The following is a 97,020-nucleotide window of genomic DNA, read 5'->3' as shown; positions in this document are numbered from 1 at the left end:
CCTCAAACCCGTCCCACCCACGCGCCAGCCCCGCTAAACTCCCCGCCACTAGGCTCTTGACCAGGGCAAATGGAGAAGTCTCACTGGAGTACTAGTACTCCAGTCTGACTTCGCGATCTTGTCGGCGGGCGTAGCCCCTCACATGGCGGGAAGTCTGATGGCGCACGTATATCGCGTTGTGGGTTCGGCAGTGCCGCCATAAGGTCACCGGCATGTCTCTACGTCTTCGTATGCGTCAAGCACTGCCGGAAGCGATGCGCGCCCGTGACAAGGCCGCGGTGAGTGCCCTGCGCGCAACACTTGCTGCGCTGGACAACGCTGAGGCGGTGCCCGTCGACGAAGCTGAGCTTCGCGGCGTGGCCCTTGAGCATTCGCCGGTTGGTGTCGGTACCACCGAAGCAGCGCGGCGTGAGCTGAGCGAGCGCAGTGTGGTGGATATCGTGCGCGCCGAGGCCGCCGAGCGACTGGAGGTTGCAGCGCAGTTGACTGCGCCCGCGCACGCTGACCGAGCCGAGCGGCTCCGCACGGAGGCCGCCGTACTGCATCGCTTCCTCGATGGCCCCGGCACCGCATAGGACACGGCGTCGCATCACGTCAGAAGCGACGCAGGAGCAGGGCTGGAAATAGGTACGGCCACCGCATGATCATCAGAGGTTGTGTGGACTCCTGAGGATGGTGCGGTGGCCGCGGGCCATAGCGTAGACCCTGCCCGCTGGCGGGCGATGTTCGACCAGGCCATGGCCCGCATCGTGGGCCGGTTCCAGCACGTTGAACCCCGGGCGACGGCAAGGGCGTTCGTTCTGGGACTGTTGTCCGGGGCCGCCTTCTCGCCCACCTAGATCACGAAGTCGCACTGGAGTACTAGGTCTTCTGTTCGGATCACGCCGGATCAGCGGACTGCGTTGGAGCGCCCCGGCGTCGGCCGGCCGGCCGGCGTGATCCGACCGGACCGGCGCCGTTCGCGGCTACCGGCAGGCGATCCAAGATAAAATAGGTGCCATGAACCAGGCAACGGTAGTTGCGTTCTACGGCGCGAAGGACGACGCCCTTCTCTCAATTATTCTCGAAATTCAGCGTGCAGCCGGCGAGGAGTTCGGCGCCGACTTCACTCCCCGAACGGCCGATGAAGTGCATGCGACACTGATCGGCCTGGGCGATATCCTCAAGACCCCGAACGGAAAAGGCACGCCGTCAGAGAGACGCCCGGTCGACCTTGTTGCGTACATCTGTTCCTTCTTTTCGAATCACCAGATCACGGCGCAGTTCGGGGGATTCAAGAACGACAGCCATGCACTCCGAAGTCGGGGGCGTAGTCTGCACGAAAGATCCTTGGTCATCGACGACGATGCCCTGGTCATCATCGGATGGCCCCTGAGAGAGCCGGCCGCAGGAGCTGACCCATCGGACGTCCTCGACGGCGTTCGCGCCCAGTGCCAGCGATTCGGATTCAGGCACAAATACCACGGATCCAACACGGTCGACCCGGACCTCTACATGGTTCTCGGGCGCCTGGCGAGGCACGAGGGCCGATCTGACGCCCAGCGCGTCCAATCTTTTGAACGGAATACAAGGAAGCTCCTCGCGGAGATCCGTCCTGCATTGGTCACGATGGATGCCGAACGACTGAGCGTCGTCTTCTACAGCGACCGCAGCCTCCCCAGCTCTTCGAGTCTTGCCGTTCCGGTATGCGGAGCGGCGGACCTGGAGGTTGTCCTGAACCGCCTTCATGGCGGCACCGCTTAGGAGCCCTCGAACAGATCACGGCGGACAGCTGCCGACTCCCATTGCTTCCTGAAGTCCGCGGCAAAGTAGTCGAAGGCGCCCTTCTTGGATTTGACGAGTTGCAGCACAGGGCCCTGATGCTGGGTTCCATGAACGACTCCTGGCTGAACGCGTATCTCAGCTCCCGCATCAGCAGGCCGATCGCCGGTCGGAGACAGGTCGCCATCGATCATCACCGCCGTGAACGGCGGCAGCCTGGGTGCAAACCTCATGCTGAATCCAGGCCTTTTATGGAGGCCGTGAATCTTGACAGTGTCAATAACTGTCTGTATGTCACCACGCACGCTGTGTGCCTCGCGCTGGTTGATGCGAGGGAGCTCTTCCGAGTCCGGACTCAGCAGAAGTACGTAGAATTCCCGCCCGGCGGCCAAGACGTCTTCGATGACATCGACATGCTGCACGAGAGTACTGTGGCAACTGACACACGAAATGGCTATCTCCCGCTGAGCACGGTTGTAGAACTGCGTGGGCGGCAAGGTGGGTGCACCTGCTTCGGTCCTGAGCTCGATATCGACAATCCCTGCCCCGGCCAGTGCATCATAAAGGGTCACGCCCCGCGCGTTCTTCTCGAGCAGAGGGTCAACCTGGGCTTCGTCATCGCGGCGCATGGCTTCAAGGACCGTCTTGAATTCTCGTGTATCGAGCCATTGGACGCCTGGGCCGGTGACCACAGCACAGCGTGCCGAGTCCCTGAGACGACTTGCAAGCCTGTGAACCGACTCCGCAGTACCGTCGATTCTCACGGTATTCATTCCCTGAAAATCGCTCGGCAGCTCCATCGCGCCGATCTCCACGAGGACGGTTCTGTCGGGGTAGTGCGCGAATGCCATCCCTGCTTCGATGAGAACATTCGGTCGCGGCTGGCCCGTCAGTTGTTTCTCACTCTGCTTGTCGCTCGGCTTCCGGAGATGCGCCCTCAGGCGCGCCTCGTCATCGGGCGTCATTAACACCACAACTGCTTGCACTCTTTCGAAGAGTTGTTGAACGACCGTGAATGTAAACGGCGTTGCCACGCCCGCTTCTGCCACTGCCTCATCCCATTCCACAGGCCGCAGCTGGAAGTCCCTGAGCTTTGTAAACAAGGCACTCCGGGCAGCGTCATTGCGACCGTGGACCACCGCCACCCTCATCTCGGTGGGAACGGCATTGCCACCAATGGATGTCATTTTCTCGCCTGTCCACTAGTTCTCGGGCCGACTGACGGGAGGCACAGACGTCAAGCGGCCCTCTTCTCCCAGCATGCGCGCGGCGTGGGATGTTCTCCACTGGGCCAATAATCGTTCGACGGCTTTGCGGAGTCCTGGCACAGTGGCGCACCATGACGGACTTCGAGCTCCTGACTGCTGCGGACATACCCCTCATGCCAGGTCTGGCACAGCGCGTCACGGCCATCCGCCCGGACCTGATCAGCGCCGACGCCTCGTACGGGGAGCTGGCTTGGGTCTGGGGCCTGGGGCGGGCCCGCTACGGCGCGAGTTGGCCGCGCCGGCTGTGGTTCTCGGGTGGCGAACTGGTGGCGTGGGGCTGGGCGTTCCTTCCGCACCAGGTCAGGCGCAATGACGGGTCGGTCACGGACGTCACCGGTGCCTCGTTGAGTTATCAGGTCCATCCCGACCACGCCGAACTGGTCGACGAGGTGATCGAGTGGTTCGACGGTGTGGCGGCCGGCCTCGTGCGCACGGTGTTGCCGACGACCGCCGAGGAGTTCGCGCTGAAGCGGTGGGCGGCGCACGGCTATGAGATCGACGTGGAGTCGCTCGGCGACACCGGCGACTGGACCCAGCTCAACGAGCGGGACCTGACCGATGTGGAGCAGCCGGTGCTGCCGGACGGGTTCCGGTTCCGCACCGCCGACGAGGCCGGACCTGAGGCCGCGGTCCGGGCCCATGTGGACGCCTGGCCTTCCTCCGCGTACACGGCCCGGAGCTACGAGGACGTCCGACGGACGGCGGCCTACCGCGGTGACCTGCACGTCCTGGTGGAGGCAGCGGACGGCACCATGGCGGCCTCGACGATCATGTGGCTCGACAGGGCGAACAGGACCGTCGAGTTCGAGCCGGTCGCCACGCATCCGGACTACCGGCGGCTCGGGCTGGCACGGTCGATGATGCTGTACGGGATGCGCCTGGCGCGGGCGGCCGGGGCCACGCACGCGACGGTTGTCTGCCTGGGTGCGCCGGGGCGTCCCCGGGCGCGCGGGCTGTACTACGGCCTCGGGTTCCGGGAGCTCTCGCGGGACGCCCCGCTCATCAAGGGCTGACGCCGATCCGGCGGGCGAGCACCTGTCCTGGCCAGGCGTCGGAGAGGAAGCGCTCGGTGGGGGTGAAGCCGTTGCGCTCGTAGAAGGCGACCAACTCACCGCCGCCGCCCGCCCAGCAGTCCACCCGCAGCAGCTCCACACCCGCCCGCCGGGTCTCCTCGGCGGCGTGGGCCAGCAGCGCCGCGCCGACTCCCAGGCCGGCGTACCGTCGGTCGGAGACCAGCAGCCGGACGTACCGCTCGGGTTCCCCGGCCGGCGCGATCGGCATCGCCGGGCTGGGTCCGGAGTCCAACACCAGGGCCCCGACGGGCGTTCCGTCCAACTCCGCGATGTACGGAGTGTTCTCGGTCGTGTAGCGCTCGACCCGCGCCACCCCGCCGGGCTTCTGGGAATAGGGCGTGGTGCCCCACTGCTCGGTGTTGCCGCGGGCGTTCATCCAGGCCACCGCGGCGTCGAGCATGTCCAGCACGGCCGGTGCGTCGGCCAGGCTGCCCGGCCTGATCCGTATGCCAAGTGTGGTGTCGTTCACGGCTCCAGCCTAGCCGGATGGGGTGCCAGCCCAGGTCGGGCCGGCTCAGCAGGTTCTCCAGGGTGGCACCGTCACCCTCGATGCGCAGGGTGTCCAGCAAGAGCTGGTGGGGCGGGTGCGAGGATCTCGGTCCATGGAGAGTGAAATGACGGCCCGTCGGGCAGCGGTGGGCGACGCGGCGGAGATCGTGCGGCTGCGCGCCGTCATGACGGCCGCGCTGTTCGGCCGGTCGCAGGAGGGTCCGTGGGACGCCGTGACGCTGGCCAGGCTGGAGCGCTGGCTGGGCGACCCCGATGCGCCGACCGCCGTGTTCGTCGTCGACGCCCCCGACGGTGCCAGCCTGGCCGCCACCGCCATCGGGACGATCGACGAACGGCTGCCGCACGCCCGCAACCCCTCGGGCGTGACCGGTTATGTGTACGGCGTCTCGACGGACCCGCGCTGGCGCCGGCGCGGGTTCTCGCGCGCCGCGATGCGCGCGCTGCTGGGCTGGTACGCCGACCGCGGGGTCCACCGGATCGACCTGCACGCCAGCCCGTCCGGCGAGAGCCTCTACCGCGAACTCGGCTTCACCGACGCCTCGGGCGCGGCCCTGACCCTGCGCGCGCACTGAGTCCGGGGTCACCGTACGGGAGCAAGATCCCCTTGGATGACCCATGCCGGCGCAAAGCTTCCACCTCTGTCGACCGACAAGAAGCTGGGAGTTCGGTGAGAGTGCGAGTCGATCATGTCCGGTCGGAATCGGACATAACGGCACAGAGATGCTGCATTCGTACACAAGATCGCCCTCCGCCAACTCCGGCGGTCACCGGAAGTTCCCAGCAAGGCCCAGGCTTCCTAAACGACGGTGCGGTTCAGTCAGAGGGCCGCCGGCGCTGCGTCCCCGCAAAGCGCCGGCGGTCCATCCGCTTTCCCCGCACCTAGGAGGCACCGGCCTTGTCCCGGACCACCATCCGTTCCGCCGGCGCCGGCGCCCTGCTCGTCTCGGGCGTGCTGCTGCTCACCGGCTGTTCGTCCTCGTCGACGGCGACGACGGCGTCCAGCTCCCCGTCCCCCTCCGCCGCCGCGTCTGCCTCGGGTGGCCGCGGTCAGGCGATGGAGGCGTACACCACCTGCCTGTCGCAGCACGGCGTGACGCTGCCCAGCCGTCCGAGCGGGCGTCCCAGCGGCCACCCCAGCGGCAACCCGAGTGACCGGCCCAGCGGCGGCTACGGCGGTGGCGGTTACGGCGGCGGCTTCGGCGCCTCGGCCAGCCCGGAGATGAAGGCCGCGATGCAGGCCTGCGCCTCGCTGCGCCCGCAGGGCGGCCAGGGTCGCGGCAACGGCGGCGGGCTCAACAGCACCGCGATGCAGGCCTTCACCGGCTGCATGAAGGACCACGGCGTGACCATCCCCGCCACCGGTGGCCTGGGCGCGCTGAACACCGCCGACCCGGCGACGGCCGCCGCGTACAAGACCTGCGCGCCGCTGCTTCCGGCCCGCAGCCCCCAGCCTGCCGCCGGCGCGACGGACAGCCCCAGCGCCAGCGCCGGGGCCTGATCCCGACCGCCGCAGCCGAAAGCAGCGGTGAAGCAGCTGTAAACCAGCTGTAAACCAGCCGGACGAGGGCACGGTCTCGCGCGCGACGAGGCGCACCAGCGAGGCCTGCCGGGCGCTCACTGACGCGGGGGCGGCCTGCTCGACAGAGCAGGCCGCCCCCGCGTCTTTGCACGGCTGCCCTGAACGGCGGATAGGGTTCGACGCAGGTGGGCGCGCCGCCGCCGGCCACCGGAACCGTCGAAGGGACCCCCGCCATGCCGACCGCACCCGCCGACGGCCCCTCGCTCGCGCGGTTCGGCCTGGGCACGGCCGCCGTCGGGCGGCCCGGCTACATCACGCTCGGGCGCGACGTCGACCTGCCGGCCGAGCGCACCGTCGAGGCGCTGCGGCAGCGGACCCACGCCCTGCTCGACGCCGCGTACGCCGCCGGGGTGCGGTACTTCGACACGGCCCGGTCCTACGGCCGCGCCGAGGAGTTCCTTGGCGGCTGGCTCGACGCCCATCCGCAGGCCGCGGCCGACGTGGTGGTGGGCAGCAAGTGGGGCTACACCTACACCGCCGACTGGCAGGCCTCCGGGGTGCCGGTGCACGAGGTCAAGGAGCACTCCGCGGCGGTGTTCGACCGTCAGATCAAGGAGACCAGGGCGGTGCTGGGCTCGCGCCTGCACGTGTACCTGGTGCACTCGGTCACCCCCGACAGCCCGGCGCTGACCGACCGCGCGCTGCACGACCGGCTGGCGGCGCTGGCCGCCGAGGGCGTCCGGGTCGGCCTGTCCACCAGCGGGCCGGCCCAGGCCGAGACCGTCCGGGCGGCGCTGGAGGTGACGGCGGACGGACGGCCGCTGTTCGCCGCCGTCCAGGCCACCTGGAACCCGTTGGAGACGTCTGCCGCACCAGCGCTGGCGCAGGCGCACGCGGCCGGTTGGCTCGTGGTGGTGAAGGAGGGCATGGCCAACGGCCGGCTGGCCGACCGCAACGCCACCGGCCCCGACACGGCCGCGCTGCGCGAGCTGGCCACCCGGATCGGCACGTCCTGCGACGCGCTCGCGCTGGCCGCGGCCGCCGCCCAGCCCTGGGCGGACGTCGTGCTCTCCGGAGCGGCCACCCCCGGGCAGCTGTCCTCCAACCTCGCGGCCGCCGAACTCGACCTCACTCAGCCGCAGTTGGCCGCGCTCGCCTCGATGGCCGAGCCCGCGCAGGAGTACTGGCGCACCCGCGCCGCGCTGCCCTGGGCCTGAGAGCCCGTCCGGCCCGTCGCCAGGAGCGGGCCGGACGGAGCTCGCCTCAGGACGGCGAAGAGGACCGGTGCGCCACCGCTCGGCGCAGGTCGTCCAGGGCGTCCCCGAGGTAGCGGCGCAGGGGCGCGGTGAGGTCGGTGCGCGCCAGGCACTCCTCGGCCGCGCGGACGGTATCGGCCGTGGCCGCGCCCACCGGGAAGAGCCCGAAGGCGAGCACCCCTGCCACCGCTTCGCCGCGGTCGCCGGCACCGGCGATCTGCTCGAAGTACCGCTGGACGTACTCCTGGCGCAGCTTGGGCGAGCCGGAGCGCCAGAAGCCCTCGGCGGTCGCCGCCAGTTGGCGGTTGGAGAGCGCGCCGGGGGTGAACAGCTGCTGCCAGGCGTGCTCCTTCGCCGCGTCGTCCGGTAGCGCGGCGCGGGCGCGGGCCGCGCCCTTCTCGCCGATGTCGCTGGGGTCGGCGGCCAGCTCGGCGGCGATCTGCTCCTCTCCGGCGGCACCGGCCGCGGCCAGCCGGGCCAGTGCGGCCCACCGCAGGTCGGCGTCGAAGGACATCCCCTGCGGAACGTCGCGCTCGGCCAACCAGCCGGTGAGCTGGGCGAGTTGCTCGGCGCCGCAGGCGGTGGCGACGACTGCGCGCAGCGCCGCGATCCGCAGCCCCTGCGGCGCGTCCGGCTGGGCCAGCACAGCTCGTGCGGTGTCGCCGAGCAGGCGCCGCGCCGCGTCCTGGTCGTCCGGATCCAGGTAGCGGGCGAGCACGTGATCGGTGGCGAAGGTCAGCACCGCCTCCACGATGGCGTCGATCCGCTCGGTCGGCAGGTGGGCCGCGACCAGCTGCAGGTAGTCGGCGGCCGACAGCTCGGCGCTGCGGACCAGGTCGCGGGTGTGCTCCCACAGGACGGACCGGGCCAGTTCGTCCGTGACGGCCGAGAGCGAGGCGGCCACGGTGGCCGCGGAGTGCGCGTCGAGGCGGATGCGCGCCCAGCTCAGGTCGCCCTCGTTGGGCAGCAGCAGGGCCGGGCGGGCGGTGCCGACCAGCTCGGGCAGCGGGGTGCGGCCGCCGGGGGCGACGTCGACGTCCAGCCGCTCGCGCGCCACGACGGCCTCGCCGTCGCGCTCGAACACGCCGATCCGCACGCGGTGCGGGCGGGTTCCCTCGTTGACCAGGGCGGCCTGGACGATCCGCTCACCCTCGTCCGCCTGGACCTCGATCCGCAGGGTGTCCACGCCGGTGGTCCGCAGCCACACCTCGGCCCAGCCGGGGACGTCGCGCTCGGAAGCGGGGCTCAGCGCCGCCAGGAAGTCGCTCAACTCCGCGTTGCCCCAGCGGTGTTCGGCGAAGTAGGCGTTGAGCCCGGCGAAGAACGCGTCGTCGCCGAGCCAGTGCACCAGCTGACGCAGCGTGGCGGCACCCTTGGCGTACGAGATGCCGTCGAAGTTGGTGATCGCCTCGGCGGCCGTGGCGGTCGGGGCGGCGGCGATCGGGTGGGTGCTGGGCCGCTGGTCGGCGTCGTAGCCCCAGCTCTTGCGGCGCACCGCGAAGGACGTCCAGGCTCCGGTGTACCGGGTGGCCTCGGCCGCGATCCGGTAGCCGAGCATCTCGGCGAAGGACTCGTTCAGCCAGACGTCGTCCCACCAGGCCAGCGTGACCAGGTCGCCGAACCACATGTGGGCCATCTCGTGGCAGACCACCATGGCCCGCATCGCGCGCTGCGCGTCGGTGGGCGCCGACCGGAAGAGCAGCTCGTCCCGGAAGACCACGCAGCCCGGGTTCTCCATCGCGCCCCAGTTGAACTCGGGGACGAAGACCTGGTCGTAGCCGCCGAACGGGTAGCGCTCGTCGAACAGTTCGTGCAGCCGGTCGAAGGAGGCCCGGGTCACCTCGAACAACTCATCGGCCTCGCGGTCGAGTTCCGCGGCGAGCGAGCGGCGGGCGTACAGGCCCAGCGGGATGCCGTCGTGCTCGGCGTGCACCGCGTGCAACGGGCCGCCGACCACGGTGATCAGGTAGCTGGAGATCGGGCCGACCGGGGAGACCTCCCAACGGCCGTCGGCGAGGCGGGTGGAGGCGCCGTTGCCGACCACCGTCCAGTCCTCGGGAGCCGTGACGGTGAAGGTGAACGGCGCCTTGAGGTCGGGCTGGTCGAAGCAGGCGAAGACCTTCGGGGCGAGGTCCGGGCCGCAGCTGGCGTAGACGTAGCCGGCGCCGTCCGCCGGATCGGTGAAGTGGTGCAGACCCTCGGCGGTACGCGAGTAGGCCATGTCGGCCTCGACCAGCAACTCGTTCTCCGCGGCCAGGGCGGGCAGCGGCAGGCGGTTGCCGTCGAGGGTGGCGGGATCGAGCGGGACGCCGTTCAGCTCGGCGCGCAGCAGGGCCTGCGGCTCGACCTCGATGAAGGATCCGGCGCCGGGCTGCGCGCAGTCGAAGCGGATCACGGCGGTGCTGCGGAAGGTCCGGTCGCCGCGGGTGAGGTCCAGAGCGACGCGGTAGGAACCCACGTCGAGCAGGCGGGCCCGGGCGGCGGCTTCGGTACGTTGAAGGGCTGGCATGTTCGCATGCTGTCCCACCGGCGGGCCCGGAGACAAGCGGATTCAGGGAGCGGGGCTGAGGTGGCTCTGCAGCCGCGCGTGGCGGAACTGGTAGACGGCGCCGACCTGGCGCAACACCCCGCGGTGGTAGGCGTCGTCGAGGAAGGCGACGGTCGCCCAGGGAAGCCGTCCGGTCAGCGGCAGCCAGATCCGGGTGAACAGCAGCCACTGGCCCCAGGCGGTGAAGGTGAGGACGTAGCTGACGGTCCCGGTGAGACCGCCGATGGCCCCGATCACGAGTCCGCCGAACCAGGCCCAGTGGAGGTGACCGACCCAGCCCTGGAGGAGGTCTCCCTGAAGTCGGCCGATGAGGGTGATCGCGATGGTGATCACCGGTGTGATGAGCAGGGCCTGGCGGATCACGGTGCTGCGGTTGATGGCCAACAGGTCGGCCGGAGTGGCGGCGGAGCCGAGGTCGAGGGGTGTCTCCAGCGCGGCCATGAGCCCGAACGCCAGCGCTCCCGCCGACCCGTAGATGACCCCGTAGAGCAGCGAGTCGACCAGCATCCACTCGACCGGTGCGTTGCCGAGCAGCCTCCCGTAGAGCAGTTCCTGCTCCAGCCCGAGCGTGGGTCCGGCGCAGGCCCCCACCGCCAGGCCGGCCAGGAGTCCGGCGCAGTAGGCGGTGGGGAGTCCGCGGGCGGACGTGCCGCCGGTCCGTCGGCCGCGGCCCGGCAGGCGCAGATGGACGCGGGACGGCTCGAACGCCCTTTCGCCGAACGTGACCGTGATCCCGTAGACCAGCCCGTAGCCGAAGCCGACCGTCGGGCCGGTCACCAATCCGGTCAGCAGACTGTCGCCCAGCGCGTACGCCGCGCTGTGACCGCTGATCAGGAGCGAGGTCCCGCCCACCAGGACCTCGGCCACGACCGTGACCAGGGTGCAGGCGAGGACGATGGCGAGGATGCGCGAGGGCAGGCTCAGCGAGCCGGACAACTGCCACCAGGCCAGGTCCTGGCGGTCGCGCTGCTCGGGCCGGTCGAGGTGCCCGGCGAGGTAGCCCAGGTAGTGCCGGGCGCGGTGCGGGTCCCAGACGCGGCACGGGCGGCCGGCGCCGGTCGGGGTCGCGGGGCGCCGGCGGTAGACGGTCGGGACGAAGCCGGCCAGCAGGTGCTCTTCAAGGGCTTCCGGCGTCGGGAAGCGGTCGGTGTCCAGCAGGACGGACGGGTCCTGCCCCGGGCCGTCGCTGTAGACGGTCCGGGCGAGCAGGACCATCAGCGGGGTGCTCAGCACGGCGGCGAGGTTGGCGCTGGAGCGGCTGTCCGGTGCGTTGCGCAGCCCGTCCAACACGGGATCCCAGACGGTCGCGGCCATGGCGGCCTGTTCGCACGGCCCGGTGGGGCGCGCGGTGCGCGGCAGGTAGTGGAGCAGGTCGTCCGTGGTCAGGTCGACCAGCTCGATGCCGGCGGCCTTCCTGAGCACGTCGATCGCGGCGGCCTCGGCGAACTGCTCGGTACGGCTGGTCAGCAGCATCGGCAGGGATATCGCGTTGAGCTCGCGCAGCGCCGGCCCGTGCAGCCCGGTGGCCATCTCGTCGAAGCCGTCGAGCACCGGCAGGATCCAGCCGGCGTCGACCAGCGCGGCCGCCAGCGTCAGGCGGCCGGGAGCGCGGGCGGCGAGGTTCGGGTGGTCGCGCAGCAGCCGGTCGATCAGCCAGTCGCGCAGCGCGGTGACGGTCGGGTCCCACGAGCCGATGCTGAAGACCACCGGCACGGGCTCGCCGCCGGAGCGCGTGGCCAGGTAGTCGAGGACGAACCGCAGCATCAGGACGGTCTTGCCCGACCCGGCCCGGCCGAGCACCACCAGCCGCCCGGACCGCACGCGCCGGTAGACGTCGGCCACCTCCGCCAGGCCGCCGTCCAGGGACAGCGGGCCGGCGCTCGCCCCCGGAGCGGCACCGCCGATGTTGTCCCAGTGGTCCAACAGGCCCTCGGGCGCCGCCCGCCAGCGCACCGGCAGCGGGAACGGGTCGTGGATCCGGCGCTGCTCCTCCTCGCGGATCCAGCGGCTGTGCACGTCCCGCGCCAACGACTCCGCGACCTCGGCCAGCACTCCCGCAGCCGGTAGGACGGCGGAGGGTGGGACGGCGGGCCTGACGGGGTCAGGGGCTTCGGCCGGCACGTCCCCGGCCGCCGGCTCCTTGTCGCGGTGCACGGCCAGCAGCTGCTGCCAGACGTCGTCGCGATCGCGCCGCAGGGCATCGGCCAGCGCGTGGGCGGCCTGCTTCACCGTTCCCATCCGGGCGTCGGTGGGCTTGCCGGTCTCCAGGCGATGGATGGTCCGCACCCCCAGCCGGGAGCGTTCGGCCAACTGCTCCTGCGTCAGCCCCGCCTCGAGCCGCAACCCGCGGAGCGTGGGACCCAACGTGCTGGTCACTTCGACGCCCTCGCTCCGATCACCGTTCGTACAGCTCGTCCGCCTGGCCGGGACTGGCTGCGGATCACTCTACTGGGGTGACCGGCCATATCTGGCCGGTGCCTGGCCTGGTGCGCTGACCAGCCGGAACGCCACCATGGTGATCAGCCGCCGCAGCTACGGCCGGCCTGGCCGCACGAGGGGAGGGCCAGGCCGGCCGTAGCTGCGGGCTGGACGTTCAGCTCCGCCACCACTCGTCCAGCGGGGTGACCGGAACGGTCCGCTTGTGCCGGGTCGCGAGGAAGACGGACTCCAGCTTCGCCGCCACCTCCGGGGCGACGTCGGCGCCTTCCAGATAGTCGTCGATCTGCGTGTACGTCAGGCCGAGCGCCACCTCGTCGGGCAGCGCGGGCCGGTCGTCCTCCAGGTCGGCGGTCGGCACCTTCTCCCAGACGCTCGGCGGCGCTCCCAGCTCCCGCAGCAGTGCCGCGCCCTGGCGCTTGGTCAGCCCGGTCAACGGGGTGACGTCGGCACCGCCGTCGCCGAACTTGGTGAAGAAGCCGGTGACCGCCTCGGCCGCGTGGTCGGTGCCCACGACGAGCAGGCCCAGCTGCCCGGCGATCGAGTACTGGATCACCATCCGCTCGCGGGCCTTGATGTTGCCGCGCACGAAGTCCCGCAGCTTGGGCTCCTCGCCCAGCAGCTCCCGCAACCCGAGCGCCGCCTCACCGGCGACGGCGTCCGCGCTCGGCTTGACGTTCACCTCGATCGACCGGTCGGGCTGGATGAACTCCAGCGCGATCTGCGCGTCGTGCTCGTCGGCCTGCACACCGTACGGCAGCCGCGCGGCGACGAAGAGGGCCTCGTGGCCCTCCGCCCGCAGCTCCTCGCTCGCAAGCTGGCACAGCCGGCCGGCCAGTGTGCTGTCCTGGCCGCCACTGATCCCGAGCACGAACCCCTTGGCCGGAGTCGACCGCAGGTAGTCCTTGAGGAAGTCGACCCGTTGCCGGATTTCGGTGGTGGGCGCAATAGTCGTCCTGACGCCGAGTTCGGCGACAATCCGCTCCCGAAGATTAGCCATCCGCTCACTCTACTGGCCGGGGGTCCAGCCCCGATCTTCAGCCCGTCGCCGCGGCACGACCGCCCTGTGGACCGTGTCGAACGCATTCACCCCGATGCGGAACACGGCCAGCAGCCCGGCCAGTGCGCAGACGATCCAGATCAGGATCGCGAAGCCACCCGGCCGCTGGGTGATCATTCTCCCGCCGTCGAGCCAGACCTTGACCTGCCGGCCCTCGTCAGACGCGTCGGCGTCCGACTGCTCCTCGCTGAACGCGCGGCCGTCGACGGTCCAGTGGTAGGTGCAGCTGTAGGTGTAGCTGACCTGGTCGTCGTCCTCGCCCAGCTCCCGGCCGGTGACATGGCAGTCGGTCACGGTGGCCGACACGCTGCGCAAGCCGTGGGACCTGATCCGGATGTCGTGGGCGGCCTGAGCCGTGGCGAAGACGGTGCCCAGGACGATGGCCAGGGTCCCCGCGACGGCGATGCAGGAGGCGACGTATCCGGCGACGGAGACCTCCCGGCTGAGCGGGAGCGAGGCCACGACGGCCGTCAGCAGGGCGACCTCGCAGACCAGCAGCCACCCGTGCCGATCGCCCGGCGCGTCCTGCGACCCCGCCCAGACCACCGGCGTCGCCGCGACCGCCAGGACTGCCACGGCCACGTCGACGACCGCGAAACAGCACCGGTGGAAGGTGCTCCACCGAACAGCAGGCCTGCGCTCCACGTCTGCCCCCTCCCCCAAGGATCCGACCGCTCCATCGTCCCGGCCCTCACCCGCGGGGCCTACCCTCCCGGCGACTCTCTGGCCAACCGGTGACAGAACCGCGACAACGTCACGGCACGAGGGCGTCGAGGTGAGCAGGGAGCAGGGCCGTGACGGAGCAAGAGGCCGCAACTGCGGCACTACCAGGAGCTGTTGACGGGCGCCAACCATGCCGTCGAGCAGCAGGTGCAGACAATCCGCAGTCAACTCGGGCTGCCTCCGCCGGACACCAGCTGACCGTGCCCGCCGCTCCGGATGGGGTTTTGTGTTTACTCTTGTGGGTTGTTGATGGGTGCAATATCGTATGGCACCTCCCACCCCACCCACTCGGGAAGCCCCCTTATGCGCACATCGTCACATCGCATCGGCGGCATGCTCGCCGCCATGGCCCTGGCCGTCTCCGGCCTCGGTGCCACCTCCCTCGTCACCGCCGCTCCGGCCGCCGCCCTCGGCAACGGCAATGCCCTGACCCCGCCCATGGGTTGGAACTCGTGGAACAGCATGGGCCCGTCCGTCAACGAGTCCGAGGTCAAGCAGACCATCGACTTCATGTCGGGCAACGGCCTGGTGCAGGCCGGCTACAACACCGTCACCATCGACGACGGCTGGTCGATGCGCCACCGCAGCGGCCAGACCACGGACTTCGCGAAGAACGCCGACAACGGCATGCAGCTGTACGACAACAACGGCAACCCGGTCTCCGGCACCGACGGCACCGGCAACGACCCCACCAGCGGCCACCTGGTCCCCGACGCCGGCTCGTTCCCCTCGCAGACCGTCAACGGGCAGACCCTGAACGGCATCCAGTACCTGGCCTGGTACGCGCACAGCAAGGGCATGAAGTTCGGCCTATACGCCACCGACACCTACACCACCTGCCAGGGCCACCCCGGCAGCCTGGGCCACGAGGCCACCGACGCCACCGACTTCGTCTCCTGGGGCGTCGACTACGTCAAGTACGACGACTGCCCCTACGGCCCCACCATCACCATCAACAACTACAGCTACTACCCGCAGGGCGAGGGCAAGGAGCTCACCGAGTCCATCTACGCCCGGACCCAGACCTTCCAGCGCGCCCTCGACGCGGCGACCGCCGCCGCCGGCCGGCCGAAGGTCACCCTCAGCCTGTCCGCGCAGCCCGCGCACACCGGCATCCCCTCGCTGCTCAACGCCAACGACCCGGCCCGCACCGACCCGCTGATCACGGCCGCCGGCGTCCTGCCGAACCACGCCGCCGGGTACTACCCCACCGGAGTCTGGTGCGGCCAGGTCGCCAACCTGTGCCGGATCGGCGGCGACCGGGACAGCGAGCTCGACGGCGTGCTCTACGACGGCCAGTTGCAGACCGCACTGGCGTACCCGGGCAACGTGCACCCCGGCAGCTGGAACGACATGGACATGATGTTCGCCGGCTGGCAGGACACCAGCGGCATCTGGGGCGTCACCGACACGTACAAGGGCAACAAGCCCTTCACCGACGACGAGTCGCGCACCGAGCTGTCGGTCCTGTCGATGATGGCCGCCCCGCTCATCTCCGGCGCCGACCTGCGCACCACCGCCGACTCGCAGCGCACCGCGAACGGCTACACCTGGTCCACCGGCATCACCTCCTCGGCCCTGGGGCTGCTGAAGAACCCCGACATGATCGCCGTCGACCAGGACAGCCTCGCCAAGCCCGCCACCCTGGTCGGCAGCCCGCCCACCTCCCCGACGGCCCCCGTGATCCTCAAGCGCCAGCTCGCCAACGGTGACCTGGCCGTCGCACTGATCAACCAGGACCCGAACAACTGGGCCATGCCCAGCGCCAGTTTCGCGGACCTCGGCCTGACCGGCTCCAGCTACTCCTACCGCGACCTGTGGACCGGCGCGAACGGCACCACCACCGGCACCATCGGCGGCAGCTGGATCCCCGCGCACGGCGTCACGCTGCTGCGCATCGCCGGCGGAGCCATCGGCATGGGCGGCGGCACCGGCACCGGCGGGCCGAGCATCGTCGGCGACGGCAAGTACCACGCGATCAGCGCGGGCGGCACCGGCGGCCAGGCGCTGGAGGTCCAGGGCGGCTGCTACGCCGCAGTCGGCGCCAACTCCGACATCAACGCCTACCAGAGCGGCAACGCCGCCCAGCAGTGGCTGTTCACGCCCAACGCGGACGGCACCGTGACGATCACCGACAACTGCTACACCTCCGCCCAGACGCACACCGTCCTCGCCGCCGGCGGCGGAGTCGGCAGCGCCTACCTGCTCAACCCGTCGGCCAACAACCCCTGGCAGAAGTGGAAGGTCACCCAGAACAGCTCGGGTGCACTGACCCTCACCAACGTCGGCAACGGCCTGGTCCTGGACGTCGCCGGCACCGCCGCCGGCTCGACCGGGATGACCAACCCCGCCAACTCGGCCGCGGCCGGCCAGAGCTGGACCGTCCTGTCCTGACCCCTCCCGACTGCCGGGTCCGGCACTGCGTCCCGGACCCGGCAGTCTCCCTTTGCCCTACTTCCAGGCGAACCGGTACGCCCGGTAGGTGTTCACCCCGGGCGGGAACTGCGCGTTGAACAGCAGTGCACCGGACCGGCTGAACTCCGAGACGTACGGCAGCGATCCCCACCCGACGAGGAGGTCACCGTTGCGCAGCGTCTGCCCGTTCCCCTGCGACGGGGCGCCGAGCTGCTCGGGCTGGTCGGCGGACCGCACCAGCGTCGCCTCGTGCGTCCGGGTGTCCAGCCGGACGGTGACCACCCGGCTGTACGGCAGCTCCGTGACCGCTCCGGACCCGGTGTTGGCCGTGCCTGCCGACTCGTTGTCGAAGAAGGTGTACAGGCCGTTTCCGAGCGGCTCCGGGTCGTGCTGCCAGGCGAAGATCCTCCCGGCACCGTCCAGCACCTGGCCGGGCGCCGCCGTCAGCTTGAACGAGCTGTCCTTGCCGCCGAGTTGCCACAGGACCGCGCCGGAGTGCCGGGCCACCTTGTAGGTGGTCCAGGTGTCCCGCGCGTCGACCAGCAGGTTCCCGTCGGTGTCCACCTTGACGGCGTTCAGGTGGAACCAGTCCCACGGTGTGCTCGCCGACGCCGGCAGCGGCTGCTCGCTCTGCGCGTACGGCACGTGGTCGGCACTGTTCCACTGGAACAGCACCTTGCCGGTGCGGATGTCGACCTCCTGGACGATCCCGTTGATCACCTTCTGGTCGGCGGGACCGCCGATGGACGTGAGGTCGGCGGTGGCCACGGCGTAGGAGACGACCAGCGCCGTGTTCTGAGCGGTGATCACGAACTCGTGACCATCGGCCGAGTAGCCGTTGCCGGCCCTGACCTCGCCGATCTTCCGGTAGTGGTCGTCGTAGATGTAGTCGACGCCGTTGGACAGGCCACCGAGCCCGGTCCCCTGCCACCAGGTCAGCACCGGCTTGCCCCGGTAGGTCTGCTTGCGGAAGTCGGCGGCCTCCTGGCCGGCCGGCACGGCGTGCGACCAGACGACCTTCCTGCCGTCCTGGCTGAGGATCTCCACTCCACTCGCGTAGCCGCCCGCACTGGACGACGGCGCGAGGAAGAGGTCCCCGCCGCCGGTCCCCGCCCGGTCGGTCAGCACGTTCACCGGCGGCAGCGGCAGGCTCCCCGCCGTCGCCCCCGCCGTCGCCGCTGTGGCATCGGCCACCGGCAGCCCGCCGGCGAGCACCGCGGTCGCCGTCACGGCCAGCACCCGTGCGGCCCAAGTCTTCCTGCGCATGATGATCCTTCTCCTGAAACCCGAAGCTGAGTCTGTTCCTCTGCTGCTCGCAGAGCCGTGCTCCCGACGGGTCCCGACGCTAGCCACCGGGTGTGAACTGCGGATCTCCGCAGCATGAAGGCGCCCAGGGCCACTGCTCGCCGCGTCAATTCCGTGAATACTGACGGAATGTCAGATATTCTTCATCTGTGATGAAAATCATGAGGAATAACACTAAAGCTAACCAAGTGGACCATTCCGTCCCCAAGACGAGCATATGACTGCATGTCAGAGATAAATAAGTAACGATTTCAACCGATCAGGCAAAGACTTCTCCTCTCATCTTGTCAGTTTGTATGTAGATCCAGTGTGATCCGGTGGTTCTACTTGCTGATCTTGATCTGGGGATACCCATGCCTGTTCGTCCTGCCCGCTCTCCACGCCGAAGGCGGGAGCTGCGCCGCCGCCTGCTGAGAGCGGTCGCGCTCCTGGCGGTCACCGCGATGGCGCTTGTCCTGACGACGGAACAGGCGATGGCAGAGGGTGCGACGCTGCCGGCGCTGTCGTTGGCACCGTTCCGGGACTTCCTGAACTGGGCGACCGGTGACGCTCCGTCGTGGAAGAACATCCCCCACCAGGTGTCGGGTTCGGCCGCCGGTCGCGGCCACACCGTCCCGGCGAGCCGGACCCGGGCCGGTGGCGGCGCGGGGGGCTCGGTGGGCAAGGGCAAGGGCGAGCTGGACGCCGCCAAGCCGTTCGCGCGTGACTTCAAGACCGGTCCCAGCGGTACCGGTGGCCAGTTCGACGCCAAGGCCAGCAAGTTCAACGCGGCCCGGTCCAGTGCGAACTCCGACTACTTCGACAACCCGGACGGCTCGGTCACCCGCAAGGTCTCCCAGGGCAGGCTGAACTACCAGGACGATTCAGGCGCCTGGCAGCCGGTGGACACCAAGGTGGCCAAGGGAACGGACGGCCGCTGGCACGAGGCCGCCAACTCCCTCAGCGTCGACTTCGCTCCCACCGCGGCGGACAGCGCGCTGGCGTCGGTGGGCGTCGACTCCGCGCACGGCCTGGCGTACGGCCTCAAGGGCGCCGCCCCGGTGGCCGGTTCGGTGGCCGGCTCCACGGTGACGTACCAGGGCGCGCTTCCGCAGACCGACCTCAAGGTCGCGCCGATCGCCTCCGGGCTCAAGGAGTCGGTGGTCCTGCACTCGGCGCAGGCCGGCAACTCCTGGCTCTTCCCGCTCGACCTCAAGGGCCTGACGCCGAGCATGAACGGCGCGGGCGGGGTGGACCTGAAGGACTCCGCGGGCACCGTACGGGAGACCATCCCGGCCGCCTACGCGTACGACTCCAAGGTCGATCCGCGCTCGGGCGACTCGGCCACCACCCATGCGGTGGCGTACGAGCTGGTCACCGACGCCGGCAAGCCCACGCTGAAGGTGACCCTGGACGCGGCCTGGCTGCACGACGCTGCCCGGGTCTTCCCGGTGACCGTCGACCCGACGATCACCGACGGCCCGGCGACCACGTACGCCGAGAGCGGCTCGGACGTCCCGCAGGTCGACCACTCCATGGAGCTGTCGATCAAGATCGGCTCGTGGGACGCGGGCCCGCACTCGGCGCTCTCCTTCCTCCAGGACTGGTACCACACCTTCGACGCCTCGCACGTCACGGTCAGCTCCGCCTCGCTCAACCTCTTCGACTCCTGGGCCTCGATCTGCACGCCCGAGGAGATCGACGTCGCCCAGGTGACGCAGGCGTGGCTGCCGCCGTACGTCACCACGTTCCCGGGCCCGGCCTTCGGCAACGTCATCGGCGCGGCCAGCCCCAACGTCCCCACCGCCTGCAAGAACACCGCCGCCGACCGGACGGTGGGCGACTGGGTCAGCGTGCCGCTGACCGCCTCGGCGATCCAGGGCTGGGCCAACGGCACCACCCCGGACTACGGCCTGGCGATCGGCGCGAACGAGACCGACAACCTGCACTGGAAGCAGTTCGGCTCCGCGGCCGACCCCGGCTACGAGCCCTCCATCACCTACACCTACACCGGCAACATCCCCCCGCAGCTGGCCAGCGAGTACCCCGGCAACGGCTTCGTCGCCGACACCCTGACCCCCGAGCTCCAGGCGGCCGCCGATGACGACGGCGGCAGCGCGGGCCTCAAGTACGACTTCACGGTCTACGACTCCACCGGCGCCGTGGTCGTCGACTCGGGACAGATCGCCGGCGGCGACTGGAACGTGAGCGCGGGGTCGCTGAAGTGGGGCCAGAACTACTCCTGGTCCGTGAAGGCCTTCGACGGCGCGCTCTGGTCCCCGCCCTCGCCCAAGTCCGCGATAGCCATCCAGGTTCCGCAACCCGCGATCACCTCCTCGCTCTCGCAGAACGCCGACGCCCACGGCTTCGACCCCGGCATCGGCAACCTGACCAAGTCGGTGACCGACGCCGAGATCGCCGGCGCCGGACCGGCCCTCCAGGTGGTGCGCGACTACAACTCGCGCGACTACCGCACCACCGGTGCTTTCGGTGCCGGCTGGTCCACCATCTTCGACACCAGGGCAACCGAGCGCTACGACGCCAACGGTGCGCTGACCGGGGTCGTGGTCACCTACCCGGACGGCTCCCAGGTCGGCTTCGGCAAGAACGCCGACGGCAGCTTCTCGCCGCCCCTGGGCCGGTTCGCCTCACTGCGCGCGGTCACCGGCGGCTACACGCTGACCGACAAGAACGACACGGTCTACACCTTCACGCAGGCCCTGGGCACCGGCACCTACGGCATCAGCTCGGTCGCCGACGCCAACACCCGCGCGATCTACTTCTACTGGACGTCCGGCCAGGTCACCGGTGTCGCCTCCGCCGTGTCCGGCCGGAGCCTGCACCTCACCTGGTCCACGCCGGCGGGTGCCGCCAACCCCCATGTGGCCTCGGTCTTCACCGACCCGGTGCAGGGCTCCGACTGGAGCACCGCACTGACCTGGAACTACACCTACTCGAACGACCAGTTGACCAAGGTCTGCTCGCCCGGTGACACCACCGGCTGCAGCCAGTACGGCTACGCCACCGGCTCGCAGTTCCAGACCCAGACCCTGGACGCCGGGGCGGCCTCGCTCTGGACGCTCGGCGAGTCCTCCGGCACCGTCGCCAACAGCGCAATGCTCGCCAACGAGGGCTCGGACAACGCGACCTACAGCTCCGTCACCCTCGGCCAGCCCGGCCCGCTGGCCGGCAGCACCGCCACCGGCGGCGGCTTCAACGGCACCTCCTCCTCCGTGGAACTGCCCAAGAACCTGGCGGCCAACGCCACCGCGCTGAGCGTGTCGATGTGGTTCAGGACCAGCAGCGCCACTGCCCAGCCCCTCTTCACCTACTCGCTCTCCGGCCTCAACGCCGGCACCACCTCGGGCGAGTACACCCCGTCGATGTACGTCGGCAGCGACGGCAAGCTCAATGCCGAGTACTGGTACGCGAGCGGCGTCACCCCCATGGTCAGCTCGGCCGCGGTGAACGACGGCAAGTGGCACCAGGTGGTCCTGGCCGGCGCCGGCTCGACACAGAAGCTCTACCTCGACGGAGCACAGGTCGGCTCGGCCTCCGGCGTGATCTCCCGAGGCGGCGGCCTCTCCACCGCGCTCCAGGGACACACCTACATCGGCGCCGGGTTCCTCGGCGGAGGCTGGCCCGACGAGCCCAACGCCGGCAAGAACGGCAACACGGGCTACGCGACGTACTTCAACGGGACGATCGCCGACGCCGCCACGTTCGGCAAGGCGCTGACGGCGGACCAGGTCGCCTCGCTCTACTCGGCGGGCACCCACACGGCCGGCCTGCTGACCTCCATGACACGGCCCTCCGGCAAGCAGTTCTCCGCAGCCACCTACGACACCAACACCGCCCAGGTCACCCAGGTCACCGACGAGAACGGCGGAGTCTGGGCGGTGGGCAAGCCCTCGGTGTCCGGCTCCAGCCAGGTCTACCGCTCGGCCGTGCTCGGCTCGGCCCCGGCCGGCTACTGGCGACTGGGCGACACCGCGGGCGCCACCAAGGCGTACGACGAGGTCAAGTACGGCACCGGCGCGTACAACGGGGTCACGCTCGGCTCGACCGGTCCGTTCGCGGACGCCACCGCCGCCAGGTTCAACGGAAGCTCCTCCGCCGTCCAGCTGCCCAGCACGGACAGTATCGGCACCGGGCCCAACTCCGTCGAGCTGTGGTTCAACATGCCGGCCGGTAGTACCGCCGGCGGCGTGCTCTTCGACTACGCGGGTGCGTCCCTGACCGGCGGCAGTCCGGCCTCCAACAGCTACGTCCCGGCCCTGTACGTGGGCAGCGACGGATTCCTGCGCGGCCGCTTCTGGGGCTTCGGCTACGTGACCAGCGCCGCCCCGGTCGCTGACGGCCAGTGGCACCACGTGGTGCTCTCCGCCTCGCAGAGCTCCGAGGCGATGTACCTGGACGGCACCTCGGCCGGCACCTCGGCCGGCACGTTCAGCGCCAGCAACTCCCAGTACATGTACATCGGCGCCGGCGAGGCGGCCAACTGGCCGTACGCGCCGACCAACGCGCAGGGCTACTTCCCCGGCTCGATCGCCGATGTCGCCTTCTACCGCAGCCAGCTCTCCGCAACCGACGCCGCCGCGCACTTCCAGGCCGCCCGCAACTCCACCGGCCTCCAGCCGCTGGAGACCGTGACGGTCACCCAGCCCAGCGGCAAGACCGTCGTCCACCAGTACGATCCCAACGCCGGCTACCGGCAGATCGCCGAGGTCGACGGAGGCGGCAACAAGACCTCGTACGGCTACGACACCGGCGGGTTCCTGCACACCACCACCGACCCCGACGGGGACGTCACCACCACCGGGCACGACGTGCGCGGCAACACCGTCTCCACCACGGCCTGCCAGAACCAGGCCACCGGGATCTGCGCCACCAGGTACTTCACGTACTTCCCCGACGCCACCACCGCGACGCTGACCACCGCCGACCCGCGCAACGACGTGCTGCTGACGACCCGCGACGGCCGGTCGTCCTCGGCCACCGACACCACCTACCTGACCAGCTACGGCTACGACACGCGCGGCAACCGGACCACCGTCACCAGTCCTCCCGTGGCCGGCTTCCCCAGCGGTCGCACCGCCACCACCACCTACAGCGACGGCAGCGCGACCTACCCGGCCGCCGACACCGGCAACGTCCCCGCCGGGCTGCCCGTCACGGTCACCTCCCCGGGCGGCGCGGTCAGTTCGATCGCCTACCTGCACAACGGCGACGTCGCCTCGACCACCATGGCCTCCGGGCTGAAGACCACCTACACCTACGACGCACTGGGCCGCGCGACCGCGCAGACCGTGGTCTCGGACGCCTACCCGGCCGGCCTGACCACCAGGTACGGCTACGACAGCGCGGGCCGGGTCGTCTCGGAGAGCAACCCGCCCCTCACCGACCGGGTGACCGGCGCCGTCCACACCTCGGTGACCGGCACGGTCTACGACGCCGACGGCGACACCACCTCGCAGACGGTCACCGACTCCACCGGCGGCGATGCACCGCGCACCCGCAGCAGCACCTACAACCAGTACGACCAGGTGGCCAGCAACACCGACGCCAACGGCAACGCCGGAGCCGCCAACGGCGCCACCACCCAGATGAGTTACGACAACGAGGGCAACCTGGTCCAGGAGACCGACCCGGCCGGGACCGCCACCACCTACACCTACGACCCCAACGGGCAGCTGCTCACCCAGAGCATGTCCAACTACACCGGTGACCCGACCAGCCCCTCGGCGCCGACCACCCTGGTGGAGTCCTCCCGGGCCTACGACCCGGCCGGGCGCCTGGCCTCGATCACCGACGCCATGGGCAACACCACCGCGTACACCTACACCGACGACGGCCTGACCGCCACCATCACCAAGACCGACGCCGCCGGCGCGAACAGCTTCGTCCTGCAGTCCAACCAGTACGACGCGGCCGGCAACCTCACCCAGCGCACCAGCGCCAACGGCGCCACCGTGACGCAGTACCAGGTGGACGCCGCCTCGCGCACCACCAACACCACCCTCGACCCGAGCGGCGTCGACCGGGTCACCAGCGTCTCCTACACCCCCGACGACCTGGTCGCCACCACCAACGAGCACGACTCCACCGGGAACGACCGCACCACCTCCGCCAGCTACGACACAGCCGGCCGCGCCCTGACCCAGACCCTCTACGGGGACGCCTCGGGCCACCCCAACGGCTGGTGGCAGCTCAACCAGAACTCGGGCACGACCGTCAGCGACGCCACCGGCACCGGCAACACCGGCTCGGCGACCGGCCCGGTGACCTGGTCCGGCGGCGCCGCCAACCTCAACGGCAGCAGCTGGATCTCCACCAACGGACCGGTGGTGAACACGGCCTCCTCCTACACCGTCTCCGCCTGGGCCAACCTCGCGGACACCGCCTCGGACCACACCATCGTGGCCCAGGGCGGCACCAACACCGCCGCGTTCCTGCTGCAGTACTCCAAGGCCCTGGGCACCTGGGCCTTCGTGGCGCCCAGCGCCGACGCCACCTCCGGCATCACCTACCCGGAGGCCGCCGCCACCAGCCCGGCCACCGCGGGAACGTGGACCCACCTGGTCGGCACGTACGACAGCATCGCCGGCACCATGACGCTCTACGTCAACGGCACACTCGCCGCGAGCACCAGCAACACCTCGGCCTGGAACGCCACCGGTCCGCTCACCATCGGCAACGCGATGCTCGTCGGCGGCAACCGCCTGTGGGGCACCTCGCAGAACGGCGCGATCTCCAACGTCCAGCTCTACCAGCGTGCGCTGAGCGGTACCGAGGCCGCGGCGCTCTACACCTCCGGGCGGGGCGGCGGCACGGTTGGCTCCTCCAACCAGCAGACCACCAGCTACACCTACGACCAGCGCGGCCTGGCCACCTCGGCCACCGACGCCGACGGCAACACCACCAGCTACGTCTACGACGAGGCCGGCAACCGCGTCATCAGCTCCGCCCCGAGCGTCTCGGTGGAGACCGCCACCAGCGCCCCGGCGCAGGCCCACCCCACCACCACCAGCGGCTTCAACAGCTTCGGCGAAGAGGTCGAGCAGCTCGACCCGAACGGCAACGAGACCACCCACACCTACGACGCCAACGGCGAGGAGACCTCCACCACCGACCCGTCGTACACCCCGCCGGGCTCCAGCACCCCGATCACCCCGACCACCACGCAGACGTACGACGCGCTGGGCAACGTGATCACCCAGACCCGGCCCGACGGCAAGTCCGCCGGCTACGTCTTCGACCAGCGCGGCGAGTTGGCGCAGGAGACCGCACCGGACGGCACCAAGAGCCACTACGGCTACGACGCCAACGGCGACAAGCTCTCGGTCACCGACGCCTCCGGCGCCGTCCGCCAGGCCACCTACGACTACATGGGCCGCCAGCTCACCGCCACGACCCTGGAGCGCTACCCCACCGCGCAGACCCTGACCAGCACCTCCTCCTACGCGGCGGGCACCGGCAACCCCGGCGGCGCGTTCCTCGCCGCACAGACCTCCCCGGACGGGCGCACCACCTCCTACGGTTACGACAACGTGGGCGAGTTGACCTCCACCACCGACCCGGTCGGCAACGCCACCACATACGGCTACGACTTCAGTGGCAACCGGAACAGGACCACCGCGCCCGACGGCACCCTCTCCACCGTCAGTTACAACGCCCAGGGCCTGCCGCAGACCAGCACGCAGCGCACCAACAACTGGGGTTTCGTCCTCGCGCAACGGACACAGGCCTACGACGGGGTCGGCAACCTCCTCTCCAGCACCGACGCGATGGGCAACACCTCCACCTTCACCTACGACGCCACCGGCATGGTGACCAACGAGGTCCAGCCGGTCTCGGCCACCTCCTCCATCACCACCTCCTTCGGCTACGACGCGACCGGTCAGCGGACCCGCTTCACCGACGGCCGCGGCAACTCCTGGAAGTACACCTACAACTCCTGGGGCAAGCCGGAAAGCACCATCGCCCCGACCACCTCGACCTACTCGGCGGCCTCGGACTCCACCACCGGCTACTCCTACGACAACCTGGGCCGGCTCACCCAGGTCACCCAGCCCGGCGGCGTCGTCAACTCGATGTCCTACGACCTGGCAGGCAACCTCCTCTCGCAGTCGGGCAGCGGAGCCGAAGCGGCAACCGCCACCCGCACCTTCACCTACGACCCGCTCGGCCAGCTGCTGACCGCGCAGACCCAGGCGGCCGGCACCACCGGACAGGCCGGCTACCAGCCCGCCACCAGCGAGTCGTTCGGCTACGACGACCGCGGTGACCTGCTCTCCGCGAGCGGCTCGGCCGGAACCAGCTCGTTCGGCTACACCAAGGACGGACTGCTCGCCAACCGCACCGACGCGGCCGGCACCACCTCCTACACCTACGACAACGCCGGCCGACTCTCCACCCTCGCCGACCCGGCCACCGGCAACACCCTGACCTACTCCTACAACTCGGCCTCCGAGCCCACCACCGTCAACTACGGTGCCAGCGGCCAGAGTCGGGCCTTCACCTACGACCTCCTGCACCGGGTCACCTCCGACACCCTGACCTCGGGCAGCTCCACACTCGCCTCGATCGCCTACGGCTACGACCGCAACAGCAACCTCACCTCCAAGACCACCACCGGCGTCACCGGCGCCTCGGCCAACACCTACACCTACGACTTCGCCAACCGGCTGTCCTCCTGGAACAACGGGACCACCAACACCGCCTACTCCTACGACGCCTCCGGCAACCGCATCCAGGTCGGCTCCAACGTCTACACCTACGACGAACGCGACGAACTGACCTCCGACGGCACGCAGACCTACCGCTACTCCGCCCGCGGCACCATGACCGAGGACCGGACCGGCGCCACCCCCGCCGTCTACGCCTCCGACGCCTACGGCCAGCAGATCCTGGCCGGCCAGCAGACCTACAACCTGGACGCCTCCGGCCGCGTCATCACCGCCGCCACCACGGCGGCCGGAACCCGGACCTTCCAGTACACCGGCGCGTCCAACCAGGTCGCCTCGGACGGCTCCAACACCTACACCTGGGACTCCACAGGCGGCCTGATCGGCACCAACACCCCCGGCGGCGCCGCCTCCACCGGCCGCCTGGCGATGACCGACCAGCACCAGGACGTCGTCGGCCAGTTCGCCGCCGGCTCCACCACGCTGACCGGCTCGCAGACCTACGACCCGCTGGGCACCGTCACCTCGACCAGCAGCATGATCGGCCAGCTCGGCTACCAGTCCGGCTGGACCGACTCGGTCAACAGCAAGGTCAACATGGGGTCGCGCTGGTACAACCCGGCCAACGGCCAGTTCCTCAACAAGGACACCGTCAGCCTCAACCCGGCGCCGACCTCCGTCTCCGCCAACCCGTTCGCCTACGTCAACGACAACCCCCTCGCCGGCACCGACCCCACCGGTCACTGCGCCTGGTACGACGCCGTCTGCGGCGCCGAGAAGGTCGGCGGCGCGATCGCCTCCGGTGTCTCCAGCGCGTTCAACTGGGCATCGCAGAAGACCGTGCAGGTCTACCACTACGCCGGAAAGATCGCCGGGCAGATCGCCAGCGAGGGGGTGCACCTCGTCACCACTGGCGTGAACTTCATCGTGGACGTGGGCAGGGCGGCCTACCAGCAAACACGGCGGTTCTACAACTGGGCCGCGCCCAAGGTCGTGAAGGCAGCCAAATCAGGCTACAGCGGCCTCAAAACCGCCTACAACGCCGGTGTGGCCAAGGCGAAACACGTAGCCAGCGTGGTGGTCAAGGGAGCCGTCTCGGGGGCCAAGGCCCTCGGTGGCGCCCTCGTCAAGACTGCCTCGGCCACTGCCTCGTTCGTCAAGGCCCACGCGGCCGCGATCACCACGTTCCTCGTCACCACGACCGTCTTCATGGGATGCGAGGCCGTTCTCGGCGGCACCACGATGGGCGTCGGGGCCGTCGCCGGCGCTGTGGCCTGCGGCGCTCTCGCCGGTGCGGTCGGCGGAGCCCTCGACCAGGGCCAGAAATGCCAGAAGGGCGAGGCAGGAGCCTGCTCCGCCGGCTCGTTCGTCGGCGCGACCGTCATCGGCGGAGTCGTCGGCGCCGCCAGCGGGTTCCTCGGTGGCGCCCTCGGCGGAAAGCTCCTTCCCACCCTGACGAGCGAGATCCTGCCGAGCTTCGCCGTCAACGCCCTCAACGGCGCCCTCGACGGCGCCGCCACCGGTGCCGTAACCGGCGCTGCCACCGGCGCGATAACCGGTGCCGCCAACTACGGCCTCTCGTGCGGCAGCAACTGCTCCGTGTCCGGCGCTCTCGGCGCCGGGGCCGACGGCGCCGCATCCGGTGCCATCGGCGGCGCGATCGGCGGCGCGATCGGAGGGGCCCTCGGCGGGGCGCTCAAGTCGCCCTGCGCGGGCGGGCCGCACAGCTTCACCGGCTCCACCCCCGTCCTGATGGCTGACCAGACCACCAAGCCCATCGACCAGATCAAGACCGGCGACCAGATCGCCAACTCCGTGCCCGGCAAGGACGGCACCGAGACCCACACCGTCACCAACGTCATCGTCACCACCACCGACCACGACTTCGTCAACCTGACCATCACCCCCACCAAGACCAACTCCACCAACACCACCGCCAAGGCCGGCAAGGCCCTCCTCGGCCTCGCCGCCGGCGTCGCCGCCCTCACCCTCTGGGCCGCCCCTGCCCAGCCCGCCTCGGCCGCCGAACCCACGGCCGCCACGTCGACCACCGCCCCTGCGACCCCGGCCCAGGCACCCGCCCCGGCCGACGACGTCCAGACCAACGGCTCGACCCTCACCACCACCTACCACCACCCCTTCTACGACGAGACCCAGCACGCCTTCGTCGAGGCCCAGTACCTCAACCCCGGCGACACCCTCCAAACCCCCACCAGCACAGCCACCGTCACCACCGTCCGCCGCTACCACGCGAACACCACCACCTACGACCTGACCATCGGCGGCCTCCACACGTACTATGTGGAGGCCGGGGACATACCGGTACTCGTCCACAATTGCAACGCGAACGGCGAGGCAGAGGTTCGAGTGCCGAGTTGGGCCACGGATGAGGAAGTTCAGCAGTTCTCGGACTACGTTGACGCGACGAACCAGGCGATTGCCGACGGGCACCTCTCGGCTTCTGGCCGAGTATCGACCGCAGGTGATATTCGGCGGGAGGCCGCACGTGAGGCAGCCGCCGAACGCAGGCGGGCAGCGGCTGCGGGAACTCCATATGTCGGAGTGGCAGGACATGCGCCCGATGCGATGTGGCTGGGACAGGGAAAGCCGCCGACCTGGATCGACATGGCAAAGAGGGTCAACAGTAGCCTTTCAGGACAAGGCCAACGCTGTGCTATCGGATGTAAACCGACTAAGTTCGTGCTGGTAGACAACAGAGGGTGAAGATGACTGACTGGTCTCCGCTCCTAGCGGACATGGAGGCGGCTAAGCGTGATCTTGCGATCAGCGACGTCGATCGCCTGTGGCGGCATGAGGCACCTCAGCCGCCTGCTTCGCCAAGTATCATAGCGGCCGCACAGAGTTTGATCGACTGCGAACTTGACTCGGAATATGCAGATTTCCTCCTTTGCGCAAATGGCTGGCCTGCAATTCTGCAGGATATTGACCTATTCGGCACGGAGGATTTCAGATCGGGAGGTTTTTCTGAAGCCCGAGAGCTTTTGAATTTGCTCGAACCCGAGGCTCTTGCAGGCGATGAGACCTCCGGGGTCGATCTCTTCCCGATCGGCGCATCAAGAACTGATATCGATATCCTTGCAATGCCACTCAAGGGAACAGGTGGACCAGCCCCAGTAATTTGGATTGCCGGCCTTGAAGTGGAACGATTCAGTACATTCTCAACATTCTTTCGGGCGATGATCGACCATAACCTGAAAGAAGCGGAAGAGCTCGCGCAAAATAGGCGACCATAAAACACCGCTAGCGAGTCGAGCAGGAGCCCTACCGAGGATATCCTCGGTAGGGCTCCTGTCGTAGCGGCCGGGCGTCATGTCATCTTCGAAGGGAGAGCAATAGTGGAAGGTGAGCGCGTAGATCCCGTTCAGATCTTTGCTCGGGTTGGTGGGGTGGCGTACCGCTTCATGGATGCCGACAGGGCATTTGAGGTGTGGGTTCATCTGGCCCGGAAGGCTGGATGGGACGTTATCGAGCTTCCTTTTGATCGGAGCTCAGATGTTCCCGCAGACTGAGCCTGGATGTAGAAAAACGCCCCCCGCCGGAATCGTGTTCCGGCGGGGCCTCTGGGCAGCAGTCGACGGCAACGCCAGCAGACGAGTGCTAAGCAAACCGGTCGGCCGGCCAGCCCAGGGCGCGGAAGACTGCGAGGGGGTCGAGGTAGTCGCGCCAGTGCGTTACCTGGCGGTCCTTGATGGTGATCACTGAGACGAAGTGGTTGTCGTACGGGAGCCCGGTGTGGACGGCATGCCCGTGCACGGCGTACTCGAGGACGACCACGGACGTGTCGGGGTCCCGGTGGACGGCCAGCTGGTCGGCGGTGGCCAGGACGATCGCGTCGCCGTAGTCGCGGTACAGATCGGCGACCGCTTGGCGGCCCTGGACTCGGCTTGGGTAGCCGGGGACGGTGATCACGTATTCGACGACGACGCCCTCGGCCAGGAGGTCGAAGAAGTGGTCACCGTCGACCAGGCCCGCGAGGCCTTCCTGGATGATCCGGAAGAACGGGTCCAGCGCCGCGAAGTCCTCAGGGTTCCCGATGGACATGGTCACGCACCCGCCGTCGCGGTCCAGGCGTGGGCACATGACGGGCGTGACGAGGTAGAGGCTGCGGTAACCCTCGTACGCGGCGGCACGGACCACTACATCGGCCACGTGCCCGGCACCGACTGCCTCGAACCGGCGGAGTTCCGGGCCCGGCACGCCCACGACGGGGAGTCTGACACGCCCGGGGCGACGGTGTTCCTCTGCGGCGCCTACCGGTTCTCCGGCGACATCGGCAACGGACTGCTGGAGGCACTTCCGCAGGTGCTGACCCTGCAAGCGGCCGTCGGCGATCCGCTGAGGGACGTGATCACCCTGCTCTCCCACGAGCTGGCCAACCCCGAACCGGGCCAGGCCACCGTGCTCGACCGGCTCCTCGACGTCCTCCTGGTGCTCGCCATCCGCACCGACTTCCGCCGCAGCCCCAACGCGCCCCGCTGGTACCGGGCCTCCGTCGACCCCCGTCTGAGTGCCGCGCTCCAGGCGATGCACGAGGACGCCGGCCGGCCATGGTCCGTCCCCGAACTCGCCGCGATCAGCGGCCTGTCCCGAGCCGCTTTCGCCCGTACCTTCCATGACGTGCTGGGCCAGACCCCCATGCAGTACCTGACCGACTGGCGCATGACGCTGGCGAGAGACCACCTGCGCACGGGCGAACTCGGCATGGCGGGTATCGCCCGCAGCGTCGGCTACAGCTCGCCCTACGCCTTCGCAGCCGCGTTCCGCCGCCACCACGGCGAACCACCCGGCGCCTGGCGACAACGGGAGTCGACGCGCGACGAGGAACTCCAGCCGAGCGGCCCGCACATCCACTGACACCCGCCGGCTTCTCCTTCCGACAGCCTGAGGCTCTGCCCGGTCAGCCCGCGAGCGCAGCTCACGCTGGCGTGCACGCGCCGTCCGTGCTGGTCGGCGCGACTCGTCACCGCAGCTCGAAGGTCCCGCATCGAAGTGACACGACGCGACCCCTCCTCGATCAGGAACCAGTGACGGACCTGCTGGTCACAGACCTGTGGCCACCCCTCAGACGATCTGCACCCCGCTGGTTTGCCTCACCTGCGATGCATCCGATTGGATCACGCATGTGAGCCAATACCCTCCACCAGCAAGTCCGTACGGCTACGCCCCGGCGCAGCCGTCCCTCCAGTACAGCCCGCCGCCGATGAGCGGGCCGCCCGAGCAAGCGCTGGCAAGCCGTGGTGCCCGTCTTGGCGCTCGTCTCGTGGATGCGGTCATCGTCCTGGTGGCTCTGATCGTCGTGATGGGGGTCTCCGGGCTGCTTCAGTACGTGGGACCGCAGAACACCGTCTACCAGATCGTCATCGCAGTGCTCTGTGTGATCGGCATGGTCGCGGTCTTGCTCTCCGAGCCGGTGCTGACCTGGAAGTACGGTGCCACCCTTGGCAAGCGTCTGCTCGGGCTGCGCGTCGCCCGCCTCGATGACGGACAGAACCTTTCCGGTGGCCGGGCCTTCGGACGCTGGGCGGCCGGACTCGCGATGAGCGTCGTCCCGTTCCTGTCGCTACTCAACGTGCTGTGGTGCTGCTGGGATGCGCCCTACCGGCAATGCCTCCACGACAAGTCGGTCAACAGCGTCGTCGTAAGGCGCACCCTGTAGCGCGTCATGGCGAAGCCGGGTGGGGAGGCGAGGTCGCCTCCCCACCCGGCTTGCGCGCGTCAGTACTGGGTGGACAGCGTGACTCCGCTGAAGTCGGTCGCCGCGTACAGGGTGATGTAGCGGTATCCGGCGGTGGTGTTGGTGACCGTGATGCTCTCGGCGTTGCCGGAGTTGGTCGACTCGGCCGTGTACGCGGTGGGCGAGGCCCAGGTGTTGGGGTTGTAGTAGAGGTCCGCGTTGCCGGTGCCGCCACCGGTGGTGACGGTCAGCGTCGAGGTGCCGGCCGGCAGGTAGAGGTAGAAGTAGTCGCTGTTGCCCGCGGTGGCCGACTCGTTGGTGCGCGAGCAGTTCTGGCCCATGACGCGGGTGTCGGTGGCCGTGCAGGCCGGCAGCGTCCCGCTTCCGCCGTTACCGAACACGTAACGCGTGGTGATGGTGACCCCGCTGAAGGCGGTGGTGGCGTGCAGGTCGATGTAGCGGTACCCGGGGTCGGCGTTGGTGCTGGTGACGGTGATGCTGTCGTTGTTGCCGGGGTTGGTCGACGAAGCCGTGTACGCGGTGGGCGAGGCCCAGGTGTCGGGGTTGTAGTAGAGGTCCGCGTTGCCGGTGCCGCCACTGGTCGTGATGGTCAGCGTCGAGGTGCCGGCCGGCAGGTAGACGAACATGCCCTCGTCGTTGCCGGCGGCGGCCGACTCATTGGTGCGGTAGCAGTTCTGGCCCATGGCGCGGACGTCGGGGTCCGTGCAGGGGGTCGCGGGGCCGTTCGCGCCGGCGTTGGCGAGTGCGTCGAGCCAGGCGTTGAAGTCGGCGTCGTAGCCGGTGCCGATGCTGTTGTAGACGGCGTAGCCGCCCGTGTAGTCACCGGTGCGGAAGTGGGTGAGCATGTTGGCGATGTCCGCGGGGTGCTTCTCGAACATGTACCGCACCGCGAGGTAGCCCCACGGGTAGGTGCGGGTCTGGTCGGAGTTGTCGTACGTGCTCTGGAACAGCGTGCTCAGCGCGTAGGTGTGCTGGCTGGCGTCGGCGATCGCCCCGGTGTCCGGGACGTTGCGGTAGCTGTAGGAGACGTACTCGGCCTGGCCCTCGATCCACCAGATGTCCGGCACCGTGATCTCGGTGGCGAAGGTGCCCTGCATGTCGTAGGCGCCCTGCATGAGGTGCGTGAACTCGTGGTTGAGGTTCCAGACCCGGGCCGGGAAGCCGTTGTCGGCGGGCCACTGGTACTGGATGGAGACGGGCTGGTTGGTGGGGTCGGTGATGTTCCCGGACAGCGTCTCGCCGCCGTTGTTGGTGCTGTTGCCGAAGATCCAGCTGGAGTACGTCTGGTAGTCCTTGGAGCTCGCGTAGATGGCGAGCCGGACCTTCGTCTCGTACTGGCCGGGTATCGGGCTGGTTATCTTGTCCAGGTTCTGGAAGTACGGTATCTCGCTCTGCAGGCTCGCGCAGACGGCCGTCAGGTCAGCGGCGGTCAGCGCCTGCGTCAGCAGGGTGATCGTCGAACCGCAGGCCGTCGTGGTCGGCAGCGAGGCCGCGGTGAGCTGGGCGACGAGGTTGCAGGTGCCGTAGTACGAGCACTGGGCCTGGTCGTCGGTGGAGGTCATCCCGGCGACACCGACCCACAGCGGCGCCGACGTGCCGGTGATCGCCGATGCGCCCAGCAGGCCCTTCGCCAGCGGGCGGACCTTGGCCTGGAGCGCCGCGGTGTCCAGGAAGCGTGCGAGCTCGGTGCCGGCGTTGGAGTCCAGGTAGGAGTTGTCCCCGCTCAGCGCGGACTCGTGGTTCAGCGCGAACGCGTCGAGCGTGTCGATGATGCTCGGGTCCGCGGTGACCGCGGTGATGAACGCGGGGTTCTGGTGGCCGCGGAAGATCGGGGTGAAGACGTCGTTGACGGCCGCGTCCATGCTGGCATAGGCGTCGTAGGAGCTGGTGTAGGCGTTGAGCACCTTCTTGTAGGTGTTCAGGTAGCGGGCCTGCTCGTTGGCGCTGTCCGTCAGGACGATGGCGTCGCCCGTGACGTCGCCGTTGGCCGCGGTGACGTCCATGAAGTGCGGGGACGCCACGAAGGCGTCCAGTGCGCCCTCGATGGCGGCCGCCAGGGTCGGGCCGTACGTCCCGACGTCCGCGGGGTGGTAGTACTGCACGTAGTAGCCGGCGCGCAGGAAGAGCTCCAGCTGCCACACCGAAGTGGTGTCGTCACCGGGGTAGTTGGACGAGGCGCTCCGAAAGGCGTTGGCCACGGTGACCATCTGCGCCTCGTTGAAGACGCTGTGCGCGTCGGAGCCGGTGAGCTTGAACAGCGTGTTCACACAGTCCGTGGTCGAGGACTGGATGTAGGAGACCAGCGCGGATCCGGACCGACTGCCGAAGTCGGCGGCCGTGCAGGACTGCGCTGCGGCGAGAGCGGCAGCCTTGGAGCGGGCGGCGGGCTTCGACGGTGCGGCCGGCAACACCGGGCTGACCGGGGGCTGTTGAGCGGCGTTGACCCGCTGGCTTCGCACGTCGGCCTGCGTGGACCGGCCGGTGTTGGCGCCGAGCGGCGCCGGCGACCGGGGCGCGCCCGCTGTGGGGGCGGGAGCGCTGGTCGAGGGCTTCGGGGCGGTTGCGGCGAACGACGGCGGAGCCAGCAGACCGGCGGTCGCGATGCCGGCCGCCAGAGTGGCGGCCAGGAATCTGGGCAGGGCAAATCGATGGCGCATCAATGCTCCTGAGTGAACGTGGGGGTGCGCCTCGGGTGGGGGTAGTGAGACGTGACATGTAACATCCCACTGCGTCAGGCCCACTGACAACGCGCTGGGTGATAGGACATCGCCCCAGCGGTGATAACACCGTGGGCACAGTCGCCGGTCAGGGGCGGGGCGCGCCGAACGTCCGCGGGGACCACGGCTGGAGGTGCGGCACGTGCCCGGAGAGGTCGCGGTAGGCCGCGGACGCGGACCGGTACACGGTCTCGACGACCTCGTCGGCGACGCCGCCCGGCTGCCAGGCCAGCAGGTAGCGGCACCAGACCGGCCTGCCGGTCAGGGGTTTGACCAGCACGCCGACGGACGGGCGGAAGGTCGCCTGCACGACCGCGACGCCCAGCCCTGCGGCGATCATGTCCTGCAACTGGCCCCGGTCGCCGAGGAACTGGTGCACGGTGGCCGGGTGGAATCCGGCCACCTGGCACGCGACGTAGAAGACCCCGGGCCAGCCCGCGCCGTCGTCGGGTGTCACGAACCAGGCGTCCTCGGCCAGTTCGGACAGCGAGACCTCGATCCTGTCGGCCAGCCGGTGGTCCGCCGGCAGCGCGACGAACGACGGTTCGGTGACGATCCCGCGCAGCGCGACGGCGCCGGAGTGCCGCAGCTCCATCCCGGGATAGTCGGTGCCGATCGCGGCGTCCAACTCACCGCTCTCCAGGAGCTCGACGATCTCCGCCGAGGAGTAGACGGAACTGACGGTCAGTGCCATCGCCGGCAGCGCCTTGCGGATCCGCACGACCAGACCGGACAGGATCGGGGTGTTGGTCGCGGCCAGCCGCAGGGTCCGGCCGGCCCCGGTGGTGTCCCCGACCGGGCTGCGGCCGATGCCGTCCACCTGGGCGAGCACGTCACGGGCCTGCGCGACGACCTTCACACCGAACGGCGTCGGGACCACGCCCGCCCGGCTGCGGATGAACAGCTCCCCGCCGAAATAGCTCTCGATCCGCTGGAGTTGGGTGCTCACGGCCGGCTGCGAGTAGCCCAGCAGCACCGCCGCGCGGCGCAGGCCACCGGCGTCGGCTATCGCACACACGATGCGCAGGTGACGAAGCTCCAGCTGTTCCATCACTGCTCCATCACTGATCCATCACTGCTGCGGTAACGAGTCGATCGCCCAGGTCAGCCCCGTAGTAGCGGAAGAAGCAGCGCGGCGGACCAACTGAAGTTCGGGGAGTTCCGGGCGGCTCCGGTCAGCGCATTGTAGTTCTCCGACAGAGGAGCGTCCTGGGTGAGCCCGCCCGCGACGGCGAGCAGACGGGCGGTCAGGTCGCCGGCGTCGGCGGTGAAGCCGTAGCGGCGCAGGCCCTCCAGCGCGAAGTACGCCTGGTCCAGCCAGACCAGACCGCGCCAGTAGCCCTCCGGGTCGAAGTACGGGGAGCTCCTGGAGACGGTCGGGAAGGGCAGCCGGGTGCCGAACTCGGCGGGGTCCAGCAGGCGGGCGCGCACGGTGGCGGCCTGGGCGCGGGTCGCGGTACCGGACCAGAGCGGAACGGCGCCCTCGATTCCGCGCCCCCGAGCGGTCAGCCGGGCGCCGGTCGCCAGGTCGGTGTCGTGGAACCAGCCGGTGGCCGGGTCGTACATGCTCGCGCGCACGGCCGCGTCCACCGCGTCCGCCTCGGCGCGCAACCGCGTCGCGGCCGTCCGGTCGCCGAGTGTCTGCGCGATGGTGGCGAGGTGGCGCTTGTCGGCGGCGAGGTAGGCGTTGAGGTCGACGGAGTGCTGGGTGAGCGAGTAGCCAAGCAGGGTGCCGTCCGCGGCGCGGTTCTGGACCACGGCCGCGCCGAGCGCGGCGTCGAAACGCGGGGCGTTGTCCATCCCGCTCTCCCAGGCGGCGGCCTGTCGGCAGTCCTCGGCGGCGGCGTTGCCGGGGTCCACGGTGGCGCCGTACTCGGCCAGGCCGTCGTGGGCGTGGTCCCGGTTGCGGTACCACCAGGCCTGGTAGGCGGTCAGCTGCGGGTAGAGCTCGCGCAGGAAGGCGCTGTCCCCGCCGTGCCGGTAGACCTCCCAGACCGCCCAGGCGGCCAGCGGCGGCTTGGAGTTGCGCTCGTTCCAGTTGCCGCCTCCGGTACTCGGGTCGTTGTAGAAGATGCAGTCGGGGATCATCCCGGCGTCCTGCGGGCGGGTCGGCGAGTCGGGCTGGATCTGGTGGTCGAACATGGCGCGGATCTGCGCGGCGGCGAGCTCGGGCGCGAAGCGGGCCGTGCCCACGGCCTGCTTCCAGGTGTCCCAGGCCCAGACTCCGTTGAACCACTTGTTGGAGAGGGAGGGGGTGACCGCGTCGTGGCGGATCCGGCCGGCCGGGCTGCGCCAGTTGGTGACCAGCGTCTGCACGCACTTGACGGCGGTCCGGCGCCGGTCGGCGGGGACGCCCTCGGTCGCGCCGTCGAGGTAGCCGTGCCAGCGGGCGGCGTTGGCCGCCCGGACCTCGTCGGGGGCGGTCAGTGCGCGGTCGACGGTGGCGGCCTCGCGGGTGCGCTCGGCGGCGGTGAACGTGTAGGACTCGACCCAGTCCAGGCTTCGGGCCCGGCCCGGCGCGAGGGTGAGCGGCGCGCTGAGCACGGTGCGGTAGGAGTCGCCGTCCACGGTGGTCCGGACGGCGCTCGCGTGGGTGATCTCGAAGCGTTCCGTGCCGTCGGTCAGGAAGTCCCAGACCTCCCTGACCCGCGCGAAGTCCACGGCGACGCCGGTGCCGGTCGCGCCGAGCGCGAGTGCGGCGTGCTGGGGCTGCTCGGCGGGGCGCAGCAGCGTGCCGGTCCAGGAGACCGCGAGGGTGCGCGGCGTGCTGGCGGTGTTGGTCAGGTTCGCGCGGACGAGGGCGCTGCGGTTGCCGGCGAAGCAGAGGTCCAGACGCAGCGTCAGCCCGGCGCCCAGGTCGTAGGACTGGCGCAGCCGGCCGGGCAGGGCGTTCAGCCGCGGGGGCGCGCCGGCGGACAGGTCGAGCGGCTGTCCGTGCTCGCTGACCTCGATCCGGCTGAACCCGCTGCTCAGCCACCAGGGGTACTCCTGGGCGATGTAGAGCGGGCCGGTGAATCCGCCGTGAGCGGCGGTGTCCTCGACGGTGGGCAGGGCGTAGGCGTGCCAGGCGCCCAGGTCGGCGAAGACGGTGACGGGGTTGTTGTCGTCGGCGTCCCCGGGGTAGGCGACGGCGGGGACGCCGTGCAGGTCCAGGACGTCTGCGTAGTCCTCGGCGGTCGTCGGAGCCGGGACGGCCGGTGCCGCCTGTGCGGCTGCGGGCAGCGCGGCGAGTGCGGTGGCGGTAGTAGCGGCGACCAGGAAGTGACGTCGATCCAGCGGGCTCATGGCAGGACCTCGGTGGGGTGGGTGCGGACAACGGCGGCGTCGAGCGCTCCGAGCGTGAGCCGACCGGCGACGGCGGCCCCGGTCAGCAGGTCGGTCCCGGCGGCGTCCAGGGTCAGCTGGACGCTGTCCGGGCCGTGGTTGAGCAGGAAGAGGTAGTCGGTGCCGTCCCCGGCACGGCGACGGGTGGCCTCGACACCGGGCGGCAGCGGCAGAGCTGTGACGGTTGGCCCCAGAGCCAGGTCGAGCAGCGCGGCGATGTCCGTGCCGAGGTGGCAGCCGACGTACCAGGCCGCGCCCGCGCCATGGACGTTGCGGGTGACGGCGGGACGTCCGGCCAGGTCGCCGCAGACGTAGCGGGCCAGCGTCTCGGCGCCCTCGGTCTCCAGCCACTCGCTCCACAGGGTGGCCCGCAGCTCGCCCGAGGGCGACCGCACCGTGGTCCAGGCGCCGTCGGCGATCGGCCACGGCTCGTCGACCACCACGCCCAGCAGTGGGCGCAGCGGGCCCGGCGGCCCGCCCGCGTGGACGTGGTCGTCGCGGTCGCTGATCCCGCTGAAGGGACCGCAGACCAGCGTCCCGCCCCCGTGGACGTAGCGGGCGAGCCAGTGGGCGCCCTCCTCGGTGAGCAGGTAGAGGTTGGGGGCCAACACCGCCCGGTAGCCGTCGAGCGACGCGCCGGGGCGGACGAAGTCGATCGTCACGCCCCGCTCGAACAGAGCCGCGTACCAGGGGCGGAGCAGGTCGAGCCAGCGCATCCGGGCGCTGGGGTGCTCGTCCAGCTCCAGTGCCCACCAGCTGTCCCAGTCCAGGACGACGGCGACCTGCCCGCGCAGCCGGCTGCCGGCCACCTCCGCGAGGCGACGCAGCTCGGCGCCGAAGCGCACGGTCTCCTGCCACCCGCGCGAGGCGGTGCCGCGGTGCGGCAGCATGGCGCTGTGGAACTTCTCCGCCCCGGCCGCCGAGGCGCGCCACTGGAAGTACATGATGCCGTCCGCTCCCCTGGCCAGCGCCTGGAGCGACCAGAGGCGCTGCAGCCCCGGCCGCTTGGGGAGGTTGACGGTGCGCCAGCTGACGGCCGAGGGGGCCTGCTCCATCAGCAGCCACGGCCGGCCGTCCTTCAGCGAGCGCATCAGGTCGTAGTTCATCGCGGCCGTGACGTGGGCCCGGGGGTCGGCCGGGTCGGGGTAGGCGTCGTCGGAGACGAAGTCCTCGTGCCGGGCCCACTCCCAGTAGTCCAGCGCCTTGAACATCGACATGAAGTTGGTGGTGGCCGGCACCTGCGGGCAGATCTCGTCCAGCACGGCCTTCTCCGCGCGGTGGCAGGCCAGCAGGGCGTCGGAGCAGAACCGGCGCCAGTCCAGGAGCTGCGTCGGGTTGCCCGGTCCCGGCGCGGCGCGCGGCGGCTCGACCTCCTCGAAGCCGGCGTAGCGCTGCGACCAGAAGGCGGTGCCCCAGGCGTGGTTGAGCGTCTCGACGTCGTGGTAGCGCTCGGACAGCCAGCGGCGGAAGTCGGCGGCGGAATCGGCGCAGAAGCACTCGGTGACGTGGTCGCCGTACTCGTTGTGGATGTGCCAGAGCGCCAACGCGGGGTGGTCGCGGTACCGCTCGGCGAGCGCTCGGGTCAGGCGAACGGCGGCGGCCCGGTAGACGGCCGAGGACGGGCAGTAGTGCTGCCGGGAGCCGAACTCCAGTCGCACGCCGTCGGCGGTGACGGGAAGCATCTCGGGATGGGCGCGCACCAGCCAGGCCGGCGGCGAGGCGGTCGCGGTGGCCAGGTCCACGGCGACGCCGTGGCCGTGCAGCAGGTCCAGCAACCGGTCCAGCCAGCCGAAGTCCCAACTGTCCGAGGCGGGTTGCAGCCGTGCCCAGGCGAAGACGCCGACCGTGGCCATGGTGACCCCGGCCTGCCGCATCAGCCGGGCGTCCTCGTCCCAGACGTGCTCGCCCCACTGCTCGGCGTTGTAGTCGCCGCCGTAGAGCAGCCCGGGCACCCGGGTGAGGCCGGCGGACGCCCCGGAGGCCGATCCGGTCATCCCTGTCCCCCGACGCCCGAACTCCTCATGCCGTACACACAACGCTCAACACACAACCCCGTCAAGGGCGCGCCTGCTTCGGGAGGAGTGGCTACGCTCTCGTACGGTCCTCCAGCCGGGGGAAGAGCGCCTGACCCTTGGTCACCTCCGAGCCCGCGGGGAGCCGACCCCAGTCGCCGGCATCCTGAATGCGCTGGCCGGCCAGGACGCCGAGTGAGGCATCGGCTCCCAGAGAGTTCCACAGCTCCTGCGAGCTCTGCGGCATCAACGGGTTCAGCAGCACGGCACAGCCTCGCAGGGCATCGGCCGCCGTGTAGAGGATCGTGGCGAGGCGCGCGCGTCCCTCTTCGGAGTCGTCCTTGGCGACCTTCCACGGTTCCTGCTCGGTCAGGTAGCCGTTGACCTGCTTGATGAAGTCGAAGACCACGGCAATTCCGCCGGCGAAGTCCAACTCCTCACCGATCTTCCGATCGGCAGCAGCCACCGCGTTCGCCAGCCCCTCCTGGACCACCCGCTCGGCCTCGCCCGCGGCCGTGGCCTTCGGCAGCACACCCGCAAAGTACTTGATCACCATCGCTGCCAGGCGCGAGGCCAGGTTGCCGTAGTCGTTGGCGAGTTCGGAGGTGTAGCGGGCGGTGAAGTCCTCCCAGGAGAAGGAGCCGTCCTGGCCGAAGGCGATCGCCCGGAGGAAGTACCAGCGGTAGGCGTCGACACCGAAGTGTTCCGTCAGGCCCTGCGGTTTGATGCCGGTCAGGTTGGACTTGCTCATCTTCTCACCACCCACCAGCAGCCAGCCGTTGGCCGCGATCCGGCCGGGCAGCGGCAGGTTGTTCGCCATCAGCATCGCGGGCCAGATGATCGCGTGGAAGCGCAGGATGTCCTTGCCGACCAGGTGGACATCGGCCGGGAAGGTCTCCTCGAACATCGCGGAGTCCGAGCCGTAGCCCACCGCCGTCGCGTAGTTGAGAAGCGCATCGATCCACACGTAGATGACGTGCTTGTCGTCCCACGGCACCTTGATGCCCCAGTCGAAGGTCGACCGTGACACCGAGAGGTCCTGCAGCCCCTGCTTGACGAAGTTCACGACCTCGTTGCGAGCGGACGCGGGGTGGATGAAGTCCGGATGGTTCTCGTAGTGCTCGAGCAACTTGGGCCCGTACTCGGAGAGTTTGAAGAAGTAGTTCTCCTCCTTGAGGATCTCCACCGGCTTCCTGTGGATTGGGCACAGCTGCGCGCCGTCATCGCCCTCCGCCAACTCGCCCGGGAGCTTGTACTCTTCGCAGCCCACGCAGTAAGGGCCCTGGTAACCGCCTTTGTAGATCTCGCCCTTGTCGTGCAGATCCTGGATGAACTCCTGGACCCGCGCCGTGTGCCGGCTCTCGGTCGTGCGGATGAAGTCGTCGTTGGCGATGTTCAGATGCGCCCAGAGAGGCCGCCACGCCTCCTCGACAAGCTTGTCGCACCACTCCTTCGGGGTGACCCCGTTCGCGGCGGCGGTGCGCATGATCTTCTGACCGTGCTCGTCCGTGCCGGTCAGGAACCAGACGTTCTCGCCGCGCTGACGGTGCCAGCGAGTGAGCACGTCGCCTGCGACGGTTGTGTAGGCATGTCCCAGGTGGGGAGCATCGTTCACGTAGTAGATGGGGGTCGAGACGTAGTACGTCCTGGTACTGTGCCGATCGGATCCAGTAGCTACCATCCCGGGATCCTAACCGTGCCGCACACCGTGCTGAGGGGCTCAGAGCGCCACGGCGGCCGACGAGGGCTTGGCGGTGGGTTGTCCGGAGGGCTGTCCGGTGGACGGGTGGGGCATGGCAGCCCCGCCGGGGAGGCGGTGGAGGATCTGGTCGTCCAACGGCGCGAGCTGGTCCTCCAGCTTCTGGAAGTCACCGGTGTGCCCGTCGGACCACTGCGCCATCCCGACCAGTGCCGCGTTCCCCGCGCTGCCGAACGCCTGGACGAGACCGCTGTCGGCCGGCAGTTCCTTGAGGCCCGACCCGATCGGCGGGACCTGCACGGCGACTTCGTAGTCGTCGGGGTGCATGCCCAGCGTGCTGACGATCTCGACGGCGTCCACCGGGTCCTTCAAGGTGAAGAGCGTCAGGTTGTACTGGTTGCCGCCCGCGTCCTTGTAGAGCGCCAGGTCGACGCCGAGGCAGCCGTGGCTCTGGGTGATCATGCCCGCCAGAGTGGGAGCGACCGTGTCGGTCCCGGTGCAGCTGGTGTCGGTGCGCTCCCCCACCAGCGTGAAGCCGCCCGCGGCCTGAGCCGGGAACACGCTGAGCGGGACGACCCCGGCGGGGTTGGCACTTCCGCTCGCGGTGGCCGTGCTCACGGCTGCCGACGGCGTGGCCGCGACCGGCTTGCCGGCCGCGTGCACGGCGAGGGGATGAGCCCAGGCCCAGTACCCCGCCGCGCCGACCGCCACCACGGCGCAGGCGAGCACCGCCGCTGCCCTGCGGCGCCGCCCGGTCGGCCGGGGACCGGCGGAGCCGGGCCCGCCGCTGGCCCTTGCTGCTCCCGCCGCCGCCCGCTCGGCGGCGCTGGGCTCGTGTATCGCGTTGCTCTTGTCGAACTCACGGCGGAACTCGTTCCACAGCTCGTCGTCGGTCTCGTGATCTGCCACGGGCGAACCTTAGTGATCACGGCCCGACTTTCGCGAATCCGTTTCCGCTGCTGCCCGCCCGCGAGCGCGGGGCGAGGCAAGGCGGCCGACCGTCACCTCAAACTCTCGGTCCTCAGGCCGCGCGCTGGTAGCGCCCCGGCGTGGTGCCGAAGGCCAGCCGGAAGGCCTCGATGGCGGCTCAGCCGCCGCTGACCGGGCCCCGGGGGGGTGTGTCCGACGCCGTCCGGGTGCGTCCGGGTGCGTCCGGGACGGTGCTCGACCAGTTGTTCCGCGGTCCACCGGTTGCTGAGATTCGGGGTGTTGCCCCGGTGCCGACTCCGGGGCGGAACCGATTCACTGGAGGAGTTCCATGCGATTCACCAGGACCAGGAAGCGCGCCGCTGCTGCCGTGTTCGCCGCTGTGGCGGTGGCCGGGATCGGGATAGGGACCGCGACCTCGGCCCAGGCCGCCGAGGGCAGCTGGACGTTCAGTACCGGTGGCTGTGCGGCGGTGGAGGACATCACCCTCGGGAGCGACTACCACGACTACATGGAGATCCTCCCGACCCAGAACCCCGGCCACTGTCTTTTCGGTGTCTTCAACCGGAACACCTGGAGCTGGATGGGCGGCGGCGCGAGCGGCAGCTCGAACGCGCAGGGGTGGTTCTACGACGGTCCGGGCCAGAGCCTGGAGGCGTGTCTGATCGACACGGCCAACAACAACACCTGGGCATGCGGCCCGATCAACTGAGCAAGGTGCGGTGAGTGAGGCGGGCGCGGGCCCTCGCGGGTCCGCCCCGCTCGACTCCCGGACCTCGTCACTGGAGGAGTACCGTGCGATTCACCACAACTGCCCGACGCACAGCGGCCGTCGCGCTCGCGGCGGCCACGCTCGGCCTGGGCGCCACAACCTCGGCCCAGGCCGTAACGATAGGCGGCCCCACGACCATCACCAACGGCAGCTGCTCAGTGGCGGTGTATGACACCAACGGCTTGCTGTCGGTTCAGGCGCTCGGCGACAACGGCGGTTGCTACTTCGGCGTCCGCGACTCGACCGGCGGGAGTTGGCTCGTCCTGGGACCGGCGCCCGTCAACCCCCACGGGGTCTGGGTCCTCCTGCTCAACGTGGCCCCGGGCACGAAGCTGTCCGGCTGCCTGATCTCGGACCTGACCGGTGCCACGGTGTGCGACCCGCTCAACTGAGCACGAGTGAGTCGAGCAGGGCCCGGGCCTCGTCCGCCTCGGGGATGTTCAGCGAGGTGTGGATCTCGACGGCCTGTTCGGCGTGCTCCCGAGCGGTGTCGAGGTCTCCCAGGCGCTGGTGAGTGCGTGCCAGCCCGAAGTGGATGCGGCCGAGGTTGTACCGCTCGCCGGTGTGCGGGAGGTACTCGATCGCGGCCCGGTAGTGCTGGAGGGCGCTCGCCGGAGCGTCCATGGCCAGCAGGGCGTCGCCGAGCAGGGTGTGCGACTCGGCCTGGCCGAAGGTGTCACCGAGGCCGCGGTGCAGATCGAGCGCCTCCTGGTACAGGTCGAGCGCTTCCGGATGGTGGTTCAACCTCTGCTGGTACTCGCCGAACTGGTTGAGCGCGATGGCCTGGCCGAGGCGGTTTCCGCTGCGCCGCTGGAACTTCAGCGCCGCACGGTGGTACTTCAATGCCTCCGGCAGGCGTCCGAGCCTGGTCAGCGCGGGCCCCAGGTTGATCAGGGCGATCGCCTCGACGGCCGGCTCGGAGATGTCCCGGCTGAGCCGCAGCGCCCGTTGCAGGTGGTCGAGTGCCTCCTCCAGGCGCCCCATCCGGGTCTGGGTGAGGCCCAGGTTGGCCAACACGTGGGCCTCACCGGCACGGTTGCCGATCCCTTGCTGGATCTCCAGGGCCCGGCCGAGCAGGTCGAGTGCCTGCGGGAAGTCGCCGAGCTGGTACTGGACGCCGCCGAGATGCCGCAGCGCGGCCGCCTCGCCGGCCGGATCGCCCAGCTGCCGGGTGGCTCGTAGGGCGCGGGCGCCCAGCACCAGCGCCTCCTGGGCGGGCATGTGGCGTTTGAGGTGGCGCCAGAGGATGGCCGGCAGGTCCGCCGCGTACCGGGGCAGACCGGCGTCGGTGGCGTGGTGGGCGACGGCCAGCAGGTTGGCCTGTTCCCGGGCCAGCCACTGCGCCGCGTCCGTCTGGTCGGCGAACTCCACGGGTGTGCCGCCGGGCGCGGGGGGCTGCGGCCGGTGGTGGCGTTCCAGCGGGGCCAGCTGGTCCATCGCCGAGGCCGCGGTGTGACTGTAGTGGTCGAACAGCCGTATGAGCGCAGCCCGCTGGCCGGGTTCGGGTTCCTCGCGGGCGAGCAGTTCGCCGGCGAAGGTACGGAGCAGGTCGTGGAAGGTGTACCGAAAGGCCGTGTGCTCGATCAGCAGGTGGTGGTTGTGCAGCGACTCCAGGAGTTCCTCGGTCTCGGCCGGCGGTGCGTCGACCAGGGCGGCGAGGGCGTGCGGCGCGAAGTCCTCGCCGGGGTGCAGCGCGGCCAGCCGGAACGCACGCTGCTGTGCCGGGGTGAGGGCGTGGTAAGAGTCCACGAAGGCCGCCGCAACGCCCTGGTCGTGGTGGGAGAGCTCGGTCAATAACTTCTGCGGACGCCGGATCCGCTGCAACAACTCGACGGGCGTCCAGGCGGGATGGTGGGCCAGTCTGGCGCCGGCGATCCGCAGCGCCAGGGGCAGCCTGCCGCACAGTACGACGATCTCGTCCACGGTGGAGGCATGGCCGGCGACCCGGTCCGGGCCGACGATCCGGGCGAACAGCTCGACGGCCTCGTCATGGCTCAGCACGTCCAGCGGCACGCTGACCGCCCCGTCCAGTGCGGGCATTCGCCGGCGGGACGTCACCAGTGTGAGGCAGCGCGGGTCGCCGGGGATCAACGGGCGGACCTGCTCGGCGTCGACCGCGTTGTCCAGCACGATCAGGTACCGCCTGCCGGCCGCCCGGGTGCGCCACAGCTGGGCGCGTTCCTCGGTGCGCGACGGCAGCGCACTCTCGCTGACACCGACCGCCCGGAGCAGACTCGCCAGCGCCACGTCCGGTTCGAGTGGCCGCTGGCCCGGAGTGAAACCGTGCAGGTCCACGAAGAGCTGCCCGTCGGGGAACCGACCGGCGAGGGTGTGCCCGGCGTGAACGGCCAAGGCGGTCTTGCCGACGCCGGCCATGCCGTCGATGGCCGAGATCACCAGCGGGCGAGCCCCGCCCACTCCGGCGGCCAGCTCCAGCAGCCGGTCCACCTCGCTGCGCCGCCCGGTGAAGTCCGGTACGGCGTAGGGCAGTAATCGAGGCACCACGCGTTCGGCCGGCGCCGTGCCCGACTGCGGCTGCGGTTCTCCGCGTACCGCGGCCAGCAGTCGGTCGCGGTCGGCCGGGTTCAGGCCCAGGGCCGTGGCCAGCCGCGTCACCGACGACAGGCGAGGCCGCCGCCGCCCCGACTCCAGCACACTGATCGCATGCGTTGAGACACCTGACTGATCCGCGAGCTCCTCCTGCGTCAACCCGGCCGAGAACCGGAACTGTCGCAGCAGCGTTCCGAAATCCCCCAACATGATCGCCTCCGAACGGTGGTCACTCTGCTCCCAGCCTGCAAGCCCTGGCGGGTCCCTGACAGCAGAGCATCATAGAACGCCAAGCGAACGCCATGGAGTTGCTCAGTTGGTGTTGGCCAGGATGGTCCCCTGCACACGCCGGATCGGTCGATCGGGGCCGATCCCCAAAAGGGGGACATATGACCGGGCAACACATCGGCGGGGATCCCGACCGGTTATCGCAGCAGATTTCAGCCACAATGCCCGATCCGGGCGAAGCGACCACACCGCAGGAGTTCGTTCGCCGACTCCAGGCGTTCAGGGTGTGGTCGGGCAGCCCATCGCTGCGCGAACTCGAGCGCCGCACCAGCCTTCCACGCAGCACCCTTTCGGGAGACCTGAGTCATCAGCGGAGTCGTCTCCCGCCCCTGGAGCGGGTGTTGGCGCTGGTGACTGCTTTCGGCGCGTCCGCCGAGGAACTCGCACGCTGGCAGTTGGCCTGGCAGCTCATCCAGCTGCGGCAGCAGTCGGCCCAACCGCCGGGCAGTGTTCAGGACTTGTGGATCCGTGCGGGGAGGGACGCGGAGGGCCCACCTTCCCGAGTACGTCCGCCCGTGCTCAGCGTGGTCACCGATGACGGCTCCACCCAGCCCGGTTCCCTGATCGACGAGATCGTCCGCGAGGGCGCCCGTCGGATGCTGGCTGCCGCGCTGGAGGCTGAAGTCAACCAGTACCTGGCCGAGTTGGCGGCCGAGACCGACGAGAACGGACGGCCCGGGAGCCGGTCAGCCGCTCCGCCGACCTCGGCCAGGACTACCCGGTCGACTTCCCCGACCCGCCCCAGGAAGCCGGCGAGCGATGACGGGCCGGTTCACCAGGTGCTCCCTCAGTCCTCGTCAGAGACGGACAGCGCGTCGGTGATCAAGCGGGTGGCGAAGTCGTGGTCGTCACCGGACATCCGGTTGACCTGATCCGCGAGCAGGACGGCCGTGGCTTCCAGCGGATTCATCTCGTCCTTGGTCCAGTAACCGTACTGCGCGCGCCACAAGTTGGGGCTCAGGCCGGTGCCCGCGGCGACGAGCAGGCCGGCCATGGTCGGGATGACCTCGGGACGGAAGGTCTTGGGCATCATCCGCATCGTGGTCACCACGGTGGGCACCACGTACTCGATGACGTCCTTGTCGTGCTCCTCGCAGGCCGCCCGCAGCCAGGTCATGAACATGTAGATGAGGGTGCACGCGCCGTCCAGCAGCGCATCGGCCCCCTCGGGGCCCAAGGACGAGACGAGCTGGTCGACCATCCGCTGCTGTTCGAGGTCCGCCTCGGTCCTACCGTCGTAGATCGCTTTGAGCCGGGAGTCGATCACCATGACAGCAGCGCTCACATCGCCGACGGGAGCGTATTCGGGGTCACAGGGCGACGACGCAGACGACACGGGAGTCCTCCTCAACCGCCCACGGCAGGCGGCATGTTCGTAGGCTAGACCGCCGAGCGGACGGGGTCCGGCGAATCCTGACGGACAACCCTTTCGGGTGACCGCACCACCTCCGCCGACGGGGCACGCGCACCGCTCAGGCGTTTGGGCCTGCATAACACGGTGTGATGGGGTACTGGGATCTTCTGAGGCAAACCGATGAAACTCCGCCCGCTCACCGCCGCGTTCGCGATGACCGTCATGCTGGCCACCGCCACCGCCACCCCGGCCCTGGCCGACACCGGCCACCCCAGCACCACCGCGCCGGCCTCCGACTGCGCCCTGCCGGGGAGGACCGGCTGGACCGACGAGGGCCACAACACCGACTACACGCAGTTCCAGCAGCCGCTCGGCACCAAGCACGTGCTGATGCTGTTCGTCGACTTCCCCGACGCACCGGCCACCGGCTCCCTCGACGACTACTACCGCGAACTCGCCCCCGCGCAGGACTGGATGAAGCAGGACTCCTACGGCAGACTCCACCTGGAGATCGATCCGCTGAAGCGCTGGATCACCATGCCGCAGACCTCCGCCTCCTACGGATTCCAGCGCGGCATCACGTTCGACGAGCAGGAGCTGTATGTGAAGCAGGCCGTCCAGGCCGCCGCGCCGTACACGGACTTCTCGAAGTACGACATGCTCTACATCGTCCCCACCAGGTCCGCCTCCGCGATCAGCTTCTCGCCCACCTACCTCTACGACCCGACCACCGCCGGGATCACCGTCAACGGCACGCGGATCAAGTGGGCGATCACCTTCGGCCAGGACATGTGGACCTGGGGCTACAGGGTCGCCGACCACGAGACCTCCCACACCTTCGGCCTGCCCGACCTGTACAAGTAGTGACCACGTAGCTGCGGCGGTGCGGCGGCGCTGTCGTGCCTTTCGAGCCAGCCCTGGTAGACCGTGCTGCGGGCGCACGCCGCCCGGTACGCCTCGATGACGTTCTGCACGAGCGAGGGGCCCAGCGGTTCCAGCGCCCCCTCCTCATTGCCAGGCGAGCACATGCCGGTACCAGAGCGGATTCCCGGCAATCGGACGTACGGCGATGCCCGGCACCTCCTCGAACGTGGCCTGGCAGAAACTCACCGCATGGCCGTTGCGGACGACGTCCAGGAGCAGCCGGCCCTCCGCCTCGTGGACGACGCGCATGCGATGCCCCAGGACGTGCAGGGTCCTGGACCAGTACTCACGGATCCGGTCGTTGTCCGGACGAGGAGCGGCCCAGTCCTCGTCCTCGAGGTCCCCCAGCCCGACCTCCTCCAGCGCCGCCAGCGGATGGGCCGCCGGCAGTGCCACGAAGAGCGGCTCGGTGGCGATCGGCGCGGCGGCGACTCCCGGGGGGAACGCGAGCTCGTAGCCGGGACCGTCGCCGACCACAGCCGCTTCGAGACGCCCGCCCACGATGTCGTCGACCAGCGGGACCGGGCATCCCTGTCCCCGCGAACTGATCTCGGCCTCCGGATGATGCAACCTGATCGCCGTGATCAACCCGCCGAGCAGCGGAGCGTTGACCGAGCCGAGCCGGAACCGGTGCGGCGAACAGCCCTGCTGCGCGGCGAGAGCGGAGACCTCCAGCAGCTCATCGACGGTCGGCAGCACCGCTCGCGCCCGGCTGAGGACCACCTCCCCGAACGCAGTCGGGACCACACCCGACTGCGCACGGCTGAACAGCTCGCCACCGAGCACCCGCTCGATCCGCGTCAACTGGGCACTGAGGCCGGGCTGGGTCAGCCGCAACGACGCGGCGGCCCGCGTCAGACTGCCGCTGTCCGCGATGCTGCAGATGATCCGCAGATGCCGAAATTCGAGCTCCATGGCGAGATGCTATGGAGCTCGGGCCCCCATCGCCTCCTCCCAGGGACAAGTTCGTCCCCCAATCCACTTCCCGCCGACTCGTCGCGATGCCCAAGTCAGGACGGCGTGATCTCGTCGCCGCAGCCGCCGACCGGGCCGGTCCAGTCCTGGCCGCCGTACCAGTGCAAGGTGCCCCACGCGACGCAGGTGGAGTCGTCCAGCTCCGCGCCCACGCGCCAGGCGTCCGGGCTCGCCCAGCCGTGCGGGATCCCGGAGCCGTCGGAGTACTCGAACCACTCGTCCTGGCCGTTCGAGGCCGACACGTCGCCGGTCCAGAACGCCTGGCCGCCGTTGTAGTAGGGCGAGCCGACGGCCAGCTTGAGCTGGCGACCCGGGAACCGGGCCATGAAGCCCGAGTCCCACTGCCAGTGCGCGTAGACGTCGCCGTTGCAGGAGTTGTACATCTGCTCCACCTGCCCGGCATACCCATCGGGGGTGCCGTAGTTGCCGGGCGAGCCGATGTCGAGCCAGCCGCAGCCGAGCGCGAGCTGGGGGGCCTTGGCGGTCCAGTGGCCGGGGAGGATCGCCGTCGGCGCTCCCTTGGGCGCCGTGGTGGTGGCGTGGGCGGTCAGGGTCGACTGGGTCGCCGCGGTCGAGGTGCCGGCGATTCCGAGGACGAGGGACGCGACCGCCACCGAGGCGGCTGCTATGGCCTTGAGTCGCATGGAGCTCCTTCGAAGTTGCTGAGGGACCGATTGGGGGTGCGCAACACCTGACACGCAGGCTGACGGTCCACGAGGCGGTCCAACAGAGCTCCGAGCGATCCCGGACGATCCTGGACGATCGCGGACGATGCCGGACGGGCGGGTGCACCCGCTGCGGAGAGCCGGCCAGGGCCTTGTTCGTCACCACCGGCCGCCGCAGCCACCAGCTGGGCACACGCGGACCCATCGAGTACCTGCCCCTTCTGCAGGCGTGGCGGATAGGCTCGACCACGTGCACGAGATCACCGAAGTCTTGGTTCAAGGCACCGAAGAGTCGTCGATGCACCACCCGGACCTCCGGTATGCCGCGCGGCTCGCCGCTTATGGGACCGTGGCCACGCGCCTGTCCCTGCTGAGCAACCGTCGGCTCGGCGAGGTCGTGGCCGCCGCGGCCCCGCTCGGGTCCGGCATCGGCGGCAGGTCGGCGGAGCTGGACATCGATGGCACGCGGGTGTTCGTCAAGCGGGTCCCCCTGACGGACACCGAGTTGCGGCCGGAGAACGTGCTGTCGACGGCGAACCTGTTCGGATTGCCGCTGTTCTACCAGTATGGGGTGGGATCAGCCGGGTTCGGGGCCTGGCGAGAGCTGGCCGTGCACGTGATGACCACGAACTGGGTCCTCGGTAACGCGTACGAGGGTTTTCCGTTGATGTACCACTGGCGCATCCTGCCGGACTCCCCTCCCGAGGGGTTCGCTGACGACTTCGGGGGCATCGACGGGGCGGTCGCGCACTGGGAGGGCTCATCGGCTGTGCGCGAGCGGTTGGAGGCCATCGGCCGGTCTTCGTCCAGCCTGGTGCTCTTCTTGGAACACATCCCGCAGACGCTCGGCAACTGGCTGCACGACCACCGGACCGCCGCGCCGGACGGTCAAGCGGGCGCACCATACCCGTGGGTGGAGGAGGCTCTGACGCGCGGCACTGCCTTCATGAGCTCGCACGGACTCGTCCACTTCGACGCCCACTTCGCCAATGTCCTGACCGACGGTCGACTGCTCTACTTCGCGGACTTCGGACTCGCCCTGAGCTCTGGTTTCGAACTGTCAGCAACCGAGGCGAAGTTCCTCTCCGACCACCTCGCCTACGACCGCTGCCACACTGCGAGTCATCTGCTCCGCCACCACCTGCCCGATCACCTGCGCGGCGGTATGGACCACGACGCGTTCCTGCGCAAGTGGATCACGGGATGGCAGCCCGATGGCGTCCCACAGGAGATCGCCTCGATCATCGACCGACACGCCCAGGCTGCCCTGCTCATGGGCGAGTTCAGCCGCCGCCTGCTCACCGAGAGCAAGCGAACGCCCTTTCCGGCCCGCGAGATCGAGCGGGCCTGGGGCACCGCGGTCGCGCCGCCCCACTGACGCCGGCCGTCCGCAGAAGATCGCCGTCAGGCGGTCTCGGGGCGGGTGGTGTGCCTGGGGCCTCGGTTCAAGGTGCCGGACAGGGCGTCGAGTTGAGTGCAATACTCAGGCGGGCAGGGCCTGGCTCGGGGACAATGAGGGCCATGAGCGAGGCACCCGCATTCCTTTCGAACGGTCCGCAGCGCCGCCCCGAACCGAGATCGCCCTACGCCGACTTCGCGCTGGGTGTGGTCGTAGTGCTGGTCGAGGGCTTTCTCTTTTTCGTCGGGCTGTTCATGATCCAGCTACGGGCATGGGGCGACTCGCCCGCGGCGCGCGCCGGCACCCCGGTGCCCACCGCGTCCCGACTACGCGGGATGGGAGACACACTGGACCATCGCGGTGATCGTCGTCCTGCTGGTCGGCGCCGCACTGGCAGCGAGGCGCCGGGCGCCCTGGACGGCTGGGTTGCAGGTGTTGGCCGCGCTGTACCTGACGGTCACGCTCGTGGCGACAAGTAACTACTCCCACGTGAGGAGTCCGCAGCCGCCGCAGCCGTACAGCGGCCCGGCGTGCCGCAGCGGGAGCATCAACGGTTGCCCCTGACATGAGCGGATGATACGGATCACTCTCAGTCAGCTGATTCCGTCCTCCAGTGCTGGCCACCGGGTTAGCGCGAGCCTGACCCGAGGCATCCGGGCACTGCCGCTCGGCCGGCGACCCGCCGGACCAGGCCAAGCCCGCCGAGCTGGTCCTTCCGGCCGTCGCGGTAGGCCTGCATGACCGGCCCGCGTTTGCCGTGGCAGGTGTCGCGGGCGAGCTTGTGGCGGGACTCTTGGACGGTGAGCTGGCGGTTCATCTGCCGGCGGTAGCTGTCGTCCACTGGGTCGACCACACGGAGCAGGTGCAGGGTCCTTGCGATCCGCCCGTACTCCGTGAACGCCTGGCCCAGCGGGGTCGGGCGGCCCTCGGGCCCGAACATCTGTAGCAGGTCGTAGGCGCGGACAGTCGCCCGGCGTGTTCGGCGAGAACGGTCCCCGCGGCGCGCCGTGCGGCCTCGCGATGCGTCCTGGCCCACTCGCGCAGGGTGGCCGGTATCGACAGCCGGGCTTTCGCCGTGGGGGCCGGGGAAAGTACATTTGAACAAGTTCAAATGTAGGTTTCGGGAGGGCGTTCTCATGTCCGTTGAACCATGTCCACGTCGTGCCGAGGCGCGGCCGTCGTCTGACCGCACCCGGGCTCGCCTGTTGGTCGCGCTGGCCGGGGCGACGTGGGTGCCGTGGATCTGGAAGTACCTGTGGGCGGACCGTACGGAGGACCAGATACTGTCCTTCCTGCTCATCGCGGTGACGCTGCTGCCGCTGGCGGCGTGGGGATGGAAGGTGTTCCGCTGGACGTGCTGGACCGTCGCGGGTCTGATGGCCTGCACCGTGCTGCTGACCGGCCCGTACGCGATCATCTTGCTCCCGCTGGGCGCCTTCTTCTGTCCAACCGCCGTCCTGCTGCTGATCGCCGCCAAGCAAAGCGTCGGCCGCGCTGCTGTCATCGTCGGGACCATTCTGGCGATAGCCCAGTTCACGGTTGTCACCGTTGCTGAGTCCCCGTTCAGCGGGCGCTAGTGCAGCGCTCTGGCTCCGGAGGGCGACAGCGCCGCCGGTCCCCAGGCCCACCTGCTTCCGCGAGAGGCTGATGCGCAGTCGGTGCGGTCCAGGCCTGCGGAGGCGGCGAACTCGAGAACGGTAGTGCCGATATGGCATGTCGGGCTGGCTTGGTCGGTGCTGTCGGTGCTGTCGGTGCTCGCCACCGTGATCACTGCCGCCACCCCGCGTCGGCGGATGTGAACATACGGATGAGCCAGGGCCGCGAGGCCTGCAAGGCCGGCTACTTCTGTCTGTACGACAACTTCGACTACAACTGCGGCGGCCGCAGCCCGCGTCGTCGTGGTGAACGGCGACGTCCCCCACCTGGACTACTACTGCTTCGACGACGTCGCCAGTTCCCTCGTCAACAACACGAAGTCCGTCGTGCGAGTCTTCCAGGACTACGACTACAAAAACACCGCGGTCACGCTCTTCCCCGGCGAGGCTCTGGACCTGAACGGAAGCAGCTTCAACGACCAAGCCTCGTCCGTGCAGTTCTTCACCGCAGTCGCCACCGGCGACCAGAGCTGAGACGCCACGCCGCCCCCACGTCGCCCCGACGAGGGCACCCCACGGGCCCCGGACCGCACCGTAGACGCCGGCCAGCGAATGTGACTGATAGTTGCATTTGAGTGGCGCCGGTCTCCGAGATTGTTCTCGGGACCGGCGTTGGTGCTGTGCGTCAATGAGGTACCTGTCACTTCGCCGAAGCTGTGCGAGCACAGGGCCGTCACAGTCATCGAGTGCCAGCCGTAGACGTTCAGCGAGGCCTGCCGGCGACAAACGGCGGCGCCGTTGGTTCGGTCCTGTCCCAAGCCACGGAGGCGATCATGGGCAGGGGGAAGCTGTGGACCCGTTCTCCGTCTGTCCCGACTCGCACATGCAACCACCGGTCCTCCATGGCGACTTCGAGGTTCTCCATCTCGCCTTGGTAGACGGTGCTTTCGATCTCGACCCGCTGGTGGAAGAAGACCGTCGCAGGCATGTATGCGCTCATGGAACCAGGGTGCGCGCCACCCCGCCGGCCCGCATCTGGACTACCGCGCTCGGCGCCGAGCAGCGCCGTACGAACGAGCTGCTCGCCCAGGTGGTGCAAGTTCCTCAGTTCGGCGGGAGGCTGGGTGATGACTCTTCTCGGAAGGAGGAGTAGGCATGGGTGCGACGTACCTGCATGCAGTGGCCTCGCTTGACGGCTACATTGCCGATGAGCGCGACGATGTGGGGCCGCTCCACGACTGGTATTTCAAGGGCGCCCACTCCCTCGTCGACGAAGACCACGCCGATGTTCACGGTGCGGCATTCCGGGTCTCAGCGGCCTCGGCTGACTACGTGCGTGGCATGTGGTCGCGCCAGAAGGTCCTGGTCATCGGGCGGCATCAATTCGACCTGACCAACGGCTGGGAGGGCCACCCGCCGGCGAGCGAACACGTCGTGGTCGTGTCGCACCGACAGCGGCCGACGGGCTGGCACCCGGAGGCGTCGTACCGCTTCGCCACCTCGGTGGAGGAGGGAATCGCGCGAGCACAGGAGTTGGCCGGCGAGGGGGAGATTGCCGTGGGCGCGGGAGAGGTCGGCGGGCAGGCGCTGTCGCTGGGGCTCATCGACCACGTGGCGATCGACATCGTGCCGGTTGTCTTCGGCCAGGGGAAGCCGTACTTCGGGGCGCTCGCCAACGGCCACCTGATGCTCGACGATCCCGAGGTGGTCATCCAAGGTGACGGGGTGCTCCATTTGCGTTATCCGGTGCATCGGGGGCGCTAGGCAGTGTCGTCAAAGTGATCTTGGGTGGTGGATCATGGTGCGGCGATACGTCGCCATGAGCTCTCCGATGCCGAGTGGGCCCTGGTGGAGCCGCTGCTTCCCAGGTCCGGCATGGGTCGTCCGCGGTTGGACGACCGGACGGTGCTGAACGGGATCGTGTGGAAAGACCGGGGTGGCCTGGCGGGACGTGCCGCCGCGGTACGGATCCTGGGCCTCCCCGCACACCCGCTTCCGGCGGTGGGCCGGGGACGGAACCTTCGACCGGATGCTGCGGGCCGCGCAGGCGAAGGCCGACGCGGCCGGCGACATCGACTGGCTCGTTTCGGTCGACTCGACCGTCGTGCGAGCCCACCAACACGCCGCCGGGGCGCGAAAAGGGGGACCGGCCTCAGTCCTGGAAGGTCCGTTCATTCAGCAAGTCGAGGTTGCGAAACAGCGGAGGCTCATCGCACAGAGCCATGAGCTGTGCCGCGAACTCCGTCGTCTCCGGGCGCTTGGAGTTCTCCATCGCCTGCTCGTACGACGGGAACTCCACGATGTTCAGATACACGTTCTCCTTGTTACGGTCGCGCGTCTGCACGGCCCGCGTCGCCAGCCGATTTCCCTCGTTCTTCTCGACCCAGCTGTCCAGCAGAGCATTGAACTCGTCAATGCGACTCGTCTTGAACTCAATGATCTGAATGAACCTCATTGCCCAACCTCCTCGACTCAGCGGCATGGCAACCGGTTGCCTCCTCCAGCGTCTACCGGGCGCGGGAGAGAGGCGCGTCGCCTCGCCGAGGGGGCTCGCCTCTCCACCCGCCTGGTGCAGCCGCCCGGAGGGGCGCAGTACAGCGGAGTTGCGACCGGTGACCTGGTCGGCTGACGGGAAGCCGACCGATCAGATGAAACGCTTTTCCGTCCGGCGACCAAGTACGAGTGAAGGGACCCACCCAGGGTCCCTCGGACAGGAGGCCGCCGTGCTCGGACGAGAGCGCAGCAACCGACGTGAACGCGGGCATCCCCCGGCCGGGATCGCCGGACCGGAGAAGTTCGGCGAGTTCTACCGGGACCATGTGGACGCCATCCTCGGCTTCGTCACCCGCCGGGTCGCCGACCCGCAGTTGGCCGCCGATCTGACGGCAGACATCTTCGTCGCCGCTCTGGAGGCCGCCGACGGCTACCGACCGGACCGCGGCGCGCCGATCGCCTGGCTGTACGGGATCGCCCGCAACGTCATCGCCGGCCACGCCCGAGGGCGGATCCGCGAACAGGGCGCCGTCGCGCGGCTCAGCGGGCGCCGGCTGCTGGACGACGAGGACATCGCCGCCCTGGAGGAGCGGATCGACGCCCAGCAGGCCGTCCGCGCGCTCGCCGACCGCCACGCCGCGCTCTCCGAGCCGCTGCGCGCCGTCCTCGACCTGGTGGCGTTGGACGGCCTGAGCACGGCGGAGACCGCCCAGGCGCTGGGCATCACCCACGCCACCGTCCGGGTCCGGCTGCACCGGGCGCGCCGGCTGCTGGGGGCTGTTCAGAGCGGCCCCACCCCTGTCCCGGTTCCGCAGTTGGAGGTTGCACAGTGAACGACAGGCCCAGCGCATTCCAGGAGCGGCTCGGGGAGCAGCTCGCCCTTCTCGCGGCGGATCGGCTCACACCCGCCGCCACAGCCGCCGCCGCGCCCAATGACGTCCGGGCGACCCGGGCCCGGCGGCCCCGGGTGCTGCTGGCCGCAGGCGCTCTGGCGGTGCTGACGGCGGGTCTGGTCGCCTATCCGGTGCTGGGGCACGACACGTCGCCGGGATCGGCGGCCTATGCGGTCAGCAAGGGGGCCGACGGCGAGATCCTGGTCAAGCTCTTCAACCGGGACGGGATCCCCAGCCTGCAGAGGGACCTGGCCTCCCGGGGGATTCGGTTCGTGGTGCTGCAGGAGAGTTCGCCCAGCAGCTGCCCGCGGGCCGACGGGGTGATGGTGCCGGATCCGGTGCTGACCTATCTGGCCGAGCACGGCACGGCGGACGGCGGTGCGGTGCCACCGGAGATCCTGAGCAAGAGTCTGGTGACCTCCTCGGACGGCAGCTTCGCGGTGCGGCTCACACCGCAGACCATGCCGCCAGGGACGACGCTGGTGCTGGAGGTCCCCCCGGGGCACTCCAGGTCGGGCCCCTTCGGGATGGCGGTCTACTGGACGGTCCCGACCTGCGTACCGGACTACAGCCAGCGCGCGCCCGAGCTGCCGAACCCGCTGCCCACCGGCGGGCCGGCCATGCTCCCGTCTCGCTGACGAAGTCGGCTGCGGTCAACTCGTCGATACGGCGGTTGAGGGCCTGGATACACACCAGGGAGACGCCGAGACCGTCGACGACGGGGATGGTGGTGTCGTCCCGGTTGAACCCGAAGGCGGCGTGCCAGTCCTGGGCGGCCACAGCGCCACTCACCCGCGCGCCGACCGAACGACGGTCCGGGGCACTGCGGTCAGCCGCCCTGGAGCGGCGGCGGAAAATGCGCACCTCTAACGGCTCCAGTCGACCGGGACGACGTCCTGCTTGAGCCGACGGTCGCTGAAGAGAAGGCTGCCATCGTCCCCGACGGTGATCGCCCCATGCGCACTGGCCGGCGCGTGGACGCCGTCACCGAGCAGCACAGCGTCGTAGCCGGCCAGCAACTCCTGGGCTGTGCCAGGGCCGAGGTTCTCCGGCGCAGAGATCGCGGCGACGCCACTGTGGTTCGTGTAGGCCGCCCCCAGCAGTCGGCCACCGGTGGTGTAGAACTGGACCTGAACACCGCAAACGGGCTCTCCGGAGAGGGCGTCGACGACGGTCGTGCTGATGTTTTCCAGTTGCATCTGCGTGACGTTCAGCGAGCCCTGGCTGGCGACGATGGTGACCGGCTGGAGGCTGGTGCAGTCCGCGTTGCTGCACCGCGAGGCCGGCGGGGTCGCCGCCGACGCAACGGCGCCGCCCCCCACGCTCAGCGACACCAGAGCCGCTGCCATCACCGTGACGGTCTTACGACCCAAAGAGGCCATGTCCACTCCCAGTTGAATATCCCGCACGCGTCCCGAGCAGCGCACTACTGCTGGGACGAGCGGGGCGCGTGTGCGACACGCGACGAGTGCCACCCTCTGCCGAGCAACGCCAATGAGCATATGGGCAGTAATTCGGCCCGACCGTGTGCCAATCGGGAGTTGGCACAATCTGATGAATGATCAACAGAACGGTGACGAACGCGCTCGACGAGAAGGTCCAGCAGCTCTCCGGGGGCCGATGGGCCTGACCCACGGAGCTGTGCCTCGTGAGCCGGCGGCGAATTTCGCGCGACAGGACGCCGGGATTCCTGGACGATGACGGCCGAAGACGAGCAGGACGACGCCCCGCCCTGCCGTTCGTCGTCGCGCTCGCCGCCGACCTCGTGCTGCCGATCGCCAACGGCGGCGACGGCTTCCACTTCTTCCGCGACGCGCTCCAAGCCCTGATCCGCATGGGCGAGCTCAGCCCCGCGATCCGGACCGCGCAACACCTCCCACTTTGCAGGTCCACGCGATCTCTCCAGAAGCATCACAGGGCACGCCTGTTGCCCGGGCGAGGGTGCTGCTTACGCTCCTCCACGCGACGGTATCTACCGCCGCCCTCGCGATGACACTGGATCCGGTGACGCGGCACCTACGGAAAGATCGCATGGACTACTGCGAGTACTGTCGACGCCACCTCAACGGGGCGCTGTCCTGCCCTGGATGCGGCGCCAGCGGTCCACCCATGGCAGCCATGCCGCCGACTCGGTCCCATGGCCGGCTGCCTGCCCGGCCGCCGCTCGAGGAGCCGTGGCAGGTCGAGCAGCCTCTCGCGAGTGCCCCGGTGTCGCCGGGTCGGGCGATCGACCGGCGGCGCGACAAGCGACGCAAGTCGGGCCGCCGACGCAGCATGCTGGTTCTGTCGGTGGTCGGCCTGGTGGCCGGGGGCGGCCTAGGCACGGTGGCGATGTCATCGGGCCAATCAGACGGCCCCGCGCTTCCCGCCTCCGCTCCCGACACGGGGCTGCCCGGGGCGACGGACGGTGCGAGCGCGAGTGCCAGCTCCGTGCAGCTGGTCGGGCAGCCGACAGCGGGAGCGCAGCGGACCGGCAGGGCTCGCCCGAGTTCCTCCCCCGCCGCGTCCGGCTCCGCCAGCGCGTCCGCAAGCTCCGGGGCTTCGAACCCGGCCGCCGCCCAGCCGCCGGCCACCACACCCGGGCTGGGCGGCACCAGCACCCACCCGGGTACCGCTTCGCCCTCGCCGGCCCCACCTTCGCCGACGTCGAAGCCGACATCGAAGCCGACGCCAACGCCGAAGCCGAAGCCGACGCCGTCACCAACGGCCACCTGTACCCAGTTCCTCTTCTGGTGCAACTGAGCCCCTAGCAGTCAGCACATCTGCTGCGTGCGATCTTTTCAACAGTCTCACCAATCGAGTCTGCCTTCTCCACAGCCTGGTCAATAGGCTCCCTGAACACACGGATCCGTGTGCCATCGGAGCAAACCACCAGCCAGATGTGGTGGCGCGCCAGCTACGGAAAGATCGCATGGACACCCCACCCGCAAGACCCGCCGCTGCGGGTTCGCCCGGCCCCAGCTCCGCCGAGGCCGAGTCCGCCATAGCCGACGCCGAGTCCGCCATAGTCGAGGCCCAGCAACCGGAGCCAGCCACGCAGGAGTCCACCGCGCCCGTCCCCGATGCGCCAGTCCCCACAACTGCGGCGCCTGCGCCCGACGCCCCGACGCCTACCGCCCCGATGCCCACCGTGCCGATACCCGTCGTGCCGATACCCGTCGTGGCGAATGCCGAGGCACTGGTTGGCGAGGAGGTCGACAACGCCCCGGCCCAGCCCCAGCGGAGGTCGCTGAAGGTGTGGCAGGCCGCACTCGGTGTCGTCGCTGTCTGCCTGGCGGTGGCCGGTGTCAGCACGGTGGCGCTGCAGTCCGGGTCGAACGGCGTGGTCGCGCCGGCCACCTCGCCCTCCGCAAGTCAGGTCGCGCCGACGGACGGCGCCGGCGCCGGCGCCGAGACAGCCGGTGCGTCACCCGCCGGTCCGTCACCCGCCGGCGCGCCACCCAGCGCGTCGCCTACCAAGCACCCTGCGCCCGGTTCGCGCACGGCCTCGGCAAGCCGCGCCGCGGAACACTCCGCGTCGGCCAGCCCGTCGACCCACCCGACGAGCGATGCGCCCGCACCCGGCCGCACCGACTCGCACAGTCCCGCGCCGACTCCGTCGGCAGAGCCGACCTCCACCCGGCCCAGCCCGACCGCGGCCGCCTCACCCACCTGCACCCAGATCCTGCTGTGGTGCACGCACAGTTGAGCCGCTCCTCGGAAGGTAGGGCCAGTCCGGCAAAACGATCGACCTTGAGGCGGCTGAACCGACCCAGCCGCTGATGGCAGGGGCCATAGCCGGCAGGAACGTTCGGTGGACACGGGCAGGTTGCTGGCGAACGTCACGTAGGGGATGCGGCCGGAAAAGTGTCGGGCGAGGTGGGCAGCGCGGCGCAGTCAGTGGCCGAGTCGGTAGGCGATCCGCAGCAGCAGACCGTCAAGGGCTCCTCGGGGAGCGGGCCAAGCACGCGCGCCAGCGGGTGACCTGGCAGCGGCTCAGGCCATGTCACTGCTCTGCCCTAGTCGGCGCCCGCGCCATCACCGGCGCCGCGCACAGCATCGACGGCGGCACCGTCTGCGTAGAGGCTGTCTGGTGGGGGGAGCGATCCGTGTGCGAGGAGGTTCGCGTACACGGATTCCAGTGCGGTGCTCAGCGGGTCCAGCAGCTCGCGGGGAACTCCACCGAAGAACAGCCGCTTGATCAGCTCGACATGACCGGGGGCGGCCCGTTCGAGGGTGACGCGGCCCTCGGCGGTCAGGCGGACCTCGGTGGCTCGCCGGTCGGAGTTGGCAGTCGCAAGTTCGACCAGCCCTCGGCCCGCCATCCGCTTCGCATGGTGGGACAGCCGGCTTCTCTCCCAGCCGATCTGGGCGGCGAGGGCAGTGACGGTCAGGCTCGCAGATTCGCTTGCGCCGAGCGCCGTGAGCACGTCCCAGTCGGCGAGGGACATGCGGCTGTCGGCCTGTAGTTGTCGGTTCATCTCATAGACCAGCCGCAGCTGGACCTTGATGTAGGCCAGCCACGCCCGTTGTTGCTCCTCGTCGAGCCATCCTGTGGCGGGCTCGGGTGCGGGCCGCTTGCGGGGCATCACGTGCAGGCCTTCCTCGGTCCAGCCGTCATCGGCTCGTCTGCCCATTCTCACACCCTCCGCGTGGCGCCAGGAATATTGTGATCCGCCCCAGGCTTATGCTTGACATGTCACGTAATCCGCAGCGGAGGAGAGCGATGAACCAGCTTGAAGGCAAGACGGCCCTCGTGACCGGCGGCACATCCGGGATCGGGCTCGCAACGGCGCAGCGCTTCGCCGAGGAGGGCGCCCACGTGTTCGTCACCGGCCGCCGCCAAGCCGAGCTCGATCAGGCGCTCACTTCGATCGGCCACGGCGCGGTCGGCGTCCGCGGCGACGTGTCCGACCTGGGCGATCTCGATGCGGTCTACGCGGAGATCGCTCAACGCGGTCGCGGCTTGGACGTCCTGTTCGCCAACGCCGGTGGTGGGTCGTTCGCGACGCTCGAAGAACTGGACGCCGCGCACTTCGACCAGACCTTCGCCATCAATGTCCGGGGCACGGTGTTCACCGTGCAAAAGGCTCTACCGCTGCTGAACGGGGGCGCCTCGGTCATCCTGGCCGGCTCGACTGCCGCCACCAGCGGCACTCCCGCCTTCGGCGTCTACGCCGCGACCAAGGCCGCCATCCGATCGTTCGGACGGACGTGGGCGGTGGAGCTGGCCGGTCGAAGCGTACGGGTCAACGTGATCGTGCCCGGCCCAACCGAGACCGCCGGCTTGCGCGGCCTGGCCGGCGACGCAGCCCAGGCCGACGGCCTCGTCGCCCAACTGGGTAGCGGAGTGCCGTTGGGGCGAGCCGCCCGCCCCGACGAGATCGCCAACGCCGTGCTGTTTCTCGCCTCCGACCAGAGCAGCTTCGTCACCGGCAGCGAACTCTTCGCCGACGGCGGCGAAGAACAGCAGTAGCCGCGGGCGCGGGCTCCAGCGCGCGCTCCGCACTACTCCTACGCAGTACCGACACGACCTTCCAGAAGGAGGACCTCATGTCAAAGGCAGTCCTGCTCACCGATTTCGGACCTCCCGAAGTACTCAAGCTCGGCGACATCAAGATCGGCGACCCGGGCCCGACCCAAATCCGCCTGGCCGTTCGCTTCGCCGGTGTCGGGCCCACGGATCTGGCCATCAGATCCGGGCACCTGCGCAATGTCTACCCCGCGTCTGCGGGCGCGGTGCTCGGCTTCGAGGCCGCAGGGGTGGTCGATGCCGTCGGAAGCGCAGTCACCGATGTCTCGACCGGTGACGAGGTCGCGGTCTTCCTGCCTGGGCTCGGCGGCTACGCCGAACTCGTGCTGGCCGACTACTGGGTGCGCAAGCCGCCATCGGTCGACTGGGACGCCGCGGCGGCATTGCCGTCCTCTGGTGAAGCCGCGGTGCGTGTGCTCAACCTGCTGCGCGTAGCACCGGGAGAGACCCTGCTGCTGCTCGGCGGCACAGGTTCGGTCGGCACCATCGCCACCCAGCTCGCCGTCGCGCGCGGCGTCCGAGTCGTCGCTGCGGTCCGACCCGATGACTTTGCCATCGCCGAGAACCTCGGTGCGATCCCCGTCGAGTACGGCAAGCACCTGGCCGACGCCGTGCGCTCGGCCGTCGGACGCGTCGACGCGGTGATGGACGCAGCGCGCGCCAGCGACCTGGAAACAGCGGTCGAACTTGCCGGCGGTCCCCAGCGCGTCATCACGCTCACCAATCCAAGTGCCGAGCACCTCGGCGCCGCTCTCTCCGGACCGGTCCCGGCTGACATCCCGGCGGCGCTGACCGAAGCAATGAAGCAACTGGCCGACGGCAACCTGATACTGCGCGACCGAACCGTCAGACCGCTCGCGGACGCCGCAGACGTTCACGCGCAGCTGCAGGCCGGGACCCTGCGCAGCAAAGCTGTGCTCGCGGTCCCGTGACCGCCGGCCCCCGTCGCTGCCGTCCTCCACACCGTTGGACCCGAGGGCCGTTGTCAGTACCGGTGACCAGTGGCCCGGCTCAACTGGTCCGAATCAGCGGACCAGTCCCCCCGCAGTGCGCGGCGCACCAGTCAGGCCCACCCGGCGCCGTAGCGTCAGGAAGCAGCCCGTCACCACCGGCCTGACCCGGGGCAACGTCAACGGAGAGGAACGCTCGGAGATGACCACCGCAATCGTCGGCGTCGGCAGTATCGGGGGTGCTCTCGCCCGACGTCTGGTCGCCGGGGGCGAGAGCGTCGTCCTGGCGGGGAAGGGCACCTCGCGCGCGGAGCAGCTCGCGGACGAACTTTCGTCGACCAAGACCAGGCGCGCGCCGCAGTGAACGCCGTCCATCCCCAGTAAGCGTGAGTCCAAGGTGCTCCGACTCTTCATCACTTCAAACGGGTTGGGCGGCCCGAACGATTACCCACGTCCGGGCCGTGTGCTCCGAGAGATAGCCGCTTCTTCGGGGTCAGGGGCTTTCGACCTCGACGGCGTACAGGCCGCGGAGTCGGCCGTCGCCGGCTTCGGACTGGGACGGGTAGAGGAGCTGGACGTCGACGGGCAGCGGGGTGCCGGGGTCGATGGTGTGGCCGCCGCCGCTGGGGGAGCCCAGGACGACCGTTCCCTCCAGGCCGTCCTTGATGACCCGGTACCACTGGGTCTGCGCGGGGTTGACGCGCGTGCGCGCGGGGACGTCGAAGGCGATCTCCCAGGCCACCACGCGGTGTTCGTTGGCGGCCAGGGTGAGGTTGTAGCTGACGAGCCAGCCCTTGGCGTCCTCGGGCCAGGTCTGGTCCCACTGCCCGGCGATCTTCTGGTCGACGGTGATCAGCGGCAGTTCGGCGTTGGTGGTGACCTGGCCGGACTGCTGAGCCGCGGTGTTGGCTCGGGTGGCCGAGGTGATCCGGCTCGTGGCGGTGAAGTCGCCTTCGTAGTCGGAGGCGACGGTGCCCCTCACGGTAATCACCGCCTTGCTGCCCTTGGGCAGGCTGAGCGGCTGCTGAAGATCGCCGTCGATGGCGGATCCCGGGCCGCACACCGCGCCGTTCTCCCCGCGGCACGTCACCTCCACGTCGAGCAGCTGGACGGGCAGCTCTCCGCGCACGACGGCGTCGGGGGCGTCGTTGGGCCCGTGGTTCTGGACGCCGATGGTGTAGGAGATCCGGTGGCCGGCCTTGGCGGTCAGCGGGCCGCTCATCTCCAGCGGCATGGCGACGGGCAGGGCGACGGCGAGGTTGCGGATGCGGTGGGTTGCGGTGGCGCCGCCGGTGCCGGCGGCGAACCCGAGCTTGAACGTCGCGGGCATCTGTACCTGGCCCGGGCCGGTGGCCAGGTCGAGATCCTCGATCAGCACCGCGCCGTTGGGGTCCGAGGCGCTGGAGCGCCGCACCGTCAGGCGCCCGCCGATGACGGTCACCTGCAGGTGAGCCCCCGCCTGCCAGCCGCCCCGGAACCCGCCCGGCACCTCGACACCGGCCAGCCAGGCGAAGCCCGTGAGCAGGTCCCCGGAGCCGCGCACGCCCAGCGTGTCAGGGCTGCGGCCGGGACCGCCGGTACCGCAGGAGGGGGCGGCAAAGTTCCCGTGGTTGTCGAAGCCGACACCCACATAGCCCGCAGTGACGCCGGGAAGGTTGACCGAGCCGTCCTTGATGTAGGAGTAGCCCAGCGCCCCGCCGCGGGCCCCGGGCTCCGTGGTGCGGCTCCCGTCGATCAGGTAGAGGCTGAACCCGTCCCCGAGACCCTGGGCCCCGCCGCCCTCGCAGGAGTAGTCGAAGTCGATGCTCACCCCGAGCGAGGAGGAGAACGGCTGGTCCAGGAACGCCGTACCCGCCTTCGACGCAGTGTTCGGCGTCAGCTCCAGGGCGCCCTCGTTCAGCCGCGCGCTGCCCAGCAGCTGCCAGTGCGGATTCGCCGGGGCTGTACCGGTGAACGACTCGCTGATGGGGAACTGCACCTGCTGCTGCGCGGCGTCGGGCGTCTGGCCTGTCATAAAGGTTCCTCTTCGCTGGACCGGCACATTCTCGCGGCCCGCTGTGGACGCGAACCGCAGGGACCGCGACGGCCCCTGGCGCTGACCATGCCCAACCCCCCGGCGTCGTACGCATGGAAACCTACACAAAGTGACGGGATGTCACCTTTGGGTATCGCATGGCTCTGCGGGGCGGCCACGGTAAGGGCCTGGGGTCGGTGCAGGGCGACACGCCGGTCAGCCAGTTCGGCACGGTCAGCACACCGATGACCTGCCACTCGGCCCCTGCACAGACGGAGAGTGTCCAACCGCACGGTGGAACTTCAGCCCGCTACTCCCCCACCCGCTGCACGATCAGCTCGCACAACTCGTGGGTGCGCAGGGCGTCGTGGGCGGTGAGGGTCTTGCCGGACCGGACGGCGTCCAGGACCTCCTCGGTCGAGCCGCTCATCCGGTTCATGATGCCCAATGCCATGAAGCCGTCCCCGCCGAGGGTCAGCACCAGGTGCTCCACCAGGCCCTGGTGGATCCGGGCGCGGACGTCCACGTGCTCGATCTCACCGGGGACAAGAAAGAGCGTTGTTCGAGCGCACGAAGGACCCCGGCGAGGTGTCCTCGCCGGGGTCGAGGTCAAGCCGGGCTCAGGAGAGGGAGCTCTCGCGGCGGCGCAGGAAGACGGCGCCTCCGGCTGCGGCTGCCGCTGCTGTCACGCCGCCGCCGATGGCGGCGGACTTGGACATCATGGGGACGGGCGGGGTGGGCGGGGCGCCCTCGCAGTCCGCATGGCCGATGATGACGTTGGCGGCGGTTCCCAGCACGGTGAGGTGGACGGCGTTGACGCTGAGGGTGTTGCCGCTGCGGGTCTGCTCGTTGAGCACGAGGGTGCCGACGTTGGGGATGGTGACGATGGTGTTGGGCGACGCGCTCGCCGCCAGGGTGATCGCGGGCAGGCCGAGGAGATCGACCGTTCCGCTGGCGATGGTTCCGCTGCCGGTGGGCTGGCCGGGCAACGCGGGGGCGGTGCAGGTGGAGTTGACGCCCGTCACGTGCAGGGACGTTCCGGCGAGGATGGGGGCGAGGTTCGCGGTCACGTCGGCGACGGTCGCCGAGGAGTTGGAGGTGCCGGCGGCGACGTCGCAGCCGGTCTGCGCGGTGAGTAGGGAGGTAGTGGCGAAGGGGCCCGCGTTCAGGCCCAGCAGGGTCTGTGTGGACCCCGTTCCGGGCGGGCAGGTGGAGAGCGGGGTGGGGGGTACGGCGGCGAGGTTGCCCAGCACGTCGGCCTGCAGGACGTAGGCGTTGGCGTCCGGGGGCATCTGGGCGCGGTGCTCGGCGTTGGCCTGGGTGACGCCGGCCAGGAGGCCGAGCGCGGCGATGCCGGCGACTGCGGCGGAGCTTGCGATTTTGCGTCTGCGGTTCATGGTGGTGCCTTTCTGTTGAGGTCAGGCCTCAACGGCCACGGGGCCAGGGTGTCCGATTTCTGCGTTGCGGCGGGTCTTGGACCAGCCCGTTCGTCCTTGCAGGATGCGAAGCAGCGCCCGCCAGGAAGTCACGTAGAACGTCGCGATGAACACGGTGTAGGCCAGGCCGAACCCCAGGCCGCGCAGCAGGCCGATGCCCGGTTCGCAGCGCCGGGTGTAGATCGGTCCCCATAGGAGGAAGGGGCCCAGTCCCATCGCGATGAGCAGGAGCAGGAGCATCCAGCCGCCGCCGAGGAACCATCCGCTCATCGCGGTCCAGTCGGCCATCACGTTCCAGGCCACGATGATCATGGGTACCGGGTACACCACGGTTCCCACGATCTGCATCCACGGTTGAAGCAGGTAGTAAGTGGCTTCCAGGACCCCGATAGTGGGGATCTTGCGGGAGTTCCACAGCTGGGGGATGTAGGTGGCGCACTGCATGGTGCCCTGGCCCCAGCGGGTGCGCTGGGTCAGCAGGCGGCGCAGATCGGGGAGGCCTTCCTGATCGACGAGGGCGTCGACGGTGTAGGCATTGCGATGGCCGACCAGCATGAGGTGGACGCCGAGCTCATAGTCCTCGAGCAGCGCGCCGTGCCAGGGGGTTCCGTAGGCACGGCGGACGTCGTCCAGCGCGGACAGGCGGCTGAACTGGCCGTTTCCTCCCAGTCCCACCGTGCGGGTGTACTTGCGGGTCATCTGCAGCGCGGAGATCGCACAGCGGAATTCCAGGTCCTGCATGCGCACCAGGAGGCGGCCCCACCAGTTGGCGATGCGGCCGCCGGGGCGTGGTCGGGGGTCGTCCCGGTTGATCATGCGTACGGCCACCTGAACGGAGCCGACCTGCTCGTCTCCGAAGTGGTGCGGTGCCGCACAGACGTCCAGGCAGTTGGCGCTCAGTCGCCCGTCGGCGTCGATGACCCCCACGATCACCTTGGAGCGGTCGGCGTCGGGGGCCAGTGACTGGTCCAGTGCGGCGTAGGCGGCGTTCAGCGCGGGTCCCTTGCCCTGGCGGGCTTCGGGGAAGGTGCGGCTGACCAGGTGGAGGCGATCGCAGTCCCGCATGCGGCTGCGCACCAGCTGGGCGGTTGCATCGGTGGAGGCGTCGTCGACCACCCAGACGTGGGCGTCATCGAATGCGCTCAGGAGGTTGTCCAGCGTGGCGTCGATCACGGCCGCCTCGTCGCGGCACGGCACGAACAGGTGCCAGACGAAGTCCTGTGCACGGCCTTCGGGTTGGGTCTTGTGGCGCAGATAGGGCCGAAGGATGATGAAGACGTAGCACAGGAAGGTGGTGCTCATCAGGAGGGCCAGCGCCTGGGCGAGGCCGACCGAGAAGTGCCAGTAGTCGCTCAGCACGTTGCCCTCTTCTCCGTGGAGCCGGCACTGATGCGCCAGGCCACCACCACGAGGCCGGCCGCGATGAAGAGCAGGCTCACCACGGATCCCAGGACCAGGTGCCCGAGCTGGTATCCCGTCGTCAGGCCCAGCCTCGACATGAGGGCGGCGATCAGTCCCACCCGCAGCAGATTGCTTACCACGATGATCAGAGCCGCCAGGGCGACACCTTCCAGGACGCGGCGTGCCGGTACCCGGCGCGTCCACAAGACCACCGCGCAGAGCATGACCAACGGCGCGATGACCAGGCAGGCACTGCATTCAGGGGTGATCTGCAGCCCGAACGCCCTGGGCCCCCCGACCCCGAAGTAGACGATGGCCAGCGACCCCACCGCACTCGTGTCGCTGAACGGACTGAACATCACCGCGGCGAGGGCCGACTCCGCCGCGCGAAACGCCGCGGACCACACCAACATCGCCACCGCCGCGGCGAAGACGACAACCGCCGCAGGCCGTTCCACCCCCGTGCGCAGGAGTGCGGGCAGCCTCACCGGTCAGACTTCCGGGCGAAAGCGGCCCGGCGGGCCACGAACACCCCCGCCACGATAAGGCCCAGACTTGCGCCGAGGGCGATCCCGATATTCACACCTGTGGCCGCCAACACACCGGCCGCGCCACCGCCTGTCAAAATCGGCCTTGGATACATGTGAGACAACTTCCTTCTCTGAGAAGCAGGGGACTTGGGAAACCGGCCGACTCTCGGCCGGGACTGCCAGTCGGCCCGACGACCCAGGACAGCCTCATACCAGCGACCGCTGAATTCCTCTTCACCCGTCGCCAAGACCGCATCGGTCGGGAGCGCAGATCCACGTGGGACCGGCAGCGTTCACGGGGCGCGAATCACAGGGCACGACCGCGGAGCCCGGCTTGCTTGCTGATACTTGGGAAAGGTGTCAGCCGTTCAGTGGTGCAGCGAGGTCAGTGCGAGGTCGTGGGGTCGCTCCCCCTTTCCGAGCAGCCACCGGCACGCCTGAACGGAGCGCTGCGCCGCGCGGCCGTCGCCATAGGGATTGGCGCCGTCGAACCGCCCTGCCGGGGCCTGGTCGCCGGCCAGCAGGTGGCCGGCCGCCGTGACGATATCGATTTCGCGTGTTCCCACCAGCTGGGACAGACCCGCATCGAGGCTTTCGGTTCGCTCCGTGGTGTCCCTGGTGACCAGCACCGGGACGCCCAACGCGGCGGCCTCTTCCTGGACGCCGCCCGAATCCGTGATGATGAGACGTGCCCGCGCCAGCAGTCTCGCAAACGGCGCGTACCCCATCGGACCGGTCAGATGGACATTGGCCACAGCGCGTAGCGGCTGCTCGATGGTGGCGCGCACGGCGGGATTCATATGGGCGGCGACCACCACGAGCAGCTGCGGGTTCGCCCGCGCCAGCATCGCCGCGGCCGCTGCGATACGGCCGATCGGGGCGCCCCAGTTCTCCCGGCGGTGGGCGGTGACGACGACGAGGGGGCGCCCCGAGCGGTCCGCTGCTTCCAGGACCCCATCGTTGTACGGCGCCGCTGCGCCAAGTGAGCTCTGCAGCGCATCCACGACCGTGTTGCCCGTGACCACAATCGAGGCGGCGTCCATCCCCTCGGCCAGCAGGTTGTCCCGTGCGGTAGTGGTCGGAGCCAGGTGCAGAGCCGCGATCTGAGCGATCAGCTTACGATTCCCCTCCTCCGGGAAAGGCGAGGTGATGTCCCGCGAACGAAGGCCCGCCTCCAGGTGCACCACCGGGATCCCGGCGAAGAACCCTGCCAGAGCACCGGTCAGCGCCGAACTGGTGTCGCCCTGGACGACCACGAGCTCGGGCCTGCGATGCCCGAACTCCGCAGCCAGGACATGCAACAGGGACGACGTCAGCCCGCCGACACACGGCAGGTCGCGGACCGGCCGTAACTCCACATCCGGCTCCAACCCGAACCCACGCAAGGTCTCGGCGACAGTTGCGCCATGCTGCCCCGTCGAGATGATGTTCGGCTTGGCCCAATCGGAGCGCCCCAGCAAAACCGCGACCGGCGCGAGCTTGATGGCTTCGGGCCGTGTACCGACGACAAAGGCAACCGCGGGGCGGCTCACCGCAGACGACACACTTTCGGATGCCCCTCGGGGACGTACAGGACTCCCGCGCACTTGACCCCATTCCTCGCACACTGGCCCCGGCTCGCTCTGACCGGCTTGTGAGGGAGATCCTCTATCAGGAACATATGAATAACCCGCTGGACATGGCCGACATTCGATCGTTTGGACTACTGATTCCCATGAAGTCGTCAAGCCCGGTTGCTGACTCGCTGTGGGCGTGTCGGCCCAGGGCGATGATGGCCTGGCTTATGGGTCTTTGTCCTCGGCTCTCTTGCGGTCGTAGTAGGCCTTTGAGGTGGGGCAGCCTCGGGAGGCGAGCTGCGCGGACCTGTAGAAGACCCGCAGGAGTCGTCGGCAGTAGCGGCGGGGTCGGCGCATGGTGCCGCTGATGCGTCCCGAGTCCTTCGGGACGGGGGGCCAGGCCCGCGACGCCGGCGAGGCGGTCGGGGCGGCTTGACCGACGCGCGAGGGCCGCGCGCGAGCGGATCCGGCTGCTGGCCGCCGTCCGCTCGACCGGCGACCCGCTACTCCCCCACCCGCTGCACGATCAGCTCGCACAACTCGTGGGTGCGCAGCGCATCATGGGCGTCGAGGGTCTTGCCGGCGCGGACGGCGTCGAGGAAGCCGACCACGATCTGCTCGATTCCGCGCTGGCGGGCGACGGGGACCCAGTCGCCGCGGCGGCGGACGGTGGGCTGGCCGCGGCCGACCAGCACGGGCAGTCGCGGAGACAGCCAGCTCGGCTGCGCCGCGGGAAACACGGCAACCGATCCCCGCCCCGTCCCGTTCCTGACTCCCGGGTGCCTCCGCCAGAGGCACCCGGGCCGCTACTCGCCCACCCGCTGTACGGCGGCGCACTGGCAGGCCGACTGCTCCGCGACGAACTCCCCCGCCTGGCACGTGCGCTGAAACGACGAAGGTGACGTCCCGAGGCGAAATCGGACAAGTGGACGGCGCCGGCGCGAAGTAGCCGCCACAGACTTTCGGCATATGCCGGAAGGGCCCATCTGTGTGATCGGCGACTGGCTCCCCAGATTCCCCATCTTCTACAGTACGGAACGATTCGATCACCTGAGGTAACGGATGCGCTGAGAGGGAACGTTCATGCCCGGAACGGAGGTCCTGCGCGCGTACCGGTTCGCCCTCAACCCCTCCGATGCCCAATGCGCCGCCCTGTCCCGCTACGCCGGGGCCTGCCGGTGGGCCTACAACTACTCCCTAGCCAAGAAGGCCCAGGCCCACCAGGCATGGGCGGACCGTCGGACCGCCTACCTCGACGCGGGACTGAGCGAAGCCGAAGCCAAGGAGCGAATCAAGGCCGACGGCGCCGAACTCACCGACCGGATCAAGGTGTGGGACCACCACCGCAAGAGCCTCACGCTCACCGTCACCGGCAAGCAGCCCTTGCCTGCGATGCAGCCGCCGGCCGGGCAGGAAGCTCTCGCCCACCGACTGGCCGCTGTCCGCGTTGACGCTGCCGGCACGGACGGCGAGCGCGCGCTTCTGGCCGAGGCCCGTGCCACGGTGAACGCGCTCAAGGCCGAGGCGTTCAGCGCCGGATTCCGCACACCGACCGCCACCGACACCAGCGCCCTGTGGCGCATGGAGCGGGACCGGCCCAGGGAGGAGGGCGGCAGCCCCTGGTGGACCGAGGTCAACGTGTACTGCTTCACCTCCGGCTTCGACCGCGCGCAGGTCGCCTGGAAGTACTGGCAAGACTCGCTCGGCGGCCGCCGCGCCGGCCGCCGCCATGGATACCCCCGGTTCAAGAAGAAGGGCCAAGCAGAATCGTTCGCTCTCTTCCACGACGTGAAGAGGCCGATCATCCGCCTGGAGGGCTACCGGCGCCTCGTGATGCCAGGCCTGGGCAGCATCCGCATCCACGACTGCGGCAAGCGCCTGGCGCGGCTCGTGGACCGCGGTCAGGCCGTCATCCAGTCCGTGACCGTCACCCGCGGCGGCCACCGCTGGTACGCCTCCGTGCTGGCGAAGGTGCAGCTGGACGTTCCCGTGCTGTGGGAGCACGTCGACGACAAAGGCACCCGCACCCCGCATCTGAGCCGCGCCCAGGCTGAGAAGGCCGCCGAGAACGGCGGACGCGTCGAGCAGATCGGCCGCCCCACCGCCCGCCAGCGCGCCGGCGGGCTCGTCGGCGTCGACCTCCGCTCCCACTACCTGGCCGCCCTGTCCAGCCCCCTCGACCTGGCCGACCCCACCACTGCCCTGGTGCAGCACCCCCGCCTGCTCGCCGACAGCCTGGCCAAGCTCGCCAAGGCCCAGCGCGCACTGTCCCGTTGCCAACAGGGGTCGGGCCGGTGGAGGAAGGCCGCCGCCAGGGTCTCCCGCGTCCACCAGCAGATCACGGTGCGACGCGCCTCGTTCCTGCACGGCCTGTCCAAGAAGCTCGCCACGGGGTTCACGCACGTCGCGATCGAACACCTGGACCTCACCGCTCTCACCGCCTCGGGCAAGGGCACCCGGGACAAGCCCGGCAGGAACGTTAAGGTCAAGGCCCGCTTCAACCGGCATCTCCTGGATGCCGGCCTGGGCAGCCTTCGTAAGAAGCTCGAATACAAAACCGCCTGGTACGGCTCGCGGCTCGTCGTCCTCGACCCGGGTGAGCCTGTCGCCGGCACCTGCGCGAGGTGCAAGGAGCGAAACCCAAGCTCCGACTCCTCGCGCAGCAAGTTCCACTGCCCCTCGTGCGGCGCGGTCGTACACCGGCACGAGAACAGCACCGCGAACATCGTTGACGCGGCACTGAGGCAGCTCACGACGGTCGCCTCCGATAGGGGGGAGACCCAAAACGCTCGCCGAGCCGCTGTAAGTCCCGCTGTCCGCAAGGGCGGCGGGCAGGGGGCGTTGAAACGAGAAGACACCGGCTGACGCCGGTGCCACCCCTGGGGAGCGATCCCCGGGCGTCCCACAACAGCACCACAACCCACGCGACAGAGCCGCTGACGCCGACGGCGACAGCAGTCCTTCGTGTGTCTGGGACGATCCGTGTTCTGGCAGATCGCCAACCGCGCCACCACGCCTGTCACCCGCGCCGACGGGTGAGTCCCTGCGTGGTGCCGAACCGGAGCAAGATCCGCTACAGCGTCAGGCACTGGGTCCGTCGTGATCTTGTGGGGTGTCGGGCGACGGTTTGCGGGTGTCGCGGCGTTCGGGGCGAGGGTCTTCCTCGGGTGGGTGACCGGCTTCGATGGCACGTCCGCGTTCCAGCTCGAAGTTGAACTCCAGGCCCAGCAGGATCGCGACGTTGGAGACCCACAGCCAGAGGAGGAAGAGGATCACGGCTCCGATGCTGCCGTAGGTGCTGTTGAGGCTGCTGAAGTTGGCGACGTAGAGGGCGAACACGCCGGAGGCGGTGATCCAGAGGGCTACGGCGACCAGGCTCCCGGGGAGTATCCAGCGCAGCTTCGGTCGTTTGGCGTTGGGAGCGACCCAGTAGAGCAGGGTCACCATCGCGATGACGATGATGACGAGGACGGGCCATTTGGCGATGCCCCATACCTGTACGGCGTTGTCGCTGACCCCGAGGATCTTGCCCGTCCCGGTGGCCAGCGTGCCGGTGAAGACGACACCGGTAGCGGTCAGGGCGAGGAGCACGACGAAGACGACTGTCAGGGCGAGCCGTGCGGGAAGGATCTTCCAGAGCGGGCGGCCCTCGTCAATGCCGTAGACGTTGTTGGCGGCACGCATGAAGGCCGCGATGTAGCCGGAGGCGGACCACAGGGCCAGGACGATCCCGATGGCCAGCGCGATGCCCGCCCTGCCCTGGGCGGCCTGGAGTTGCTGCACCACGGTGGTGAGGATCTGGCGGACGGAGCCGGGGCCGAGGTCGCGAAGGTGGTCGAGCAGCGGCTTGGTGGCGGAGCTGCCGGAGCTGGAGCAGCACGAAGTAGCCGGCGGTCGCGCCGCCGAGCACGGTGACCAGGGTGCGTGGACGCAGCCGCTCCAGGCGGGCCGGCTCCACCGGAGCCTGCGGGCGGGTGCGCAGGATCTCCTCGCGCAGTTGCGCGAGCAGGTCCGGCGCGGCGCCGGCGGGGTCCGACGGGCCGGATCCGTCGTGCCGCTTGAGCGCGGCCCGCGTCTCACGGGACAGGGCCAGCGGCTGGAGCAGCGGCACGACCGCGCCGACCCGGTCCGGGCCGAGCACGGCGAACGCGCCGGCGACGGCGCGTTCGGGACCCACCCGCAGGCCGAGGGTCGTCAGCAACTGCGCGACGTCCGTCCGCAGTGCCAGGTCGCGGGCTGCGACGTCGCCGTCCTCCAGGCCCACCAGATGGACGGCGCCGCGGTCGTCCATGAGCAGGGCGGAGGCGACCAGGTTGCGGTGGACGATTCGCCGGGACTGCAGAAGCTTCACCTGCCGCCAGGTATCCCTCAGGAGCGCGTCGGTGACCTCGGCGTCGTGGAGCTGGTCAAGGGTGTGGCCGGAGAGCGGTTCGTAGATGATCAAGGCTGCGTCCGGCCCCAGCTCCGCGACGGCCAGCAGCCGCCGGGAGCGGGCACCGGCCTCCTGGACGGCGTAGCAGAGCAGGGACTCCTGCTTCAGGACGCCGCGCAGCGACAGCAGGCTGCGACGTTGCGGCGCGGTGCGCAGCCGCACGCGCTGCCAGGCCCTCCGCAGGAAGCCGAACCCCGACGACTCCCGCCCCAGCACCACCACATCCAGATCAGGCCGTCCGTCCGCCTGGCCCACCAGGTAGTGGTGCGGCTCGTGAGCTCCCGTCCCCGGCGTGCGAAGGGCCGTCACCGGACTGAACTCCAGCTGGCCCAGGCCGACGAACAGATCCGCAGCGGTGGGGCGCGCGTTGGGCGACCCGAGCGCGTAGGTCGCTCCGTGCGCGAGGGTCCACCCGATCAGCAGAGCAAGGAGCAGCGACAGCACGCCGACGGAGCCGCCGACCAGGACCGTCAGGGCGTTCAAGCCGAGCAGGACCGCCAGCGCCGCCGCCCAGCGCGGCTGCTGCGCCACCCCGGCCGCGGTCATGCAGGCGAGCACGGCGGCCAGGTAGCTGAGCACCGGCTCGGTCGAACCGGTCCCTCCCGGCACCGGACCGGTCAGCGCGGCGAGGACGGCGTGCGGTGCGAGGTGGATGGCCCACAGGTCGACGAGCAGGGACGTCCCGTAGGCGAGCACCGCCGCGAGCACGCCGGCAGCGATCCGGCGAACGTCCCGCCGGAGGATCTGCTGGCCGACGAACGCCACCGGCACCAGCAGCACCGCGACGGTGGAGAAGGATCCGGCGACGCTCAGCAGCACCTGCGGCGCCCGGCCGGCCCCGCGGGCGGCGTCGGCGTTCAGTCCGCCCGCGGTGCTCTGGGCGGCGTCGGCCGCCAGTAGCGTCAGCCCGATCAGGACCGCGCCGAGGGCGAAGCGCACCAAGTCCTCGGGGCGGCGCGCCCGCGCCGGAAGCAGGAGCTCATCGGGGCTGACGGCGACGGACGGCTGACGCTTCTCGGTCATCGCGGGTGGCCACCGACAACGACACGGTCCATGACGCACCTCACTGGTCGGCCGATGCCTCCATGCTGCGCCTCGCAAGGCCGTCAGCGCTCAGCCCGCGCGCGGAGCCGGGCGTGCGGTCGGCGGTGCTGAAGTAGGCGGCGCGGCGGCGCAGGTGGCGGTGGGGTCCGTAGCGCGGCGGGGTGGGGGAGGTGGTGGCGGCCGCGCCGTAGAAGAGGCGCTTGCCGATCTCGATCAGGACCAGGTAGGCAATGATCATGGCAACCAGAGCGGCGAAGAACGCCCCCGGCAGCGGTTGGAAGCCGAGCGTGTGGGCCAGCGGTGTGGCGGGGAGCAGGGTGCCGACGGCGACCACGCCAAGGGCGGAGAGGGTCAGCGGCAGGCTGGGGTGGCTGCGGAAGAACGGGATGCGCCGGGTGCGGATCGCGAAGATCACCAGGGTCTGGGTGGCCAGCGACTCGACGAACCAGCCGGAGCGGAACTGGGCCGGTCCAGAGTGGAACACCCAGAGCATGACGCCGAAGGTGACGAAGTCGAACACCGAGCTGAGCGGGCCGAAGCAGATCATGAATCGGCGGATGAAGGCGATGTCCCAGTGCGAGGGCTTGCGCAGCTGCTCCTCGTCCACGTTGTCGGTGGGGATGGCGAGTTGGCTGCTGTCGTAGAGCAGGTTGTTCAGCAGGATCTGGGAGGGCAGCATCGGCAGGAACGACAGGAACAGCGAAGCGCTGGCCGCGCTGAACATGTTGCCGAAGTTGCTGGAGGTGCCCATCAGCACGTACTTGATGGTGTTGGCGAAGATCCGCCGCCCCTCGGCCACACCGTCGGCGAGCACGTCGAGATCCTTCTCCAGCAGGATCACGTCGGCGGCGTCCTTGGCGACGTCGGTGGCCGAGTCGACCGAGATGCCCACGTCGGCCGCGTGCAGCGCGAGCGCGTCGTTGACGCCGTCGCCGAGGAAGGCGACTCCGCCGCCGCTGCTGCGCTGGGCGTGCACGATACGGGCCTTGGCCTCGGGGCTGACCCGGGCGAAGACGGTGGTCCTGGTGATCGCCTCGGCGAGCTGCGCGTCGTCCAGCGCGTCGACCTCGGTCCCGGTCATCGCGTCGCCCCCGCCCAGGCCGAGGTCGTGGCAGACCTTGGTGGCGACCGCGGCGTTGTCGCCGGTGACCACCTTCACCGCGATGCCGAGCCCGGCCAGCCTGCCCAACGCGGCGGCCGCGTCCGGCTTGGGCGGGTCCAGGAAGACCAGCAGTCCGGCCAGGCGAAGGCCGCTCTCGTCCGCCGCCCTGATGACCGATGATCCGGCAACGGCTGGGCGGGTGGCGACGGCGATCACCCGGTTCCCGGCGGCGAACTCCGCCGCCAGCGCGTCTCGGGCAGCCGGCGGCACGTCGGCGCAGCGGTCCAGGACCGTCTCCGGCGCGCCCTTGGTGACCAGCGTCGACACGCCGGACGCGTCGCGCACCAGGACGGAGATCATGCGGCGCTCGTGGTCGAAGGGCAGCACCGCGAGCTGGGTGTAGTCGGCCAGCGCGGTCCGCTCGCCTGCGGCGGCCGGTGATCGCCACAGGGCCTGGTCGAGCGGGTTTCCGCCGACGTCCTGCTCGTCCCGGGCGGCGTTCTCGGTGCAGAGCAGCCCCCAGCGCAGCACCCTGCCGGGGTCGTCGCCGCCGGCGGACACGGCGCGCATGTAGTCGATCCGGCCCAGGGTGAGGGTGCCGGTCTTGTCGGTGAACAGGACGTCGACGTCGCCGAGGTCCTCGATGCAGACCAATCGCTTGACCAGGACCTTGCGGCGGCTCATCCGCCGCGAGCCGGCGGCCAGACTGGTGGAGACGACGGCGGGCAGCAGCTGCGGGGTGATGCCGACCGCGATGGCCAGCGAGAACAGCAGCGCGTCGATGATCGGCTTGTGCAGCGCCACGTTGATCACGAAGATCGAGGTGGTGAGCGCGCCCGCGACGTAGACGAGCAGCAGCGAGAAGCGGCGAAGGCCGACCTGGAACTCGGTGTCGAGCTGGTGCGTGCCGAGACCGGCGGCGATCTTGCCGAACTCGGTGCCCGTGCCGGTGGACACCACGACGCCTCGGGCGCTGCCGGTGCGGACGATGGTGCCCATCAGGGCGCACCCGGTCAGCTCGGCCAGCGCGGTCCCGGCCGGGACGGCGGCGGTGTCCTTGTCGACCGGCAGCGACTCGCCGGTCAGCACCGATTCGTCGCACTCCAGTCCGGTGAGCTCCAGCAGCCGCAGATCGGCGGGGATGACGTCCCCGAGGTGCAGCTCCACCAGGTCGCCGGGGACCAGCGCGGTGACGTCCACCGACGTGGCGCGCCCGTCGCGCACCACCACCGTCTTGTGGTGGATCTGCGAGTGCAGCGCCTCGGCGGCCTTCTCGGCCCGGTACTCGTTGACGAAACCGAGCCCGACCGACACGGCGACGATCACCCCGATGATCACGGCGTCACTGCGCTCGCCCACCAGGAACGACGCCACGGCGGCACCCAGCAACAGACCGAGCAACGGGGAACGCAGCTGGTGCCAGAGCACGGGGAAGAACCGGGCCCGGTGCGAGGAGACCGCGTTGGGGCCGAACTGCGCCTGCCGCCGGGCGACTTCCTCGCCGCTCAATCCTGCCTCGGTGGTGACGCCGAGCCCGCGAAGGACATCGGCCCCCGGTAGCGTCGCCGCGGCCGCCACCCCGTCCACGGGCGCGGGTTGTTGCACCGGAGCGGAGACACTCACCGCGGGTGGTCCTGGCCCGCTCGGAGCACTGCGATCAGCACGCGAAGGTCATGGGTCGGGGTGCGAGGGCCTGGTGCTGCGTCATACAGATCGCCGCCTTCGGGCACACGTCACGCCCGGCGAGGGCACGAAGTCCGAACAGACCCGAGCGCGCTACGTGCCTCCAGCATCGCATGGATCGACCGCCCCATACCGTCGGTGACTGGAGGAGGGCCACACCGTCGCCACCAGCGGCGACCTCGGCCGCTCGGTCCACCCGCTGCTGCGCCCGCCCGAGCCGTTCACCGGTGCGGACGTGCTGCTGGTGGAGTCGACCTACGGCAACCGGCACCACGACGAGCGGGGCTCGCGCGTGCGCTTCGCCGAGGCCGTGGAGCGGGCGCTGGCCAGGGGCGGCTCCGTCCTCATCCCCTCCTTCGCGGTGGACCGCACCGAGGTTGTGCTGCACGAAATCGCCGAACTGCGCCGCTCGGGCCGACTGCCCGCCCATGTGCCGGTGTACGCGGGCAGCCCGATGGCACTGGCCGCCCTCCAGATCTACCGCAACGCGATCGCCGACGGCTCCCCGGAGCTTCGGCCCGAACTGACGGGCACGGCGGCCCTGGACCCGGCGCCCTTCACCACGGCCCGCTCGACCCAGGAGTCGATCGCGATCCGGCACTCGGACGTCCCCTCGGTGATCGTCTCGGAACGGGCTCGTGTCATGGCGAACGTTCCCCCAGGCTCGAACGCGCTCGGCGGGGGATGCTGGCAGGAGAAGGCCGCTGCCCCCGCAGCGTCCGCATGCTCCTGCCCCCGACGCTCCCCGGCTCACGCACGTGTCCGCTCCACCGGGCCGGAGGCTGGGTTGGGCCCTCCACCTGCGATGGGACTCGATGATGAAGGCCGACGGACAGCACCCGGTCGTCGCGGGAGTCGACCCCGACCAGCCCAGCCGGCTTCTCCTCGCCTGGGCCGCCGACGAGGCCGACCGCCGCCACCTGCCTCTGCACCTGGTGCTGGCCTGCAGGCTGGCGACCCGCGCGGGCAACTGGTCCATGACCTGGCCCGAACTACAGGAGAAGACCAACCACCTGCGCGCCGCCGGCGAGCAGACCCTTGCGGAAGCCGCCCGGTTCGTCGCCGAGCGCCACCCCGCACTCCCGGTCACCACCCGGCCGGTGGACGGCGAGCCGGCCGACGTCCTGCATGAGCAGTCCACCGGGGCGACGCTGCTCGTCCTCGGTTCCCGACGACTCACCGCGGCCCGTGAACTGTTCACCGCCGGATCGGTGGCGGTGGCGTCGATCGCCCACGCGTGCTGCCCGGTGGTGGTCGTCCGGGACCCGGAGCACAGCACCCAGCAACCGCCGTACTTCGTCGTCGGGGTGGACGGCAGCCCGGCGTCGCAGGCCGCCGTGGACTACGCCTTCGACGCCGCGGCCCTGCGCGGCGCCGGGCTGCGCGCGATCCTCGCTCTCCACCCCTCGCATCCCGATTGGGTCGACGAACACCAGGCCGAGCAGGACAGCCGCCGGGTCCTGGCGGAGATTGCGGCCGGACGCCGGGAGACCCACCCCGACGTGGAGCTGACGCACGAGGTGTTGCGCGGCCACCCGGTGGCCGTCCTGGCCGAAGCCTCCACGCACGCCCTCGCACTCGTGGTCGGCACGCGCGGTCTGGGCGGCTTCACCGGAATGCTTCTCGGCTCCGTCGGGCAGGGCGTCCTGCACCATGCCCGATGCCCCGTCATCACCGTGCCGACGCCGGTCTGACCCCGGGGATCCGCCGACCCAGCCGGCGCGGAGGAAGCCGTGGACTGGGCCGGCGACGAGGCGCACCTGCGCGGTCTGCGACCGCACCTGGTCCACGCCTGGCTGTGGGAGCCGCATCAGGCACCGGCCTCGTTGAACGGCCCGCTGATCCGGCACGAGAAGTTCCACTGCCCCTCGTGCGGCACGGTCGTGCACCGACACGAGAACAGCACCGCGAACATCGTGCACGCGGCGCGAAGGCAGCTCACGACGGTCGCCCCCGATAGGGGGAGACCCAAAACGCTCGCCGAGCAGCCGTAAGTCCCAGAGCCCGCAAGGGCCCTGGGCGGGAGGCGTTGAAACGAGAAGACGCCGGCTGACGCCGGTGCCACCCCCGGGGAGCGATCCCCGGGCGTCCGACAACAAGCAACGCGACCAGGTGGCTGTCCGTCGACGGCGACAACTGCTCCTCGCGTACCTGGGACGATCCGTGTTCTGGCAGATCGACGACCGCGTCACCACGCGTGGGATACGCCAACGACAGGCGAAGGTTGGCCCGTACCGAGAGTTACGGTGGCTGGGGATGGCCGGACTGCAGATCGTAGCCATCCAGAAACTGGATCAGGATCCGGCGGCAGGATGTGCTCTGCGAGGTCGGCGCGCAGTGTGCGCAGCGGCGCGTCCGCTCATGCCGCCCGAGCCGGGAGAGGGCGCAGCCGCTCGCGGGCTGCAAGCGCTCGTCCGGCAGGCCGGTGCGTGGAGCGGACCCAGCCTCCGGCCGGGAGGACGACTTCCTGCTGCTCGGGTGGCGGGAACGGATGCGATGGCTGGTGTCCACCCGCTGTGGGGGGCACGATGAAAGGTGGAGGCCACAGGCCGAGCCGCCTGACTGGCGGGGCGGTGTGAAGGGAGCCACGGTGATCCAGGTAGGCGATATCCGCGAGTGGCGCACCCATGACGTCGTCGACGCGGGCGGCCACAAGATCGGCACGTTGGAAGCGATCTACGTCGACACCAGCACCGACGAGCCGGCCATGGCCACTGTGCAGACCGGGCTGCCGACCCGCCATCGGCTGGTGTTCGTTCCCCTCGACGGGGCGACCGTCGGCCCGACCTACGTCAAGGTCGTCTACGACAAGGCACTGGTGAAGGACTGCCCCGCGATCGGCACGGACGACATCCTGCCCGCCGAGGACGAGGAAGCCATCTTCCGGCACTACGACCTGACCTACCAGCCCGGCGCCGGCGGCGAACGGCAACTCGCCCGCCGGTGAGCGCCCCACCCGACCGAGGAGGAATCCCCGTCATGGCCCTGTTCCTGCTCGTGATCATCATCGCGGTCGCCCTCGGCATCATCGGCGCTGTCGCCCACGGACTGCTGTTCCTGCTGGTCATCGGCACCGTCCTGCTCGTCGCCGACGTGGCCTTCTTCGGCACGCGCCTCACCCGGCGCGGACGCGCGCAGCGCTGATCGCCTCGCGCCGGGCGAGGGAGATCCGGCCAGGTGACTAGGAGGCCCGCGTGAGCCCGATGTCGCGGCGGGTGGACGCGAGCACATAAATGTGGAATGGAACGACTGGTCATGCCGTACTCCCTGTTCGGATTCCCCGATGTAACGCCTCGGGCTGCCGCGCTCGGTGAGTCGGTGAGTCCCGGGTCGGTCAATGCTTGAAGGCGTCCTTGACCTTGGCGCCGGCCTGCTTGGTGTCGCCCTTGATCTGGTCGGCCCGGCCTTCCGCTTCGAGGGTGCGGTCGCCAGTGGCGCGGCCGACGGTCTTCTTCACGCCGCCCTTGACCGCTTCGGCCTTGTGGGCGACCTTCTTGGTGACGCTCATGGTTCGACTGCCTTTCGTGAGTCGTGCCGTACCCGGCCTAGCGGGAGCCGGAGCGATGCCCGAGCAGGTGCGGCCTGCGGTGCCCGTTGCCGGACACCGGTTCGTCGTCGACGTGCGGGGCGTTGTTTCCCGGTGGCGGCGGGCTGAGGGGTGTGCCGACCGTCTGCTCGCCCGCACGGTCCTGCTGGGCGATCAGGTCGTCGCGCTGTTCGGCGAGCGTGTCGCGCTCCTCGGCGGCCGATGTCGCCTGCGCGCGGGCGCCATCGCGCTGTTCGACCAGCTCGTCGCGGTGCTCGCGGACGGCCGCCGTCTCACGGCGGGAGTGCCGCAGTCCGTGGCGTGCGACGGCGCCGCGGCGCGCGCCGGTCAGCAGGAGGCCCAGCCCCAGCATGCCCGCGGCACCGACGATGATGCCGTAGAGGAACAGCGTGCCGGTGGAGCCGGTCATGTGGTGCCCGAACACCGTGAAGGCGTTGGTGAGCGCGTGCGCGCTGCCGGTGTTGCTGAATATTCCGGCCACCGCGACGACCGCCGCGACGACAAGGAGGATGAGTCCCAGAATAATGATCATGACGCACTCCAAGAGGGGATCTGCGTCGTATGCCTCCAGTCAACTCCTGGACTAGACTCGTGTCTACACCGTAGGTCTACGAACTTCATCTTCGCCGGTGCCACCGCCGGCAGAGAAGGTGTGAGATGGCCAAGCACCCGGTCGACCCGGCGCTCCAGGAATGCGACCCGCCCCCGAGCGGGAAGCTCAGCCGGGAACGCATGCTCGCGTGCGCACTGGAGATCATCGACCGCGACGGCATCGAGAAGCTGACCATGCGCCGCCTGGCCCGCGCACTCAACCACGACCCGATGAGCCTCTACCGCTACGCACCGAACAAGGCGGCCCTGCTCGACGGCGTCGCCGAGACCGTCCTCGACCAACTCGCCGTAGACCCCACCGACGCCGACTGGACCGCCCAACTACGCGCCGTCGCCCGCCAGTACCGCCGGCTCGTACTCTCCCACCCCCACGTCGTACCGCTCCTGGTCACCCGCCCGCTGGCCACCCCGCTCGCACTGCGCCCCCGCGGCACCCTGCGCCCACTCGAAGCCGTCCTCACCCTCCTCACCCGAGCCGGCTTCACCGACGCCGACGCCCTGCACGTCTACCGCGCCCTGTTCGCACTGCTCCACGGCCATGTCCTGGACGAACTGCGGGAGCACGCCGACAACCCCGAGGAGAACGACGACCTGCTGCGCCTGGGCCTGCACCGACTGCCGGCCGACGAATTCCCCCTCCTGCGCGGCCTCGCCACCACCCTCACGTCCTACGACGGCGCCGCCGAACTCGAACGCGGCCTCGACATCCTCCTCACCGGCCTGAACACCACGCTCACGCCCACCCCATAGCCCCGGCACGCGCCCAGCGGGCGACCGACACCACGCGCGACCGGACGGGCAGGTCGCCATCCCCAGAGCCGAAGAAACGGAACAGGAAGGTGCAGCAACGCCTCCGCACAGGCGGAGAACCGTATCAACGGGGGGAGCAACAAACGGAGTTCATCGTGATCCTCCTCGGAGTCATCCTCCTCGTCATCGGATTCGTCACCGGCCTCTCCATCCTGTGGACCATCGGCATCGTCCTGGCCCTCATCGGCCTCATCCTGTGGGTCATGGGCGCAGTCGGCCACGAGGTCGCCGGCCGCCGCCACTACTGGTAACGGCCACCACAACACCGAATCACCGCACACCGGACCAACGGCACAGCCGCCCCCGGCCCATCTCGGGGGCGGTCCGTCGTCGACTCCGGCTATGTCCAAATCCCGAGGTGGGACTGACGGTCAAGCCCGCTGTACCGAGAAGCCTTCCAGGGGGCGTGCGGCCGCCACGGTGGTGCCGTTTTTTTGTCGCCGCCAGGCACCGGTCGGGCATCCCGTGAGCCTCAGGGGCGTGACCAGCAGGAACAGCGCCCTGGTGCGGACCGCCGTCCTGAACTCGGCGGGGCAGGTGAACGCCCCGGTGGTGTTCAGGGCGGCGAGGTGGGTGCGTGCCGCCCGGCGCCATTCCCAGCTGACGGGCAGCTCGCCCTCGAAGCGAAGCTCGCCGAGGCGGGTCACCCGCAGTCGATGCTCGTCCAGCACTGCGGTCCAGTCCGGGTTCGGCCGGGCCCAGCTCTGGAAGTCGTTCTGCTGCGACCAGCCGTCAGTGAGCAGCCCTCCCGTATCCGGCGCCGCCGCCTTCGGGTAGAGCACGGCGGGGCGACCAGCCACGAATTCGGACCAGGCCTGCCCGGTCACACCGGCCGTGATCGTCTCCACGCAACTCCTTTGCCCCGTAAGGCATCTGCCAAAGCCGCATTTCGCTGTATCCCATGCCAGGCGGCAGCCGACCCTCGCCGTTGAAGGCACCCTCCAGCTCGGACGAGCCTGTCTGCTGTGCCGCTAGGACCGTTGGCCTGGTGGGCCCACGGCAGTAATCGGCTTGTCAGCAGGATGACGCGGTGGACGCCTACGGCGCGGGGACGGCGGATTCGTCCAGGCCACGGGCGGTGACGTGGCGCACGGTGCCGTCGGCCAGGCGGTAGGCCAAGCCAAGCACGGCGGTCCGGCCGGCGGTCACCGCCTCGGCCAGGACGCGGGAGCGGTCCATCAGCAGGTCGACGGTGCGCCGTATGTGCTCGGCGATGAAGTCCGAGTCCTCGGTGTAGCCGGCGGCGCGCGCGGCCAGCACGCTGGGCGTCACCCGCTCGATCACGTCCCGCACGTACCCGTCCGCCGAAGTCCCGTCCTGCACGGCCGCCCGGGCCGCAGCGACCGCGCCGCAGGCATCATGGCCGAGAACCACGACGAGCGGGCAGCCCAGCACGCTCACCCCGTACTCGATACTGCCCAGCACCTCGGGACCCAGGACGTGGCCGGCGGTGCGGACCACGAACAGGTCACCCAGCCCCCGGTCGAAGATGATCTCAGCGGCCAGCCGGGAGTCGGAGCAGCCGAACAACACGGCGAACGGGCTCTGGGCCGGGGCGGTCTCGGCGCGGCGCGCGGCGTCCTGATTCGGGTGTGCGGGGGCGGCCGCCGTGAACCGCCCGTTACCGGCCAGCAGTGTCTCCACGGCCCCGTGGATAGTCACTCGATCATCGTTCATGGCGGCAGGTTACGGCCTGCCCGCACCTCCACCATTTCCCACGGGTCTCGAAGGCTTCTGCAGCCGCTCCCACCCCGATGATCGGTAGTCGGTCGATCCTCCGAGGGTCACGCGTTCTCCTGCCGGAGGCTCGGGCGTCTGCCTCGGTTCAGGAGTTCGGGTCCATCAGCTGGGCGCCGACTTGCCTGGCGTCGAAGTAGGCCGGGTCGAAGCCGTCGGTGTGTCGGCGCCCGTCCACTCCAGCACCGGTGGCGGCACCGGCACGGGTGCTGCGAGCCGGGGTCTGTCGGGCCGCGCTAAAGTCCCGATAAAATTACCTACGGTGTGCCGGGAAGTCTGGTCGGCTCGGGGGACGGCTGCAGCAATCGGCGGCAGCGCCCCCGTTCGTCGTCATGGGGTCCTTCGCAGATGCGCGCCGTGGGAATCGTCCTCTTCCTGGTGGTCCTGGCCACCGCCGTGGCCACCTTCGCCCGCCGCTGGCGCATCCCCGCCCCCTCTCTGCTGGTCCTGGCGGGCCTCGGGGTCGCGCTGATACCGGGCGTGCCCGCGCTGCACGTACCGCCGCAGACCATCGCACTGGTGGTCCTGCCACCGCTGCTGTACGCCTCCGCCGAGGAACTGTCGCTGCGCGACCTGCGCACGGTCTGGAAGCCGGTGACGATCCTCGCCTTCGGGCTGGTCTTCGCGTCGGCCGCCGCCGTCGGCTTCGTGGCGGTCGCGGTGACCGGCCTCCCGCCCGCCATGGCGTTCGTCCTCGGTGCCGTGCTGGCCAGCACCGACCCGGTGGCGGTCACCGCGCTCGGCCGGCGCCTGGCCCTGCCCGGGCGCGTCCAGGTCCTTGTCCAGGCCGAGAGCCTGTTCAACGACGCCACCTCCCTGGTGCTGTTCAAGGTCGCCGTCGGCATCGCCGTGGCAACAGGCGGCGCCGTGAGCCTGCCCGCGGCCGGCGGGGAGTTCCTGCTGCTCGGCGGCGGTGGGAGCCTGATAGGGGCCGCCGTCGCGGGCCTGGTGTGGCTGATCCGCCGCCGCACCACCGACCCGGTGCTGGAGACCGTGATCGCCCTGGTCACCCCGTACGCGGCCTACGTGCTGGCGGAGTCCGCGCACACCTCCGGCATCACCTCGGTCGTCCTCGCCGGAGTCCTGCTCGGCCGGACCGGACACCGCCTCACCGACGCCCGGATCCGCCTGCAACTGCACGCCGTCTACGCGGTCGTGGTGTTCCTTCTGGAGAGCGTGGTGTTCAGCATCGTCGGCCTGGAACTTCCCACTCTGGTGCGGGGGCTGCCCGAGGGCGCCGGTTGGTGGCCTCTTCAGGCGCTGGCTCTGGCGGCCGTGCTGATCGCCGTGCGCGTGCTGTCGACGCTGCCGCTCACCCGGGCGGTCAAGCCCAGCGGCGGGCGGCTGTCGTGGCGGGTGGCCGGGGTGGTGACCTGGGCCGGCACCCGCGGCGTCATGCCGCTGGCCGCCGCACTGTCCATCCCGCTCGCCACGAACAACGGAACCGCGCTGGCTGGACGCCCACTGCTCCTCGTGCTGACCACCGCGGTCGTGGTGTTCACCCTGGTCGTCCAGGGCCTGAGCCTGGCGGCCGTGGTCAACCACTCCGGACTGGCACTGGAACCCGAGCACACCGCCCGCGAGGAGGCCGACGCCCGCGACACCCTCAACCGCGCCGCCCTCGCCCATATCGAGGACCTCGCCGCTCTGGAGGCCATGCCCGAACCCGTCATCGACCGGGTCCGGCGCGCCCTGACCGCTCGCCTCGACCACAGCATCGACGGCCCTGACGGCAGCACCGTGGACGCCACCTACCGCGAGCTGCGGCACGAGGTGATAGCCGTTCAGAGCACCGAACTGCACCGCCTGTATGACGAGCACCGGATCAGCGACACCACCCGCCGAACGCTCCAGCACGACCTGGATCGGGAGGAGGCCGCACTCGCCAGGCAGTGACACTGCGGCCCGGCTCGCCGTCCGTCGTCACAGATCCCTGGCCGTGCGAGGAGAACATCCGGGCTTGAGACGACCTGTCCGGCCGGGACAGCGCGTCGATCGATCGCCCGCAGGGCCGCCGATCGACTGGGTTCTCGGCACGCTGCGGAAGATGGCGTGAGGTTGCGCCAGGTCGACGACCTCCCCCCATGCACGCCGGTCGCCCCGTCCTGAACTGCCCGGCCTGATCAGCTATCTCTGGGCTACCTCGCCCGACGGGTTCCTTGGTCAACGTCAGCATCTGGGAGTCCGACGAGCCGACTCAAGGAGATGATCGTGGGTGCCCGGGCGAGAACCGAGAAGGCCGGCGTCACCTTCATCCCCGCGATCACAAGAAGGTCCGCGCCCGCGTCGAGCACGTCTTCGCCCGCATGAAGAACTGGAAGATCCTTCGCAGCTGCCGCCTCAAGGGCGACGGCGTCCACGACGCCATGCTCGGCATCGCTCGCCTCCACAGCCTCCTCCAGGCCGCGTAGCGGTACTGACCGGCGGCCGACCGATCCTGCCTCGACCCTCTCAAAGATCAGTTACGGGACAGCCCTTGGGCAGTCCCGTGGCCGCTACTCCCCCACCCGCTGCACGATCAGCTCGCACAACTCATGGGTACGCAGCGCATCATGGGCATCCACGGTCTTGCCAGCCCGGACCGCGTCCAGGAAACTCACCACGATCTGCTCGATACCCCGTTGGCGAGCGACAGGGACCCAGTCGCCGCGCCGGCGAACAGTGGGCTGGCCGCGATGGTCGACGACCTCCGCGAGGTTCACCACCACGCGCTTGGAGTCGCCGCCGGAGACCTCCAGGACCTCCTCGGTCGAGCCGCTCATCCGGTTCATGATGCCCAGCGCCGTGAAGCCGTCACCGCCGAGCGTCAGCACCAGGTGCTCGACCAGGCCCTGGTGGACCCGGGCGCGGACGTCCACGTGGTCGATCTCGCCGGGGACCAGGAAGCGCAGAGTGTCGACCACGTGGGTTGTTGAGACACCCCCAACCTTACCGAACGCCCCGCGCACGCCCGGGACGATCAGCTATGTTATTCCCCAGGTGCGACCCTGGTTTGTTGGTTGCTCAGGTCTGGTGTTGGTGCCAGTCGGCGTGGCCGCGCCAGCAGCGGTGCGACGGCCCGGCCCGATGATCGTCTCCGCTCACGGCTCAAGGTTGGCGCGGACGAGTCGCAGTGCGGCCACCGGGTCGGCGGCACCAGTGATCGTCCGGCCCACGACTACATGCGACGCGCCAGCGGCAATAGCGGCGCGGGGTGTTCCCGGCCGGGCGTGCTCGGTTGGGGATTCACCGGGAAGCGTGATTCCCGGCGTGACGACCAGCGCGTTCGGTCCAAGCACACCACGAAGAGACGCGGCTTCCTGCGGTGATGCGATGACGCCGTGGCAGCCAGCGCCTTGCGCCAGTTGCGCCAGTCGCAGGACCTGCTCCTGGGGCGAGGCGTTGACCCCGATTTCGGCGAGATCGGTGCTGGTCATGCTGGTGACGACGGTCAGGGCCAGGACGCGAAGGCGTGGGAAGTCGCGGGCCGCGGCAACGGCGGCGGCCATGATGCCGGTGCCGCCCATGCTGTGGACGGTCACCATGGAGGCGCCCAGGGCTCCGGCGGCGCGGACCGCACCGGCGACGGAGTTCGGGATCTCGAAGAGCTTCAGGTCCAGGAACACGTCCTTGCCCTTGGCCACGAGGTGCTCGACGAGGTCGGGGCCGGCCGCCGTGAGCAGTTCCAGCCCGACCTTGTAGAAGCGGCACTCCTCACCCAGGCGGTCGACGATCTCCTCAGCCGCTCGGCGGTTGTCGAAATCCAGGGCGACGATGATCTGGCTGGTTGGGTCCACGGCGTCATTGTCACCCACCGCCGCTGTCGGAGTATGGGCGGCCTGGCCAGGTCAGGAGCCGACGGTTCCCGGATTCACTCCTGGGCTGCCCCGGACTCGGTCTTGGTGCCGGTCGGGCGGGTCCCGGGTCGCTTGTTCGGCCAGTAGCTGGGTCCGTTGATGAACAGCTGGTGGCTGTTGTTGATCAGTCGGTCGAGCAGGAACTCGGCGACGACGAGGTTCGGGAACAGGGGATACCAGTCGTTCGGGGCCCGGTTGGAGGTCAGGATGAAGGACTGGCCGGTGCGCTCGCCGATGAGTTCGTAGAGGTCGTCGGCCTGGGCGGGGATGGGCTCACGCATGGCGAAGTCGTCCACGACGAGCACGTCGGGGCGGGCGGGGTCGCGCAGGCGCTTGGTCCAGCGCGCCGTACTCGCGCACCACCTGCTGGAGGCGGGGCCGGCCACGTACGCGGTGACCAGCCGGGGAGACTCCGCCTCGGCGCCGGTATCGATCACCTGCGCGGTGTACAGGCCGTGGATGCGCTGAGCGTTGGCCACCTCCTGGGCGAACCGGCGACGGAACTCGGGCTCCTCGGCGAACTCCGGGCGCACCACCATGAGCGCCACCGGGCGTCCGGCGGGGGTGTAGGCGAGGCAGACCCGGCCCTTCTGTTGGTAGGCCCAGCCTTCCAGCCCTGGTCAGAGGTCCGATGCACCGCTGTCGTAGTCGCTGGTTCCCGCGTCCAGCAGCGGGGACTGTTGCTGCCTCATATGGGCCGGGGCCATCAGCCGCAGCGCGTGGTAGCCGATCAGGACGATCAGGGTGCCCAGCGCGATGCCACTGAGCGAGAAGTTGGCGGTGAACTTCAGGGAGACGTTGCCGATGCCGATGATGACGCCGGCCGCCACCGGGACGAGGTGCAGCGGGTTGGTCAGGTCCACCCGGTTGTGTACCCAGATCTGGGCGCCGAGCAGGCCGATCATGCCGTAGAGGACGACGGTGATCCCACCGAGAACACCGCCCGGGATGGCGGCGATCACGGCGCCGAACTTGGGGCAGAGGCCGAAGAGGATCGCGAAGCCGGCGGCGCACCAGTAGGCGGCGGTGGAGTAGACCCGGGTCGCGGCCATCACGCCGATGTTCTCGGCGTAGGTGGTGGTGGCCGGGCCGCCGACGCTGGTGGCGATCATGGTGGCAGCGCCGTCCGCCATGATCGCCGCTCCCAGCCGGTCGTCCAGTGGGTCGCCCGTCATCTCACCCACAGCCTTGACGTGTCCGGCGTTCTCGGCGATCAGTGCGACCACGACGGGCAGTGCCACCAGGACGGCGGAGGTGGAGAAGCTCGGAGCGTGCAGGGTGGGAAAGCCGAGCCACTCGGCCCTGCCCACGCCGGAGAGGTCGAGCCGCCAGTGGTCGGTCACCGCTCCGGCCCCGTTCGCGGCGCGGATCTTCCCGAAGATCCGGTCGAAGAGCCAGGAGATCGCGTACCCGAAGACCAGGCCAAGGAAGATCGCGATCCGTGACCAGAAGCCGCGCAGCACCACCAGGGCGAGGCCGGTGAACGCCATGGTGAGCAGTGCCGTCCACTGGTCCTGCGGCCAGTACGTCCCGGCGGTGACCGGTGCCAGGTTGAAGCCGATCAGCATCACCACCGCGCCGGTCACCACCGGCGGCAGCACGGCGTGGATCACCCGCGCGCCTGCCGCCTGGACCGCCGCGCCGCAGGCCGCGAGCACCGCGCCGACCACCAGCATGGCGCCGGTCAACGTCGCGGCGTCGCCGCCCTGGGCCCTGATCACCGCGGCCACGCCGACGAAGGAGAGGCTGCTGCCGAGGTAGCTGGGGATGCGCCCGCGGGTGACCAAGAGGAAGAAGACGGTCGCGACGCCGGAGACCATCACGGCCAGATTGGGGTCGAGTCCCATCAGGACCGGTGCCACGAAGGTCGCCCCGAACATCGCCACCACATGCTGAGCGCCGAGCCCGATGGTGCGCCCCCAGCTGAGCCGCTCGTCCGGCTTGACGACCGCGCCGGGCGCGGGGCTCCTTCCGTCGCCGTGCAGCTTCCAGCCGAAGCCCGCCATGGATCACTCTCCTCGTCGGCCATGCCCACGCGGGCAGATCGGAGCATCAGCCGATCACACGGCGCGTGCCGATGCAAAGACCCTGCCGCCGGACAGATGGGCGCGCACGACCGGCGTCCGGGAGGCAGCCGACCGGGTCGCCCGACGATGCTTCAGCGGCGCTTCAGCGGCGGAGGCGGGGTGCCAGTCCGGCGACGAGGTCTCCTGCCGTCAGTCGCTCCAGCTCTTCCGAGGCGGCGTCGACCGGTCCCGGGTACAGCCGGTACAGAGTTCCGGACACCTTCTCCGGCGCCGGCACATCTCCGTTCACCAGAGAGACGAAGGCCCTTCGCCCAGCGAGGAGTTGGGTGAGGGCGGCACTCGTCTCCGCCGAGTCGTCCCGGTCCCGCAGCTCGCGCAGGCGCGCGCCGAAGTGGCCGGCGCTCTCGTGAGTGCCGCGCCGCCAGGTCCGGACGCCGCCGTCGCGCCCGCGTACGTGCACCTCGGCGCTGCGGGCAGCTGCCCGGGCAGCGGAGACGTCCCACAGCGTGGCCCGGTTCTCCGGGGAGAAGTGGGCCAGGACGTCGCGGCTGAGCGCACCGACCTCGGCCTGGTGCCGGTAGACGCTGTGGAAACCGCCGTCCGCGCCGGTGTTGAGGTCGGTCCAGGTGTACCGGCGCTCTGCCAGATCCACGATCATCGGCACGCACACCTTGGCGTCCCCGACCAGGTCGGAGCGCTGCCGGACGGCTCTTGGGTGGAAGTGCGAGCCCCCCGAGGGCGTGGCACCGAGGTCCATGAACCCGGTGAACGCGTCGTCCAGCTGCTCGAAGGCGACGTCGTTGTAGCTGAACACGATCACCACGGCGTACCGCGACCCGCCGGCGGCCAGCCGTGCGAGGTCCAGGTCGACGAACTCGGTCGCCCCGTTCGGCGGCGGCGCGGACACGTAGTCGCCGGAGTGCACCGCCGCACGGTCGCCGTGGACCAGGTTGGTGTAGTCGCACAGCCCGGTGAACTGCCACCTCGCGTCGTACAGCGCAACCGACAGGTCGAGGTCGACCCGCAGGTGCTCCGGCTGCATCCAGTGCAGGAACAGTCGAAGCCGCTCCCCCGGCGGCAGCTGCTGACGGCTGCCGCGCGGCACGCACACCAGGCTCCGGGCTGCGGCCCGCTCGGCGAACGGTGCAACCAGGTCGACCAGAGCCTCGTCGAGCAGCGCCACCTCGTACCGCTCACCGGACTCACCGCTCCGCCGCAGCAGCTCGTCCTCGATCAACGCACAGACCGGGGCGCCGAGTTCAGCGTGGACCACGGTGCCGTGGTCCTCCCGGGCGTGCGCCAGTGAGACCGTTCCGCGCGGGAAGTACAGGCGCCGTTCGCCCGCCGTGCGCGTTCCGCGCAGCCGCCCGTATGCGCCCAGCAGCGGTCCGGGCGCGACCCTGGCCAGTGCTCCGGCGACGGTGTCCAGCTGGCCCTGGGACAGGGGCTTCCCGGGTGCGGTCGTGGCGTGCACCCTCAGCACGTGGTGCAGCCGCCGCACCAGCTCGCCGGGCCGCTCGGCCAGCGCCTGCACGGCTCCACCGGCGTCCCCGGCGGCGAGCAGGCCCTCGACCCGCCCGGCGAATCCGGTGAAGCCCAGTCGGGTGTGCTGACCGGCGGCAACCACGCGCAGCGGGCCGACCGATGGCTCGGCGAACTCCTGACCCACCCCGTGCGTACGCAGGTCCGTTCCGCGCAGCAGCACGAACGCCGCCGTGACATTCGGGAAGTACCGCCGGTGCTCGTACGGGTGGAGCAGCTCGCCGGCGCGCAGCCAGGCCGAGCGGTGGCGGCGCAGGTCCTCGGCGAGAGCGGTCGGTGCCAGTCCCTCCAGGATCTCCAGCAGACCTCGGCGAACCGGCCGGGGCAGGTTGCGCAGCCGCAGTCGCCGGGCCGTGCCGCGCAGCAGGTCGGGCTCGGCCCCGGACCACGCCCACAGCAGGCGCAGGACGTCGGTGGCGGTGTCGATCCGCTCGGCGACGGCGGGCAGGGCGTCGACACCGCTGCGTCGCAGCAGGGCCGCGAGCACGGTGGCCTTGGTCTCCCGCAACGGGATCTGCGCGGGAAGCCACTGCGGCAGGTTGTCGGGGGCATGGGCCAGCAGGGCTGCGAGGTCCTCGCGGTCCTGCGGGGAGAGCGGGGTCCGCCGGGCGAGCAGGCGGTGGAACTCGGCCAGTGCGGCGGTGACCTGGTCGGCCGTGACCAGCCGCAGCGGGCGCAGCGCCTGCTCCCGTCCGAACTCCCGTGCCGCCTTCTGCCCGACCGGGCTGTCCTCAGGGAGGTAGGTACCGGTGCTCAGTGGCGTACCGCAGGTCGGGCACCGTTCACCCCGGCCCTCGGCCGTCAGCCCCTGGAGACAGCCGGCGCAGAGCAGGTGGGCGCACGGCGCGAGCGCGCCGATGCCGGCCTCGGCGCCGCGTCGGCCGCAGTGCGCGCACGGCTGCCGGGGCTGGTTGAGCAGGAACACCCGGATCTGGCGACTGTGGAAGAGGTGCGCGTGGTCGGGCACGGCGTCCGGGAACCGGCGGAACAGCGGCAGATGCTCACGGTCCGCGCCGAGCAGATGGTCGATCCGGGCGAGCAGCCCGTCGCCGAGTTCGGCGAGCCGGGTGGGTGCCAACCGGCTCAGACTGGTGCGCAGTTGACTGGTGAGCAGGTAGCCGCGCCGCGCCAGGTCCGCGTCCAGGGCCACCAGACCCCGGGTGCTCCACGGGTCCGCTTCGGGCAGGAGCTCGCCGGGCGCCACGCAGACGACGCCGCGTCGGCGGAGCAGGAACGAACCGAGGTCGAGATCGACATCGCTGGTGAAAGGAGCCGTGATGGCTCGGGGCATGCGGAGGGACCCCCACAGAGGTGAAAGGGAGAATGAGAGGCGGGCGGAGAGGGGGCGCGCTACGGGTTTCGGAGGAAGGTGAGAAGGAAGCACGTCGCGGAGCCGCCCGCTCGAGCACCCTAGCGAAGCCTCCGCCGCCGGCCCACTGGTTTTCCGTCAGCGGGTTCCGATGCTGACACTATGATCTTGAAGCGGATCGGGCCCGTGCGGCGGGGCGGCCGTTGCTGGAGCTGGACGGCCGTTTCGTCGGCCGGGATCCGGCGGTCGGCGTAGCGCTCAGGGTGACGTACAGCATCGCTCCGGCCTGCCACGCCTCCGCGTGCACGAGGGAGTCAGCCACGGACTGCGAGTAGTAGGTGGGGGGGCTGACATCCGCCCCGCGCGCGGGGCGGATTGGCGGGAGTGGATCGCTGAGTCCCTGGACGCCGGCTGCCCCCGCTCTGATGAGGATCTGATTTCGGCTCTTCCCGCAGTGGCGTGAATGATCTTTGGCCTGGCAGCGCGAACTGTGACCAGCTGGATCAACCGTGCTTGTGCAGCGCGACGCTGGAGCGGAAGCGAATTCGGCCGCACCGGTCCTTCTCGTCCTCGGTTGCGTCGACCGGGCAGCAGCAATGCCGGGCCAGCCAGGTCGACTCCGCCCGGGCCCGCTGGCGTGCCGTCAACGGCGCCCACCTGGTCGCGCTGGTGCCTGTTTTGAACGCGGCCTGCTCGTCGAGTGTGCCGAGGCCCTCGCCGCCTGATCAGGGGCTGCGAGGGCCGAGAAGCGGGCTACGCGGTGGTGGGACTGCTGGTCCCGGCGCGCAGGGCCTCGATGAGCCAGGCGAAAACGGGCGCCAGGCTCGGTGGGACGGGCCAGGCGTTGATCACGGCAAGGAGGTGCCAGTAGCGTTCCGCGCGAGGGTCGTTGGCCGTCTCCAGACGCGTCAACAACCACTCGCGTAGCTCGCCGTCGTCCGCACGGTTGAAGGCCCGGGCATAGCGGGCGGTAAGGTCGCGGACGATGGGTACGGCCTCGGCGGTGGTCGGGTCGATGCCGGAGGCGAGGGCGTGGCCGACCCGGTCGCGGACGGCTTCGGTGAGCTCTTGGTGGAGGCCGGTGGTGTCGCCCTGGGCGCGCTCGTTCGCCTGGTGCTCGGCCATCCGTCGCACGGAGGCGCGGAAGTCCGGGTCCTGGGTGAGTTCGGCGAGTTCGACCCAGGCGTCGACCTGCTCGGGTTCGGGGTCGTCGGGCAGTTCGGGCATGGCGGAGCGCATCAGGGCCACGAAGTCGGGGTTGGCTTGGAGACCGCCGAAGGTGTCGTCGATGAAGTCGTTGACGAGGCGTCGGCGTTCGTCGTCGGAGAGTTTGGCGAGCTTGTGCATGAGGTCCATCTCCTTGGGAGTAGAGCCCCGTTTGGCCACCGCCCGCAGCACCGCGCGTCGCAGGCGAAGGGTGCGGATCTGCACCTCCAGTGCGTCAGCGTGGGCCGCTGCGACCTCGGGTACCGAGATCTCCCGGTCCAGAACCTGCCGGATGACGGCGAGTTCCAGGCCCAGGTCGCGAAGAGTGCGAACCAGGTCCAGGCGTGCGAGCGCGGTGATGTCGTAGAGCCGGTAGCCAGTCGGGCTGCGGTCGGTTGACGGCACGATCCCGGTGTCGGAGTAGAACCGTATGGTCTTGACCGTCAGTCCGGTCCTGCGGGCCAGAGCCCCGATCGTGAAGAGTCCGTCGTCGTCCATGCCCCCACCCTTGTGTCTCCCCCTAATGGAGACTCAAGTCATCTTTCCTGCGCCCACCACCCCACGGGACCGAGACAGCTACCTCATCCACAGGTCTTGACAATTGCTCTGCCTCCGACCCTGCTGGGCTGAGCGTGACGTGTTGCAGGGCGCGCCATCGTTGCTTGAGTTCAACAGCGGCGCGTTCGCCGAGGGCGCGGACGTGGCGTATCAGCGTGTTGCGCATGCGGGTGATCGACGTGGAGTGCCTGTTCGGATTGGCCTGTCGGGCGGCGCCGGGATGAGGATTCCGATTCCGGCGCCGATGTAGCCCTTGTCCGCCAGGGTGGGCAGGCCGTCGGCGGCCGCCTTGTAAAGGGCGGGCAGGGTGTGGATCCGGGCGGCGGTGATGTCGGGGGTGGATCCGGGCTCGACATCGGAGACCCACAGCGGTGTTCCGTCCGGGGCGGACCGGAACTGCACGTTGCCAACGAATGCCTTGTGTCTCTGGCTGAACCCGAGGTCATTGCCGTCTTCGCGGACGCCTGCGAGGCGGTCTGACTCGATCAGCGTGCCGTCCAGCACGACGTGCGTCATCCCCTCGCGCTGGCAGCGCGTTAGTACTCCAGTGAGGGTTCTCCGCATGTCCTGGTCAGCGGCCTGGTGGCGGTGAGTGTAGCCGGGCCGCTGTGGGGCCGGAGGCGGTTTCGCGGGGAGGTCGCACGAAGGTGTGGCCTCGCCGTTTGTAGTGGCAGCGGCGTGCGTGTGCTTGGTGCTGGCGGCGCCAGTAGGACCAGGTCAGTGTGTGGTCGCGCGACGCAGGTGGCGGGGTCCAGTTGCCAGCAGACGGCGGATTTCGGCTGGCGTGAGGGTCCACGAGTTCGGGTGTGTCGTGCCGCCGCCCCCTTTTCGCGTTCCTGGGCGGCCATGACAGCCAGGAACGCGTGGGCGAGCATGGCGAGGGTGATGTGCCGGTACCAGCCCACGAAGCGCCGGACTTCGTACTGGTCCAGGCCGCATTCGTTCTTCGCGCTTTGGAAGGACTCCTCGATTCTCCAGCGGCATCCTGCGATGCGGACGAGTTCGGCGACGGTGGCGTCCAGGGGTGCGCAGGCGAGGTATGCGAGTGGATCAAGAAGAGCCGACCGCTCTGCCTGATCGGCGACTCCGGCACCGGCAAGAACGCGAAGTGCGCCAGGGCATGCCCTGGCGCACTTCGCGTTCATCTCCTCCAAACCCCCGGCAGGCTATGCGGCCGGCAGTTGGGGCAGGTCGAACGTGACCCACTGCTCCGAGGGCTGGCCTTGGCAGTACCAGAGCTCGGTCGGGCTGCTGGGGCTGGTGGCGTAGTTGTTGACGTTGAGGCACAGGCCGGAGTTCGGGTTGAAGATGGTGCCGTCGCCGCGGAGCTGCC

Annotated in this window: 75 protein-coding genes and 10 pseudogenes; 37 read left to right on the top strand and 48 right to left on the bottom strand. The window is 69.8% G+C overall.

Translation table 11 applies throughout. The annotated features are described in order from the left end of the window. The first annotated feature begins 254 nt into the window (after nt 1–254). Complete coding sequence (locus P3T37_RS30450; RefSeq protein ID WP_348533299.1) at nt 255–575, top strand: hypothetical protein; 321 nt, start codon at nt 255–257, stop codon at nt 573–575. A gap of 424 nt (nt 576–999) precedes the next feature. Beyond that, on the top strand, nt 1,000–1,743 hold the full coding sequence (locus tag P3T37_RS30445) for a hypothetical protein (protein WP_280727121.1): 744 nt from the start codon (nt 1,000–1,002) through the stop codon (nt 1,741–1,743). Here P3T37_RS30445 and P3T37_RS30440 read toward each other — a convergent pair. Continuing rightward, complete coding sequence (locus tag P3T37_RS30440; protein WP_280727120.1) at nt 1,740–2,948, bottom strand: nucleotide-binding protein; 1,209 nt, start codon at nt 2,946–2,948, stop codon at nt 1,740–1,742. The two genes, P3T37_RS30445 and P3T37_RS30440, sit on opposite strands and share 4 nt — an antisense overlap. 194 nt (nt 2,949–3,142) lie before the next feature. On the opposite strand from P3T37_RS30440, the gene P3T37_RS30435 reads away from it, so the two are divergent. Further along, complete coding sequence (locus P3T37_RS30435) at nt 3,143–4,042, top strand: GNAT family N-acetyltransferase (RefSeq protein WP_280727119.1); 900 nt, start codon at nt 3,143–3,145, stop codon at nt 4,040–4,042. Here the strand turns inward: P3T37_RS30435 and P3T37_RS30430 are convergent. Beyond that, on the bottom strand, nt 4,032–4,571 hold the full coding sequence (locus tag P3T37_RS30430; protein WP_280727118.1) for a GNAT family N-acetyltransferase: 540 nt from the start codon (nt 4,569–4,571) through the stop codon (nt 4,032–4,034). The genes P3T37_RS30435 and P3T37_RS30430 overlap by 11 nt on opposite strands. Before the next feature lie 145 nt (nt 4,572–4,716). Here P3T37_RS30430 and P3T37_RS30425 point away from each other — a divergent pair, with 145 nt between their 5' ends. From P3T37_RS30425 to P3T37_RS30415, 3 genes are all read left to right on the top strand, one after another. Beyond that, entirely contained in the window at nt 4,717–5,184 is a 468-nt protein-coding gene (locus tag P3T37_RS30425) for a GNAT family N-acetyltransferase (RefSeq protein WP_280727117.1), read from the top strand. A gap of 323 nt (nt 5,185–5,507) precedes the next feature. Beyond that, nucleotides 5,508–6,110: a hypothetical protein gene (locus tag P3T37_RS30420; RefSeq protein ID WP_280727116.1), complete on the top strand. Its 603-nt coding sequence runs from the start codon at nt 5,508–5,510 to the stop codon at nt 6,108–6,110. A gap of 254 nt (nt 6,111–6,364) precedes the next feature. Next, entirely contained in the window at nt 6,365–7,348 is a 984-nt protein-coding gene (locus P3T37_RS30415) for an aldo/keto reductase (protein ID WP_280727115.1), read from the top strand. A 46-nt stretch (nt 7,349–7,394) separates the two neighbouring features. On the opposite strand, the gene pepN is transcribed toward P3T37_RS30415, so the two are convergent. From pepN to P3T37_RS30395, 4 genes are all read right to left on the bottom strand, one after another. Next, nucleotides 7,395–9,896: an aminopeptidase N gene (pepN, locus tag P3T37_RS30410; RefSeq protein ID WP_280727114.1), complete on the bottom strand. Its 2,502-nt coding sequence runs from the start codon at nt 9,894–9,896 to the stop codon at nt 7,395–7,397. Nucleotides 9,897–9,938: 42 nt separating this feature from the next. Beyond that, complete coding sequence (locus P3T37_RS30405; RefSeq protein ID WP_280727113.1) at nt 9,939–12,311, bottom strand: helix-turn-helix transcriptional regulator; 2,373 nt, start codon at nt 12,309–12,311, stop codon at nt 9,939–9,941. Between the two features lie 217 nt (nt 12,312–12,528). Further along, a complete protein-coding gene (nadE, locus tag P3T37_RS30400) occupies nt 12,529–13,371 on the bottom strand; it encodes an ammonia-dependent NAD(+) synthetase (RefSeq protein ID WP_280727112.1) in 843 nt (280 codons plus the stop codon). A gap of 9 nt (nt 13,372–13,380) precedes the next feature. Then, nucleotides 13,381–14,013 carry a DUF3592 domain-containing protein gene (locus P3T37_RS30395; RefSeq protein WP_280727111.1) on the bottom strand — a complete coding sequence of 211 codons (633 nt, stop codon included), beginning with the start codon at nt 14,011–14,013 and terminating at the stop codon, nt 13,381–13,383. 444 nt (nt 14,014–14,457) lie between these two features. On the opposite strand from P3T37_RS30395, the gene P3T37_RS30390 reads away from it, so the two are divergent. Then, nucleotides 14,458–16,548 (top strand): alpha-galactosidase, encoded by a 2,091-nt coding sequence (locus P3T37_RS30390; protein ID WP_280727110.1) that lies wholly within the window; start codon nt 14,458–14,460, stop codon nt 16,546–16,548. Nucleotides 16,549–16,605: 57 nt separating this feature from the next. Here P3T37_RS30390 and P3T37_RS30385 read toward each other — a convergent pair whose 3' ends face one another. Further along, nucleotides 16,606–17,835, bottom strand: coding sequence for an arylsulfotransferase family protein (locus P3T37_RS30385; protein WP_280727109.1), 1,230 nt, complete (start codon nt 17,833–17,835; stop codon nt 16,606–16,608). 392 nt (nt 17,836–18,227) lie between these two features. Here P3T37_RS30385 and P3T37_RS30380 point away from each other — a divergent pair, with 392 nt between their 5' ends. Beyond that, entirely contained in the window at nt 18,228–29,264 is an 11,037-nt protein-coding gene (locus P3T37_RS30380) for a LamG-like jellyroll fold domain-containing protein (RefSeq protein WP_280727108.1), read from the top strand. Nucleotides 29,265–29,266: 2 nt separating this feature from the next. After that, nucleotides 29,267–29,794, top strand: a complete 528-nt coding sequence (locus P3T37_RS30375; protein WP_348533298.1) for an SMI1/KNR4 family protein — start codon at nt 29,267–29,269, stop codon at nt 29,792–29,794. A gap of 364 nt (nt 29,795–30,158) precedes the next feature. Here the strand turns inward: P3T37_RS30375 and P3T37_RS30370 are convergent, their stop codons facing one another. Continuing rightward, nucleotides 30,159–30,710: a nuclear transport factor 2 family protein gene (locus P3T37_RS30370; protein ID WP_348533297.1), complete on the bottom strand. Its 552-nt coding sequence runs from the start codon at nt 30,708–30,710 to the stop codon at nt 30,159–30,161. Here P3T37_RS30370 and P3T37_RS30365 point away from each other — a divergent pair, their 5' ends adjacent. Further along, nucleotides 30,711–31,415, top strand: a complete 705-nt coding sequence (locus tag P3T37_RS30365; RefSeq protein ID WP_348533296.1) for an AraC family transcriptional regulator — start codon at nt 30,711–30,713, stop codon at nt 31,413–31,415. It abuts the gene before it with no gap. Nucleotides 31,416–31,761: 346 nt separating this feature from the next. Continuing rightward, the gene (locus P3T37_RS30360) at nt 31,762–32,217 is read left to right on the top strand and encodes an RDD family protein (RefSeq protein ID WP_280727104.1); all 456 of its coding nucleotides are present in this window, start codon (nt 31,762–31,764) and stop codon (nt 32,215–32,217) included. A 59-nt stretch (nt 32,218–32,276) separates the two neighbouring features. Here P3T37_RS30360 and P3T37_RS30355 read toward each other — a convergent pair whose 3' ends face one another. From P3T37_RS30355 to P3T37_RS30330, 6 genes are all read right to left on the bottom strand, one after another. Continuing rightward, a complete protein-coding gene (locus tag P3T37_RS30355; protein ID WP_280727103.1) occupies nt 32,277–34,913 on the bottom strand; it encodes a M9 family metallopeptidase in 2,637 nt (878 codons plus the stop codon). Between the two features lie 148 nt (nt 34,914–35,061). Further along, the gene (locus tag P3T37_RS30350) at nt 35,062–36,024 is read right to left on the bottom strand and encodes a LysR family transcriptional regulator (protein WP_280727102.1); all 963 of its coding nucleotides are present in this window, start codon (nt 36,022–36,024) and stop codon (nt 35,062–35,064) included. Nucleotides 36,025–36,077: 53 nt separating this feature from the next. Continuing rightward, nucleotides 36,078–38,258: a trehalase family glycosidase gene (locus P3T37_RS30345; RefSeq protein WP_280727101.1), complete on the bottom strand. Its 2,181-nt coding sequence runs from the start codon at nt 38,256–38,258 to the stop codon at nt 36,078–36,080. After that, entirely contained in the window at nt 38,255–40,291 is a 2,037-nt protein-coding gene (locus tag P3T37_RS30340) for a beta-galactosidase (protein ID WP_280727100.1), read from the bottom strand. The genes P3T37_RS30345 and P3T37_RS30340 overlap by 4 nt, the downstream gene beginning before the upstream one ends. 91 nt (nt 40,292–40,382) lie before the next feature. After that, nucleotides 40,383–41,990 (bottom strand): methionine--tRNA ligase, encoded by a 1,608-nt coding sequence (gene metG / locus P3T37_RS30335; RefSeq protein WP_280727099.1) that lies wholly within the window; start codon nt 41,988–41,990, stop codon nt 40,383–40,385. A gap of 39 nt (nt 41,991–42,029) precedes the next feature. Continuing rightward, complete coding sequence (locus P3T37_RS30330; RefSeq protein WP_280727098.1) at nt 42,030–42,917, bottom strand: hypothetical protein; 888 nt, start codon at nt 42,915–42,917, stop codon at nt 42,030–42,032. Between the two features lie 349 nt (nt 42,918–43,266). Here P3T37_RS30330 and P3T37_RS30325 point away from each other — a divergent pair, with 349 nt between their 5' ends. Together P3T37_RS30325 and P3T37_RS30320 are read left to right on the top strand one after the other, a co-directional pair. Next, the gene (locus P3T37_RS30325; protein WP_280727097.1) at nt 43,267–43,647 is read left to right on the top strand and encodes a hypothetical protein; all 381 of its coding nucleotides are present in this window, start codon (nt 43,267–43,269) and stop codon (nt 43,645–43,647) included. A gap of 83 nt (nt 43,648–43,730) precedes the next feature. Continuing rightward, entirely contained in the window at nt 43,731–44,099 is a 369-nt protein-coding gene (locus P3T37_RS30320) for a hypothetical protein (protein ID WP_280727096.1), read from the top strand. Here P3T37_RS30320 and P3T37_RS30315 read toward each other — a convergent pair. Then, nucleotides 44,092–46,467 (bottom strand): helix-turn-helix domain-containing protein, encoded by a 2,376-nt coding sequence (locus P3T37_RS30315; protein ID WP_280727095.1) that lies wholly within the window; start codon nt 46,465–46,467, stop codon nt 44,092–44,094. The genes P3T37_RS30320 and P3T37_RS30315 overlap by 8 nt on opposite strands. Before the next feature lie 593 nt (nt 46,468–47,060). On the opposite strand from P3T37_RS30315, the pseudogene P3T37_RS30310 reads away from it, so the two are divergent. Continuing rightward, nucleotides 47,061–47,219, top strand: a pseudogene (locus tag P3T37_RS30310) (IS256 family transposase); the annotation flags it as partial. 113 nt (nt 47,220–47,332) lie between these two features. On the opposite strand, the gene P3T37_RS30305 reads toward P3T37_RS30310, so the two are convergent. Beyond that, nucleotides 47,333–47,815, bottom strand: coding sequence for a hypothetical protein (locus P3T37_RS30305; RefSeq protein ID WP_280727125.1), 483 nt, complete (start codon nt 47,813–47,815; stop codon nt 47,333–47,335). Between the two features lie 264 nt (nt 47,816–48,079). Between P3T37_RS30305 and P3T37_RS30300 the strand changes: the two genes are divergently transcribed. Then, the gene (locus P3T37_RS30300; RefSeq protein WP_280727094.1) at nt 48,080–48,763 is read left to right on the top strand and encodes a hypothetical protein; all 684 of its coding nucleotides are present in this window, start codon (nt 48,080–48,082) and stop codon (nt 48,761–48,763) included. A 144-nt stretch (nt 48,764–48,907) separates the two neighbouring features. Here the strand turns inward: P3T37_RS30300 and P3T37_RS30295 are convergent, their stop codons facing one another. After that, nucleotides 48,908–49,738 (bottom strand): LysR family transcriptional regulator, encoded by an 831-nt coding sequence (locus P3T37_RS30295; protein ID WP_280727093.1) that lies wholly within the window; start codon nt 49,736–49,738, stop codon nt 48,908–48,910. A gap of 95 nt (nt 49,739–49,833) precedes the next feature. Further along, nucleotides 49,834–50,442 (bottom strand): hypothetical protein, encoded by a 609-nt coding sequence (locus tag P3T37_RS30290; RefSeq protein ID WP_280727092.1) that lies wholly within the window; start codon nt 50,440–50,442, stop codon nt 49,834–49,836. Nucleotides 50,443–50,761: 319 nt separating this feature from the next. Between P3T37_RS30290 and P3T37_RS30285 the strand changes: the two genes are divergently transcribed. Together P3T37_RS30285 and P3T37_RS30280 are read left to right on the top strand one after the other, a co-directional pair. Further along, nucleotides 50,762–51,841, top strand: coding sequence for a protein kinase family protein (locus tag P3T37_RS30285; RefSeq protein WP_280727124.1), 1,080 nt, complete (start codon nt 50,762–50,764; stop codon nt 51,839–51,841). A gap of 143 nt (nt 51,842–51,984) precedes the next feature. After that, nucleotides 51,985–52,341: a hypothetical protein gene (locus tag P3T37_RS30280; protein WP_280727091.1), complete on the top strand. Its 357-nt coding sequence runs from the start codon at nt 51,985–51,987 to the stop codon at nt 52,339–52,341. Nucleotides 52,342–52,547: 206 nt separating this feature from the next. On the opposite strand, the pseudogene P3T37_RS30275 reads toward P3T37_RS30280, so the two are convergent. Then, nucleotides 52,548–52,829, bottom strand: a pseudogene (locus tag P3T37_RS30275) (Tn3 family transposase); the annotation flags it as partial. A gap of 238 nt (nt 52,830–53,067) precedes the next feature. Between P3T37_RS30275 and P3T37_RS30270 the strand changes: the two are divergent. Both P3T37_RS30270 and P3T37_RS30265 read left to right on the top strand, forming a co-directional pair. Continuing rightward, entirely contained in the window at nt 53,068–53,439 is a 372-nt protein-coding gene (locus tag P3T37_RS30270) for a hypothetical protein (protein ID WP_280727090.1), read from the top strand. Nucleotides 53,440–53,763: 324 nt separating this feature from the next. Then, nucleotides 53,764–53,991, top strand: coding sequence for a peptidase inhibitor family I36 protein (locus P3T37_RS30265; RefSeq protein ID WP_280727089.1), 228 nt, complete (start codon nt 53,764–53,766; stop codon nt 53,989–53,991). A gap of 229 nt (nt 53,992–54,220) precedes the next feature. Here P3T37_RS30265 and P3T37_RS30260 read toward each other — a convergent pair whose 3' ends face one another. Continuing rightward, nucleotides 54,221–54,457, bottom strand: a complete 237-nt coding sequence (locus P3T37_RS30260; protein ID WP_280727088.1) for a hypothetical protein — start codon at nt 54,455–54,457, stop codon at nt 54,221–54,223. A gap of 155 nt (nt 54,458–54,612) precedes the next feature. On the opposite strand from P3T37_RS30260, the gene P3T37_RS30255 reads away from it, so the two are divergent. Further along, nucleotides 54,613–55,221, top strand: coding sequence for a dihydrofolate reductase (locus tag P3T37_RS30255; RefSeq protein WP_280727087.1), 609 nt, complete (start codon nt 54,613–54,615; stop codon nt 55,219–55,221). Nucleotides 55,222–55,245: 24 nt separating this feature from the next. Beyond that, nucleotides 55,246–55,603 (top strand): annotated as a pseudogene (locus P3T37_RS30250) (IS5 family transposase); the annotation flags it as partial. Between the two features lie 6 nt (nt 55,604–55,609). Here the strand turns inward: P3T37_RS30250 and P3T37_RS30245 are convergent. After that, nucleotides 55,610–55,912 carry a hypothetical protein gene (locus tag P3T37_RS30245; RefSeq protein ID WP_280727086.1) on the bottom strand — a complete coding sequence of 101 codons (303 nt, stop codon included), beginning with the start codon at nt 55,910–55,912 and terminating at the stop codon, nt 55,610–55,612. A gap of 268 nt (nt 55,913–56,180) precedes the next feature. Between P3T37_RS30245 and P3T37_RS30240 the strand changes: the two genes are divergently transcribed. Next, nucleotides 56,181–56,783: an RNA polymerase sigma factor gene (locus tag P3T37_RS30240; protein WP_280727085.1), complete on the top strand. Its 603-nt coding sequence runs from the start codon at nt 56,181–56,183 to the stop codon at nt 56,781–56,783. Beyond that, nucleotides 56,780–57,481, top strand: coding sequence for a hypothetical protein (locus P3T37_RS30235; RefSeq protein ID WP_280727084.1), 702 nt, complete (start codon nt 56,780–56,782; stop codon nt 57,479–57,481). The genes P3T37_RS30240 and P3T37_RS30235 overlap by 4 nt, the downstream gene beginning before the upstream one ends. A gap of 228 nt (nt 57,482–57,709) precedes the next feature. Here the strand turns inward: P3T37_RS30235 and P3T37_RS30230 are convergent, their stop codons facing one another. Further along, the gene (locus P3T37_RS30230) at nt 57,710–58,225 is read right to left on the bottom strand and encodes a hypothetical protein (protein WP_280727083.1); all 516 of its coding nucleotides are present in this window, start codon (nt 58,223–58,225) and stop codon (nt 57,710–57,712) included. Nucleotides 58,226–59,754: 1,529 nt separating this feature from the next. On the opposite strand from P3T37_RS30230, the gene P3T37_RS30225 reads away from it, so the two are divergent. Then, nucleotides 59,755–60,531, top strand: a complete 777-nt coding sequence (locus P3T37_RS30225; RefSeq protein ID WP_280727082.1) for a hypothetical protein — start codon at nt 59,755–59,757, stop codon at nt 60,529–60,531. A gap of 310 nt (nt 60,532–60,841) precedes the next feature. Here P3T37_RS30225 and P3T37_RS30220 read toward each other — a convergent pair whose 3' ends face one another. Next, nucleotides 60,842–61,459 carry a MarR family winged helix-turn-helix transcriptional regulator gene (locus tag P3T37_RS30220; protein ID WP_280727081.1) on the bottom strand — a complete coding sequence of 206 codons (618 nt, stop codon included), beginning with the start codon at nt 61,457–61,459 and terminating at the stop codon, nt 60,842–60,844. An 89-nt stretch (nt 61,460–61,548) separates the two neighbouring features. Here P3T37_RS30220 and P3T37_RS30215 point away from each other — a divergent pair, with 89 nt between their 5' ends. The 3 genes from P3T37_RS30215 (at nt 61,549) to P3T37_RS30205 (ending at nt 63,669) form a co-directional block, all read left to right on the top strand. Next, on the top strand, nt 61,549–62,298 hold the full coding sequence (locus P3T37_RS30215) for an SDR family oxidoreductase (protein WP_280727080.1): 750 nt from the start codon (nt 61,549–61,551) through the stop codon (nt 62,296–62,298). A 77-nt stretch (nt 62,299–62,375) separates the two neighbouring features. Then, the gene (locus P3T37_RS30210) at nt 62,376–63,287 is read left to right on the top strand and encodes an NADP-dependent oxidoreductase (RefSeq protein WP_280727079.1); all 912 of its coding nucleotides are present in this window, start codon (nt 62,376–62,378) and stop codon (nt 63,285–63,287) included. Nucleotides 63,288–63,507: 220 nt separating this feature from the next. Next, nucleotides 63,508–63,669 (top strand): NAD(P)-binding domain-containing protein, encoded by a 162-nt coding sequence (locus P3T37_RS30205; RefSeq protein WP_280727078.1) that lies wholly within the window; start codon nt 63,508–63,510, stop codon nt 63,667–63,669. Nucleotides 63,670–63,798: 129 nt separating this feature from the next. Here P3T37_RS30205 and P3T37_RS30200 read toward each other — a convergent pair whose 3' ends face one another. The 8 genes and pseudogenes from P3T37_RS30200 to P3T37_RS30165 form a co-directional block, all read right to left on the bottom strand. Next, entirely contained in the window at nt 63,799–65,319 is a 1,521-nt protein-coding gene (locus tag P3T37_RS30200) for a hypothetical protein (RefSeq protein ID WP_280727077.1), read from the bottom strand. Nucleotides 65,320–65,629: 310 nt separating this feature from the next. Further along, nucleotides 65,630–65,872 (bottom strand): annotated as a pseudogene (locus P3T37_RS30195) (gfo/Idh/MocA family oxidoreductase); the annotation flags it as partial. A 67-nt stretch (nt 65,873–65,939) separates the two neighbouring features. Further along, nucleotides 65,940–66,716, bottom strand: a complete 777-nt coding sequence (locus tag P3T37_RS30190; protein ID WP_280727076.1) for a choice-of-anchor P family protein — start codon at nt 66,714–66,716, stop codon at nt 65,940–65,942. A gap of 21 nt (nt 66,717–66,737) precedes the next feature. Next, nucleotides 66,738–68,114 carry a glycosyltransferase gene (locus P3T37_RS30185; RefSeq protein ID WP_280727075.1) on the bottom strand — a complete coding sequence of 459 codons (1,377 nt, stop codon included), beginning with the start codon at nt 68,112–68,114 and terminating at the stop codon, nt 66,738–66,740. Continuing rightward, nucleotides 68,108–68,644, bottom strand: a complete 537-nt coding sequence (locus P3T37_RS30180) for a hypothetical protein (protein ID WP_280727074.1) — start codon at nt 68,642–68,644, stop codon at nt 68,108–68,110. Before P3T37_RS30180 ends, P3T37_RS30185 begins: the two co-directional genes overlap by 7 nt. Before the next feature lie 410 nt (nt 68,645–69,054). Then, nucleotides 69,055–70,218, bottom strand: a complete 1,164-nt coding sequence (gene wecB / locus P3T37_RS30175; protein ID WP_280727073.1) for a UDP-N-acetylglucosamine 2-epimerase (non-hydrolyzing) — start codon at nt 70,216–70,218, stop codon at nt 69,055–69,057. Between the two features lie 258 nt (nt 70,219–70,476). Next, nucleotides 70,477–70,666, bottom strand: a pseudogene (locus P3T37_RS30170) (transposase); the annotation flags it as partial. 79 nt (nt 70,667–70,745) lie between these two features. Then, a pseudogene (locus P3T37_RS30165) lies at nt 70,746–70,937 on the bottom strand (gfo/Idh/MocA family oxidoreductase); the annotation flags it as partial. Between the two features lie 388 nt (nt 70,938–71,325). Between P3T37_RS30165 and P3T37_RS30160 the strand changes: the two are divergent. Next, complete coding sequence (locus tag P3T37_RS30160) at nt 71,326–73,107, top strand: RNA-guided endonuclease TnpB family protein (protein WP_280727072.1); 1,782 nt, start codon at nt 71,326–71,328, stop codon at nt 73,105–73,107. Nucleotides 73,108–73,323: 216 nt separating this feature from the next. Here P3T37_RS30160 and P3T37_RS30155 read toward each other — a convergent pair whose 3' ends face one another. After that, nucleotides 73,324–74,322, bottom strand: coding sequence for a YihY/virulence factor BrkB family protein (locus P3T37_RS30155; protein WP_280727071.1), 999 nt, complete (start codon nt 74,320–74,322; stop codon nt 73,324–73,326). Here P3T37_RS30155 and P3T37_RS30150 point away from each other — a divergent pair. Further along, a complete protein-coding gene (locus tag P3T37_RS30150) occupies nt 74,294–75,574 on the top strand; it encodes a hypothetical protein (RefSeq protein ID WP_280727070.1) in 1,281 nt (426 codons plus the stop codon). The two genes, P3T37_RS30155 and P3T37_RS30150, sit on opposite strands and share 29 nt — an antisense overlap. A gap of 163 nt (nt 75,575–75,737) precedes the next feature. On the opposite strand, the gene mgtA is transcribed toward P3T37_RS30150, so the two are convergent. Together mgtA and P3T37_RS30140 are read right to left on the bottom strand one after the other, a co-directional pair. Next, nucleotides 75,738–78,443 carry a magnesium-translocating P-type ATPase gene (mgtA, locus tag P3T37_RS30145; RefSeq protein ID WP_280727069.1) on the bottom strand — a complete coding sequence of 902 codons (2,706 nt, stop codon included), beginning with the start codon at nt 78,441–78,443 and terminating at the stop codon, nt 75,738–75,740. Between the two features lie 537 nt (nt 78,444–78,980). Next, the gene (locus tag P3T37_RS30140; protein ID WP_280727068.1) at nt 78,981–79,148 is read right to left on the bottom strand and encodes a hypothetical protein; all 168 of its coding nucleotides are present in this window, start codon (nt 79,146–79,148) and stop codon (nt 78,981–78,983) included. A 170-nt stretch (nt 79,149–79,318) separates the two neighbouring features. Here P3T37_RS30140 and P3T37_RS30135 point away from each other — a divergent pair, with 170 nt between their 5' ends. The 4 genes from P3T37_RS30135 to P3T37_RS30120 all read left to right on the top strand — a co-directional run bounded on the left by P3T37_RS30135 (nt 79,319) and on the right by P3T37_RS30120 (nt 81,647). Beyond that, entirely contained in the window at nt 79,319–80,197 is an 879-nt protein-coding gene (locus P3T37_RS30135; protein ID WP_280727067.1) for a universal stress protein, read from the top strand. Between the two features lie 39 nt (nt 80,198–80,236). Further along, complete coding sequence (locus P3T37_RS30130) at nt 80,237–80,497, top strand: hypothetical protein (protein WP_280727066.1); 261 nt, start codon at nt 80,237–80,239, stop codon at nt 80,495–80,497. Between the two features lie 596 nt (nt 80,498–81,093). After that, nucleotides 81,094–81,450, top strand: a complete 357-nt coding sequence (locus P3T37_RS30125) for a PRC-barrel domain-containing protein (protein ID WP_280727065.1) — start codon at nt 81,094–81,096, stop codon at nt 81,448–81,450. Nucleotides 81,451–81,482: 32 nt separating this feature from the next. Then, nucleotides 81,483–81,647 (top strand): hypothetical protein, encoded by a 165-nt coding sequence (locus tag P3T37_RS30120; protein ID WP_280727064.1) that lies wholly within the window; start codon nt 81,483–81,485, stop codon nt 81,645–81,647. Nucleotides 81,648–81,837: 190 nt separating this feature from the next. On the opposite strand, the gene P3T37_RS30115 is transcribed toward P3T37_RS30120, so the two are convergent. Further along, nucleotides 81,838–82,011 (bottom strand): CsbD family protein, encoded by a 174-nt coding sequence (locus P3T37_RS30115; RefSeq protein ID WP_280727063.1) that lies wholly within the window; start codon nt 82,009–82,011, stop codon nt 81,838–81,840. A 37-nt stretch (nt 82,012–82,048) separates the two neighbouring features. Continuing rightward, nucleotides 82,049–82,582 (bottom strand): hypothetical protein, encoded by a 534-nt coding sequence (locus P3T37_RS30110; RefSeq protein WP_280727062.1) that lies wholly within the window; start codon nt 82,580–82,582, stop codon nt 82,049–82,051. A gap of 125 nt (nt 82,583–82,707) precedes the next feature. Here P3T37_RS30110 and P3T37_RS30105 point away from each other — a divergent pair, with 125 nt between their 5' ends. Then, complete coding sequence (locus P3T37_RS30105; protein WP_280727061.1) at nt 82,708–83,412, top strand: TetR/AcrR family transcriptional regulator C-terminal domain-containing protein; 705 nt, start codon at nt 82,708–82,710, stop codon at nt 83,410–83,412. Nucleotides 83,413–83,567: 155 nt separating this feature from the next. Then, complete coding sequence (locus P3T37_RS30100; protein WP_280727060.1) at nt 83,568–83,723, top strand: DUF6131 family protein; 156 nt, start codon at nt 83,568–83,570, stop codon at nt 83,721–83,723. A 120-nt stretch (nt 83,724–83,843) separates the two neighbouring features. Here P3T37_RS30100 and P3T37_RS30095 read toward each other — a convergent pair whose 3' ends face one another. Then, nucleotides 83,844–84,320 carry a hypothetical protein gene (locus P3T37_RS30095; protein WP_280727059.1) on the bottom strand — a complete coding sequence of 159 codons (477 nt, stop codon included), beginning with the start codon at nt 84,318–84,320 and terminating at the stop codon, nt 83,844–83,846. A gap of 190 nt (nt 84,321–84,510) precedes the next feature. Beyond that, a complete protein-coding gene (locus P3T37_RS30090; RefSeq protein ID WP_280727058.1) occupies nt 84,511–85,149 on the bottom strand; it encodes a carbonic anhydrase in 639 nt (212 codons plus the stop codon). Between the two features lie 408 nt (nt 85,150–85,557). Between P3T37_RS30090 and P3T37_RS30085 the strand changes: the two genes are divergently transcribed. Both P3T37_RS30085 and P3T37_RS30080 read left to right on the top strand, forming a co-directional pair. Continuing rightward, entirely contained in the window at nt 85,558–87,105 is a 1,548-nt protein-coding gene (locus P3T37_RS30085; RefSeq protein WP_280727057.1) for a Na+/H+ antiporter, read from the top strand. Between the two features lie 356 nt (nt 87,106–87,461). Beyond that, nucleotides 87,462–87,620, top strand: a pseudogene (locus P3T37_RS30080) (transposase); the annotation flags it as partial. Between the two features lie 84 nt (nt 87,621–87,704). Here the strand turns inward: P3T37_RS30080 and P3T37_RS30075 are convergent. The 10 genes and pseudogenes from P3T37_RS30075 to P3T37_RS30030 all read right to left on the bottom strand — a co-directional run. Further along, nucleotides 87,705–88,115, bottom strand: a pseudogene (locus tag P3T37_RS30075) (gfo/Idh/MocA family oxidoreductase); the annotation flags it as partial. Between the two features lie 174 nt (nt 88,116–88,289). Then, nucleotides 88,290–88,985 carry an orotidine-5'-phosphate decarboxylase gene (gene pyrF, locus P3T37_RS30070; protein WP_280727056.1) on the bottom strand — a complete coding sequence of 232 codons (696 nt, stop codon included), beginning with the start codon at nt 88,983–88,985 and terminating at the stop codon, nt 88,290–88,292. Nucleotides 88,986–89,059: 74 nt separating this feature from the next. Beyond that, nucleotides 89,060–89,431 (bottom strand): ATP-binding protein, encoded by a 372-nt coding sequence (locus P3T37_RS30065; RefSeq protein WP_280727123.1) that lies wholly within the window; start codon nt 89,429–89,431, stop codon nt 89,060–89,062. After that, nucleotides 89,417–89,632: pseudogene (locus tag P3T37_RS30060) on the bottom strand (serine/threonine protein kinase); the annotation flags it as partial. The gene P3T37_RS30065 and the pseudogene P3T37_RS30060, both read right to left, overlap by 15 nt. Before the next feature lie 33 nt (nt 89,633–89,665). Beyond that, a complete protein-coding gene (locus P3T37_RS30055) occupies nt 89,666–91,051 on the bottom strand; it encodes a solute carrier family 23 protein (RefSeq protein WP_280727055.1) in 1,386 nt (461 codons plus the stop codon). A gap of 163 nt (nt 91,052–91,214) precedes the next feature. After that, a complete protein-coding gene (locus P3T37_RS30050) occupies nt 91,215–93,905 on the bottom strand; it encodes an MXAN_6230/SCO0854 family RING domain-containing protein (RefSeq protein WP_280727054.1) in 2,691 nt (896 codons plus the stop codon). 521 nt (nt 93,906–94,426) lie between these two features. After that, entirely contained in the window at nt 94,427–94,570 is a 144-nt protein-coding gene (locus tag P3T37_RS30045; protein ID WP_280727053.1) for a hypothetical protein, read from the bottom strand. A gap of 106 nt (nt 94,571–94,676) precedes the next feature. Then, nucleotides 94,677–95,627, bottom strand: coding sequence for a MerR family transcriptional regulator (locus P3T37_RS30040; RefSeq protein ID WP_280727052.1), 951 nt, complete (start codon nt 95,625–95,627; stop codon nt 94,677–94,679). A gap of 210 nt (nt 95,628–95,837) precedes the next feature. Then, the gene (locus P3T37_RS30035) at nt 95,838–96,203 is read right to left on the bottom strand and encodes a transposase family protein (RefSeq protein WP_280727051.1); all 366 of its coding nucleotides are present in this window, start codon (nt 96,201–96,203) and stop codon (nt 95,838–95,840) included. A 20-nt stretch (nt 96,204–96,223) separates the two neighbouring features. Then, nucleotides 96,224–96,727, bottom strand: a pseudogene (locus tag P3T37_RS30030) (hypothetical protein); the annotation flags it as partial. Nucleotides 96,728–97,020: the final 293 nt, after the last annotated feature.

The organism is Kitasatospora sp. MAA4 (genome assembly GCF_029893355.1).
GTDB lineage: Bacteria > Actinomycetota > Actinomycetes > Streptomycetales > Streptomycetaceae > Kitasatospora.
This window is presented reverse-complemented; position numbering and strand designations above follow the sequence as displayed.

Coding starts and splice junctions, on each gene's coding strand:
- P3T37_RS30450 (WP_348533299.1), top strand. CDS start 255: ATGCGCGCCCGTGACAAGGCCGCGGTGAGTGCCCTGCGCGCAACACTT.
- P3T37_RS30445 (WP_280727121.1), top strand. CDS start 1,000: ATGAACCAGGCAACGGTAGTTGCGTTCTACGGCGCGAAGGACGACGCC.
- P3T37_RS30440 (WP_280727120.1), bottom strand. CDS start 2,948: ATGACATCCATTGGTGGCAATGCCGTTCCCACCGAGATGAGGGTGGCG.
- P3T37_RS30435 (WP_280727119.1), top strand. CDS start 3,143: ATGCCAGGTCTGGCACAGCGCGTCACGGCCATCCGCCCGGACCTGATC.
- P3T37_RS30425 (WP_280727117.1), top strand. CDS start 4,717: ATGACGGCCCGTCGGGCAGCGGTGGGCGACGCGGCGGAGATCGTGCGG.
- P3T37_RS30415 (WP_280727115.1), top strand. CDS start 6,365: ATGCCGACCGCACCCGCCGACGGCCCCTCGCTCGCGCGGTTCGGCCTG.
- pepN (WP_280727114.1), bottom strand. CDS start 9,896: ATGCCAGCCCTTCAACGTACCGAAGCCGCCGCCCGGGCCCGCCTGCTC.
- nadE (WP_280727112.1), bottom strand. CDS start 13,371: ATGGCTAATCTTCGGGAGCGGATTGTCGCCGAACTCGGCGTCAGGACG.
- P3T37_RS30390 (WP_280727110.1), top strand. CDS start 14,458: ATGCGCACATCGTCACATCGCATCGGCGGCATGCTCGCCGCCATGGCC.
- P3T37_RS30385 (WP_280727109.1), bottom strand. CDS start 17,835: ATGCGCAGGAAGACTTGGGCCGCACGGGTGCTGGCCGTGACGGCGACC.
- P3T37_RS30380 (WP_280727108.1), top strand. CDS start 18,228: ATGCCTGTTCGTCCTGCCCGCTCTCCACGCCGAAGGCGGGAGCTGCGC.
- P3T37_RS30375 (WP_348533298.1), top strand. CDS start 29,267: ATGACTGACTGGTCTCCGCTCCTAGCGGACATGGAGGCGGCTAAGCGT.
- P3T37_RS30360 (WP_280727104.1), top strand. CDS start 31,762: ATGAGCGGGCCGCCCGAGCAAGCGCTGGCAAGCCGTGGTGCCCGTCTT.
- P3T37_RS30355 (WP_280727103.1), bottom strand. CDS start 34,913: ATGCGCCATCGATTTGCCCTGCCCAGATTCCTGGCCGCCACTCTGGCG.
- P3T37_RS30350 (WP_280727102.1), bottom strand. CDS start 36,024: ATGGAACAGCTGGAGCTTCGTCACCTGCGCATCGTGTGTGCGATAGCC.
- P3T37_RS30345 (WP_280727101.1), bottom strand. CDS start 38,258: ATGAGCCCGCTGGATCGACGTCACTTCCTGGTCGCCGCTACTACCGCC.
- P3T37_RS30340 (WP_280727100.1), bottom strand. CDS start 40,291: ATGACCGGATCGGCCTCCGGGGCGTCCGCCGGCCTCACCCGGGTGCCC.
- metG (WP_280727099.1), bottom strand. CDS start 41,990: ATGGTAGCTACTGGATCCGATCGGCACAGTACCAGGACGTACTACGTC.
- P3T37_RS30325 (WP_280727097.1), top strand. CDS start 43,267: ATGCGATTCACCAGGACCAGGAAGCGCGCCGCTGCTGCCGTGTTCGCC.
- P3T37_RS30315 (WP_280727095.1), bottom strand. CDS start 46,467: ATGTTGGGGGATTTCGGAACGCTGCTGCGACAGTTCCGGTTCTCGGCC.
- P3T37_RS30305 (WP_280727125.1), bottom strand. CDS start 47,815: ATGGTGATCGACTCCCGGCTCAAAGCGATCTACGACGGTAGGACCGAG.
- P3T37_RS30300 (WP_280727094.1), top strand. CDS start 48,080: ATGAAACTCCGCCCGCTCACCGCCGCGTTCGCGATGACCGTCATGCTG.
- P3T37_RS30295 (WP_280727093.1), bottom strand. CDS start 49,738: ATGGAGCTCGAATTTCGGCATCTGCGGATCATCTGCAGCATCGCGGAC.
- P3T37_RS30290 (WP_280727092.1), bottom strand. CDS start 50,442: ATGCGACTCAAGGCCATAGCAGCCGCCTCGGTGGCGGTCGCGTCCCTC.
- P3T37_RS30285 (WP_280727124.1), top strand. CDS start 50,762: ATGCACCACCCGGACCTCCGGTATGCCGCGCGGCTCGCCGCTTATGGG.
- P3T37_RS30280 (WP_280727091.1), top strand. CDS start 51,985: ATGAGCGAGGCACCCGCATTCCTTTCGAACGGTCCGCAGCGCCGCCCC.
- P3T37_RS30260 (WP_280727088.1), bottom strand. CDS start 54,457: ATGAGCGCATACATGCCTGCGACGGTCTTCTTCCACCAGCGGGTCGAG.
- P3T37_RS30255 (WP_280727087.1), top strand. CDS start 54,613: ATGGGTGCGACGTACCTGCATGCAGTGGCCTCGCTTGACGGCTACATT.
- P3T37_RS30245 (WP_280727086.1), bottom strand. CDS start 55,912: ATGAGGTTCATTCAGATCATTGAGTTCAAGACGAGTCGCATTGACGAG.
- P3T37_RS30230 (WP_280727083.1), bottom strand. CDS start 58,225: ATGGCCTCTTTGGGTCGTAAGACCGTCACGGTGATGGCAGCGGCTCTG.
- P3T37_RS30225 (WP_280727082.1), top strand. CDS start 59,755: ATGGACACCCCACCCGCAAGACCCGCCGCTGCGGGTTCGCCCGGCCCC.
- P3T37_RS30220 (WP_280727081.1), bottom strand. CDS start 61,459: ATGGGCAGACGAGCCGATGACGGCTGGACCGAGGAAGGCCTGCACGTG.
- P3T37_RS30215 (WP_280727080.1), top strand. CDS start 61,549: ATGAACCAGCTTGAAGGCAAGACGGCCCTCGTGACCGGCGGCACATCC.
- P3T37_RS30210 (WP_280727079.1), top strand. CDS start 62,376: ATGTCAAAGGCAGTCCTGCTCACCGATTTCGGACCTCCCGAAGTACTC.
- P3T37_RS30205 (WP_280727078.1), top strand. CDS start 63,508: ATGACCACCGCAATCGTCGGCGTCGGCAGTATCGGGGGTGCTCTCGCC.
- P3T37_RS30200 (WP_280727077.1), bottom strand. CDS start 65,319: ATGACAGGCCAGACGCCCGACGCCGCGCAGCAGCAGGTGCAGTTCCCC.
- P3T37_RS30190 (WP_280727076.1), bottom strand. CDS start 66,716: ATGAACCGCAGACGCAAAATCGCAAGCTCCGCCGCAGTCGCCGGCATC.
- P3T37_RS30160 (WP_280727072.1), top strand. CDS start 71,326: ATGCCCGGAACGGAGGTCCTGCGCGCGTACCGGTTCGCCCTCAACCCC.
- P3T37_RS30140 (WP_280727068.1), bottom strand. CDS start 79,148: ATGACACGAGCCCGTTCCGAGACGATCACCGAGGGGACGTCCGAGTGC.
- P3T37_RS30135 (WP_280727067.1), top strand. CDS start 79,319: ATGATGAAGGCCGACGGACAGCACCCGGTCGTCGCGGGAGTCGACCCC.
- P3T37_RS30120 (WP_280727064.1), top strand. CDS start 81,483: ATGGCCCTGTTCCTGCTCGTGATCATCATCGCGGTCGCCCTCGGCATC.
- P3T37_RS30115 (WP_280727063.1), bottom strand. CDS start 82,011: ATGAGCGTCACCAAGAAGGTCGCCCACAAGGCCGAAGCGGTCAAGGGC.
- P3T37_RS30110 (WP_280727062.1), bottom strand. CDS start 82,582: ATGATCATTATTCTGGGACTCATCCTCCTTGTCGTCGCGGCGGTCGTC.
- P3T37_RS30105 (WP_280727061.1), top strand. CDS start 82,708: ATGGCCAAGCACCCGGTCGACCCGGCGCTCCAGGAATGCGACCCGCCC.
- P3T37_RS30090 (WP_280727058.1), bottom strand. CDS start 85,149: ATGAACGATGATCGAGTGACTATCCACGGGGCCGTGGAGACACTGCTG.
- P3T37_RS30085 (WP_280727057.1), top strand. CDS start 85,558: ATGCGCGCCGTGGGAATCGTCCTCTTCCTGGTGGTCCTGGCCACCGCC.
- P3T37_RS30055 (WP_280727055.1), bottom strand. CDS start 91,051: ATGGCGGGCTTCGGCTGGAAGCTGCACGGCGACGGAAGGAGCCCCGCG.
- P3T37_RS30050 (WP_280727054.1), bottom strand. CDS start 93,905: ATGCCCCGAGCCATCACGGCTCCTTTCACCAGCGATGTCGATCTCGAC.
- P3T37_RS30040 (WP_280727052.1), bottom strand. CDS start 95,627: ATGGACGACGACGGACTCTTCACGATCGGGGCTCTGGCCCGCAGGACC.
- P3T37_RS30035 (WP_280727051.1), bottom strand. CDS start 96,203: ATGACGCACGTCGTGCTGGACGGCACGCTGATCGAGTCAGACCGCCTC.